Source organism: Arthrobacter sp. TMT4-20 (genome assembly GCF_054510775.1).
Map to the genome: position 1 here is coordinate 115,343 of NZ_JBTNDW010000003.1, position 112,376 is coordinate 227,718.

The window sequence follows — 112,376 nt, forward strand, 5'->3', positions numbered from 1 at the left end:
GTGTCGAGTGGGTCATCGCTCGCGATGAAGGCTGCGAGCGCGTCCTGCCCCGACCGTCCGGCCCTGCCGATCTGCTGCAGGAGCGAGGCCCGGGTGCCGGGCCACCCTGCTACCAGAACGGCGTCCAGCCCGGAGATATCGATACCAAGTTCAAGCGCGGGCGTGCTGGCAATACCGAGCAGCTGCCCGCTGCGCAGCGCTGACTCCAGTTCCCTGCGCTCCTCGGGAAGGTAACCCGACCGGTACGCAGCAACCCTGCCGGGCAGGCTGGGATGAACCTCATGGAGCAGCCGCTTTGACATCGCGGCGATGCTCTCCGCTCCCCGCCGCGACTTGATGAATGCGATCGTCCGGACCTGCGCGGAGACCAAATTGGTCAACAGGTCAGACGTCTCGGCGATGACGGTCCGGCGTTTGGGGGCACCGTTCTCTCCCCGCAGATCAGTGAGTTCTGGTTCCCAAAACGCTACCGTCGTTGACCCATGTGGGGAACTGTCCTCCACTACCGGCGTCGCCTCACTGCCAATCAGTTTCCCGAAGGAGGCACCAGGATCGGCCGACGTGGCGGAAGCGCCAATGAAAACGGGGGAGACGCCGTAGTACTCACAGACGCGCCGCAGACGACGCAGCAGATTCGCCACGTGGGAGCCGAAAACCCCACGGTAGCTGTGGGCTTCATCGACGATCACATACTTCAGCCGACGAAAAAACCTGGCCCACCAGGAATGGTTGGGCAGGATCCCGTAGTGCAGCATGTCGGGGTTCGCCAGCACCAGGTTTGCGTGGTCGCGGATCCACCGGCGGGCTGTCGGATCGGTGTCGCCGTCGTACGTTTCCGCCCGGACCGTCGGAATGTTCATGGCCTTCACTGCCGCCAACTGATCTGCGGCGAGTGCCTTGGTTGGTGCGAGATAGAGAGCCACCGAACCGGTGGGCTCCAGCGAGGTCCGGTCCCCTAACGCGGTCCGGTGAATCTCGTCGAGCACCGGCAGCTGGTAGGCAAGCGATTTCCCGGATGCCGTGCCGGTGGCCACAATGGTGTGCCGACCGCTATGCGCAGCGTTTGCTGCTATCACCTGATGCCGCCAGGGGGTAGTCACGCCCAACGACGCATAGGCAGCGACAATATCGGGGTGGGCCCAGTCCGGCCACGGCTCGGTGACGGCCTGCCGGGCGGGAATCTCCCGAACGTGAACCAGCTGCTCCGGTTCGGTGCCCCCACCAAGTAGGGGAATCAGGGAGTCATGAAGGGCCACCTTGCCATTGTGTCACTCCGGCGGGTGCGGGAAACCAGAAAAGGTAGGTTAGGCGCGAACCACGAAGACGTCGGCGAGATGCTGCCAGCCCAGGTACTGATACAACTGCTGGCCGTCAGCCGACGCCATGAGCAGCCCGTGTTCCACATCGTCTTCCAGCACCGCCGAGGTAAGCGCACGCATCACGTAGCTGCCGAGCCCGCGACGACGGAACTGTTCACTCGTCATGATGCGGTCATAGACGGCGAAGCCCTGTTCCACTGCGACTGATCCGCGGGCCGCCTCCTCACCGTCGGCGGTCACGATGACCCGGCGACAGGTTGGCTCACGAAGGTGGGTAATGGAGAACACCTCATCAGGCGGGCGAGGGTCCTCGACGTCCTGACCGTCCATGTTCACGGTCATCAGTGCCTGATGGTTGTCAATCACCCTCAGGCCCAACGGGCTGAGTAGGCCGAGTAGTTCGTCCATCCGGGTGGTCACCACGGTGAGGAGACGATTCGGGTCGGCTCTGGTTTCAGTTGCGAGCGAGAGTGCCAATTCGTCGGTGGGTTCATACAAGAAGTGCTCCTGCTGATTGCCGTGATCCGTGAGGGATACGGACACCGTGCGGCCATCGTCGTGCGGCTGATAGCCCCGGCAGGAGGACCAACCGGAGATCCACGTCTTCAGCAATTCTTCGGAGAGATGTGCACTCATGAAATGACCTTAGGCTTTGTGGCTGGTATTGAACATAGGACACCGAAGCCGTAGTCGATTCGAGACCTCACCGAGGGCGGACCGTTATGCTTGACTGCGTGTCCATGAACCGCATTGTGCTGTATTACGCTTTCACCCCGCTACCCGATCCGGAGGCCGTCCGACTCTGGCAGCGGGCACTCTGCGAGAAGCTCGGGCTCCGGGGCCGAATCCTGCTGTCGAAGGACGGGATCAACGGAACCGTCGGCGGCGAATTGAACGCCATGAAGCAGTATGTGAAGGCAACCCGCGAGTATCCGGCCTTCAAAAAGATGGACATCAAGTGGTCCGAGGGCGGGGCAGCTGACTTTCCCCGGCTCAGCGTCAAGGTACGAGACGAAATCGTGTCTTTCGGCGCCCCCGCGGAGCTCAAAGTCAACGAGGACGGCGTTCTGGGTGGCGGCACGCACCTGAAACCCGCGGAACTGCACCGCCTGGTCGATGCCAAAAAGGCCAGTGGTGAGGAAGTGGTCTTTTTCGACGGTCGCAACGCGCTGGAGGCGCAGATCGGCCGGTTCAAAAACGCGATCGTCCCGAATGTCGCGACCACCCAGGACTTCGTCAATGAACTCGACTCTGGTCGGTATGACGACCTGAAAGACAAACCGGTGGTCACCTACTGCACCGGGGGGATCCGCTGCGAAGTTCTGTCCAGCCTGATGATCAATCGCGGCTTCACCGAGGTGTACCAGTTGGATGGCGGAATCGTGCGGTACGGGGAGGAGTACGGTGACTCGGGCCTCTGGGAGGGGTCCCTGTATGTTTTCGACAAGCGCATGCACATCGAGTTTTCACAGGATGCAAAAACCATCGGCAAGTGTGTTCGCTGTGAGACACCGACGAACAAGTTCGAGAACTGTTCCAACCTCGCCTGCCGCAATCTGACCCTGTACTGTGCGGACTGCGCCGCTTCCCCATCGACGCTGCGCTGCCCTCAGGGCTGCGAATCCGATGAGGCCGAGGCAACCGCCGCGGGTGCTGCGTGAGGCATGCCGAGTTCACCAGCGATGTCCCTGATGCACCGCTCAGCAGTGACAAGGCGCTCCTGGCGGCCCTCACCGCCGACCTTCAGTCACTCAATTACACGCCCGACGGCGTCGCCGGGCTCATCGGTGTCGAAGCCTGGGAGTCGCTCGAGAAGGATCAGCTGATCCCCGCGCTCCTCGCCTGTCGGCAAGCGGACACAGCAGCCGGGGATGAACCCACTGCTGCGGTACTGCTGTGGCTGCTCGGCGAAACGGTACCCGAAGCCCAACTCAGCGAAGCCTTCACCCGAACCACACCAGTCGGGCTGGGCCAGCTGGGGCTGGCTGAACGGGATGGTGCGGACGGCTGGCGGGCGGTTGTCGACCTCCGTCCCTACACCTCCGACGCCGGGGGCGATCTGTGGGTGGCCAGCGACCTGGGCCAACATCAGCGGCCCGGGGTGCTCCGCCGCGATCACGTCCTCGGTATCGGCCAGGCTTCTCGCACCCTGGCCCAACTGACGGTCCGGCCTGTCGTGGACCGTGCCCTGGATCTCGGCACCGGGTGCGGCATCCAGACCTTCCACCTCCTTGGCCATGTTCGGCATGTCACTGCCACCGATATTTCGGCTCGAGCGCTTGCGTTTACCCGTTTCAACCTGCTCCTGAATTCTGAAGGGTTAGGGCTGGACCCCGATGACCTCGGAAACCGGGTCACCCTCCGGCAAGGCAGCCTCCTCGATCCGGTAACCGGCGAAACGTTCGACCTGGCAGTTTCCAACCCTCCGTTCGTCATCACGCCCCGTCGCCCGGGGGAAACCGCTGATAGCCAGTTCACCTACCGTGATGGCGGGCTGCCCGGCGACGATATCGTCTCGACACTGTTCAGGGAACTACCTTCCGTCCTCACCCCGGGTGGCACGGCCCAGCTGTTGGGCAACTGGGAAATTACCTCCGGGGCGAGATGGCACGATCGGATCGAGTCCTGGCTTCCCGCCAGTGTGGACTGCTGGGTTCTGCAGCGGGAACAGTTGACGCCGTCGGGCTACGCGCTGACCTGGCTGCGGGACGCCGCCGAAACCCGTGATCCGGACGCGTTCGTTGACCGCTACGCGGCCTACGTCGACGACTTCCGGTCCCGCAACGTTGAATCAGTCGGCTTCGGCGCGGTGCTGCTTCGCACGCAAGGAGTGCCGCGCACCGGCCAGCCCGCCATCCACCAGGCTGCCTCAGCACCGGAGGTGCCGCTCCGTCGGTTCGAGGAGATCACGCACGCGCTGGAGCAACCGATTGCCCCGCACTTCGCCGCCGGCATGGGCAGGTACGACTGGGCCGTCGAGCACGCCGGTGACCTACCCGAGCAACATTTGCTGGTGGCCGACGACGTCACCGAGGAACGCCACCAGCGCCCGGGCGCCGAACACCCCGGAGTGATCCTGCTCCGGCAAGGTGCTGGCTTCCGGCGCACCAACCTGCTGAGCACCGAGTTGGCGGGCTTCGTTTCCGCCTGCGACGGTGACCTCTCGGCCGGTCAGATCGTAATGGCTCTCAGCGCCCTCCTTGGCCAGGACGACGACGCCTTCCGGGCCGCGCTGCTGTCCGACGTGAGAGAGCTTGTCCTGGACGGATTCCTGATTCCGGCAGCAGCCAACTAACGCAGGAAGGCCACCGATCCCGGCCGCCAGCCCGGGTGCCGGGCAGCCCCGGCGAGGAGAGGTTGTGCACAGTTATCCCCCTTTTGTGACCACCGGTACACCGAAGCCGTTACCCTATTGCAGGAAGGCATGCCGCATACTGTGAAGGGTATGGGGGCTCATAGCCTGAGCCGCCCCGTTACGAAGACCGCTGAAACGCCATCAGCTCAGCGGACCTATATATAGGAGAGAAGTGCCCACTAAGGCAACGGACAAGAAGCCCGGCCGCAAGCTCGTCATTGTTGAGTCACCCGCAAAAAGCAAGACCATTGCTGGTTATCTCGGCGAGGGCTTCGAGGTCACGGCGTCCATGGGGCACATCCGGGATCTTCCCCAGCCCTCAGACCTGCCCGCCGAGCTGAAAAAGACCGGTGTCGGCAAGTTCGCGGTGGACCTCGACAATGACTTCGAGCCCTACTATGTGGTCTCGGCCAACAAGAAGAAGACAGTCGCCGAGCTGAAGGCGGCGCTCAAGGGCGCCGAAGCCCTCTACCTCGCAACTGACGGTGACCGCGAGGGTGAGGCAATCGCCTGGCACCTGCTTGAGGTGCTCAAACCCAAGGTCCCGGTCTACCGGCTGACCTTCCCCGAAATCACCAAGGAAGCCATTCAGCGGGCGCTCCTGGAAATGCGCGAACTCGACATTCCGATGGTCGACGCCCAGGAGACCCGGCGGATCCTGGACCGGCTGTACGGCTACGAAATCTCACCAGTACTGTGGCGCAAAGTGGCTCGCGGCCTCTCAGCCGGCCGGGTACAGTCGGTCGCCACCCGGCTCGTCGTCGAACGCGAGCGCGAACGGATGGCCTTCCGTGCAGCGTCCTACTGGGACCTTACCGGCACCTTCTCACCGCAGAGCGGTGACGAGCGTCAGTCCTTCGCTGCCAAACTCGTCAGCCTCGACGGTTCTCGGGTGGCGACAGGCAAGGATTTCACCGACCTCGGAGAGCTGAAGTCATCGACGGTGGCACGGCTCGACGCCGAAACCGCTGAATCGCTGGCGGCCGAACTGCAGGACGCAGAGTTTGCGGTCCGCTCGGTCGACACCAAGCCCTACACCCGCCGGCCGGCAGCGCCGTTCACTACCTCGACCCTGCAGCAGGAAGCAGCCCGCAAGCTGCGGTTCTCCTCCCGGGTCACCATGCAGGTTGCCCAGCGCCTGTACGAAAACGGCTACATCACGTACATGCGAACCGACTCGCCAGCCCTCTCGGACCAGGCCGTCAACGCTGCCCGCCGCCAGGCATCCGAACTGTACGGTGCTGAATATGTCCCGGACGCCCGCCGCGTGTACAAGGGCAAGTCCAAGAACGCCCAGGAAGCCCACGAAGCGATCCGCCCCGCCGGTGACTCCTTCCGCACCCCAGCGCAGGTCGCTGGACAACTTCGCGGCGAAGAATTCCGGCTGTATGAACTCATCTGGAAGCGCACGGTCGCTTCCCAGATGGCTGATGCAAAGGGTTCGACGGCGACCCTCCGGTTGGGTGCCCTCGCGGCCGGCCCGGACGGAAAGACGCGTGACGCTGAATTCTCGGCCTCCGGCACGGTCATCACCTTCCGCGGCTTCATGGCTGCATATGAGGAAGGTAAGGATGCCGGGCGCAATGAGCAGGATGCCTCGGCCGATGGCGGGCAGGAAGCAAGGCTTCCCAACCTCGCCGCGGGTGACAAGTTGGGGGCGGAGGAGGTCAACGCCGTCGGGCATGAAACCTCACCGCCGCCTCGTTTCACTGAAGCTTCGCTGGTGAAAGTCCTGGAGGAGCTGGGTATTGGCCGGCCCTCAACCTACGCCGCAACCATCTCCACCATCATGGATCGTGGATATGTGCGGACCCGCGGGCAGGCGCTGGTCCCCAGCTGGATCGCTTTCTCGGTGGTCCGGCTTCTGGAGGAGCACTTCCACGACTACGTCGACTACGACTTCACTGCGGAGCTGGAAGAGGACCTGGACCGCATTGCCCGCGGTGAGGCTGGCCGGGTCGACTGGCTGAACCACTTCTATTACGGGGACCGCAAGGTCACCGGGCTCCACACCATCGTGAACGACCTCGGCGAGATTGACGCGCGCAAAATCAACTCCATTGAGATCGCCGAAGGCATCACACTGCGCGTCGGCAAGTTCGGGCCCTACCTGGAGAAGCCGCTCCCCGCTGATGCTGAAGAGGGAACCGAACCGCAGCGCGCCAACGTTCCTGAGGACCTGGCCCCCGATGAGCTGACTGTCGAGAAAGCTATCGAGCTGATGAACACCTCCGGCACTGAGGAACGGATCCTCGGCGAGGATCCGGACACGGGGCGCTCCATCGCGGCACGGGACGGCCGGTATGGTCCCTACGTGATTGAGCTCATCCCGGAGGTCACCGAAGAGGAGCTCGCCAAGCAGCCGGTCGAGTATTACAAGAACGGGAAACCGAAGCCGCCGAAAAAGCCGACCAAAGAGAAACCCCGCACAGGGTCCCTGTTCGCTTCAATGTCGCTGGACACGGTGACTCTCGAGGACGCCCTGAAGCTCATGAATCTTCCGCGGGTTCTTGGCGTTGACGCCGAGGGCAAGGAGATCACCGTGCAGAACGGCCGGTTCGGTCCGTACCTGAAGAAGGGGACCGATTCGCGGTCCATCGGGTCGGAGGAGGAGATTTTCACCATCACGTTGGAACAGGCGCTGGAGATCTACTCCCAGCCCAAGCAGCGTGGCGGGAGGACGGCCGCGCCGCCGCTGGCCGAGTTCGGCGATGATCCGGTGTCCGAGAAGCCGGTAGTGGTCAAAGACGGCCGGTTCGGCCCGTACATCACCGACGGGGTCACGAACATCACCGTGCCGCGGTCAATGGCCATTGAGGAACTGACCCGCGAACTGGCACTCGAGCTGTTGGCGGACAAGCGGGCCAAGGGGCCGGCTCCGAAGAAGACTGCCAGTCGCGCGCCCGCCAAACGCAAGGTCGCTGCACGGAAGTAGGGTCTGATGACGGGCCCTTCGGGGTCCGCCACTAGTAATAGGACGCCGTGGGGCGCGTCGTCAACGAAAGTATCGACGAGAATAATGGAATCATGCGTCTAGGCGTCTTGGATATCGGATCAAATACTGTGCATCTGCTCCTGGTGGATGCCCACGCCGGGGCACGCCCGGTGCCTTTTGCGTCCCACAAGCGGCCGCTCCAGCTTGTCGCTCACCTCGACAGCGAAGGCGCCATCAGCGATCGCGGTCAGCGTGAGTTGATCAATTTCGTCAAGGATGCACGAAAATTCGCGAGCCGGCATGGTGCTGAGGACTTCCTCGCGTTCTGCACCTCAGCAATCCGCGAGTCGGCAAACGGTGAGGCCGTGCTGCAGCGGGTCAAAGCGGAAACCGCTGTGGTACTCCAGGAACTCTCCGGCGATCAGGAAGCGGCAATGACCTTCCAGGCGGTTCGCCGCTGGTATGGCTGGAGCCCCGGGTCCATCCTCAACCTGGACATCGGCGGCGGCTCATTCGAGATGGCGATGGGCGAGGACGAACTGCCCGAGGTGGCGATTTCCGTGCCCCTGGGAGCTGGCCGGCTCACCCGCGACTGGCTCAACGATGACCCCCCGACAGCCAAAAGCGTGAAGAACCTCCGCCGCTACATCCGCGCAACCATGAAGGACGCCGCGGCCGAATTCAAGTCCCTCGGAGAACCGCAACTGGTGGCAGGCACATCGAAGACGTTCAGATCACTCGCCCGTCTGGCCGGAGCCGCCCCCTCAGCGGCCGGACCGTTCGTCCAGCGCGAACTCCGGCTGGAAGACCTGTCCCTATGGACCAAGCGATTGGCGGCCATGTCGGTAAAGGACCGGGTGAACCTCGACGGCGTCTCGGAAACCCGGGCGCCGCAGGTCCTCGCGGGTGCCCTGGTGGCCGAGGCAGCCCTGGAGGTGTTCAAGGTCAACAGCGTCAAGATCTGCCCGTGGGCCCTGCGTGAGGGTCTGCTGCTGCGCCGGTTCGACACCTTGATGTTCGAGGCGCAGGAACCGATGCCCGCCGTCGGCGTCGGGCACGTCAAACTGAGTTCCGCCCTACAGGACGAGCCATGGGCAGGATGAGCGGCGCTGTGAACGAGGGGGCCGCGCCGGAGGGGAACCAGGGGGTGCGCGTGGCGCTGTCCAGCGCGTCAGTCTACCCACTGGCCGTCCATGAGGCTTTCGCGGTGTCCCGCAGCCTCGGCTACGACGGGGTTGAGGTGATGGTCACCAACAACCATGTGAGCCAGAACCCCGACAAGCTCAGCGCACTCAGCCGGCAGTATGGCCAGCCGATCGTCGCCATTCACGCCCCAACCCTGCTGCTGACCCAGCAGGTGTGGGGCAAGGCATGGACGAAGGTGGAAATGTCAGCGGCGATGGCAGCCGAGGTGGGTGCTGGGACCGTCGTGGTGCACCCGCCCTTCCGCTGGCAGAGTGGCTACGCGGAGAACTTCGCCGAGGGGGTGCAGCGCATCACGGCTGAGTACGGGATCACCGTTGCCGTGGAAAACATGTACCCGTGGCGGGTCCGTGGGCGTGAAGCGAAAGCGTATCTGCCGCACTGGAATCCGGTGCCGCAATCCTATGAGGCGATCACCTGGGACTTCTCGCACGCCGCAATAGCCGGGATGGACTCGTTGGAGGAAATGCGGACACTCGGCGACCGGCTGTCGCACGTCCATCTGACCGACGGCACCCCCAACGGTAGAGACGAACATTTGTTGCCCGGCCAGGGGACTCAACGCTGTGCGGAATCGCTGGAGTTTCTGGTCAATTCAGGTTTCACCGGGGTTGTGGCGGTCGAAGTAAGCACGAGAAAAGCGAAAGGTGCCGACGAGCGGGACAAGTGGTTGGGGGAAACACTTGCTTTCGCTCGACGGCACCTGGGTCAGGCCAAGGAAACCTGACGGTTCATCACTCGCTCCTCTAGGAGGTGTTACCAACATTAGGCCCGCTAGTTGTGAGTTAGCCGGGAGGATGCTGGTAGTCGGGTGTGTGGACGGCGGATCCGGCCCAGGGTGCGGGAGAGCTTAAAGGACGGCGCCGGTGAGCTGTCCAGGAAAGTGGGGGGCTAACCTGTGTCGCTCACCGGCACCTGAAGACCAGACCAAGGAAGTCCGGTCGTCATCTCTCGCACCTTTATGAGGTAATAACGAGTGTACTGATATTTCGCCGAAAAAGTACCGCCGTTAGCTGGGATAACGCTGGGAATTCGTCCGTGGCAGGATGGAATCATGACCAACGTGACTAAACCAACGATTTCCTTCCTCGGCTGTGGCTCTATGAACGAGGCGATCCTCGGCGGTCTGCTCGCCGGTGGCATGTCACCGGAGCGGGTGACGGCGACCGTCAGGAGTGCCGAACGTGCGGCCGGGCTGCGCCGCGTGCACGGCATTACCGTGTTGGCGACCGCTGAGGACTCTGACGCCAACCGCACTGCAGCCGCGGGGGCCGACGTCGTCATCATGGGGGTCAAACCGGTCGGAACGATCGCCCTGGCCCGGGAAATCGGTCCAGCGCTGCGGCCGACGACGACGGTCATCAGCGTTGCGGCAGCCATTTCCCTGGCGATGCTCGAAGCTGCGCTTCCCGAGGGTCAGCCGGTGATCCGTTCGATGCCCAACACCCCATCCCGGCTGGGCAGGGGAGTGCTCTCCATCTCGGCCGGTAGCCACGCGGACGCCTCACTTATGACGCAGGCGCGGGACATTCTCGGCTCCGCGGGTACCGTCGTCGATATCCCTGAGGACCAGGTGGATGCGTTGTCAGCCGTCAGCGGCTCGGGCCCGGCCTATGTGTTTTATCTGGCGGAGGCTATGGCCGCCGCGGGTGTGGAACTGGGGCTTGACCCAGGGCTGGCGAAAATCCTGGCCACAGAAACGGTGGCCGGCGCCGGGTTCATGCTCGCGGAGCGGGATGCGGACCCCACCGCCCTGCGGCGAGCCGTCACCAGCCCCAACGGCACCACCGAGCAGGCCATCGCGACATTCGACCGGTTGGATCTGCCGGCCATCATTGCCGCCGGAGCCCGGGCCGCCAGCAACCGTGCCCAGACCATCACCGAGGAGCTGGACTCCTAGCAGGCCCACGCCCCGGGCCTAAGGGCGGGCAGCGAACCGTTCCAGCAGGTCAACGTGGCCCGAAACGATCAACATGTCCCGGCTGCTCACCTTGGTGTCTGGCCGGGCGTAGGTGAAGTCCTCTCCTGGCGACTTCACGCCGACAACGGTGACGCCGTACTTGGACCGCACCGCCGATTCGCCCAGCGTGAAACCCTGGGTTTCCTTCGGCGGGTACATCTTGACGATCGCGAAACCGTCGTCGAACTCGATGAAGTCGAGCATCCGCCCGCCGACCAGGTGAGCTGCACGCACACCGGCGTCGGCCTCGGGGTAGATGACGTGGTTAGCGCCAATGCGTTTGAGGATCTTGCCGTGCGCCGGGGTGATCGCCTTGACCCACAGATGGTCGATACCGAGGTCCACGAGGTTGGCGGTGATCAGCACGCTCGATTCGATCGAGGTGCCAACGCCGACGACGGCGGCGCTGAACTCCTGCGCGCCGAGCTGGCGGAGGGCATCGATGTTGGTGGCGTCTGCCTCAACGACGTGGGTGAGCACCCCCGACCACTTCTGGACAAGCTGGGTGTCGCGTTCGATCGCCAGAACCTCACGGCCTTGCTTGACCAGCTGGTCGGCCGTCGCTGAACCGAAGCGGCCCAAGCCGATCACCAGTACCGGTGCGTTATGTGCTGGTCTCTCAGCCAATGATCGGCCTCTCTTCAGGGTAGTGGTACAAGGTGCTGCGCTGCCGGAGGGCCAGTGCAGATGCCAGGGTGATGGTTCCCATGCGGCCGGCAAACATCAGTGCGGACAGGACGTATTTTCCTTCCGGCGGCAATTCAGCACTGAGGTTGGTGCTGAGCCCGCAGGTGGCGAACGCTGAAATCACTTCGAACAGCACCCGGTTAAGGTCCTCCTCGGTCATCCACAGCAGAACCCCCGTGGCAACGAGGACCAGGGTCGCGCCCATAAAGATCACTGAGATGGCCACCCGCATGACGCCTTCGGGAATCTTACGCCCGTAGGCCTTCACATCCGAGTTGCCGCGTGCCTCGGCCACGATGGCGAGGAACATGACGGCGATCGTCGTGACCTTGATGCCGCCAGCGGTGGAAGCGGACCCGCCACCCGCAAACATGAGTGCATCGGTCAGCAACATGGTGGCCGACCCCATTTCGGCCTGGTCCACCAGGTTGAACCCGCCCGATCTGGTCATCACTGAGGCGAACAGGGCATGGATCACCTTGTCGCTGTTGCTGAATCCGCCGATGGTCCGGCTGTTGGACCATTCCATTGCGCCCCAGGCAATTGCCCCGGCTACCAGCAGGATCAGCGAGACGTTGACGGTCAGCTTGGTGTGCAGGCTCCATTTACGGACCCTGAGACGGTACTGGATGAGGACCAGGATGACGGGAAAGCCGAGGCTGCCCAGAAACACGCCGATCATGATGGGTATCAGAATGAAAAGATCGGTCTCGTAGGGGACCAGGCCATCCGAGTGCGGCGTGAACCCTGCGTTGTTGAAAGCGGAAATCGAATAGAACACCCCATGCCATACGGCGAGCCAGAACGGTTCTCCAAGCACCATGAATCGGGGGATCAGCATCAGGGCGAGCACAATCTCCACGACCACCGATGTGGTGATCACGATGCGCAGCAGTGTTCCCACCTCGCCGAGGCGGGAGGCGTTGTTCAGCGCGGACTGGGCTAGCAGCTTCCCACGCACACCGAGCCGCTTGCTCACCATCAGCGCGAGCAGCGATGCGAGAGTGAGGGTGCCCAGGCCGCCGACGAAGATGGCGATCAGGATCACCAGTTGCCCGAAGAAGGACCAATAGGCGGCGGTTGAAACCACTGTCAGACCGACCACGCAAACCGCCGAAACCGCGGTGAACAGGGCATCGTGCAGCGGAGCGGCGACACCGTCGCTGGAAGCGACCGGCAAGCTGAGGAGCACGGTGAAGATGAGGATGACGCTAAAAAAGATGATCAGGGCGACGCGAGCGGGGGAGCTGTTGGCCACTCCATCGATGAAATCCCGGATGCGAGCCAGCACCCTCAGGTATACGCTCTGCTCTTCCCGCAGCCAGGATGGCTGTGATCTTGCCATTGCGCTCGCTTTGCCCCGGTTCCGCGGTCTCGACTTCGGATGGATCGCTCCAAATGCCCTCCGAGTAGTAAACCACTTTCATCGGGCCAGCGTGTCCAAGCGCCCACTAAATCACGTAGCCTGTGAGTGATGAGTAGCGAATCCGCGTCGTTCCCCACCAGTGTTGTCTGGGACGAATCCATGCTGGCGTACAACTTCGGTCCCACGCATCCGATGAACCCACAGCGGCTGGCCCTTACGGCGCGCCTCGCTTCGGACCTGGGTTTGTTCGACCGGGATGGGGTGACGGTCGCTGAACCATTCGTGGCGACCGACGGGGAGTTGGGAACCGTTCACAGTTCCCACTACATCACCGCTGTGCGGACTGCTGATACCAATCCGGATCAGGCCGATCAGGCACTGGGTCTGGGAACGGCAGACAACCCGGCGTTCCCGGGAATGCACGATGCGAGCGCACGTCTGGTCGGCGGGTCGCTGGCTGCCGCCGACGCTGTGTTGTCCGGGCGGACAGTGCATGCGGTGAATTTCGGCGGCGGCATGCACCACGCGAGCCGGTCGATGGCCAGTGGATTCTGCATCTACAACGACGCCGCCGCGGCGATCCAACGCCTGCTCGACGCTGGCACACAGCGGGTCCTGTATATCGACGTTGACGCCCACCATGGGGACGGCACGCAGAACATTTTCTACGATGACGCACGTGTCATGACCATCTCCCTTCACGAAACGGGGATGAGCCTGTTCCCCGGGACCGGGTTCGCCAATGAAACGGGCGGCGTAGGGGCGGAGGGCTATGCGGTGAACGTGGCGCTTCCGACTCTCGCCGGGGATGGTGGCCTGCTCCGGGCCTTCCACTCGGTGGTCCCGCCACTCGCCGAAGCTTTCCAACCGGAGGTCATTCTGAGCCAGCACGGTTGTGACAGCCATGTGGACGACCCGCTGACCAATCTCAGGATCAGTATCGATGCGCAGCGCGAGATGGCAGTCAGCATCCGTGACCTCGCGTCCCGCATCTGTGAGGGACGGTGGATTGCCACGGGGGGAGGCGGATACAACGTCACCAGTGTCGTCCCCCGGGCATGGTCCACTCTGATTGCCGTTGCTGCCGGGGCGCCGATAGGGCCCAAGACCGCGGTCCCGGAATCGTGGCGTTCCTATGTGCTTGAGCACTACGGTGCCGAGGTGCCGCTGTTAATGGGTGACGGCGCCGACACCTGGTGGCGGTCCTGGGAAGTTGGCTACGACCCGAACGATGACCTTGACCGCACCGTGATGGCCACCCGTAAGGCGGTTTTCCCGCTCCACGGACTTGATCCATGGTTCGACTAGCACCGATTGCGTATATGTCGTTAGGGTAATGGAATGGTAATCGAGGATGTGTTCGCAGTCGTGGCTGAAGGTACCCGCCGCGAGATTCTCGGGTCGTTACGCGCCGGAGACAAAGCGGTCGGTGAGCTGGTGGTCGAGCTCGAGGTCAGCCAGCCCACGGTATCAAAGCACCTGAAAGTCCTGCGTGAAGCGGGCCTGGTCTCAATGCGTGCGCAGGGGCAGCGCCGCTTCTACTCCCTGAACCCGGCTCCGCTGCGCGAAATAGAGTTATGGCTCGGATCGTTTGACCTTCCGGCCCAGCCATCGATAGCCCCTGAACTGGCGGTCGTTCCGCCTCGCCACTCGGGAGTCCTCGCAGCAGCCGTTGATCCAGCGGCCGATCCAGCCATCGACCCTGCCGGGCAGCAGGCCTTCGGCCGGACAGTCGGTCGTGCGGGCCAGCGGGCAGCCGACCTCTTCGCGCAGTTGCCGAAGCTGCGTCGACGCCGCGACTAACCGGTTGGTGGTGCGCCAGGATGATAGCGCGGCAGCACTTTCACTTTAGCCACAGCAGCCACTACAGTATGAGGCAGCGGTAAACCTTCGAATTGCAAGACGGCACGCCGTGTGACTGCCAAGTGGTTAGTCTCAGATTGCACACGTTGGGGGTGCAGACCTCAGTGTAAGGAGCAATGTGGGATGGTAGACGCGAGCAATTTCTCAGACGTCAAATTTCTGACCGTCGCCGAAGTGGCCGACATGATGAGAGTTTCCAAGATGACCGTGTACCGCCTGGTTCACGCAGGCGAGATGCCGGCTGTGCGCTTTGGCCGTTCCTACCGGGTCCCAGAATCGGCTGTTGAACAGTTCGTTCGGGGTGCGGCGGTGGAGGGTCAGCCCGAAACCGGATAGCCCAACGGGGCCGGTCGGGGCCGCGGCTAATTAGCGGTACCCTGTTAAGGAGCGTTTTACGCGCTATCGGCTGTGCGCCTTAGGGCGAGAAGGCCGATCCGCGTAGGTAGTTGCGTTATTGTCAGCATCCGATCGTCGTGCCCACCCGGGCCGTGTATCGGAAACCGAAGATCAGTTTGTGAGGACTTTATGGGTTCAGTAATTAAGAAGCGCCGCAAGCGTATGGCCAAGAAGAAGCACCGCAAGCTGCTTCGCAAGACTCGTCACCAGCGTCGCAACAAAAAGTAAAAACAGTTTCATCGTTGGGCCTGCCACCTCTGTGGCGGGCCCAACGGCGTTAACGGGGGCTGGTCAGTTTCCGCGCATCCGGGTGAAGCCACGCCAGAGCCCGTACACGGCGCCCGCCCCGGTGGCTGCTTTGAGTCCAAGGGTCGCGGCCCGGCGGCCGCTGCGGAAATCGTAGATCGGCCAGTTATTGTCCCGTGCATGATGCCGGAGTTTGCGGTCCGGGTTGATCGCCACCGGATGCCCCACGATAGTCAGGAGGGGAATGTCGTTGTAGGAGTCGCTGTAACCCCAGCACCGTTGCAGGTTCAGTCCCTCTTTCTCGGCGAGAGCACGCACTGCAACGGCTTTTGCAGGACCATGCAGGAACTCGCCCACCAGCTTCCCGGTATACAGACCGTCAGCGACCTCGCCAACAGTGCCGAGTGCGCCGGTGAGTCCGAGGCGGTTGGCGATCACGCTCGCCACTTCCACGGGAGTGCCGGTGACCAGCCATACCCGGCGACCCGATTTCAGGTGTTGCTCGGCCAAAGCGCGAGCGCCGGGCCAAATCTTGGACGCGATCATCTCGTCGTAGACTTCCTCGCCGAGCGCTTTGACGTCCTCGTGCGCGATCCCGATCGCGAAGGCCAGAGCCGCGTCGCGTACAGAGTTGATGTCGGTCATATTTTCGCCGCGCATCACGAACCGGAGCTGTTTCCAGGCCAAGCCGCTGGCGAACCTCAGGGTGAACGCTTTCCGCTGATACATTTTCCGGGCCACATGGAACAGACTCGCGCCCCGCATCATCGTGTTGTCGACGTCGAAAAAGGCGGCGTCCCCTCCCGGGCCGGGAAGGGTGGCGGCTACCCCTGGAACGGTACGCAGGGGCCCGGTACTGGCAGCGGACATAGTGTGAGTCTAAATCAATTGCGTCGCGGCGTGCGGCCCGATACCGAGCCGCACCGGATGAGGCGGTAGCTTGGATGACATGGTTTCTCCTCCCCGGCCGGAAATGCCGACAGACGGTGCGGTGAGCCCCGTCGTCGAGCTGTTGACGAAGCCCGATTGCCACCTGTGCGCTGCTGCGCGGGCGGTGGTTGCTGCGGTCTGCGAAGAGCTGGGAGTGCCCTGGCACGAATTGTCGACAGTTGATGCACCCGACCTGTTGGAGCGGTTCGCCGAGGAAATCCCTGTCCTGCTTATCGACGGGGTACAGCGAGATTTCTGGAAGATCGATGAGGCGCGCCTGCGGAGGCTGCTGACCCAGTGATCGGCCGGGAAGCCAGCTTTGTGTCGCGGGCGCCGCACCCTAAGGTGAAGATACTCACGGTGTCGGCCGGTCCGGCGTCGTGCAGACCTGCCGTACGGCGGCTGGCGGACAGCAGACGGAGTGATAGAGAGTGACGACGCCTGAACTACCAGAGCTACACCTGTCAGGGGCTGGCACTGCCGCACGGCAGATCCCGTCAGCGTCGCTGACGCGCCTGACCGTCTATCTGCGGGCACTCACCTCGTTGCTGGCGGAAGGCACCGAGCGGGTGTCCTCTGACCGGCTGGCTGAAGCGGCCGGCGTCAATTCGCCCATCCTGCGCAAAGACCTGTCCTATCTGGGGTCCTATGGCACCCGGGGTGTCGGCTACGACGTGCAATACCTGAACCGGCAGATCTCGGCGGCGCTCGGCCTGACACTCGACTGGCGGGTCGCCATCATCGGCGCGGGCAACCTGGGGCGCGCGCTGGCTGGTTACTCCGGTTTCGAATCCAGGGGATTCGAGATTGTTTCGCTGTTCGACGCCGACCAGTTGGTTGTTGGAGCGGAGGTGGGCTGGCTACGGGTGAGCCCAATCACCGACCTGGAACAGGTCCTGGAACGGACCCGGGCCAACATGGCGGTACTCGCGGTTCCCGCAGCAGTGGCACAGTCACTGTGCGACCGGTTGGTTGATGCAGGAATCACCAGCATCCTGAGCTTTGCGCCGGTAGTGCTGCAGGTGCCTGAAAGTGTCCAGCTCCGGAAGGTGGACATGGCCACCGAACTGCAGATTCTTGCCTACCACGCACAACGGGCGCAGGAACCGGACCTTGCTGCCGACACCCGCACCCGTTCGGCGCAGTAGGTTGTGCAGGCGCTTTGAGCGCCTGGAGTGAGGGCCTAGAACTGGCCCGGAACGATCTGCTTCTGGAAGTACGGGCGGGCCGGCTTCAGGAAGGTCATGACGACGCCAGCAACGCCGAGCAGCGTGACGATGATGGTGAGAACGGTTTCCAGCGGACCCGGAGTCATGAGTTCCTGCCCCTGCAGCATCTCGTTACCTTCGAGCATCGAAGCGGACAGCAGTCCGAACAGGTAGGACAGGACGGAGAGGGCAGCCAACACGGTGGCTGTGATCCTGGCCCAGTTATGTCCCTTGCGGATGAAGATCGCGAGGAGAATGTAGACGCCCGTGAGCACCGTTGCAAACACCAGCACGAGCGCGGTGGCGATCCCGGCGCCCGCCCCTGACACGGGGGTAGTCATCACGCTCAGGATGCTGGCGAGGAAATTGAGCACGCCGGCGGCGATGATCAGCCAGAAGGCCCGCTCCACCTCGTTCGGCGCAGGGCCCTTCTCGGTGACCGACACCTGGTTCATATTCCCCGGGTAGCTGTAGCCGGAGGGTTGCGCATTCTGGTAGCCGTAAGGGGCTGGCTGTCCGTCGGTGGGGTTCTGTCCGACGGATGGCTGCTGTGCTCCCGCGTTATCGCGTGGTGGCAGGTCCTGGCCGGGATGGGGGTCATTGGGAGGTGTGCTCATTGCCGTTTCCTCTTCACTTGAGACTGGTTGATACAGACCCTGTGGGGCCACATAGCCAACCCTAGCGCGGAGCTTTGTGCAGCCGGGGGATTAAACAACAGCGGCTGCCGAACTCCAGAACGGAGTGCGGCAGCCGCTGGCTGGGGAGGTCTACTTGGCTGGAGCTACGAACGCTGCATCAAGGTTGATGGTGACTTTGTCGCCGACCAGAACGCCGCCGGCTTCGAGGGCGGCATTCCAGGTCAGGCCAAAGTCCTTGCGGGAAATGACGGTCTGACCGGAGAACCCGGCGCGGGTTGCGCCGAAGGGGTCAACTGCCACCCCGTTGAATTCGGTTTCGAAGACCACCGGGAGGGTTACGTCGCGGATCGTCAGGTTGCCTGAGAGCTGGTAGGTCTCGCCGGAACCTTCGATGGAGGTCGACTCGAAAATCATTTCGGGAAAACGCTCGACGTCGAGAAAGTCCTCGCCGCGGACGTGGCCGTCGCGGTTGGCGTCGTTGGAGTTGAAGGAAGCAGTCTTGATGGTCGCGGTGACCTTGGAGTCACTGAGTGAGGACCCGACATGAAGTGCTGCGTCGACGGTGTCGAAGTTGCCGCGTACCTTGCTGATGCCAGCGTGGCGCACGGTGAAGCCGACCTCGCTGTGTGAGCCGTCGAGGGTCCAGGTGCCGTTGTTCAGTCCTGTAGGAATTGCCATGGTGGATCTCCTGATGATGGTGCGGTCTGGGTTATGGGTAGGTGGCAGCCGGAAGGCCGTCACCTATAATAAACATGCATTTGCATCGATTATTCCCGAAGTTAGTTAAATGTTCAAATGAATCTGCGCCGGATCGGCTTCGGCGGATTTAGCTGACCGACCGAACTCTGAGAAACTGGTCCTATGTCCCTAGCTACTGTCCACCTCGTCCGTCATGGCGAGGTCCATAATCCAGAGCGTGTACTTTACGGGCGACTCCCGAATTTTCACCTCTCGGAGCTGGGCCAAAAGATGGCTCAGCGGGTTGCAGGTCACTTTGCGACCCGGGTTGCCGGCGGGGCGAGCGTTGTCCGGTTGGTAGTGTCCCCACTGACCCGGGCGCAGGAAACTGCCGCTCCGATTGCCGAACGGCTCGGCCTTGAAATTGTGACGGACGACAGGGTTATTGAGGCCTACAGCCGATTTGAGGGCATGTCCCAGGTGGCCCAGCAGTTGCGGAACCCCCGGCACTGGCCGTTGCTGGCCAACCCATTCCGGCCATCCTGGGGTGAGCCGTACAGCCAGCAGGTGGAGCGCATGATGGCCGCAGTGGGTGATGCCCGGCGGGCCGCCGTCGCGCTCGCTGAAGCAAATGGGTCGGCGGGTCCAGCCGAAGTAATCCTGGTGGGCCACCAACTGCCCATCTGGGTGTCCCGCCTTGCCGCGGAGAACCGGCGGCTATGGCACGATCCCCGAGATCGCGAGTGCACGTTGAGCTCGATCACGTCCCTGGACTTCGACGGCGGGCGCCTGATTGGGGTGCGCTACGAAGAGCCAAGCGCGGACCTCCTGCCCGGTGCGGCAAACCTGCCGGGAGCATAATAGTATTACTACACGTTGTAGAACTGTGGAAGAAGCTGTGAAAAACTCTGACCGATCCGCCCGGCGCCCGAAAAGGCTCGGGACAGCACTGGCTATTGGGCTGTCCGCCGCGATTGCCCTTTCGGCGTGTGCCGCTGACGATCCGTTGGCTCAGCAGGCGGCCGTGGGTGACAACAAGAACTACATTGCCGGCGACGGCTCGGTCACCGAGTATGCCGTGGGCGACCGGGGTGAACCTGTCACGCTTACCGGCACGAAATACGATGGCACCGTCGTCGACTCGGCGGACTGGGTGGGGGATGTGACGGTGGTGAACTTCTGGTACGCGGCCTGTGCGCCCTGCCGCGAGGAAGCACCGGACCTGGTGGCGCTGCACGACGAGTACCAGTCGGCGGGGGCCCGGTTCTACGGGGTCAACATCCGGGACACGGAGAAGACCGCCGAGGCTTTTGAACGGAGCTTCGAGATTCCCTACCCGAGTCTCGATGATCAGGACGGCGGGGTGCTGCTGGCGATGACCAGCTATGTTCCCCCTCAGGCAGTGCCCACCACGCTGGTGATCGACAAGGAAGGTCGGGTGTCAGCGCGGATTCTCGGGCTCGCCGACAAGACCACGCTCGGGGCTCTCATCGAAACAGCACTGGCCGAGTAACTGACAGTGAATCTTCCCCTCCACCTGAGTGCCGTCGTCGGCGGCTCCCTTCCGCTTGCCCCCAGCAACGCCTTCGCCGATACGGTGCTGAACGGCTCAATGCTGCTTGCCCTGCCGGTTGCACTCCTTGCCGGTCTGGTGTCCTTCGCATCGCCCTGTGTCCTCCCGCTGGTGCCCGGCTATCTGGGCTATGTCACGGGACTGACCGGTGTCGACCTTGAGCAGCAGAAGCGCGGTCGGATGCTGACCGGGATCGCCCTGTTTGTGTTCGGATTCTCGGTGGTCTTCATGGCGTACGGTGCCCTGTTTGGCCAGCTGGGAGCCTGGATGGTTGGTTCCGAAAGCTGGCTCATCCCCGTCATGGGACTGGTGGTGGTGCTGATGGGACTCATCTTCATGGGTGGATTCTCCTGGTTCCAAACCGAAAAGAAGTTGCAGACCAGGGTGCCTACCGGGCTGTGGGGGGCGCCGCTGCTCGGCCTGACGTTCGGGTTGGGCTGGGCCCCGTGCATCGGCCCCACTCTCTCTGCTGTGCAGTTGCTCGCGTTCTCCAACGACGACGCCAGCGCGGCGAAGGGCGCAGCACTGACCTTCGTGTATTGCCTGGGTCTGGGCCTTCCCTTCCTGCTGATTGCTCTCGGCGTGCGACGTGGAATGGGAGCGATGGCCTTCTTCAGGAAACACCGGCTGTCCCTGCAACGGTTCGGCGGCGGGATGCTGGTGGTCGTCGGCTTGCTCATGGCTACCGGGGTCTGGACCCTGTGGATCAATGAACTGCAGAACTGGCTTGGCGGGGTGACCCTCCCCATCTAATGACAACTGATCCCAACGAAAGGGGGCAGACAATGACCCCCGACACTCCCGAAGGCGGAAAGCCCGACGTCGCGCTGCCAGCGCTCGGCTTCCGCGGCAGCCTCCGCTGGGGCTGGACCCAACTGACCAGCATGCGCACAGCCCTGTTCCTGCTGCTCCTGCTTGCTGTCGCCGCCGTGCCGGGGTCCCTGTTCCCGCAGCGCCCGGCAAACCCCGCAGTAGTCACCCAGTACATCCAGGACAACCCCGACACCGGGCCGATCCTTGACTGGTTCCAGCTGTTCGACGTCTACTCCTCGGTCTGGTTCTCGGCCATTTATCTGCTGCTGTTCATTTCCCTGATCGGCTGTGTCATCCCGCGCACGCTGGTTCATGGCCGCGCGATGAGGTCGAAGCCGCCCCGGACGCCCCGGAAACTATCCCGGATGCCGATCTACGGCACCCTCGTGCTGCCCGCCGGAGCGCAAGCCCATGGCTCCCGGCTCACCGCGGCGTCCGCGGCCGCCGACGCCGCAGCCTTGCTGAAGAAGCGCGGTTACCGGGTGGACCTCCGGGACGCAGAATCGGCTCAGCCCTCGGTTGGAGCCGAACGCGGCTTCCTCAAGGAGGTCGGCAACCTCGTCTTCCACTTCTCCCTTATCGGTGTTCTGGTGTCAGTCGCCGTCGGCGGCCTGTTTGGCTACAGCGGGCAGAAGATCATTGTTGAAGGTGACAGCTTCGTGAATACCCTGGTTGGTTACGACGCGTTCACCCCCGGGGCCAATTTCAGCGCCGGCCAGCTTGAACCGTATTCGCTGCGACTGGACAATTTCGACGTCCAGTTCGACCGGCAGGAAACTCACTACGGCCAGCCGCTCGACTTCACCGCCAACGTCACCACCAAGGATGGGCCGGAGGCCGACGAGGTCGAGCAGGTCCTGAAGGTCAACTCGCCCCTGAAGATCGGCGGCACGGGTGTCTACCTGGTCGGTAACGGGTACGCGCCGATAGTGACGGTCCGTGACGGCAACGGAGACATTGCCATGCAGGGCCCGGTTGTCACCATCCCGCAGGATGGGCTCTTCACCTCCCTCATCGTGATCAAGGCTCCCGACGCCGCCCCGGACCAGTTGGGGTTTGTCGGCTTCTTCCTTCCCACCGCTTTTGTCGGCGAGGACGGCGTCGCCTTCTCCCGCGACCCGGATCCGTTCAACCCCCAGCTCAACCTCAACTCCTACTACGGCGATCTTGGCCTCGACGACGGCGAACCGCGCAGCGTTTACGTGCTCGACACCGAGGACCTGACGGAGCTCAACAGCCGCACCAGTGACGAAGGCGGAATCGTCCTCGGCGCTGGCCAGACTTATGACCTGCCGGATGGCAGGGGGTCCGTCTCCTTTGACGGCTTGGACCGCTACATTGCGGTCGACATCCGCCACGATCCGGGCCAGCTGGGAGCCTTGGTTTTCTCCTCCCTGGCACTTGCGGGTCTAAGCGCGTCACTGTTCATCGGACGCCGCCGGGTCTGGGTGCGCACCGGCACCCACGAGGACGGTCGCACCATGGTCGAGTATGGGCTGCTGGCCCGCGGCGAAGACCACCGCCTGACCGGCGAGGGCGCCGCAATCGAAAAAGCGCTCCGCGCGCAGTGGCTGGTGGATGAGCCGACCAAGGAGCAAGATGGATTCACCAAGCCATCAGGCAATGGCGAAACCACCACTTACGCGGCAGACAGTACGGCCACCGAACACGCATCACACCAGGTAGGAAACGGTAAGGACAGCTAATGCAAACAATCAACCAGGCTCTGGGTGAGTTCAGCGAGCGTTTCATGCTGCTCGCGGCCCTGACCTACACGGTCGCTTTCATTGTCTTCACGCTTGACCTGGTGAAGAGCAGCAAGCGAATCCGGGCGGTCGAGGAAAACCTCGCCGCTGCGCAGGAAGCTGACCAGATGGCGCTGGTGGGCGCAGACCGGAGCAGCCGCCCAGGCGTCCGTGCCGGTTCAGCTGGCGTTGCCGGTGACGCCACCGCCGATGACACTATGGACTACGCGGGTCGACGGAAACTCGCGAGAATCGCCGTCGTGCTGACGGTGATTGCGGCACTGATCCACGCCGCCGGTGTCATCTCACGGGGCCTTGCGACGAACCGGGTGCCCTGGGGCAACATGTACGAGTTCTGCACCACCGGAGCGCTCGTCGTAGTGGTGGTCTTCCTGCTGGTCCTGATCCGTAAGGACCTTCGTTTCCTCGGGACCTTCGTCGTCGGCCTCACCCTGGTGATGCTGTGCGCGGCGACGATCGGTTTCTTCACACCGGCAGGCAACGTGGTTCCCGCCCTGCAGAGCTACTGGCTCGTCATCCACGTATCGGTCGCGGTGGTGTCTTCTGCACTGTTCACCCTGACGTTCGCCATGTCGGTGTTGCAGCTTATTCAGACCAGCCGGATCCGCAGGCTCGCCGCCGGGGGTACCGACCGCGCCCCGTTCATGCGCCTGGTCCCGTCGGCGCTCAGCCTGGAGAACCTGTCCTACCGGATCAACGCCGTCGCCTTCGTGATGTGGACCTTCACCCTGATGGCCGGCGCAATCTGGGCGGAAGAGGCCTGGGGCCGGTACTGGGGCTGGGATGTCAAGGAAGTGTGGACCTTCGTCATCTGGGTGGTATTCGCGGGCTATCTGCACGCACGGGCCACCCGCGGCTGGACCGGAACCCGCGCAGCCTGGCTCTGCATCATCGGGTACCTGTGCATCGTCTTCAACTTCACGATCGTGAACATCTACTTCTCGGGCCTGCACAGCTACGCCTAGACCGGGTCCGCAAGGTCGCAACCAGACAAAAAGTGCAGCTACGCCCACGGCGTGGCTGCACTTTTTTGTGTGCCGTCGGTCGTTGCGGGGCCGGTGTGGTGAGCACCCTGGACTGGGGCGAGACCTGGAGTGGTGAGCAACCTGGGCCAGCGGGGTCAACCTGGAAATCGGTGGGGGGACATGCCCTGTATGTTGCCCTCGAATGTCTTGATTCCTGACCGATCCGGTCCTGACGCCGGTCGCTCGCCGTCGCAGGCTGGTCCCGACGCTGGTCCCGACGCTGGTCCCGACGCCGGTCGCTCGCCGTCGCAGGCTGGTCCCGACGCTGGTCCCGACGCCGGTCGCTCGCCGGTTGCGAGCCGACCGCGGGGCTGCTGGGCGTGCCGGGACGGGTGTCAGGCGGTCTGGCTGCCCGGTTCGGAGTCGGTGTCGCCGTCGTTCTTCTGCTTGTCTTCGCGGGCCTTCTTCTCCTGCGCCGCGCGGAGTTCCTGCTCCTTACGGCGCAGCTCCTTCTCGCGGGCGTCCTGCCGACGCTTCGCCTCAAGGTTCCGAAGGAACTGAGGGTCGTCATCCGGGGCGGTGGGATGCCTGGGCGCGGGGCGGGACCGTCCACGGGGGCTGGTGGGGCGGGAGCGACCGAACAGGAACCAGAGCCCTGCCCCGAGCAGCGGAACCAGGACGATCGTCACGATCCACGCGGGTTTGGAAAGGCTGCGCACCGAGTGCGCCTTGGTCATGATGCAGTCGATCAGTGCGTAGACGATGACGGCAACTGCAACGAGGATAAGAAACAACAACAGGCGAGGCATCTATCAATTGTAGGCGAGTAAACTTGATGAGTGCCCTTCTTCAAATTCACTGCCCTACGCCTCGGCCTCGTCGTGGTTTTCTTCGTCATTTCCTACTGGCTCGGCCTTGGCGCCATCTTCTCCGCGGTTGTCGCGGCGATTCTGGCCTGGTGCGTGACCTACCTGTTCTTCCGGGAAATGCGTGACGCCGCATCGGCGTCGTTGCAACGCCGGTTCAGGGACGGTGCGCCACCGCAGCGCAACCTTTCCGAGCTCGACGACGCCGCCGCCGAGGACGCCTACGACCCCAACGCCACGATCAACGCAGACCGCAAACCCCGCCCCTGAGCGAAGCCGCCACCGGGCGCCTGCCGGGTAGATACGTCCGCTGGCTCTGTGGGCTGTGCGGCGCTGCAGCGAGGCCAGCAGGAGTAGCTAGCCCAGCACAGCAGCTAGCCCAGCACAGCAGGTAGCCCAACACAGCGGTCAAGCCAGCGCAGCGGTCAGGACCACTCCGGCCCCGAAAAGCACACTGAACCCGAGATTGATCAGTCCGGTCATCTTGAGGACCGGGATCAAGCTTCGGCGTTTTTTGCCCTTGAGCATCAGCCAGCTCGGCATCAGGCAAGCGGGGATGAGCAATAGCACCAGGAGCACCCACGGGTAGTCGTAGACCAGGAACAGGGGCAGCAGGAGTGCCACGGCGAGCATCATCACGTAGGTGATCCGTGCTGCGGTATCGCCCAGCCGGACGGCGAGCGTGATTTTCCCGGCTTCACGGTCTGTCGGGATGTCCCGAACGTTGTTGGCCATCAGGAGTGCCATGGCAATGATTCCGGTGCTGATGGCGCCGATCCAGGCCACAGCGCTCAGCTGGCCCGCCTGCGTGTAGGTGGTTCCGAGCGTCGCGACCAGACCGAAGAACACAAACACGAACACATCGCCCAGCCCCATGTACCCGTATGGGTTGCGTCCGCCGGTATAGCCCCAGGCAGCAGCCACGCAGCCCACTCCCACCAGCAGCAGGAACCAGGTCTGCGAAAGCACAATCAGGCTCGTCCCAGCGACCATGGCCAGGGCAAAGCAGGCAAAGGCAGCCCACTTCACCTGCCCGGGACGGGCGGCGCCGGAACCGGTGAGACGCAGGGGGCCCACCCGATCGGCGTCGGTACCTCTGACGCCGTCGGAGTAGTCATTGGCGTAGTTGACGCCGATCTGCAGCATCACAGCGACCAGTGCGGCCAGCAGGGCGTTGACCGGTTTGAAGGCGCCAAGGTCGAACGCTGCAGCGCAACCCACGATGACCGGGGCAATCGCCATGGGGAGGGTTCGCGGGCGGGCGCCCTCAAGCCATTGTGCGGCAGTAGCCACAATGCAATCCTTTTCGTCGGGGAAGTAGGGGGAGTAGTGGGTTACGCGCTGGCGCGTTCGAGCAGAGCCCGAACCGCCAGCCGGTCGGGTTTACCGTTGGGCAGGAGGGGAAGCGACCCGAGGGTCAGAATGATCCGGGGCGCCGCGTGCGACCCGAGGGCCGTCTTCGCGTGTTGGCGCACCTCATCCGGGTTCACGTGGCCGACGACGACGGCGGCCACCTCAGTGCCCCACTCGGCGCTTTCGATGCCCAGCACCAGTGCTTCCTGAACGCCCGGGAACCCTTCGATCGCTGACGCGACGGCTCCGGCTGAGACCTTCAATCCACCGGTGACAAGCACATCGTCCACCCGCCCGGTAAGGCTCAGCACACCATCGGTGATGGCACCGGCGTCGTCGGTCTTGAACCAGCGGCGGCCGGAATTGAACTGGAACCGGTCGGCGCTGAGCTCGGGTTGCCCCAGGTAGCCATCGGCGAGCACCGGTCCGCTGATCCACAGCCGGCCATCCTCGGAGAGGAGGTCCACGCCTTCCAGCGGGACGCCGTCGTACACGCAACCGCCGCAGGTTTCACTCATGCCGTACGTGAGCACCAGGTTCAGTCCGTGTTTGCGCGCTTCGCTGCGGAGGGTTTCGGACGCTGGGGCGCCGCCCAGCAGGATGGCGTTGAACCGGCGCAGCACCTGGAGCGTTTCAGGACGTGGGTCCTGGAGCAGGCGGTGCAGCTGGGTGGGGACCAGCGACGTGAACCGGACCTTGTCGGTCAGTTCGCCGGCGGCCGCAGTGAAAGCCTCCGCGCTGAACGGGGCGGAGAGGTCCATCGCCCAGGGCCGGGTGCCGGCGTAGAGCGACCGGACCAGCACCTGAAAGCCCGCCACATAGTGCACGGGCAGGGTGAGGAGCCACTGGCCCTCAGCCTTCAGCGCAAGGGCGGTCCCCATCGCCGAAGCGGCGAGCGCATCGACGCTGAGCATCGTCTGCTTCGGGACGCCGGTCGAACCCGAAGTGCTGAGCACGGCGGCGATCTCGTCGTTCGACAGTTCACCGTCGAAGCGCTGGTCCGGGTCGGCATGGGGCGCGACGGCGGGGCCTTCACCGGCCAGCGCAGCGGCCAGTGGGGTGAGGAGGGCATGAGGGTCAGCCTCGGGCGGGGTGTGGATCGGTAACAGTTCCATGATTGGCCTAGAAATAGTAGGGGTAAGCGGACCAGTCGGGTGCCCGCTTTTCCAGGAAGGCTTCCTTACCCTCGACCGCTTCGTTGGTCATATACGCCATCCGGGTCGCTTCGCCAGCGAAGACCTGCTGGCCCGCGAGGCCGTCGTCGGCCAGATTGAACGCGAATTTGAGCATGCGGATCGCCTGCGGGCTTTGCCGGGCAATGTCCGCTGCGTACTGCAGTGCCGTGTTCTCCAGTTCGTGGTGGTCCACGGCCTCGTTGACCGCGCCCATCGCGACCATCTCTTCGGCTGAGTACTCCCGGGCGAGGAAGAAGATCTCGCGAGCCTTCTTCTGCCCGATCTGGCGGGCCAACAGCGCCGAGCCATAACCGGCGTCGAAACTTCCCACCGTGGCATCGGTTTGCTTGAACTTGCCGTGCTCGCGGGAGGCGATGGTCAGGTCAGCCACCACATGCAGACTGTGCCCGCCGCCAGCCGCCCACCCATTGACGACGGCGATGACCACCTTCGGCATGGTCCGCATCAGCCGCTGCACCTCAAGAATGTGGAGCCGGCCGGCCCGTGCGGGATCGACGCTTTCACTGGTCTCGCCGTCGGCGTACCGGTATCCGTCGCGGCCGCGAATCCGCTGGTCGCCGCCCGAGCAGAACGAGTGGCCGCCGTCCTTCGGGGATGGCCCGTTGCCGGTGAGCAGTACGGTGGCGACATCGGAGGTCATTCGCGCATGGTCCATCGTCCGGTACAGCTCATCGACGGTCCCGGGGCGGAACGCGTTGCGCACCTCGGGCCGGTTGAAGGCGATCCTCACCGTTGGCAGGTCTTTGACCTCCCCGCCGGGGCCCCGTTCGACCTGTCGGTGGTACGTGATGTCCTCGAGATCGCCGAACCCGGAGACGAGTCGCCAGCGGGCAGGGTCGAAGAGGTCAGAAACCTGTGGGGGAAGGTCGATAGTCACTCATCGAGTCTAGCTTTGTGCCGAGCGGTTGGCATGAAGAGGGTCCGCCGTTGGCCAGCGGTCTCGTTATCCCGGGGCCCTAGCGTATTTTTTCGGTGTTTGGTTAGCTAAGCCAATGCTGGCTGCCAGAGGGGCAGCCGCCGAAGGGAGAGCCGTGAAAGTCACCAAGATCCTGGCAATCGTTGCAGTCTCGTCTTCAACCATGTTCGTTGGCGCGTCGACCGCGATGGCAGCAACTGACGACATCGTGTTCGTCCCGTTCGACCAGGCGACGGTAGTAGACCCGGACACCGTCACCTTTGTCACCGGGGGCGTGATCGCAGCCGACGGCACAAACCTGTGCGCGGTCAACCCTGGGTCCATCGTGTTCCCGGATGGAACGTACCCCTGTTTCATCGATTTTCGATCCCCCGACCCGGACCCCGCACCTCAGGTGGGCCAGATGCCTGTGGGCGGCGTCGACACCGGGGTGGCTACGTCCGCCGGTCGGCTAGCAGCGGCAACCCCTGTCGCGGCGGGCATCGCCGCTGCTGGTGGTCTCGCTGCAGCCATCGTGTTGTTGCGCCAATACGCCGTTCGGAGCTAAGAGTCCTCACCCGATGCAGAACTCATTGCCCTCAGGATCGGCCATCGTGTACCAAACGTGGGGGCCTTGGCTCGCCTGGTAGAGAAACTGGGCACCCCGGCCCTCAAGCCGGGCCCTGAGCTCGTCTTTATCGTCACCGTCGAGGTTGATGTCCAGGTGGCAGCGGTTCTTGACAGTCTTCGGTTCAGGCACTGGCTGAAATAGCATCCGTAGCCTGCCCTTGTGGCTATCCTCCCCGGGGCGGCAGATGGCTGCGCCGTCGCGCCACACGCGCACCCCTTTGTGCACAATGAGCTCATCCGGCTGGGCCCAGCCCTTGGCCAGCACATCGTCGATGAAGGTCTGATCGGTGGGTTCCACCACCCACCCGAGCGTTTCAGCCCACCAGTCCGCCTGATCGTGGGTGTTGGTGCAGTCGAGGGTGATCTGGATGTTGTAGGTCATGGACCGACTTTAGGGACGGGAGGGGGCGGGCACTACCTCATCGCGGTCAGTAGCTGTCCGTGTGAGGCTCTGCTTTGGCGGTTGTTTCGGCGGTTCTCCAGTTTCTCGACGCTGAGGCGACACCCGGGACGCCCTAGGTGATGACCGCGGCGTGGCCGCTGATCAGAGCAGTCGCTTCGAGTACCGTGACCTCGAGCGTGCTGGGCCGACCCATTTCGATCCCTTGACGGATCGTGAAGCTGGCGCCCGCAGCTATCCGACCCTGTGCCCTGAGGTACCCGGCGAACGCTGCGGCCGCGGCACCGGTAGCGGGGTCTTCAACCACCCCGCCCCAGGGGAATGGATTCCGCGCCTGCCAGAGGCCGGGACCGGCGGGAGCTATCAGGGTTACCGTGATCCACGTATGCGTCCGACAGAGTTCCTGCAACGCAGCGAAGTGGTAGTCCAGAGTGCCAAGCGTTTCGGCATCCCTGACGACGACGACCGGATGGAGATTGCCACCAAATCCGATCCCGGGAAGATAATCGGGATGGAGCACCTCCCCTGTCCACCGCAGGCTGCTCAGAAGCAGCTTATGATCGTTGGCAGCCAGCGGTGAGCAGCTGATCGGCGGGCTCTCCAAAAAGCCCTGAAAGCCTCGACGGTCGCGTGAAGCCCTGACGTTCACCGGTCCCACCTTGGTGCGCAGCGTATAGGCGCCCAGTCCCGCGTCTTCCCCCAGTGCCACCGCCGTCGCGATTGTCGCGTGACCGCAGAAATCCACTTCGCCCATCGGCGCGAAGTAGCGGATCGGAATCGGGGAACCGGCGGTGATGGGTCCGGTGAGGAAGGCCGTTTCGCTGTAGCCGACGTCGGAAGCTATAGATTGCATTTGATCGTCAGAAAGATCCGCGGCCTCCATCACCACCCCGGCCGGGTTACCTCCCGCGGTTGAGGTGCTGAAGGCTGAGTAGCGTCGGACGGCAGGCGATGCGGATATCACTGATGGGGGGTGCTTCGATTGGTGGTCACACCCACATTTTGTCGAAAATCCACCGTCAGCGCGACAGGGTAGCCGGGGGTGTGCCCGGTGAGGTTGACGGCTTGCCCACACCGGGGCACGCTGGAGCCATGAGGAAGTAGCCTTGCACCTGCCTGTTCGGCCGGCGCCAACCGCCCGCTTCGAACCCGCGCGCCGCGACGCCTGCGCACTTTCCGATATCGCGAGGAACTCCTTTGACCGAACATATCCAACTTTCCGACGTGTCCCACGGCTATGGGGACCGCCTGCTGCTTGACCACGTCGACCTGACCGTCGGCCGTGGCGAACGGGTGGCAGTGGTCGGGGAGAATGGCGCCGGCAAGTCCACGCTGATGCGCCTGGTGGCCGGGCTCGAAACCCCCGATGGCGGACACATCTCAGTCCACGGAGCGGTCGGTCACCTGCCGCAGACACTTGACCATGCGCCGTCCGACACCGTCCAAACCGTGATTGACGCGGCCCTGAGCGGAATCCGGGCCCTCGAGGCGGAGCTGAGGAGGCGTGAAGCCTCCCTGGAATCGGCTGATTCAGACGAGCTGGAACACTACGGGGCACTCCAATCCGAATATGACCTGCATGAGGGCTACGCCGTCGACTCGCGGGTTGACGCAGCCCTCAGTCAGCTGGGGCTGGGCGGCCTGGAACGGGACCGCACCCTTGACACGCTCTCCGGCGGAGAACAGGAGCGCCTTGCGCTGGCTTGCCTGCTCGCCGACCCGGCCGCCATCCTCCTGCTGGACGAACCCACCAACCATCTTGACGACGACGCCGTCAGCTGGCTGGAACGGGAGCTCGCCGCCCACCGGGGCGCGGTCGTCGCCGTGTCCCACGACCGATCGTTCCTGCGCACCTTCGCGACGACCATCATTGAAGTGGACGGCGACCGCAGGGAACTCCGGCGGTATGGCGATGGATACGAGGGATACCTCCGGGCCAAGGTTGCTGAACGCAATCGGTGGGAACAGGAATACCAGCAATGGCTGGACGCCAAGGAAGCCGAACGAATGAAAGCCGCAGCGGTGGAGGGGCGGATGGGTTACGGGCGTCGACGCGACGGCGACAAGATGGGCTACGACTTCAAACAGGGCACCGTGCAGGAAGCCATCACCAGCCAGAAGCGAAACGCGCAGGAGCGGCTGCGGCGGCTGGAGGAGCGGCCGGTGGATCGACCGCCTCAGCCTTTGGCACTGTCCGCCCAGTTCGGCGGGCAGTCACTGACCGGGCCGGTGATCACACTTGAGGGCGTCGCGGTCGGTGATCGTCTGGCAGTGGGTTCGCTGACGGTAGGAGCCGGGGAGAACCTCCTGGTTACCGGACCCAACGGAGCGGGTAAAACGACTCTGCTTGACGTCGTGGCCGGGCTCTGCCCGGTGCAGGAGGGCACAGTGGTCCAGCGGGGCAGGCTCGGATACCTTCCGCAGGAGCTGCCCCCGCACCCCCGCCCGTCGATGCGGCTCCTGCCGGCCTTCGCCTCGGGTCTGCATGGCGACCTGGACGACCACGCCGACCGCCTCCTCAACCTTGGCCTGTTCCGCAGCGCCGACTTCCTGGTTCCCGTCGGGACCCTTTCCGCGGGCCAATACCGCAGGCTTGCACTGGCTCGCCTGCTGGTGGGGCGCTACGACGTCATCCTGTTCGACGAACCCACGAATCACCTCGCCCCGGTGCTGGTGGGGGAGCTCGAAGAGGCTCTGGCCGGGTACGACGGCACCCTCGTCGTCGCCAGCCACGACCGCGACCTCCGGCGGTGGTTCACCGGTCTCCCCGGCGCGAAGGAGTTGCGGCTTGAGGCCGGCCGGGTCGCGGGTCCGCCGGAATAGTTGCGGCACCGCACACAAGCGGTGGGGCAACGCCGGCTTTGCGGGGGAGCCACTTTTCCGGACACATCTGTAATATAGAACGAACGGTCAGTAATTAGGCTGACCGTGTGACTTACACAATCGTTGATGATTCTGGAGGCAGGCATGGCCGAGGCATTTCTGGTCGGCGGGGTACGCACCCCGGTGGGACGCTACGGCGGAGCGCTTTCCGGGGTCAGGCCCGATGACCTCGCAGCGCTCGCGATCCGCGAGGCGGTGGCCCGCGCAGGTATCGACCCCGGGGAAATCGACGAAGTGATCTTCGGCAACGCCAACGGCGCCGGCGAGGAGAACCGCAACGTCGCACGCATGGCCTCGCTGCTCGCCGGACTCCCGGATACCGTTCCCGGAATCACCGTCAACCGGCTCTGCGCCTCAGGGTTGTCAGCCATCATTATGGCCTCCCACATGATCAAGTCCGGCGCCGCCGACATTGTGGTCGCCGGCGGCGTGGAATCCATGAGCCGTGCGCCCTGGGTGATGGAGAAGCCGGCCAAGGCGTTCGCCAAGCCGGGGGACGTGTTCGACACCTCGATCGGCTGGCGGTTCACCAACCCGTTGTTCGCGGCACAGGACAAGACCACCTACTCCATGCCGGAAACCGCGGAGGAGGTCGCCTCGGTGGACGGCATCACCCGCGACGACGCCGACGCCTTCGCCCTGCGGTCCCACCAGCGGGCACTCGCCGCGATTGAGGCGGGCCGCTTCCGCGACGAGATTGTGCCGGTGCAGACCCGCCACGGCAAGCGCGAGGTCACCGTCGACACCGACGAAGGACCCCGCGCCGAGACCACCCTCGACGTGCTCGCCGGACTTCGCCCGGTCGTCAAGAAGGACGGGGTGGTCACCGCCGGCAACTCCAGTTCACTGAACGACGGTGCCTCCGCCGTCGTCGTCGCCTCCGAAGCGGCAGTGAACCGGCTGGGCCTCGCCGCCCGCGCCCGCATCCTTGACGGTGCATCGGCGGGCGTCCCGCCGGCCATCATGGGCATCGGCCCGGTTCCGGCCACGCAAAAGGTACTCCAGCGCACCGGGCTGAGCATCAGCGATCTGACCTCCGTCGAACTCAACGAGGCCTTCGCCACCCAGTCCATCGCCTGCATCCGCCGGCTCGGACTCGATGAGGAACTGGTGAACCGCGACGGCGGTGCTATCGCTCTCGGCCACCCCCTCGGATCGTCGGGGTCCCGGCTCGCGATCACGCTGCTCGGCCGCCTGGAACGCGAGGCACGCGGTGAGGGCCGGGCGATTGGGCTGGCCACCATGTGCGTCGGTGTGGGGCAGGGCACCGCCATGCTGCTGGAGCGCGTCTGATGGACCAGTTCACCACGCTGCGGGTCACTGACGACGGCGACCGCCTCACCGTCCAACTGCACCGCCCCGAGGTCCGTAACGCCATCGACCAGACGATGGTCGATGAACTGCATGCTGTGTGTGAGGTGCTGGAGAAGCGGCCGCGGATCCTCATCCTCACGGGAAGTAACGGCGTGTTTGCCTCAGGCGCCGACATCGCCCAGCTGCGGGAACGACGCCGGGACGATGCGCTCGCCGGGATCAACTCCACCCTCTTTGCCCGCATTGCCCGGCTCCCCCTGCCGGTCATCGCCGCGTTGGACGGGTATGCCCTCGGCGGAGGCGCCGAGTTGGCCTACGCCGCTGACTTCAGGATCGGCACGCCCAGCCTGAAGCTCGGTAACCCTGAAACCGGCCTCGGAATTCTGGCTGCCGCGGGCGCTACCTGGCGGCTCCGGGAACTGGTCGGCGAACCACTGGCGAAGGAAATCCTCCTCGCCGGGCGGATCCTGGGCGCCGATGAGGCCCTCGCTGTCAGGCTGATCACCGAAATCCACGAACCCGAGGCACTCCTCGCGGGCGCCAATGCGCTCGCCGACCGGATTGCACGGCAGGACCCACTGGCCGTCCGCATCACCAAATCCGTGTTCCACGCCCCGCCCGAGGCCCACCCGGTTATTGACCAGTTAGCCCAGGGCATCCTGTTTGAATCCGAGGCGAAGTTCGACCGGATGCAGGCATTCCTCGACAGGAAGAAAAGATGACTACAGCAATCCCCAGCGCAGCCCGCATCCCCGACATCGTTGGCGTCCTGGGTGGCGGCCGGATGGGCGCGGGCATCGCCCACGCCTTCTGCACAGCGGGTGCCACCGTTGTCGTCGTCGAGCGCGACGACGATGCCGCCGAGGCGGCACGGCAGCGTGTCCTCGACGCACTCGGTAAAAGCGTGCAGCGCGGAACCACATCGGAGGATCTCCAGACGCTCTCGGCGCGGGTTTCCGTGTCGGTTGACTACGCGGCGTTCGAAACCTGCGGGCTGGTGGTGGAAGCGGTCCCCGAGGACGCCGAGCTGAAGGCAGCCGCCCTCACAGCGGTCGAGGAACGGTTGACGTCCAACGCATGGCTGGCGACCAACACCTCGTCCCTGTCGGTCAGCTCACTGGCCGGGAAGCTCCAACGGCCGGAGCGGTTCTGCGGGCTGCACTTCTTCAACCCGGTGCCCGCCTCAACGCTGATCGAGGTGGTCCTGGCCCAGCAGACCTCCGACGAGCTCGCCGACGCAGCGCGCGGCTGGGTGGAACTGCTCGGGAAAACCCCGGTGGTCGTCAAGGATGCGCCCGGCTTCGCCAGTTCCCGGTTGGGCGTCGCAATCGCCCTCGAGGCGATGCGGATGGTCGAGGAGGGTGTCGCCTCGGCCGAAGACATCGACACCGCCATGGTGCTGGGCTACAAACACCCGGTGGGTCCGTTGCGTACCACCGACCTGGTGGGCCTGGATGTCCGGCTCGGCATCGCTGAATATCTCGAATCAACCCTGGGGGAACGCTTCGCGCCGCCGCAGCTACTGCGTGACAAGGTGGCCCGCGGCGAGCTCGGCCGGAAGTCAGGTAAAGGGTTCTTCGACTGGACCGAGTGAGCCGGAAACGGTCGAAGAACACCCCTCCGCTGGCGTCCCGGCGCTACCGCCACAGAGTATTCAGGTTCACTGCGCTGCGGATCGCCTTGAAATAACCGGACTCGTACCCCTTGGCATTCGGGTGCAGGTCGTCGATGGCGGTGAACCCGGTATACGTGATCCACGGATCCCGGGTGCCAATACCGTGGCCCGTGAACCTCTTCGCCACGTCCACATACTGCAGTCCGTTGGCTTCGGCGGTGTGCTTGATGACCGCGTTGAGCGCATCGGTACCGTCATTGAACAACCGCTGTGCCTCGGTACTGAGCAGTACCTCCGATCCGGACTTTGGCGAGAACAGGTGCGGGTACCCGGTGACCACAATTGTGGCGTTCGGCGCGGCAGTGCGCAGCTCCCCGTACAGGTCATCGAGTGCCGCGGCCAGGCTGGTCTGCGCCTGGATCGTGCGGCCGTCGATTACCATTTGGCAGATTTTGAGTACCTGCGTGGCACACGCCCCCACTACGCCCCCAAAATCCAGGTCGTTGCCGCCCGCCGACACCGTGACGAGGTCCGTCTCAGCACCGATCTGCTCGTTGAGAACGAGTCCTGCCAGCTGCTCAGGGACGTCGGGTACCGCGTCGTTGGGGTTTGCTGCGGCCTTCGCCCCGGAACAGGTGGCGTTGTAGGTCAACTCGATTTTGCGCTGCTCGTCGAGAAGGCCCGGTAGCCCTAGGGGAGACCGTCCGCAGGCAGGCTGGTCGAGATCGTAGAAGCCCGCGCCGAACCCGGCAGCGTAGGAATCGCCCAGGGCCACATAGTCGGCCGGGACCGGGGGGCCCTGGCTATGAGCGGCGGCGGGACCCGCGATCGTGCTGGCCAACAGGCCGACCGATAACGCCGCCGCAGCGGCAGAACGTCCGAACAGGGAGTGACGGGGAGTTTTCATGGCTGAAAGATACACCTGCAGTAGCTTTCTGGAAACAGGCCAGAAAAGAACCCTGCACCCGGACCGGCCGCAAATTGTTAGAGTGTGGTCATGACCTCCCAGCCGGGCCACACCGCTGATCCTGCCGCGGCCGAGGCCCGTGCCGTCCGGTGGGACGGCGCCGTCAACGCTCGGGATCTCGGCGGTCTCGACGGGATAATCCTACCCGGCCGCGTGTACCGGATGGGGCGACACGAATGGCTTTCCCCAACTGGCTGGCGACAGGCGTACGACGACGGCGTCCGCACCGTGGTCGACCTGCGCAACCCCGGCGAGTTCGGACGGCGCCCCGGTGACCCGGCTGTCGCTGCTGACACTCTGACCCGCTTCACGATCGTGAACCGTCCCACCGAGGACCAGTCCGACGCCGACTTCATGGAACTGGTTGGGCCGTACCTGAGCTCGCCTGAGCACTACCGGGAGAACCTGCGACGCTGGCCCGAGAAGATCGCCGCCGTGGTGCAGACAGTGATCGATGCACCCGACGGCGGCGTGATCATCCACTGCTCAGCTGGCCGGGACCGCACCGGCATGGTGACAGCCGTCATGCTGTCGGCGGCGGGCGTATCCGCCGATGAGATCGTGCAGGACTATGCCCTGGGAGTCCGCGGAATCAACCAGTTCTTCGCGACGCAGGAGACGCCGAAGGAGCCGCCGGCGTCCAAAGACGAACTGCAGAAGCGGCTGGACCGTTCCGCAGCGCACCTGCATCAGCTGCTCTCCCAACTCGACGCGGCCCAGTACCTCCTGGACGCCGGGCTGACCCCGTCGGCAGTGGCGGCGTTGAGGAACCGGTTGACCTCGGGCGCCTAGCGGCGGTCGATGATCAGATTGGTGATCCGCAGGCTGCACAGCCGCGCGCCGTCGTCGTTGGTCAGCACCACCTCGTGGGTGGTGAGGGTGCCGCCCAGATGGATGGGGGTCGCTGTGATGGTGACCAGTCCTTCGCGGGCGGACTTGTGATGGGTGGCCGACACGTCGACGCCGACGGCGGTCTTTCCCATGGTGCTGGCGTGGATGACTGCCGCCCAGGACCCCACAGCCTCGCCGACGGCGAGCGACGCGCCGCCGTGCAAAAGCCCGAAGGACTGCCGGTTGCCTGCCACCGGCATGGTGGCGACCACCCGCTCAACCGACTGCTCGAGGATTTTCACGCCCATCTTCTCGTCGAGTTCGCCGAGCTGGATCTGCCAGGTCTGGTGAGTCACCGAAGGGCTCCTTTGAGGGATGTGGAAAGGCCAGTTAATGTACGCTGGACATATTACCGAACGTCCGTTCAGTTATCCTCCTCACGGAGGGCGGGCGCCGCTACCCACAGGTGAAAGGCAAGTCGACGATGACTTCAACAGCCGTACGCGTGCAGACAGTTCCCAGCTTCATCGAGGATGCCTGGTGGACGCCAGACGCTACCTCCCTGACAGAACGCAACAGCGCCGAAGTCCGGGACGCGAGCACCGGTGAGACGCTGGCGGTGGTCAGCACCGAGGGACTCGACGTCGCCCGGGTAGTCGACTATGCCCGGACCACCGGGCAGCAGACCCTCGGCAAGTTCACCTTCCACCAGCGCGCACTGATGCTCAAGGCGCTGGCTCAGTTCCTCAACGACCAGCGCACCTCGCTGTATGAACTGTCGGCCCGGACCGGTGCGACGAAAATCGATTCCATGGTCGACATCGACGGCGGAATCGGGGTGCTCTTCACCTTCGGATCGAAGGGCCGCCGCGAGCTGCCCAACTCCAACGTCGTGGTGGATGGGCCGCCGGAAACCCTCTCGAAGGACGGCACCTTCCTCGGCGAACACATTTACACGCGCATCCCGGGCGCGGCCGTGCAAATCAACGCCTTCAACTTCCCAGTCTGGGGCATGCTCGAGAAGCTGGCTCCGGCCTTCCTGGCCGGCGTTCCCACCATCGTCAAACCGGCGACACCAACCGGGTACCTGACCGCCGCCGTCGTGAAATTCATCATCGAGTCCAACATCCTCCCGCAGGGCGCGCTGCAGCTGATTTCCGGATCCGCCCGGGACCTGCTCGACTACCTGGACTACCGGGATCTGGTCTCGTTCACGGGGTCGGCGTCGACCGCCAACAAGCTGAAGTCCCACGACAACGTGGTGCACGGCGGCGTCCGCTTCACCTCCGAAACCGATTCGCTCAACGCGGCCATCCTGGGCGAGGACGCCGTCCCGGGCACCCCCGAGTTTGACGCCTTCATCAAATCCCTCGTCACTGAGATCACGGTCAAGGCCGGACAGAAGTGCACGAGCATCCGCCGCACCATCGTGCCCAAGACCCTGGTGAACGACGTCGTCGCCGCCGCCCGGGACCGCATTGAACAGCGCATCGTGCTCGGCGACCCGCGTGCCGAGGGCGTCACGATGGGCGCCCTGGCCTCCCTGGACCAGCTCAGGGATGTCCGCTCCGCCGTCGAAACCATGATCGCCGCGGGCGGGGAGCTCGCCTACGGCACGCTCGACGCGCCCCGTGTCACCCGCGCCGACGGCACCGTGGACACCGCCGTCGAGGGCGCCTTCATGTCCCCGGTACTGCTGACCTGGGAGAACGCCGAAGCCATCGAGCTGCACACGGTTGAAGCGTTCGGCCCGGTCGCTTCGGTCATCGGGTATGACGACGCCGCGCACGCCGTGCGGCTCGCCGCCCTGGGCGCCGGATCACTCGTGGCGACGGTTTGCACCAACGACCCCGCCGTGGCCCGGGAGCTGGTTCTTGGCATCGCCGCCCACCACGGGCGCGTGCTGATGCTCAACCGGGAAGACGCCCGCAGCTCCACCGGGCACGGCTCGCCCGTGCCGCACCTGGTCCACGGCGGTCCGGGCCGCGCCGGCGGTGGCGAGGAACTCGGCGGCATCCGCTCGGTGCTGCACCACATGCAGCGCACGGCCATCCAGGGCTCCCCGAACATGCTCACCGCGGTCACCGGGGTCTGGCATACCGGTGCTGAGCGCCGTTTTGATGGCACCCACCCGTTCCGGAAGGATCTTGCCGCCCTGCAGATTGGCGACGCCATCCGCTCGGACCTGCGGCAGGTAACCCTTGAGGACATCACCGCGTTCGCCAATACCACCGGGGACACCTTCTACGCGCACACCAACGAGGAAGCCGCAGCCGCGAACCCGTTCTTCCCGGGCATCGTGGCACACGGCTACCTGCTGTTGTCCTGGGGTGCGGGGCTGTTCGTCGATCCCGCTCCGGGGCCGGTCCTCGCGAACTACGGGCTGGAGAACCTGCGGTTCATCACCCCGGTCGCTGCCGGGGACTCCATCCGGGTCACCCTGACGGCCAAACGGATTACCCCGCGCGAGGACGAAGAATACGGGGAAGTGGCCTGGGACGCTGTGCTGCACAACCAGGATGACGAGATCGTCGCGACCTACGACGTCCTGACCCTCGTCGAGAAGTAGGCCGAGCCGAGCCCTCCGAGCCCTCCGCCGAGCGGTCAGCTCCGGTGGGTGCGGAGTGCCCTCCCGCCACAGTTGGCGGGAGGGCTGTTGCGGGGGTGTGCGGGCTAGGAGCGGTGGAGTCCGTCGAAGACCATGGTGATGACGTCGTCGGCCAGCTTCTCGGGCGACACGGCACCGCCGGGTTTGTACCACTCGACAATCGAGTTGATCGTGCCGAACAGCAGGCGGGTGGTGGTGCGCGGGTCGATGTCGGACCGCAGGGAACCCTCGGTCCGTGCCGCGTCGACCAGCGCCGCCACCTGCCGGTCAAAGGCACGACGGCGCTCCAGGGCGCCCCGCTCCACCTCCGTGTTCCCGCGCAGCCGCAGCAGCAGGGTGACGAAGGGGAGCCGCTCGATCAGGACGGCGATGGTGCCCCGCAGCACGAACTCCAGCCGGGCATCGGCCTTGCCCGAGGTCGCTGCGGGATCGGTCAGCACCGCCTCCAGCCCGCCCAGCGCATGATCCAGCGCCAGACGCAGCAGGTCCCCTTTGGAGGGGACGTGATGGTAAATGGCTGACTTGCTGATCCCCAGGTTTTCGGCGAGGACGCCCATCGACGTGGCTTCGTATCCGTGCCGGTTGAACACGTCGACGGCGATGGTGAGGACAGCCTGCTGGTCATAGCCGGGCCGGCCGCGCCGGTTGGCCGCCGGGGGAGCGGTTGGCATCAGGCGCCGGCCTTGGGCCGCAGGTCGTAGATCCGCCGGAGTTTGCCGCTGGACCGGGCGAGCGAACCGGGCTCGGCGATGGTGACGGCGCAGCTGGAGCCGATGTGAATCTTGATCTGTTCGCTGAGGGTGCTGGCAGCGGTTTCGGCGTCGTGCGCCGAGACTCCCTCACGCGGCTCGATCTTGACGGTCATCGCATCCATCCGCTGGCCTTCAGGCCGCGTGATTTCCAACTGGAAGTGCGGACTGAGCGCTGGGATGCGCAGTGCGATTTCCTCGATCTGGGTGGGGAAAAGGTTGACCCCGCGGAGGATGATCATGTCGTCGCTGCGTCCGGTGATGCGGCCCATCCGGCGCATCCCGGGCCGTGCGGTGCCGGGCAGCAGCCGGGTCAGGTCGTGGGTGCGGTACCTGATGATGGGCAGGGCCTCCTTGGTGAGGGAGGTGAAGACCAGCTCGCCGTGTTCGCCGTCGTTGAGCACGTTGTCGGTGAACGGGTCGATGATCTCGGGGCGGAAATGGTCTTCCCAGATGTGGGAGCCGTCCTTGCTCTCGACACATTCGCCTGCCACGCCCGGGCCCATCACCTCGGACAGGCCGTAGATGTCGCAGGCGTCGAACCCCATCCGGTTCTCCAGTTCGTGGCGCATCTCCTCGGTCCAGGGCTCAGCGCCGAGCACGGCCGTCTTCAGCGAGGTGCTCGCGGGGTCGATGCCCGCGGCTGCCATGGCGTCGAGGATGGTGAGTAGGTAGGTGGGGGTGGCGAGGATGGCGTCGGGCTCGAAGTCCTTGATGAGCTGGACCTGGCGTTCGGTCTGCCCACCCGAAATGGGGATGACGGTGCAGCCGAGTTTTTCGGCACCGAAGTGGGCGCCGAGGCCGCCGGTGAAGAGCCCGTAACCGTAGGCGTTGTGCACCTTGTCGCCCTTCTTGACCCCTGATGCCCGCAGGGACCGCGCCACGAGGGTGGCCCAGCGGTCCAGGTCGCCAGCAGTGTAGCCGACCACTGTGGGCCGCCCTGTGGTGCCCGACGATGCGTGGATGCGTGCCACCTGGGGCTGCGGGACGGCGAACATGCCGAACGGGTAGGTGCGCCGCAGGTCCTCCTTGGTGGTGTACGGGAAGAGCGACAAATCGCTGAGTTCTTTAAGATCCGTCGGGTGAACCCCTGCCGCATCGAACTTGTCCTTGTACAACTGGACCCTGTCGTAGGCATACTGCACAGTGTGCTGGAGCCTGGTCAGCTGCAGGGCTTCGATCTGGTCCCTCGACATCAGTTCCTCGGCGTCGAGGGTTGAGGGATCGGCGGCTGAGGCCTTGAGTGCCGTGCTGGTCATGGGAGGCTCTTTTCTGTGGTGGTGACAGCGGCGCTGCTGGGCTTGGCGAGCTGGGGATTGGGGATGGTCCGGGAACGGCCACGGAACTCGGCAATCGCCCGGGTGCCGTTCTCGTTTTCCGCGGAGACGGAAATGTCGTAAAGGCCGCTACGCCCGGCTGAGGCGCGCCGGTTAGCGGTGGCGGTCAGCAGATCCCCGGGATGGGCCGAGGCCAGGAAGGTGACGTCCGCGCCCGAGGCGACGGTAATGGTGTCCGTTTCACCGATGGGGTTGCAGGCCAGGGCGAAGGCCGAGTCGGCGAGGGCAAAGACCATCCCGCCGTGGGCGATGCCGAACCCGTTGAGCATGTCGGGGCGAAGGCGCATGGTGATGATCGCGCGGCCATCGGCCAGGTCGACGACGTCGATGCCTAACCAGCGGGAGGCATGATCCTGCTCGAGGATAGGATGCGTGTGTCGGGCACCGGTGTCCGCCATTGGAGCCTCACTGTTTTGACCGGACTAGCTGACCGGTCTGGTTATTAGTGACCGAATGGTCATTAGGTAACTCACTTAGGTAATACCGGCAGGCGGCGCGGTGTCAAGCGATGGTCCAGCGCCTAAGACCTTCCCTTAGGTCTTTGGCGGCGACCTCGGAGATAACGATTGCATTACGGCCGTTCGTGCCGCGGGCCCCTGACTAGGCGCGATGGTGGCGGGGCAATCGTATTTCGAGTGCGTGGAAGCGCTCCCACTTGACATGAGACGCAGGTCACTCAAGGATGATTCCAGGGCGTGAGAGCGCTCCCATGACGATTCAGGTCATCACCCGACAAAGGAGTCACCCCGTGCACAATCGAGCCAGATTCACCGCGCTATCAGCCAGCGCAGTTTGCCTAGCCCTCGCCGTCTCAGCCTGCGGTTCCAATTCAGCCCCGGCGGGCAATATCGACGACGCTACCGGCGAGTCAGACGTCACTCTCACCGTTGCCACCTTCAACGAGTTCGGGTACGAAGACCTCTTCACCGAATACGAAGAACTCAACGACAACGTGACCATCGAACACAAAAAGGCGGCCACCTCCAACGAGGCCCGCGACAACCTCACCACCCGGCTGGCCGCAGGGTCGGGACTCTCCGACATCGAAGCGATCGAGGTTGACTGGCTGGCGGAGCTGATGGAATTCCCCGACCAGTTCGCTGACCTCGCCGACCCTGCGGTCGACGGCCGCTGGCTGGACTGGAAGACCGAGGCCGCCACCACCCCGGATGGCAAGCTCATCGGCTACGGCACCGATGTGGGCCCCCAGGGTGTCTGCTACCGGGCCGACCTCTTTGAGGACGCTGGCCTGCCCACCGACCGGGACGAAGTCGCTGCGCTACTGGGCGGCACCTGGGACAGCTACTTTGAGGCTGGACGGGACTTCGTCGCCGCCAGCGACGGAGTCGCCTGGTTCGATTCAGCCGGAGCCACCTACCAGGGCATGATCAACCAGGTTGAGAACGCCTACGAAAATGAGGACGGCACGGTCATCGCCGCCGATAACGCCGAGGTCAAGGAAATCTACGAGACCGTGGTCGCTGCCTCGGTGGATGACAACCTTTCCGCCCATCTGGGCCAGTGGAGCGAAGACTGGACGGCGGGATTCCAGTCCGATGCGTTTGCCACCATGCTGTGCCCCGGCTGGATGCTCGGTGTCATTGAGGGCAACGCCGAAGGCGTCGAAGGATGGGACATTGCCAATGTCTTCCCCGGCGGTGGCGGCAACTGGGGCGGGTCCTACCTGACGGTCCCCGTGCAGGGCGAAAAACAGGCCGAAGCCAAGAAGCTCGCCGACTGGCTCACCGCACCCGAACAGCAGATCAAGGCATTCAACGCGAAGGGCACCTTCCCCAGCCAGGTCGAGGCACTGGAAAGCACCGACCTGCTGGACGCGACCAACGAGTTCTTCAACGACGCACCCACCGGGGAGATCCTCGCCGAGCGGGCGCTGGCCGTGGACGTCACCCCCTTCAAGGGACCGAAGTACTTCCCCATCAACGATGCGATGCAGCAGGCCCTGACCCGTGTCGACGTCGACCAGACCGACGACGTCGCCTCCTCCTGGGACAAGTTCGTCACCGCGGTCAACGCGCTCTGACACCATGGCCGTCACCGACCGGGCGCTGAAACCAGCCCCACCCCGGCGCCCGCCGTCGTCCAAAAAGGTTCGACGGATCACTTTCTCCCATCGGCTGTCCCGCTGGGATGTGAAGTTTTCCCCGTACCTCTACATCTCGCCGTTCTTCCTCCTGTTCGCCATCACCGGCCTGTTTCCCCTGGGATACACGGCCTGGGTTTCCATCCACAACTGGAACCTGATCGGCGGCCAGGGGGAGTTCGCGGGGCTGGAGAACTACACGTTCATCCTGTCCCAGCCGTTCTTCTGGAACGCTGTGGGCAACACGTTCAGCATCTTCCTGCTCTCCTCAGTGCCACAGGTGGTGGCGGCAATCGTCATCGCCGCCTTCCTCGACGCGAACCTGCGGGCGAAAACCTTCTGGCGGATGGGGGTCCTGGTTCCATTCGTCGTCGCACCGGTGGCTGTGGGCCTGATCTTCAACAACCTGTTCGCCGACCAGTTCGGCCTGGTCAACGAGATTCTCAGGTCGCTCGGATTCGAGGGCGTGCGCTGGCACTCCGATCCGACGGCCAGCCACATGGCCATCGCCACTATGGTGAATTTCCGCTGGATCGGCTACAACACGCTGATTTTCCTGGCGGCCATGCAGGCCATTCCGCGGGACGTTTACGAATCGGCGGCCATCGACGGGGCGGGCCGGCTCCGCCAGTTCTTCTCGCTCACCGTGCCGATGCTGAGGCCCACGGTCATCTTCGTGGTGATCACCTCGACCATCGGCGGACTTCAGATCTTCGACGAGCCGCGGGTGTTCGACCAGTACGGGTTGGGTGGAGCCGACCGGCAGTGGCAGACCCTCACGATGTACATCTGGGAACTGGGGTGGGGCCAACGCAACTTCGGACGAGCCTCGGCCGTCGCCTGGCTGCTGTTCCTGATCATCGTGTTGATTGCAGTCCTGAACTTTTTCATCACCCGGCGCATCGCCAACCAGGGAGGCACCAAGTGAGCTCCATTCCTCTGACCGCACAAACGGCAGGAAAGGGGGCAGCACGCGCTGCGTCCCGCCGGGGCAACCGACGTCGTCGGAAAGGCCCGGGCGGAACCGGGCGGCGCCCCGGGTTCCTCACCTACGGGTTCCTCGGCGCCGTCCTGCTCGGTTCGCTATTCCCGCTCTACTGGTCCTTCCTGGTCGGCAGCCACGACAGTACCGTGTTGTCCCGCGGGATCCCCCTGCTGCCGGGCGGTAACTTCCTGGCCAACGCGGCGCAGGTGCTGGACAGCATTCCCTTCTGGACAGCGCTCGGGAACTCGTTGCTGGTCTCCAGCGTGACCGCGTTCTCGGTGGTCTTTTTCTCGACGCTGGCCGGTTTCGCCTTCGCCAAACTGAAGTTCAAGGGCAGCAAGTGGCTGCTGGTGTTTGTGATCGCCACCATGGCGGTCCCCACCCAGCTCGGCGTGGTGCCCCTGTTCATTGTGATGTCCAGGTTTGGCTGGACCGGGTCCCTGTGGGCGGTGATCATCCCAGCCCTCGTGACGGCGTTCGGTGTGTTCTGGATGACCCAGTACATCCGGGATGCACTGCCCGATGAGCTGATCGAGGCGGTGCGGGTCGACGGGGCGTCGATGATCAGGGCGTTCTGGCACGTGGGGCTCCCGGCCGCTCGGCCAGCCGCCGCCATGCTGGCCCTCTTCACCTTCATGGCCACCTGGACCAACTTCTTCTGGCCTTTCATCGTGCTCGACCCCAGCAATCCCACTCTTCCGGTGGCACTGCAGCTACTCCAGGCAGCCCACTTCGTTGACTACTCTGTGGTTCTCGCCGGTGCAGTGCTTTCGACCATCCCACTCCTGCTGGTATTCGTTCTCGCAGGACGCCAACTCGTTTCAGGAATCATGCAAGGAGCAGTCAAAGGATGACCAACACAGACATCACCTTTCCGGAGGGATTCCTCTGGGGTGCGGCCACGGCGGCCTACCAGATTGAAGGGGCAGCCCACGAGGACGGCCGGCAGGATTCCATCTGGGACGTGTTCTCCCGGGAGCCCGGAGCGGTTGCCGATGCGCACAACGGTGACATCGCCTGCGACCACTACCACCGCTCAGCCGACGACGTGGCGTTGATGAAACAGCTCAACCTGCAGGCCTACCGCTTCTCCACTTCCTGGGCCCGGTGCATGCCGGACGGGGTGACGCCGAACACCGAGGGCATCGAGTTCTACTCCCGCCTGGTGGATCAGCTGGTCGCCGCCGGCATCAAGCCCTGGCTGACCCTCTATCACTGGGACCTGCCGCAGGCGCTGGAGGAGCAGGGCGGCTGGGCCAACCGCGACACCGCCTACCGGTTCGCTGAGTATGCAGCAGTGCTGCATGAAGCCCTCGGCGACCGGGTCCGCATCTGGACCACCCTGAACGAGCCGTGGTGTTCAGCGTTCCTCGGGTACGCGGCGGGGATTCACGCGCCCGGCAGGCAGGACCCCCGCGCCGCGCTCGCCGCAGCGCACCACCTGCTCCTCGGCCACGGGCTGGCGGCGCAGGAGCTGCGCCGGCGTGACCCGGCAGCGCAGCTGGGGCTGACGCTGAACCTCACCGTCCCGGATCCGGTCGACCCGGACAGCGACGCCGATGTCGACGCCGCCCGCCGCATCGACGGCCAGTTCAACCGGATCTTCCTCGATCCGGTGTTCAGGGGCCAGTACCCCCAGGACGTGCTCGACGACGTCCGCCACCTTGGCCTGGAGGAGTTCATCCACGACGGCGACCTGGCCGTCATCTCCGAGCCTCTTGACCTGCTGGGCGTGAACTATTATCACGGCGAGGCGGTGACGACGTCGGTCGATCCTGCCAACGACGACGGCGGGCACGCCCCGCAGGGCCGACCGGTCGCGTCGCCGTATGTCGCAGCCGACGGGGTACGGTCCGCACCGCGCGGCCTCCCGGTTACCGGGATGGGCTGGGAGGTGCAGCCCGACGGCCTGCGCCGGCTGCTGGTCCGCATCCACGAGGAGTACACCGGGCCGGCGGGCATCCCCGTCTACGTCACCGAAAACGGTGCTGCCTACGATGACGTGCCTGACGGGTCGGGGTTCGTTGACGACCAGGACCGGCTGGCCTACTTCGACAGTCATCTGAGGGCGGTCCGGGCAGCGATCGACGACGGCGCCGACGTGCGCGGCTACCTCGCGTGGTCCTTCCTGGACAACTTCGAATGGGCGTGGGGCTATCACCAGCGCTTCGGTCTGGTCCGGGTGGACTATGACACTCAGCAGCGGACTCCGAAGGCCAGCGCCCTCTGGTATGCCCGGGCCGCCGCGGCCAACGCGCTGCGGACCCCCGGCCCGGTGCACCAGGTGGGACCCGGCCCCGCGGAGGCGGTGACTGGCCCGGGGGACACCGTGCTGGCCACCAGCAGGTAGGCCCCGCTGGCAGGTCATCGTGTCGTATTCTCTAGGTGATGAATGATCAGCAACCACGGGCCGGGCGTCCCGGACTCGCCCACCCGCCGGGAGCGAAATACAGCCCCACCCTTGAGGACCTGGCGGCGGCGGCTGGCGTGTCCCGGTCGACGGCGTCGCGTGCCATCAACGGGGGCAGCCGGGTGAGCCCGGAGGCGCAGGCTGCGGTGGACGCCGCCGTCGTCGCCCTCGCCTACACGCCCAACCGTGCGGCACGGTCACTGGTCACCCGGCGTACCGCGTCGATAGCGCTGGTCATTCCTGAACCGGACATGCGCGTCATGATGGACCCCTTCTTCGCCATGGTCATCACCGGCGTCACCGAGTCGCTGCGGGAAACCGATGTGCAGCTGGTCCTGCTCATGTCCCGCAGCGACGATGCGGCGCGGACCGTGCGCTACCTGCGGGGCGGGCACGTGGATGGGGCCATCGTGGTGTCGCACCACCAGGGGGACACTTGGGTGGGGCCGCTGGCGGAGAGTGGCCTGCCCATCATCTTCATCGGCAGGCCCTGGCAGAGCCAGCACGGACTGACGTACGTCGACACCGACAACTATGGTGGCGGCACCCAGGCAGCGCAGCACCTGCTCGCCGCGGGGAGCCAGCGCCCCGCCACCATCGCCGGACCCGCTGACATGACCGCCGCCGTCGACCGCCTCCGGGGCTGGCAGGACGGGCTGCGCGACGCCGGGGCGGCGCCGAGCCCCGTCGAGTTCGCCGACTTCACCACCGTGGGTGCGGCCGAGGCGACCCGGCGGCTGCTCGACGCTGCCCCCGGCACCGACGCGATCTTCGCCGCGTCCGACCTGATGGCCGTCGGTGTGCTGGAGGTCCTGCGGTCCCGCGGGCTACGGGTACCCGACGACGTCGCCGTGGTGGGGTATGACAACCACAGCATTGCCGCCCTGGCGTCGCCGGCCCTGAGTACCATCACCCAGCCGATGGTGGAGATGGCAACCAAGGCCGGCGCCATGCTGCTCGAGGAGATTGAGGCTCCCGGCACCCACCCCGACCCGGTGGTCTACCCGGCGGAACTGGTGGTCCGGAGCTCCTCGGCACCAAGGGCCGCCGCCACGAAGGCGTAGTCCCAGGCGACATCCTTCCACCGCTCATACCGTCCGCTCGCACCGCCGTGGCCACCGTCCATCTCGGTCTTCAGCACAATCGGCTCGCTGCCCGTGGTGGTCTCGCGGAGCTTGGCCACCCATTTGGCGGGCTCCACATAGAGCACCCGGGTGTCGTTGAAGCTCGTCACCGCCGCGATCCGCGGGTACCGGGTCGCCTTGATGTTCTCGTAGGGGGTGTACTCCTTCATGTACTGATACACCGCGGGGTCGGTGATCGGGTTGCCCCATTCCTCCCACTCCAGTGCCGAGAGCGGCAGTTCGGGGTCGAGGATGGTGGTCAGCGCGTCGACGAACGGCACCTGTGCCACCACCGCCCGGTACAGGTCGGGTGCCAGATTGGTGATCGCGCCCATCAGCAGCCCGCCAGCGGACCCGCCCATTGCGGCGATCCTGCTGGGATCGACATAGGGCGACGCCGCCACATGCCGGGTCGCATCGACGAAGTCGGTGAACGTGTTCTTTTTGTTGAGCTTCTTGCCGCCCTCGTACCAGGTGCGGCCCATTTCTCCGCCGCCCCGGATATGCGCCACCACGAAGACGACCCCGCGGTCCAGCAGTGACAGCCGGGCGATCGAAAAGCCCGGGTCCATGCTGATTTCGTAGCTGCCGTAGGCGTAGACCAGTGCGGGGTTGGCGCCGTCGTCGGCGAGATCGGCCCGGCGCAGGACGGACAGGGGGATCAGCGTGCCATCAGCCGCTGTGGCCCACTGCCGCTCCGCCGTGTAATCCTCCGGGCGGTAGCCGCCACGCACCTCGGTCTCCTTGCGCAGCAGCAGGCTTCCGGTGTCGAGGACATAGTCGTAGACACGTGGGGGAGTGAAGAAGGAGGTGTAGGAGAGCCTGATGATCGGCGAATCGAACTCGGCGTCGGCCAGGTGGCAGGTGAAGAGCTCTTCATCGAACCCTGGCTCCTCGGGGGCGGGCTGGTCGGCCGCGCCGAGCCCGGCGAGCGGGAGTACCTGGACACGTTCGATAGTGTCCTTGCGGACCGAGACGATCAGGTGGGTGGAGGTGACGGCGACGCCGCCCACCCGGACGGCGTCGTCGTGCGCCACCACCGTGTTCCACCGCTGGTCGGAGAGTGGCTTGGCGAACTCGGACTCCGCGGCCAGGCTGACCATTGAGTTCCGGGCATTCCGGTTGTGCGTGAGCACATAGTGGCGCTCGCCGTCGACCGTTACCGGATCGGCCTCGTAGAGGACCTTTTCACTGCGCGGAATCAGGGTGAGCAGGCCGGCTGACTGGTTGGTCAGGTCCAGCACACGGTACTCGCTGTACTCGGAGCAACCGATGCCGATGAGCAGTTGGGTCCGGTCGGCTGACAGGTCGAAGCCGGTCCACATGGCGACGTCGTCCTCCTGATAGACCACCGTGTCCTGCTCCACCGGGGTGCCGAGCGTGTGGGATCTGACCTGGTAGGGGCGCCAGGAATCGTCGACCACCGTGTAAAACACCTGGGTGCCGTCGGGGGAGAAGGCCAGCCCGTAGAAGATGTTCGGCACCACGTCGGGAAGCAGATCGCCGGTACGCAGATCCTTGATCCGCAGGGTGAAACGCTCGTCGCCCGCGTTGTCTTCGCAATAGGCCAGGAGGTTCCCGTCCTCGGTAACAGCCAGCCCGCCAAGGGAGAAGAAGGGCTTCCCTTCGGCCTCCGCGTTTCCGTCCAGCATCACCTGTTCGCCCTCAATCGGCTTGCCGGGGACAATCTCCGGTGGCGTCCAGTCGCTGGCGAGATCACCAGTGTCAGTGGCGGCGACCCGGCAGTTGATGGCGTACTGCTTGCCCTCCTCGGTGCGGGCGTAATACCACCAGCCCTTCTTGCGGGACGGCACGGACAGATCGGTTTCCTGCGTCCGGTTCTTGATCTCGGTGAAGATGTCCTGCCGGAGCTGTTCCTGGCCGGCGGTCACGGCGTCGGTGTACCTGTTCTCGGCCGTGAGGTGGGCGAGGACCTCGGGGCTTTCCTTTTCCCGCAGCCACTCGTACTCGTCCACGAAGGTATCCGAGTGGTGGGTGCGTTCCGTCGGCACCTTTTTGGCAACGGGAGGGGCGGGGAAGTGCGTCTCTGCAGTCATGGAAACCATCCTGCCAGAGAGTCAGGCATGCAGGTTTCAGCTGGTCCGGGCCCTGGAATAGCTGAGCTACGCGGCCAGGAAAGCCCCGACTGTGAATATCGCTGCTCCGATGGCCATCAGCCACGGAGCCAAAGCGACCATCACGCGCTCTACCGCACCGTCTTTGTCGTCGGTCGACGCCGCATTGGGTGGCGTGATGACACCCTCGCTGTTGTTGATCGCCGCTCGGGTCCAGAATCCGGCGCCCACTAGAAGGACGCCAGTGATTGTTGCTACTGCGCCCGCGTTGGCTTCCAGCTCGGGAAGGTCAAGCAGCAGAGGGAGGAGCGAGGCGAGGATACCAAGACCAACGACAGCCATCCAGATCGCCAGAAGCCACCACCACTGCTTCACCAACCGAAAGATGTTCTTCACGATCAGCACCAGGGATACCCCGAGGGCGAGGAACAGTGCGAATTCGGTGCCGGTGAACCTCACCGGCTGTCCCTGCGCGACTGCGGCGATGGCAGGCAGGTAATGCATCAGACCGAAGATGCCGAGCAGAGCCGGCAGCAGCACCGGTGGAAGGCTCTCGTCCGGAGTGTCGGCGAACTCCAGAGCCTGGGCGTAGTCAACTGGGCTCCCAAACGCCTCCTCAGCTGATTCCCCGCTGTCGGCGAGGTGGGATTCGACTGATGCCTTGGAGTCGCCGATGTCCCGTCCGCCGACTCCGCGGTGCGAGAGCTCGAGGACAAAATCCGTCAGCCACTGCTGGTCTTTCTTGGTGTCGGTCACGGGGTGTCTCCGTTCAGGTGGGTCAGTGTCCGGGTGGTGAAGGCCTGCCACTCGGCGGTCTGCCGAGCCAGTTCGGAGCGGCCGGCGTCGGTGAGTGAGAAGTACTTCCGACCCGGGCCGCCGTCGCCCGCGCGCCACTGAGTGGTGACCAGTTCGGCCGACTCGAATCGGGTGAGGAGCGGGTAGAGCGTGCCACCCTTGATCGAGCCGAGTCCCGCTTCCTCCAGCGCCGTGGCGATCGCGTACCCGTAGGTGGGTCCGGCCTCCAGGACCTTGAGGACGCTCATGCCTAAGGCTCCCCTCATCCACTCGCTGGGCCATTGTCTGTCGCTCATGACTACATAGTTGCACTAACTAGTCAGCCTGTCTACCTAGTCCTGCACACCCGAGCGCGGAGAGGCACAGTGGGTGGCGCCCGCGGGTGGGGGCGGCAGGCTGACGGCGGCTGTTGACTGTCCGGGCACCCTCCCGATATCCTGAACGAACGGTCGGTAATTAATTTGCGGCCGACCCCGCGTACTTTCGACGCTCACAGTGAGGTGACCACCATGGCAACAGCGCCAGCAGTTGACCAGATGCCGTCCGGGAACAGGTCCGAGGCAAGGACTGAAACCGAGGACGAGCGAGCTGGCCGGGAACAGTTCGAACGGCTCATCAGCGAGGACTCCCGCATCGAGCCCCGCGACTGGATGCCCGAGGCTTACCGGAAGACCCTCGCCCGGCAGATCTCCCAGCACGCCCACTCCGAGATCATCGGCATGCAGCCTGAAGCCAACTGGATCTCCCGCGCACCGTCGCTGAAGCGCAAGGCCATCCTCATGGCCAAGGTCCAGGATGAGGCAGGCCATGGCCTGTACCTCTACTCGGCGGCCGAAACCCTCGGCACGCCAAGGGACAAGATGACCGAGGACCTCATTGCCGGCAAGGCCCGCTACTCAAGCATCTTCAACTATCCGGCCGTCACCTGGGCCGACATGGGTGCCATCGGCTGGCTGGTCGACGGCGCCGCAATCGCCAACCAGGTGCCCCTCTGCCGCGCCTCCTACGGGCCCTACGGCCGTGCCATGGTGCGGATTTGCAAGGAGGAATCCTTCCACCAGCGCCAGGGCTTCGAGATCCTCCTGGAACTGGCCAACGGCACCCCCGCCCAGAAGGAAATGGCCCAGGACGCCGTCAACCGCTGGTACGCGCCGTCACTGATGATGTTCGGCCCACCCGACGACGATTCGCCGAACTCCAAGCAGTCGATGGCCTGGAACATCAAGCGATTCTCCAACGACGAACTGCGCTCACGCTTTGTCGGCATGATGGTCGAGCAGGTGAAGGTGCTCGGCCTGACCCTCCCAGATGACGAGATCCGGTTCAACGAAGACACCCAGCAGTGGGAGCATGCCCCACTGGACTGGAACGAGTTCAAGGAAGTCCTCGCCGGTCGGGGGCCCTGCAATGCCCAGCGGATGGAACGCCGTCGGGAAGCCCACGAAGACGGCGCCTGGGTGCGCGAAGCAGCGGCAGCCTACGCCGACAAGCGGGCAGCAACAGCACAGCAGAAGGCGGCCTAGATGACCGGCGGTTCAACAACAGGCGACGACGGCTCGACAGCGCCGGCTCCATTGGCTCCCGAGAAACGCCAGCCCTGGCCCTTGTGGGAGGTGTTCGTGCGCTCATCACGCGGTCTGTCCCATGTGCACGCGGGTTCGCTGCACGCGCCCGACGCCGAGATGGCAGTCCGTAACGCCCGTGACCTGTACACCCGGCGTAACGAAGGTGTGAGCCTGTGGGTGGTGCCGGCGTCGTCAATCATTACCAGCGACCCTGATGCCAAGGGACAGTTCTTTGAATCCCCGCAGGGCAAGGATTACCGGCATGCCACGTACTACACAAAGAGCGATGGGGTGAAGCACCTGTGAGCGAATCGAACGCCAGCGCCACCCGCACCACGCCGGGCAACGCGCTGCGCCCGGAGGACATTGCCGCATCGGACCTGAAGCCGAGCACCGACGTCGCGGAATATGCGCTGCGTCTCGGCGACGACTCGCTGATCCTCGCCCAGCGGCTGGGCTGGTGGATCTCGCGGGCACCGGAGCTGGAAGAGGACGTGGCCCTCGGCAACATTGCCCTGGACCTGATCGGTCACGCCCGTTCCTTCCTCAGCTACGCTGGCCACGGCCTGGACAAGACCGAGGACGATCTTGCCTACTTCAGGCGCGAACCGGAGTTCCGCTGCGCCCACCTGTTCGTGCAGCCGAACGGCGACTTCGCCCGCACCATCGCCCGCCAACTGGTGGTCTCGCACTACCAGTTCGAGCTGTACTCGCGGCTGATGCATTCGACCGATCCGACCCTCGCCGCCATCGCGGCGAAGGCCGTCAAAGAGGTGGATTACCACCGCGACCACAGCAGCCAGTGGGTTCTCCGCCTGGCCCTCGGCACCGACGAGTCGCGCCGCCGCATGATTGCCGGTCTCAAACTGACCTGGCCCTATGTGGAGGAACTGTTCGTCGACGACCAGCTCATCGACACGCTCGGCGACGCGGCAGTTCGCCCGAGCACGCTGCGCGCACCGGTTGATTCCCTTCTCGCCTCCCTGTTCGCTGAGGCCGAACTCGAGATTCCTGCGGTGCCTGCCGCGGTCGGCGGCGGACGCCACGGCAAACACAGCGAACATCTCGGCTATCTGCTCGCCGAAATGCAGGTACTCGCCCGCGAGCACCCCGGCGCCACCTGGTAACGGAGGCGACAACCGTGAGCATTGATACATCTGGAGTCAACACCAGTACCAACACCGCCCACCGGCCCGCCGGTGCCGAGGCCGGGAAGGTCTGGGACATCGCCGCCACTGTGGTGGACCCTGAGATCCCGGTCCTCACCATCGAGGATCTGGGGATCCTCCGCGAGGCGCAGATCGACGACGACGGCGCCATCACCGTAACCATTACTCCCACCTATTCGGGGTGCCCGGCTATGGATGCGATCCGCGACGACGTCACCAGCGCGCTCGCCGGCCACGGGTATCAGAACGTATCGGTCAAACTCACGCTCGCGCCGGCCTGGACCACCGACTGGATGACCAGCGCCGGCAAAGCGAAACTCGACGAGTACGGCATCGCCCCGCCCTCCGGGATGGCCGCGGCAGGCCCGGTCAGGGTGGGTCTCAGCGTGAAATGCCCCCAATGCTCCTCCCTGAATACCCGCGAACTCACCCGCTTCGGTTCCACCTCCTGCAAGGCGCTCTACGTCTGCCAGGACTGCAAGGAACCCTTCGACTACTTCAAGGTGCTCTAAATGGCCGTCAAGCTAGCCCCATCCACCCAGCGCCGTACGGCCTTCAACGAGCTCACCGTCGCCGAGGTCCGGCGCCTCACCGGAGACGCCATCGAGGTGACCTTCGCCGTCCCCGACCACCTGGCTGACAAGTACAACTACCTCCCGGGCCAGTACGTGGCGCTGCGCACCACGCTCGACGTCGACGGCGCCCCGGTGGAGGTGCGGCGCAGCTATTCCATCTGCGCCGAACCGGTGCCCGGTGAGATCCGGGTGGCCATCAAGAGGGATCTCGGTGGCGTGTTTTCCAGCTGGGCCAACGAGTCGCTGAAGGCCGGTGACCGGCTCGACGTGATGAGCCCGATGGGCCAGTTCATCTCGAAGCACGAGATGAACGAGCTCAACCGGCCCGAGGACCTGCAGGGAAATCTGGCTGTCGCCGGGGAAACAACTTTCGTCGCAGTGGCTGCCGGCTCAGGCATTACCCCGGTGATCGCCATCGCCCGAACAGTCCTCGCCGCGAACGCCTCCGTGCGTTTCGATTTGATTTACGCCAACAAGGCCGCCATGGACGTCATGTTCCTGGAGGAGCTCGCCGACCTGAAGGACCGCTATCCGGCCAGGTTCGCGCTGCACCATGTGCTGTCCCGCGAGCAGCGTATCTCCCCGCTGCTGAGCGGACGGATCGATGCGGACAAGCTGCAAAAACTGCTGGGCACCGTGATCCGGACCGACGACGTCGACGAATGGTTCCTCTGCGGCCCCTTTGAACTCGTCCAGCTGTGCCGCGACACCCTGGGGGAGCGCGGCGTCGCCCCCGAAAAGATCAGGTTTGAGCTTTTCTCGACCGGCGAACCCACCCGTCCCGAAGGCCAGATTGGCCGCCCCGTCCGTGCCGACGACGGCGGCGAGAACTTCACCATCTCGTTCAACCTGGACGGGTTGCAAGGCCAGGTCACCAGCCCCACCCACGCGCGGGAATCGATCCTCAACGCGGCGCTGCGGGTCCGGCCGGATGTGCCCTTCGCCTGCGCCGGCGGGGTCTGCGGTACCTGCCGTGCCAAGCTGGTCACCGGCACGGTTGAAATGGAAGAAAACTACGCGTTGGAGGCGGACGAAATAGAGAAGGGCTACGTCCTCACCTGCCAGTCCCGGCCGACCAGTGACGCAGTATCGGTCGACTACGACGCCTGAGTCTTTCCAGAAAATCTGCCCCTGCTGCATCCAAAGTGCCCTCGCCGACGGTAGTACCGGGTGTAAGCATCTGGTGGCCCACCCGGGCCCGAGTGAGGAGCAAGAAAATGCGAAAGAGTCTTTATGCAGTAGGTGCTGTCGCCGTGCTCGGCGCCGCCACGGTTGCCGCCCCGGCGGTAGCCACCGAGACCGCCGATACGGCCTCATTGTCAGTTCTGCACGCTGTCCCCGATCTCACGGTCGACGTCTATGTCAACGGTGACCTGACCCTCGACGACTTTACCCCCGGTGAACTTGCCGGACCCCTGAACCTACCGGCAGGTGACTACGAGTTGGCCGTGACAGCTGCCGATGCCGCAGACGCCAGCGCACCGGTCATTGGTCCAGTGGCGGTGACCCTCGCGGCGGGTGGAAACTACACGGCCACGGCCAACCTCGATGCCGAGGGCGCCCCGACCGCCAACTTCTACACGAATGACGTTTCAGCGGTCGAGGCCGGACAGTCACGGCTGACCGTCCGCCATACCGCTGCCGCCCCAGCTGTCGACGTCCTCGCCGGCGACGCGGTGGTGGTTGAGAACCTCAGCAACCCGGACGAAGCGACCCTGACCACTGATCCAGGAACCATCTCCGCCTCGGTTGCTGCCACCGGAACCACTGATCCGGTCATCGGTCCAGCAGACCTGACCCTCGGCGAAGGCACCGCGACGATCGTCTATGCCTGGGGAAGCCTTGAGGACGGCAATCTCGCCCTCGCCACCCAGGTCATCGAGGGTTTGCATTCCGACCCCGCAGCTGTACCCGGTGCCCAGGCCGGTCCAGCTCAGGACAACACCGTAGCCATCATCGGAGCTGGGGCCCTCGGCTTGCTGCTCCTCTCGGGTGCAGCGGTCGCCGCACGGGTCCGGACCGCCCGCGCCGACAAATAAGCCAGTGTGGGCAGGGTGGGGCCCCTCGCGTTCCTCACCCTGCCCACCTGTCTGTCACCCTCTAAGCAGTCCGTCTGACCGGACCCGTTGAAAGCTCAAGCCGTTGCCCAGCAAATCCTGTCGTTCCGTAGCCGTCCTCCTGACCGCATCTTTTGGGCTGTTCGCTGGCGGGTGCGCCACGCCAGCTGCCCAATCACCTACTCCTGACGCGCAGTCAGCCACCACCCCGGCCACCGCCCCCGCCCCCGCCACCAGCCCGGCCACCACCTCGGGATCGGCGACCGTGCAGGCACCGCCCGACGACGTCGACCTCCCGGCGAGCGACGTCGTCACCTCGGGGGTTGCCATCCGCCCGGCCACCGGCGCTCTGGCGGAGGCGACGCCGTCGCCCGTTTCGCTGGATATCGCAGGCACCGACATCCAGGTCGGCGTCATCGACGTCGGGATTGAGGATGACAACGAAATGGAAATACCGGAGAGCTTCTATGAGGCGGGCTGGTATCGCTACGGCCCGGCGCCGGGGTCAGCAGCGGGCAACGCCGTTCTCGCGGCCCACATCGACATTGGGACGGAAGTGATGCCCTTTACCCAGCTGAAGAACGTGCCGGTAGGCACCCTGATCACCGTCGGTCGCGAGAACGCGGAGCCGGTGCAATATGAGGTGACCGGCGTCAGACACGAGCCGAAGGCAACCCTGAACACCTCAGAAATTTTCCAGCGTGATGGGGAACATCAGCTGGTGATCATTACCTGCGGAGGAGACTGGCTAGTAGACAAGGATGATTATGAGGATAATGTTGTGCTGACGGCCTCCCCGCTCTGAACGGGTCAGAATGCAGTGACCCAGCGGAGAGGATGCCCAGCGGGGGGCATAAGAGACGCGGCCGCGGCGTAAGGAGAGTATTTTGACACCTCCAGGCCATGAGTGGACACCACAGCGCGACGTCGAATTCTCAGCGGGCGACGAGCACGCCCTCGCCCTTGCCTACCGAAGTTTTGCGCCACTGATTTTCACGGTGGCGCTTCGTTCACTGGGAGACCGGTCAGCAGCCGCCGATGTCACCCAGGAAGTATTTGTCAGGGCCTGGCGCTTTCGTTCAGGGTATAGCCCCGACGCGGGGAGCCTCCCTGCGTGGCTACTTGGTATTAGCCGGAACCTGGTGTCCGATGCCCAGGCCGCCCGGCAAAAAACTGACAGCCTGGTGCAGCGGGTCCACACCGTCGGCGGTCCGAGGGAGCAGGAAAGGGGCGCCGACGAGATAGAGAGCGTCGCCAACCGGGTGGTGCTCAATTCAGAACTCGAACTGTTAGGCGAACCGCAGCAATCAATCCTTCGGCTCGCCTTCTACGAAGACTTAACGCACCAACAAATTTCTTCCCGGCTCGATTTGCCCCTCGGCACTGTCAAGAGCCATATTCGCCGAAGCCTCACCCAACTACGCAGCCGATTGGAGACCTGGAATGCAACACCTTGACCCGGGCACCCTCAGCATGGCTGCCCTGGACGAACCACTGGATACAGACTCGCAGGTTCACCTCGATGGGTGCGACGCGTGTGCCAGTGAGGTGCGGGAGCTGAACGGCGTGGTGCTTGCCGCTCGCGGCGATATCACCGCGGCACCGCTGGAGTCGCCGGATTCGCAGGTGTGGGCTGCTATTCATCAGGAACTGGGCCTGCAGCCTGCACTCAGTACCGACCCGCTGACGTCGCCCTCCCCGGTGCAGGACACCGCACCGGTCTCCGAGTTGTCACAGCTGCGGGCGGAAAAGCGGACCTTCACCCCGAAATTCCTAATCGCCGCCGTCGCCGCCGGAGTCTTGACCGGTGCTGGAGCTGTGTGGGCGGTTCAGCAGGTACGAGCGGAAGCCGCCCCGGATATTGTTGCGCAAAGCCAGCTGGACCCGCTGGCTGGCTTCACCGCCGGGGGCAGCGCCAGTGTGTCTACGTCGGACGACGGCGTGCGCACCCTGCAGATCACCGTGACCGAGGATCAGGCCGACGGATATCAGGAAGTTTGGCTGATCGCACCAGACCTGCAGCAAATGTATAGTCTCGGTGTGATCGGGGGAGGCACCAGTTCACTGGTGATCCCCGACAACGTGGACCTTGTGGCCTTCCCGATCGTCGACGTCTCTGATGAGCCCCTCGACGGTGACCCGCTGCACTCAGGAGTGAGCGTCCTGCGTGGCACGCTGGAAGCCGAAGTCGGGTAGGTCACCGCTAGGCTGGAGGCACCAGACCGGAAGGCATTGACCATGATTGATCTGACCATTGAGAACAACGTCGCGGAAATTGTGCTCAACGCTCCAGCCAAACTCAACTCGCTCGACGAAGACGCACTCGGTGGCTTGTCCCGGGCCTACGACGAAGCGACCGCCGCCGCGGCCGACGGAAAGGTGCGGGCACTGCTGCTGCGCGGCGAGGGCCGGGCGTTTTGCGCTGGACGCGATATTTCAAATGTCCATCCTGAGACCGACGACGCCGTCGCTTACCTGGAGGGGCTGGTGACACCCCTGCTCCAGAAGATGGCAGGCTTCCCCGCCCCGACGTTTGCGGCCGCCCATGGTGCGTGCCTCGGCGTCGGGCTCGGGCTGCTGGTCGCCACCGATGTGGTCTACGTCGCCGAAAACGCCAAACTCGGGTCACCGTTTGCCAATCTTGGAGCGACCCTCGACTCGGGCGGGCACTGGCTGTTCACCGAACGACTTGGCGCCCACCGCACCCTGGACCTGATTTATACGGCCGAGCTCATGAGTGGGGCTGACGCCGTCGCCGCCGGCCTGTTTAGCCGGGTCATGCCCGCCGAAGATCTGCTGCCGCGCACCCGCGAAACCGCCCAGCGGGTCGCCTCCGCTGCAACGGGGGCTTTCCGCGCCTCGAAGGAACTGGTAGCTGGCATCCGCGACCGGCGGCTGGGGCTCTGGGAGTCAATCAGTGCGGAAAACGTTGCACAGGGTGAGTTGTGCCGCAGCGACGACTACGCGGAAGGGTTCACTGCCTTTCAGGAGAAGCGCAAACCCGTGTTCAAAGGCTGACCGCCGCCCGCACGGAGAACGGTCCGGCCACGGCAAGTGTGTGTTTGGATGCAAAAAGTTTATAACTTTTCGGGAAACATTTAGAAACAATGGCGAATTCAAAGTATTTTCCTGAGGCAATGACTTTTACTGGTGGTGTGGCCAAGGAGCGGTTTCGCAGCGTCTCATGGGGGAGGATGACATTCAGAACGGGATGTCACCACCAGTCAGAGACCGCCCCTTGGCCACACCACCCAGCGCCCCCGAGACACCCCGGGTTGCGCGCCTGCCCGGGTCAGCGAGTGTCAATGTCCTCGAACACCAGGAACGTCTGGGTGTCCATCACGCCTGGCATGGACTGCAGTTGATCGAAAATGACCCGGCGCAGCCCCACATTGTCTTCAGCCCGCACCAACAGAATGACGTCGAAGTCCCCGCCTACCAGTGCGATGTGGTGAATCTCAGGGACCAGCCGCAACTGTTCACGCAATTCCCGCCAGGCATGCTGTTGGACCTTGAGGGTCACGTAGGCGGATGACCGCAGTCCTGCCTTGATCGGGTCAATTAGCGCAGTGAACTTGGTTAGCACTCCCGAATCCGTGAGTCGGGCAATACGGGAGTAGGCGTGTGCGCGGGAGATGTGCACCCTTTCCGCCACTACGGTGACCGACTGGCGGCCATCCCTGGTGAGCTCGGCAAGAATTCTCCGGTCCACCTCGTCCAACGGCTGATCCACCATTTTGTCTACACCTTTCCACGTAACGCAGCTCACATTTACAATCCGTCCACCAACTTGGGGACTAAATGAGCATCAGTCTGGAACTTTACCGTTTGGTGGATACGAATAGGAACCGAAGTCCATAATTGGGTGACACAACATCCAGTGCTCGGCGACATCCGGGTTCGCGGGATCAAGCTAACCGCCGCCCCAGTGGGCGGTATGACGGAGGCGGAGATGACCATCTCGAGCGGCAATAAACTCGCACACGGCACGGCAGACACCTCGGACCGACAGGACGCCGAAATGCTTCCCTCGGCGGTTCCTGTCCAATTGGTGGACCCGAACGGCGTCAAGGTCCCGAACGATTCCTACCCGTTTCCGGACAGCAGTCGTCTGCTGGGCGCGTACCAGAAACTGGTCATCGGCCGTCGCATCAACGATCAGGCCAATGCCCTGGTACGACAGGGCCGGATGGCTGTCTACCCTTCATCCCACGGCCAGGAGGCATGCCAGGTGGCGGCCGCCGTCGTCATCGATCGCCAGGACTGGCTGTTCCCCACCTACCGGGACACGGTCGCGGTGATCACCCGTGGTGTGGACCCGCTCGAAGTTCTCACGCTGCTGCGCGGTGACTGGCACTCCGGGTACGACCCGCTGGAGCACAAGGTCGCCACGCAGGCCACGCCCCTCGCTACCCAGCTACTCCATGCGGTCGGGGTCGCTCATGCGGCCAAATTGAAGGGCGAGGACACCGTGGTGCTTGCCCTGTGCGGCGACGGCGCCACCAGCGAAGGCGACTTCCACGAGGCCCTGAACTTCGCGGCGGTCTTCCACGTCCCGGTGGTCTTCCTCATCCAGAACAACGAGTACGCCATTTCGGTGCCCCTGAAGTCGCAAACCGTCGCGCCGTCGTTGGCGCATAAGGCGATCGGGTACGGGATGCCGGGCGAGCGAGTGGATGGCAACGACCTCGCCGCCCTGCTCTCAGTCCTCGGCGCGGCGGTTGACCGGGCGCGCGACGGCGGCGGCCCCTCCCTGGTCGAAGCCCACACCTACCGGATGCAGGCCCACACCAATGCCGATGACCCCTCCCGCTACCGATCCCCGGACGATGTTCAGAAGTGGATCCCCAAGGATCCGCTGAGCCGGATGCGCACCTACCTGCGCGGGTTGAACCTGCTCGACGACGACGGCGAGACCCGCATTGCGGCGGACGCCGAGGCGATGGCGGCCACCCTCAGGGACGGACTCAATACGGATCCGGTGGTCGACCCTGACGATCTGTTCAATTATGTCTTCACGGAGAAGACGAGCCAGCTGCGCGAACAAGCCGAACTGTTGCGCGGGGAACTTAGCCGGGAAAATTCCGCCGAGGAAGTGACACCATGACCGACACCACTGAACGCCTGCGGGACGACTCCACCACTGTGCAGGCGGAACGATCCACCGCCCAGCCGGTCACCTTCGCCAGGGCGCTTAACGCTGCGCTCGCCGATGCCATGGCTGCCGACTCATCGGTGGTGATGTTTGGTGAGGACGTTGGGGCGCTGGGTGGGGTCTTCAGGATCACCGACGGGCTCACCGCCCGGTTCGGCACGGACCGGTGCTTTGACACCCCCCTGGCCGAGGCCGGAATCATGGGGATGGCCGTCGGCATGGCGATGAACGGGATGCGCCCGGTGGTCGAAATGCAATTCGACGCGTTCGCCTACCCTGCCTTTGAACAGGTAGTCAGCCACGTCGCAAAAATGCCGAACCGCACCAAAGGCAAGGTCAAGCTACCGATCGTGATTCGCATCCCCTACGCAGGCGGCATTGGCGGAGTTGAACACCACTGCGACTCGTCGGAGTCCTACTATGCCCACACGCCTGGGTTGACGGTCCTGGCCCCGGCAACAGTCCGGGACGCCTACACCATGCTGCGTGAAGCCATCCGCTACCCGGACCCGGTCGTCTTCCTCGAACCGAAAAAACTGTACTGGTCCAAGGAAGTGCTGGATCTTGAGGAACTCCGGGAAAACTTCGAGTCCTCCTCCAGCGCGCCGTCCATCGGCCGGGCAGTCGTTGCGCGGGCGGGCACCGACGCCACCCTGGTCGCCTACGGCCCCTCGGTACCCACGGCGATGGCCGCAGCGGCGGCCGCGGCGGAGGAGGGGCGTTCGCTGGAGGTTATCGACGTGCGCTCCATCGTCCCGTTCGACGACGAGACCGTGTGCGCCAGTGTCCGCAAGACCGGCCGGGCCGTGGTGATTGCTGAGGCGCCCGGGTTCGCCTCGGTCGCGGCAGAGATTGTTGCGCGCATCCAGGAACGCTGTTTCCACTCGCTGGCGGCCCCGGTCCGGCGTGTCACGGGGTTTGATGTCCCGTACCCATCGCCGAAGCTGGAACACTTCTTTCTACCAAGTGTTGACCGAATTCTGGACACCGTTGACGAACTGCAGTGGGAGGATCAGGCATGAGTGCTATGGCCACCAGCGCACCCGCGCCGGGCACTGCCCTTCAGGTCTTCAACCTCCCCGATCTGGGCGAAGGACTTACCGAAGCGGAGCTGGTGAACTGGCTGGTTGCCGAGGGCGACGTCGTGGTGGTGGATCAGACCATCGCCGAGGTGGAAACCGCCAAATCCGTGGTTGAGGTGCCGTCACCCTTTGCCGGTGTGGTCGAGAAACTTCACGGTCGTGCCGGTGAAACCATCGACGTCGGCAAGCCACTCATCTCGGTGCGCCCTGCAGGCGCCCCCAGCGGGGCCGAGCCGACGGGCGAGGCGCCACCCACGGTCGCCGAGGAAACCTACCGCGAAGAAGAACGAGCCGGAATCACCCCGCCCGAATCCTCCGAGCCGGTTGCGGCTCCCGCTGCCGATGAAGGATCGGGCAACGTCCTGATCGGCTATGGCACCCCCGGCGGACTCACCTCCGGGCGCCGGCGGCGGCCAAAGCAGCAGATCGCTGCACCCTCGGGAACCGCGCCGACTGGTGCTGCGCCGCTCTTCATCTCACCGCTGGTCCGAAAACTGGCCCGTGATGCGGGCCTGGCCCCTGCCGATCTCACCGGTTCGGGCACTGGCGGGTTGGTGCTCCGAAAGGATGTGCAGCAGGCCATCAGCCGTGCCACCGGCTCCGCGACAATCACCGGGTCGCCCACCGACAACAGCAGCGAAAGCGTCGCCCCTGATCCGGTGGGTGCGGATACTGATCGCAAGTCGGGGCTGGAGATTGCCGCCCGCACTCCACTGAAGGGGGTGCGGAAGACTGTGGCAGACACCATGGCCCGTAGCCGCCGGGAGATCCCCGAGGCAACGGTCTGGGTCGATGTGGACGCTACCGCCCTGATGGACCTCAGGGCCTCACTCAAGGCAACAAATCCCGACCAGACCCCCGGGTTACTGGCTTTCGTGGCCCGGTTCGTGACAGCCGGGCTGGCAAAGTATCCGGACCTGAACACCCGAATCGTCACCGACGATGAGGGTCGCCAGGAAATTCTCAGCTTCGACGGGGTGAATCTGGGGATCGCCGCTCAAACCGATCGGGGTCTGATGGTGCCCTGCGTTCGACGCGCAGACACGCTGAGCGCCCGCGGGCTGGATGCTGAGATCCGCCGCCTTACCGCCGTCGTGCGGGACGGCAAAGCCACGCCCGCCGAGCTGACCTCGGGGACGTTCACCCTGAACAACTACGGCGTGTTTGGAGTCGACGGTAGCGCAGCCATCATCAATCACCCCGAAGCTGCGATTTTGGGTATTGGCCGAATCATTGACCGGCCGTGGGTGGTGGGCGGTGCCCTGGCTGTACGGAAAATCACCGAACTCACTCTGACCTTCGATCACCGGGTGTGTGATGGCGGTGTTGCCGGCGGGTTCCTGCGGTATGTGGCGGACGCGATCGAGAATCCGGGCACCGTGCTTGCAGACCTTTGAAGCGAGGGGCCCAGCGGTGACCGTACCGCTCATCGGCCCGGTAGCAGCCCCTGAGCAGCACGTGATGACCTTCAACATCCGACGGTCAATGCCGCACCTTTTGCCTACCAACCGGGATTCCTGGGCGGTTCGCGCGCCGTTGGTGACCCGGCTCCTACGCGATGAGCAGCCCAGCCTGTTGGGCGTCCAGGAGGCACTCCCAACCCAGCTGGACGCGGTGCGGGCCGGGCTCGGACCCGACTACGCCGGGATCGGTCGGGGGCGCAACGACGATGGCAATGGTGAGCAGTGCCCGCTCTTCTACGACCGGCGCCGGCTGGCGCTGCTCGACTGGGAGCAGTTTGCGCTCTCAAGCAAACCAACCGTTGCCGGTTCGACGTCGTGGGGAAACCGGATCCCCCGGATCGCGGTCCGTGCCAGGTTCAAGGATCTGGGCACCGGGGAGGACTTCGTGGTGATCAACACCCACCTGGACCATCTGTCCCGCCGCTCCCGCCTCTATTCGGCGGACACACTGCGACACCTGGTGCGGGACTCTCAACTCCCGGGCATCGTGATGGGGGACTTCAACATTGATGCGCCGTCCGGGCCCTACACGATCCTGACCGGGTCGGGGGTGCTGCGTGACACCTGGACCGCCGCGCACCGTCAACTCACCGAACAATGGGGCACCTTCCCCCATTATCGTAAGCCGCAGCGCGGCGCCAAGCGGATCGACTGGATCCTTGCCACCCCAGAATTCACCGTCCTGCGGGCAGGAATCAACGTCACCCGGTACGGTGGGGCGTGGCCGTCCGATCACGCCCCAGTGCAGGCTGTCCTGCTGCTGGGTGCCGGCGGCGCGTAGAACGGCCACCACATCCATCGTTGTTGAGAGGAATCCATGTCTGAGACGCCAACAGTAGACACTGTGTCGAAGGAGACCGAGTCCCGTTGGCGGGAAGTGGGAACGCAGACCTGGATACTGCGTGACGCTGGATACCGGATCAACCCGGGTCTCGTCGTCGGCACCGAGCGGGCCCTCGTGATCGACACCGGTGCCGGCCCAGCGCAGGCCGCCGTCATCCTGGACGCCGTCCGAGAACTCACGGACCTGCCGGTGACAGCTGTGAACACCCACTCCCACTTCGACCATGCGTTCGGCAATGCGTATTTCGCCGCACAGGGGGTCGAGGAAATCTGGGCCACCGCACGCTGCGCGGAAGACCTGGCGCAGACCGGAGAGCAGCAGCGTCAGTTCGTCGCAGAGCTCGAGCCAGCCATGGCCGACGACGCCGGTCCCCACACAGCCATCCACCCCGCCAACAAGGTGGTGGACGGTGGCCCCGTCGACCTGGACCTGGGCGGCATCAGCGTGACCCTGTTCCATCTGGGGGCAGGCCACACGGATAACGATCTCCTGATCGGCGCAGGCAACGTACTCTTCACCGGGGATCTGGTCGAAGAAGGCGGTGACCCGGGGTTTGAAGACTCGTATCCTGCGGACTGGATCCGCACCCTGGGCAAGATCGCAGCACTGGAGGACCTTTATGACGTTTTCATCCCGGGGCACGGCAACCCCGTGGGCGTCGAATTTGTCACGGCACAGCTATATAAAATGCGCACCGCGGTGCGGGTCACCAAGGTGGCAATGGATGAAGCATCAGTGGACATGACCAAGGCCATCCCCATCCTGCCCTACGGCCCCGAACAATCCCGGGCGCTGCTCATCCGGTTACGGACCCTCGCGCACTGGAAGTGGCATCAGGCCTCCAAGTCCTGATCCCAGGCTCCCGCCGGGCAATCCGCGCCCTCACCCGTGACGAACCTCATAATGAAGAGGATCATGGTGCTAACGGTGCCCAGGGCTTTGGAAAACAGCTCTGATCGGGATTCTGAGGGAAAGGCTAATCATGGATATTCGAAAGAGCGTTATGGGAGTACTTCTGGCCGGTGCACTGGTGGGAGTTGCCGGTTGTGGCGCGTCGGAGGAATCTGGCAGTGCGGCCCCGGAACCGGAAACTACCACCACCAGCCCGGCGGCCTCCAGCCCAGCCGCCGCGCCAGCCGAGACCACCGAATCAGCTGAAACTCCGGCCGAGGCGGCCGAAGAGGTGGTCATCACCATCACAGACTTTGAGTACGAAGTTTCCGGACCGGTGGCACCAGGCGCCGAAGTAACCGTCATTAACAATGATTCTGTCGGCCACACTGTCACTTCGGATGAGGAGGGCCTGTTCGATTCAGTCTTCGGCCCCAACGAGACTGTCACCTTCACGGCACCCGAGGACGCGGGAGAGTACTCCTTTTTCTGCACGCCGCACCCAGGCATGATCAGCACACTGGTCGTCGAGGAATGAGCAATCGGGCACTCGCACACAACCGCCCGGTTCTAGTCGGTCTCCGCGTGGTGATCGCCATCGGACTGGCGATCGATGCGTTCGTCCATGTGCAACTCGCCGCCAACTATCAGATCGCGTATCCAGGGGGGATGGGCGGTGGCACCCTGTTCTGGCTGCAGGCGGCCGCGGCGGTGCTCGCTGCCTTCTACGTCCTGCTCAGGGGCAGCCGGTTGTCCTACCTCGTTGCCGCGGTGGTGGCTCTATCAGCATTCGCGGCTGTGGTGGTGTCGACCTACGTCCAGCTGCCCGCGATCGGGCCCATCCCCGCCATGTACGAGCCGATCTGGTTCTTCGAAAAGGCCCTCAGCGCGGTCGCTGAGGGGGCGGCCGGAGTCCTCGCCGTCGTCGGGATGATTCTCGTGGGGCGGCGTACCCCTGAGGCCTGATCGATAAGAGGGCGAACGGCGCCGGTGGCTACAGTAGAAGCGTGCCGGGCGAATCGTTCAACCTCAAGTCGATCGCTGTCGGCGCTTACGGCCCGTCGCTGCTCTATGGGATGGCGACGGGGGCGATCCTTCCAGTAATAGCGCTCTCGGCGCGCAGCCTCGGGGCTGACATTGCGACGGCGGCACTGATCATCACCCTCACCGGGATCGGCTCCCTGGTCACCAACGTGCCCGCAACGCTCCTGACCACCCGGTTCGGTGAACGGTGGGCCCTGGTCGGGGCGTCACTCTGGTGCTCGACGGCGATGGTACTGGCCTTGCTGGCCCCCAACCTCGCCGTGTTCGCCGCAGCCATCTTCATGATCGGGATGGCCGGTGCCGTTTTCGGTCTGGCCCGCCAGAGTTACCTCACCGAAGCCGTTCCCATCCACTTCAGGGCGAGGGCGCTGTCCACGCTCGGCGGTGTCACCAGGATCGGCGTTTTCCTCGGCCCTTTCGCGGCGGCTCTGGCCATGAGCTTCGCTGGATTGGCTGGTGCGTACTGGGTGGGGGCGGGGGCCGCTCTCGCTGCTGCCGCCCTGAGCAGCAGGGTGCCTGAGCTGGTCGCCCCCGGGCGGTTAGCCATGAACGGATCCACTGCCCTCGAGCAGGTAGCGGACCCGCCGTCGTCGGCCCCGACAGTCCGGTCCATTCTGCGATCCCACCGCAGGGTTTTTGCGACGGTGGGCATTGGTGTCCTGCTGATCGCCGCCATCCGGGCCACCCGACAGGCGGTGTTGCCGCTCTGGGCGCAGGATATCGGTCTGGACGCCACCACCACTGCCCTGATCTATGGCCTGTCCGGCGCCATCGACATGCTGATCTTCTACCCGGCCGGGAAGATGATGGACGTCAAGGGGCGGCGGTGGGTTGCCGTACCCTGCATGCTCATTATGGGCGTAGCGCTGATCCTGTTGCCCTTCACCGGCGATGCAGTGGGGCTGCTGCTGGTGGCGCTCCTGATCGGATTCGGCAACGGTATCGGCTCGGGCATCGTGATGACCCTGGGGGCTGACTTCTCACCGAATCCCGGCCGGCCCCAGTTCCTTGGAATCTGGCGGCTACTCAGCGATGTCGGGACCATGACCGGCCCGGGGGTTCTTGCGGCGGTCACCGCCGTCGCGACCCTCTCCGCAGGCATCTGGGCGACTGGCGGGCTGGGCCTCCTTGCCGCGGCAGTCTTGTGGTTCTGGGTGCCACCGCACCGGCCGACGTCGCTCGCCCGGAGCTAGCCCACGCGGCGTCGTGCCTGATGGCTGAACAGACAGCTGGCAGCAGCGCTGAGGGTGAACCCCACCCCAACAATCATTGACAGCCCGGACCAGAAGAACAGGGGAATGCGTGCTGTCCCGGGGACGGGCGCGGGTCCGATGAGCTGGACATACAGGTACAGGATGACACCGAGGGCGAGCCCTGCCACTCCCGCAGCCCAGCAGAAGGTGAGCCACAACCGTGAGGCCGCCCAATGCTCGCCGTAGCCGGACCACACATTCCAGGCGTTGCCGAGCCGCATGATCAGCAGACCGCCCAGCAGGGTCCACGCACCCACCACCAGGAAGGCCGCGATGACGTCTGCGGGACGATGCCACAGGTTGAGGAAGGTGGCGGCCCCGGCCGCCACCGAATAGGTGCCACCGACTGCGGCAGCCAACGGTCTCCACCTCGGAGTGACCACCAGGAAAATCGCTGCAGCAGCTGACGCGGCGAGAGTGGTGTGGCCGGACGGCAGCGAGTTGAAGTCGAGCGTCGGTACGCCCCGGTCGGGGCGATCGAACAACAGGTTTTTCAGGACCTGGGTGGTGAGGTTGGCCCCGGCAATGGTTCCCAGGGCGATCACCGCTGCCGACCACCGCTGCCTGCGTAGCGTCACGAACAGGATGACCGCCGCAGCGAACAGCACCGACAGCGCCGGCAGGCTGTCCAGAAACTGGAGGAAGGGTTGCTGCGAGTCGGGGGCCGCGAAACCAGCCTCACGCCAGGCCGATTCGTCCGCGAACTGGCCGGTGCTGGTCCGCACGAACGCCCAATAGGTCCAGCCCAGCGCCACGGCACACACCAGCGAACCCATCAGGAACAGTGATGGGTTCCGGGCGGCGGGAAGTTTCCTCCCCGTCGGGTTCGCGGATTTCTGTGGGCTCACCCTGCAAGACTTCCATACCGGCGCTGCACTTCTGCAATCCAATCGTGATCTTCCGGCAGGCCGTGACGCCGGCCCGGCTACGCACAATGAGAACATGGGTTGGCATACTGGGCTTCTGGCGGCATCGCTCGCCGCGATCGCTGTGGCAATGTCTGCGTGCGGTGCCGTCGGGGTTCCGGCGTCGGCGCCTACCGGTTCGAGCCCCGCCGATCCGGTAGTGCCTGATCCATCCCCGTCCAGCGGCATCGCGGCGACAGGGGAGGTGCTGGCCCAAACGACCGTCTGGCAGCAGGGCGATGGTCTTCCCCAGCTTTGCCTTGGCGGAGTCGGGGAGTCCTATCCGCCCCACTGTGGTGGCCCCGTGGACCTGCTCAACTGGGACTGGGACGCCGTTGAGCAGTCCGAAACCGCCTCCGGGGTGACGTGGGGCACTTACGCCGTCCAGGGAACCTGGGACGGCAAAGCCTTCACCCGGACCCAGGAACCCATCCCGCTCTCGCTGTACGACCCGATAGCCGACTTCGATCCTCGACTGGACCCAGCGAACCCCGGATCCAATGACGAGGCCACCCTTGAAAGGATCGAGCTCGACATCCGGGCGTCGGGCGACCCGGTGATCTACTCGTCGATAACGAACGGTTATCTGGTTGTCGCAGTCGACCATGACGACGGTACCCGCCAGGAACGCTACGATCGCGAGTTCGGGCCGGACACGGTGATCGTCCAGTCGGCACTCCGGCCGGTGCCCTGAGCGACGACGTCCTGGGGATGGTGAAGAGCACCGTCGCGCTGCCTGAACCCGGTCGCGTAGCCTGAACCCGTGAGTACACTTCCCTCAACCGCCGAGCTTCTCGCAGTCGCCCGTGTGGTCTCGATTCCCATGCGGGTGACCTTCCGCGGGGTCCAGCACCGTGAGGCGCTGCTGGTGCAAGGGCCGGCCGGCTGGGGCGAGTTCTGCCCGTTCCCTGAATACGACGACGCCGAGGCCGCGCCGTGGCTACGGGGGGCCATCGAGGCCAGCTGGGAGGGCTTCCCCGCTGCTGTTCGCGGGAAGGTTGCAGTCAACGCGACGGTCCCGGCTGTCCCAGCCAGTGAGGTCGAATCGGTGCTTGCCCGGTTCGGTCCGGTTACCGCGGTCAAAGTGAAGGTCGCCGAACGGGGCCAGACCCTTGCCGACGACCTGGCCCGCGTCGCCGAGGTGCGGCGGCTGCTACCGGCTGCAGGGCTGCGCGTTGACGCCAACGGCGGCTGGACTGTTGCTGAGGCGGTGACCGCCCTCACGGTGCTGGCCGAGCACGGCCTTGAGTATGCGGAGCAACCGGTGATGACCATTGACGGGCTCCGCGCCGCCCGGCTCGAGTTACGCCGTCGGGAGATCCCCGTCCTCATCGCAGCCGACGAGTCCGTCCGGAAAGAATCCGACCCGTTGCGCGTGGCACGCGAAGATGCTGCCGATCTGCTGGTCATCAAGGCTGCGCCACTTGGCGGGGTCCGGCGGGCCCTGGACATCGTTGCGCAGGCCGGGCTTCCCGCCGTCGTCAGCTCCGCCCTGGATACATCGGTGGGAATCAGTGCCGGGGTGGCGCTCGCGGCCGCGCTGCCGGAGCTGCCGTACGCCTGCGGACTGGGCACCGTCTCTCTCATGCGCGGCGACGTCACCGAACGGTCGCTGGTGCCCGACGGCGGCTGGCTGGCGGTGGGCAAGGTCCAGGTCTCCGAGGACCTGCTGGAGCGCTATGCGGCAGCTCCTGAACGGACCGCCTGGTGGCTCGACCGGCTCGAACGCACCCGGGCCCTCCTCGGCTCCGCCTAGATCTCCCACCCCCTCCGCCTCTTGGATCCGGGGTGACGGGGGGCCGAAACCGGCGAAAGTCCTGCGGAATGGCTGAGCGGAGGCGAAAGTTCACCTTCCTGTCACCTGGACTGCCCGCAGTGTTAGCCCGGCCTTGTCAGTGTGGAAGCTGCTCACCCCGCTCCACTGCTGGAAGGCACCACATGAGTGACACGAAGAAGCGCTTTTTGCCCATGCTTGGCCACACCAATGGAAAGCGCAGCGCGGTGACGTGCGCGTTGAAGTGTGACAATGCGTGCGCTTCGGCAGTCTGCAACACGTCCGACAACAGCTATTTCAGGGATGTCGTCTCCTCTGAGTACTCCCGCCGGAACGTGCTTGGGGTCGGTGCCGTCGGGGCGCTGGCCCTCATCGTTGGTGGACAGACAGGCACCCGGGTGCCGACAGATCCCCAGCTGGCGCCCGCCGTCGCCCTCCAAAAGCGGGGGCCCCGGAGCAACCTGAAGTTCGCCCCGATCCGTCCGGTAGATGCTCTGGTAGATGATTTCACGGTGCCGAAGGGCTTCACCTGGCAACCGATTATCCGCTGGGGCGATCCCCTGTTCCGTGAGTCGCCGGTGTTCGACGTCTTCAACCAGTCCGAGGCCGCACAGCAACTGCAGTTTGGCTACAACTGCGATTACACGGACATTCTGGATCTGCCGGGAAGCAAGGGCAAACGGGCCGTGATGTTCGTCAATCACGAGTACACCAACGAACCCATCATGGTGCCACCCAGTCTGCCGGCCGCGGAGGTGCGGGGTATCGGCCGCGCAGCGCACGGTCTGACAGTGGTTGAACTGGAGCGTCACAACGCTTCGAAAGCCTGGAAGTATGTTCAGGGCGCACCGTTGAACCGTCGCTTCCTGCTCGACACCCCCTACGAGTTGACGGGTCCCGCAGCCGGATCCGATTTGGTCAAAACCATTGATGATCCCGCGGGCCGAACCATTCTCGGAACCCTCGGCAACTGCGCCGGCGGAACCACCCCCTGGGGAACTATCCTGTCAGGGGAGGAAAACTTCAACGGCTACTTCGTCAGCCCGGGAACCAGTGCCTCGGACCGTAGATACGGGCTCACCGCGTCTCCGACGGCCCGTGGCTGGGAGGCCGACGAACCTCGGCTGGATACCCGGAACAAGGGATACCAGAACGAAGCGAACCGTTTCGGTTACATCGTCGAGGTGGACCCCTTCGACCGGACCTCGACGCCGAAGAAGCACTCGATGCTTGGCCGCTTCAAGCATGAGGGCGCCAACGTGATCGTGGCTGGCGACGGCAGGGTGGTGGCTTATTCCGGTGACGACGAGCGGTTCGATTACCTCTACAAGTTCGTCTCCCTGAACCGGATGGACACCGCCGGCACTCCCGCAGCTCGGCGGAAGAACATGACGCTCCTCTCCGAGGGGTCGCTCTACGTGGCGCGGTTTCAGGGCAACTCGGCCCCCGAAATTGATGGGTCCGGCGATCTGCCCACCGACGGGGAGTTTGACGGCGTCGGCGAGTGGTTGCCACTGATCGTCAACAACAAGTCGGCAGTCCCGGGAATGAGCGCTGCTGAGGTAGCGGTCTATACCCGGCTGGCCGCCGACAAGGTGGGTCCCACCAAAATGGACCGGGCCGAAGACGTGGAGCCGAACCCCAGCACCGGCAAGGTTTACGTGGCCTGCACCAACAACACCAACCGCGGTGTCGGCGCCAACTCGCCCGCTGACGAGGCGAACCCGCGAACCGCCAACCGGTCGGGACATGTCGTTGAGATCACCGAGAACGGCGGAGACCAGACCTCTGCTCGGTTCACCTGGAACCTGTTGATGGTCTGCGGTGACCCGGCCAATGACCCCACCGTGTACTTCAGCGGATTTCCAGCGCAGAAAGTCTCGCCGATTTCATGCCCGGACAACCTGGCGTTCGACTCGGTCGGCAATCTGTGGATCTCCACTGACGGGCAGCCGGGCACCATCGGGTACTGCGATGGCTTGTTTCAGGTCACCCTCGAAGGGGAGGAACGCGGCAAGGTGGAACAGTTCCTCGCCGTACCACGGGACGGCGAGACGTGTGGGCCGATCATCAGGGACAAGGACCGCCACGTTTTCGTTGCAGTCCAGCACCCGGGGGAGAACGGCGTCTGGGGAAACCAGACCTCCCTGTTTCCCGACTATGTTGCTGATGGCAGTAAACCGCGCCGCGGCGACGCAGCGGTGCCACGCCCCTCGGTGGTACAAGTCCTTCCGGGTAAAGACAAACGTCCCGGTCGTGGCCGCGGTGCGGGCAGGCTGCACAGTGACGACGATCGCGGCGGCAGGGAAGCGAAGGCAACAGGCAACCGTTAGCCCCACTTTCCGCCGGGACTCCCCGCCCTTCGCATCGAGTCAGCACAGATAGCGGGTTTGGCGCCGGAATCCTGTCAGATGTGTTGACTCGATCCGGGCGGGGGAGCGCGTTCCGGGTGGGGACGAGCGCGGAACCCGATGTGTGAGGATTGAAGCGTGAATGAGCAGCTGAACTCCGTCGACGCCGCCCGGCTAGCCGTTGCCGCCTTGACCGCGGCGGGCGTCCGCCACGTTGTCGTGGCACCGGGATCCCGAAGCGCCCCTCTGGCGTATGCGCTGGCCGAGGCTGAGGCCGCGGGTGCGGTGCGGTTGCATGTCCGGATCGACGAGCGGGTTGCCGGGTTCACCGCGCTCGGCCTGGCGCAGGGATCGCAGCGACCCGCTGCGGTGCTGACGACGTCGGGTACCGCCGTGGGGGAACTGATGCCAGCGGTCATGGAGGCGAACCACGCGGCCGTGCCCTTGGTGGTGTTGTCAGCGGACCGGCCCGACGAGCTTCGGGGGAGCGGCGCCAACCAGACCACCAACCAGGTCAACCTCTACGGTTCGCACGTGCGATGCGCACTCGACGTCCCGGCGAGCAATGATCCCTCGGCATTCGTTGCCAGGGCCCTGGCCGAGGCGCTGGGGGCCTCAGGCCCACGTGGTCCGGTCCAGTTGAACCTCGCGTTCCGCGACCCGCTGGTCCCCGGCACTGTAGACCCCGACACTGTAGTCCCCGGCGCTATGGCCCCCGGTGCTGTGAGCCACGACGGGGCTCCTGTAGGGTTCCCGCCAGCCACCGCTCCTGCCACCGACGCCATCCTGCCGCTGACCAGCCAGTCCGACGACGACACCGCGACCCATGACGCCGCCACTCACGACGCCGCCCTCCCGACGTTGACCGCCCGAACCGTGGTAGTCGCAGGCCACGGCGCCGGGGAACTGGCGGCGGTGTTCGCCCAGCACCTCGGCCTCCCGTTGCTCGCCGAGCCCTCCTCGAACGCCCGGTTCGGTCCCAATGCGGTTGCCCAGTACCGGCTGCTGCTGGAACATCTGGGGCCCGACGTCGAGCGGGTGATCGTGTTCGGGCGGCCCACTCTCTCACGACCAATAGCAGCCTTGCTGTCCCGACCGGAGGTGCAGCAGGCACTTTACCTCCCGGGGCCGGTGGCCTGGTTCGAAGCAGGCCGACGCCGGGAGCGGATCATCACCACCCTCGATGAGTTGCTGCAGTTCGCCGGTCAGGGCGAGGACGGATGGTTGGGGCGGTGGCAACAGGCCAGTGCCCGCGCTGATGCCGCTCTTCGGTCAACCCTCGCCGAAAGCGCCTCCCTGACCGGGCTCCACGTGGCAGACGCCGTCTGGGAAAGCACTGACGGAAATCTCATGCTCGGATCCTCCAATCCCATCCGGGACGCCGATCTCATCGCGTCCCCTGGCTGGCACCCCCTGGAGGTCTACGCCAACCGCGGCCTCGCCGGTATTGATGGAACCATCTCCACCGCAACCGGTATCGCGCTCGCGACCGGTATCCCCACGCGCCTGCTGCTCGGTGACCTGACTTTTCTGCACGACGCCGGTGGGCTGCTTTTGGGGCCCGGCGAGGATGAGGCCGACCTGCAGATAGTGGTGCTCAACGATGCCGGCGGAGGCATCTTCGGTCTCCTGGAACACGGGGAGGAGAAGAACCTCGAACGCCACAGCAGGGTCGTAGAGCGTCTCTTCGGCACCCCCCACACCGCCGATCTCGAGGCGCTGGCCCATGGGTACGGCGTCAGGCATTCACTGGTCACCTCGGCCGCTGGCCTTGACGCAGCATTGGCGCCACCCATCAAGGGCCGCTCGGTGATCGAGGTCCGGGCCAACCGATCGGGCCTCCGCGCACTGCACGCCTCGATCAAGGCAGGCGTCGCCCGAGTGGTCTAGGCCGCGGTCGGGACGTAGGCCGGAACCGTGCGGTGTGGGCCTACCGAAAGAGCCGGTAGTTCTGCCACCCCGAACCGATGGTGAAAGACCCACCCCAGCCGCCGGAGTTGATCGGGTAGTGCCTGAGGGCGCCGGAACTGGTTCGAGCGGTCAACCCGTAGGAGCCTGGGCCCCGGAAACCCGAGACGGCCTGTGCGCTTTCGATGTGTTGCCAGCCGGAGCCGATGGTACGTCGACTCTCGTAGATGAAACGTGCTTTTCCATTGGACCGGTAAAGCACCAGTTCACCGTTGGTGCGGGTGGCGAGCACGTCCTGGTTGCCGTCCCGGTCAAAGTCGGCCAGCGTGATCTTCAGGTTCTGCCACCCCGACCCGATCTGCCCCCGGGCCTGCGAGGACAGGGCTCCGCCTGTGTTGTTTGCGTAGTGCCACAGCCGTCCTGCGCCGTCCTTGGTGACCACCGACGGGTACCGGCTCCCCCGCCACCAGGTGCCGACAGTGATCTCATGGTTGGCCCAGCCGCTGCCGATCCGGATGGGTGACTGGAAACCGCCGCCCCGGAGCCCCCGATAGAGCGTGAGTTTCCCGTCCTGCCACTGGGCGAGGATGTCCTGGATGCCGTCGGAGTTCCAGTCGGTGGTGAACCCGGCCTTCAGACCGCCCCAGCCGCTGCCCACCCGGGCGCGCTGCGCGAATCCGCCGGTCCAGTTGGGTGGGTAATTCCACAGCACCCCTGCGGAATCCACTGCGGTGAGGTCCGTTGGGCTCTTGATGGTCGGGTTGGAACCGTCGAAATAGTGCTCCAGCGTGGGGATGCCGCGGGTCTTCATCTCGGTGGCTAGTGGCAGCCCCACGTAGCGCAGATGCCACGGTTCGTAGGTGTAACCGGTGGTCGATTGGTAACCGTCCGGGTAGCGAATAATGAACCCGTACCGCCATGCATTGGCAGCGACCCACTTGCCCCCCGCGGTGGTCCCGAAACAGGCACCCAGGCCACAAGAGCCGTTGGCGTTGCCGACGTCGACGGCGAGTCCGGTCTGATGCTCGCTGTGCCCCGGGCGTGCCGAAATGGTGTCGGCCACTGCCTGCCCGTATCGCGCCACATAGCTGTTGTAGAGGGATGCCTGCTCGGCGTAGGAACGGTAGGCGCTCACCACGCTCAGTGGTGCCCCAGCGTTACGCGCGCCAGCAAAAAGGCTTTCCAGATTCGCCGAGACAGCACGCCGGAGTACATAGTTGGTGCCGGGAAAATAGACCAGATCCGGTGCGATGTAGTTCAGGGGGTTCAGCGGCCGTGACTTGGTGACCAGCACGTGATAGCTGTTCGGGTTCGCCACGGGGACGGCGGCCGTTGCGGGCTGGGCTGCGAGCATCCCACCCAGTAGGGCGCAGCACAGCACGACGACGCTGAGGAGTCTTGCGCGAAGCCTTGGGTTCCGGATGGGTGAGGGCATGAGGATTCCCGCGGGTAGGTGGGTCTGGTGGACCTATCGTCCCACGCACTCCGGCCCGCCGCTAGGGGACCAAAGGCGCAGGACATTGCCGCCAACCGAGTGGTTACAGAACCTTCGAGAGGAACTCTTTGGTGCGTTCATGCTGCGGGTTGCCGAGGACATCCTCGGGTTTGCCCTGCTCGACCACCACTCCGCCGTCCATGAATACCACCCGGTCCCCAACTTCACGGGCGAAGCCCATTTCGTGGGTGACCACCATCATGGTCATGCCGTCCTTGGCCAGCTGCTTCATCACATCGAGCACGTCACCCACCAATTCGGGGTCCAGGGCGCTGGTGGGTTCGTCGAAGAGCATCATGTCCGGGTCCATGGATAGCGCACGTGCAATTGCCACGCGCTGCTGCTGTCCGCCGGAAAGCTGGGCCGGAAAGGCCATGGCCTTGTCCTCCAGACCCACCTTGGCGAGGTTGCGCGCCGCGACCTCACCTGCCTCTGACTTGCTGCGCTTCTTCGCCCTGATCTGAGCCAGGGTGAGGTTACGGGTCACGTTCAGGTGCGGGAAGAGGTTGAACTGCTGGAACACCATGCCGATGCGGGTGCGTACTTTGTCCAGGTCCGTCTCGTCGTCCGTGATATCGACGCCTTCCACAAGGATGGTGCCGCTGGTGGGCTCTTCCAACCGGTTGACGCACCGGAGCAGGGTGGACTTCCCGGAGCCGGACGGGCCGATCACGCAGACCACCTCACCCTGATCCACATGGAAGTCGATGCCCTTGAGGACCTCGTTGTCCCCGAAGCTCTTGTGCAGGTCGCGGACCTCGATGGCCGGCACGCCCTTGCGGAGCGCTGCTTCAGTCACAGGGCTCACCGCCCTCTCTTGTTGTGTCGTTCAAGCTTGGCCACCAGCTGGGTGAGCGGCAGGGTGATGATCAAATACAGGAGGGCAGCGAGGACCAACGGCGTGGCGTTGGCGGATGAAGAGACCATGTCACGGGCGAAGGTGGTCAACTCGCGGTCGCCCAGAGCCATGCCCGCGATGAACAGGAGTGAGGTGTCCTTGATCAGGATGACCAGTTCATTGGTCAACGGCGGGGTGATGATCCTGAACGCCTGCGGCAGCACGACCGAGATCATGGTCCACGATGGATGCATCCCCAGGGACCGGGCGGCCTCCACCTGGCCTGGCGGAACAGCTTCAATCCCCGCTCGGATGGTTTCGGCGATGTAGGCGGAAGAGACGATGATCAGGGCGATCAGGCCAGCACCGGCGCTACCGCCCGGCGGACGCCAGCCGAAGGCGATCGGCACCGCGAACGCAAAACCGAAGATCACCAGCAGAGCGGGGAGCCCCCGAAACAGCTCGATGTAAGCGGTCGCTGCCCAGCGATAGGGCAGGACAGGAGAGAGCTTCATCAGCGCCAGAATCAGGCCGAGGAGCAGCCCACCGACAAACGCGATGGCCGTGTAGAGGACTGTGTTCTTCGCCGCGACGGTCAGAATTTCGGGGAATGCCTCGACAGCAACGTCCAGGTCGAAGAAATTGCTTTGGATCGCCTCCCAATCGGCGAGCCAGACGACGACGGCGACGGCGAGGATGAAGAGTGCGTACAGGGCGCCGCGGGTCAGACGTCTGCGGGTTGAGCGTTTCAAGTCGGGAGCCAATCTTTCTCGGGGGCTGTCGGCCCGGAACCCGTCAGGATCCGAGGATCCCGGACCGGTTCCGGGCCGGGGTTTCTACTCCGAGAAGTAGGTGTTGTAGATCTCGTCGTACTCGCCGTTGTCCCGCAGCTCGGCGAGCTGCTCGTTGACGGCCTCGAGGAGATCCTCGCTGCCTTCCTTGGGCAGTGCGAAACCGTATTGCTCATCGGTTTCGAACTCTTGGGCGATCGTGTAGGTGCCGTCCTCGGTGTGGCTGAGGTTCACCGGCAGGTCCTGCAGGATGGCTGCGACGTTGCCGGCTTGAAGAGCTGAGTACAGTTCCGCGTCGCTCGGGAAGGCTACAACCTCGGTGTCGGAAGGGACGTTCTCGCGGGTGTACGTTTCACCGGTGGTTCCGGCCTGGACACCCACCGACTCGCCCGCAAGATCGTCGATCGAGGCAAGATCCGAGTCCACGGGAACCAGCAGGGACTGCAGGGAATCGTAGTACGGCTCGGTGAACGCAATGTTCTCCGCGCGCTCCTCGGTGATCGTGATGGCGCTGGCACCGACGTCGCACTGGCCGGCCGCAAGCACCGCGCCACTGGCGAGGCCGTCGAAGCCGACGTCGACCACCTCAAGCTCGAGGTCCAGGCCGGTGGCGATGGCGCGCATCAGGTCCATGTCGAAGCCGACGTATTCGCCGTCCTCTTCATATTCGAATGGTGCGTAGGGGATGTCCGAGCATACGGTGAGCGCGCCCTCAGCAATCAGGCCGAGGCCCGAATCATCGGCGGCTGGCTCGTCGGAGCCACCGCAGGCGCTAAGTGCTAGCGCACCGATGGCCGCGATGGCGAGGGTCTTGGGAACGGATGAGCGCTTGGCAAACATGCAAATACCTCTTTGGTGGACGGGAAAACTTCGATTCAAATTCTAGCCGCATGGAGATGTGCATCACAGGCTACAGGTATTGCGTACTGGTAACCATCGGGACCTGACAGTACTGGGGACGGGGAATGCTACCGCCGGATGCCCAGGGCCTCGATCATGGGCCTGAACTTGCTCCACGATTCCGCCAGCTCAGCTGCGGCATTCGATGCAGCGACGATGCCACACCCCGCGTACATTCGCACCCGGGTTGGACTCTCGATTACCGCGCCGCGTAACGCGATGCCCCACTCACCATTGCCCCGGGCATCCATCCAGCCCACTGGCCCGGCATAGGGTCCGCGCTCCATATGCTCCAATTCCCGGATCAGGGCTCCCGCTACGGTCGTCGGTGTCCCACAGACCGCCGCAGTGGGGTGCAACGCCCCGACCAGGGCCAGCGACGTCGGTACGCTGCCATCGGCGCCCGGTTCCAGTTGCGCTGTGACATCGGAAGCCAAATGCCAGACGTTGGGTAGTTCGAGGACGAACGGCTCGCTGTGTGATGTCATGGTGCTGGTGAATGGCTCCAACTGGCCGGTCAGCGAGTCGATGGCGATCTGGTGCTCATGCAGTTGCTTCTCGGAGCCAGCGAGCACCCGCTGCGCGTAGTCCGGATCATCGGCCGGTGCATTGTTGCGGTCCAGGGTGCCGGCGAGGACCCTGGCCTGGGCCGTCGAGTTCTCAACTTTTATGAGCATTTCAGGTGTTGAACCGATCAGCCCGTCCACCGAGTAGGTCCAGCAGTCCGAGTACCTGACCGCCAGTTCGCGCAGCACCTGGGCGGTCGCCACCGGAGAACCGAGCTCGGCGACGACGTCACGCGCGAGCACCAACTTACTCAGCTCGCCGCTGCGAACGTGCTCGATCCCCTGCTCCACGGCGGTCATCCACTGCTCCTCGGAGAGAATTCCCGGGGTGAGCCGGTCAGCGGCGTCAGGAACACGTTCGATGGCCGTCTCGTCGAGGTATTCAGCCAGCGCCGCCTCGGCGGCGTCGGCGGTTACTTCCGCGCCTTCGTCGTCGGTGATGTAGGTCAGCCAGCTGTGACCATCGCGGCAGCCCACCACAATGCGCGGCACAATCAGCCGGGACTGATGCTGGGAGGTCTTGGAGAACGCAAACGAGCCGAAGGCCACCAGTCCGGAACCGGGAACGGCGAGCGGATTGTCGACGTCGGCGGCGTCGAGTTGGGTGCGCCACCACTCCTGGGCCTCAATGAACCGGTCGGGGCCCGCCGTCGTGAACCGGGCGCTTTCACCGAAGGCAACCAGGCCATCGCCGCGGCGCACCCAGGTGTGAACGTCATTGCGGGCAACATAGTCGAGCAGGCCGGTACTGTCGTCGAGCTGTCCCCGGGGAATGGTGATGCTGCGCAGACCGCGCACTGGTGTCAGCGGCGGCGCGACCGCGATGGAGGACGGAGTGCTCATGATTTCCAAGCCTACTCTTGCCCGGCAGTGGCAGGGACGGGCTGGCCGTGCCACCGCCGGAACCCGGTTGCCCGGAACCCGGTCGCCCGCGCCCCGATTATGGACCTGTCAATTGTTTGAGACAATACAAGGGTGAACCGTGCATCACTGGAAAAGCGTCCCGAAGAAGTTGCAGCCATGTTTGACGACGTGGCGCCCAAATACGACGTGGTCAACGACGTCCTGTCCCTCGGACAGACCCACCGCTGGCGTCGCATTGTGGTGGATGCGGTAGGAGCCGCGAAGGGCCAAAAGGTGCTCGACCTGGCCGCCGGAACCGGCACCTCCAGCGAGCCCTACGCAGACAACGGGGTGTACGTCGTCGCCTGCGATTTCTCCCTCGGCATGTTGCGGGTCGGCAAACGCCGTCGCCCGGACATTGATTTCATTGCCGGCGATGCCACCGATCTGCCGTTTGCCGACAACTCCTTTGACGCGACGACCATCTCCTTCGGGCTCCGTAACGTGCACCGTCCGCAGCAGGCGCTCGCGGAGATGCTGCGCGTCACCAAGCCCGGCGGAAAACTGGTGATCGCCGAGTTCTCACAACCAACCGTTCGACTGTGGCGCACCATGTACACGGAGTACCTGATGCGGGCATTGCCCGCGATTGCGACGAAGGTCAGTTCGAACCCGACCGCCTACGTGTATCTCGCGGAATCCATCAGGGCCTGGCCGGATCAGGATGCACTGGCTGGCTGGCTCACTGATGCCGGGTGGCAGGACGTGGCCTACCGCAATCTCAATGGCGGTATCGTCGCCGTCCATCGCGCGACCAAGCCCGCTGACACTGCTACAGCACCCGCACAGGCGCGCCTCAGCCGCCGCAGCACGCGGCCAGCAAACTAAGTGTCGGTACTGATTGTCGGGGCTGGCCCCGCTGGCTCAACCGCTGCCTACTACCTGGCGCGTGCCGGGGTAGACGTGACAGTGGTGGAAAAATCGGTCTTCCCGCGTGAGAAGGTCTGCGGAGACGGGTTCACGCCCCGCGCAGTCCGTGAGATCCAGCTGCTCGGCCTGCCCCATGAGGAGACGGCGGGATGGCGCCGCAACGTCGGGCTGCGGCTCAAAGCCGGCGGCCGCACCGTCGAGGTGCCCTGGCCGGAGCTAACCGACTTCCCCGATTACGGGCTGGTCCGCACCCGGTTCGGATTCGATGAACAACTAGCCGAACACGCTCGCGCGGCGGGCGCCATCATCCTTGAGGGTCACTCCGTCACCAGAGCGATCCGCAACGACGCCGGCCGGGTGACCGGCGTCGTCGTCAATATCCTGGACTCGTCCGGGCGTAAGACGGGGGAGACCCGGCAGTTTCACGCTGACACCGTCCTGGCGGCCGACGGCAACTCGACCCGGACGGCCGTCAGCCTGGGCTTGGCGAAGCGCGATGATCGCCCGCTCGGCGTCGCGGTACGCACCTACTTCACCAGTCCGCGCCATGAGGACCCCTGGATGGAAGGGTGGCTCGAGCTCCCCGACGCGACCGGCAAGCCGCTTCCCGGCTACGGCTGGGTCTTCGGTGTGGGGGATGGCACGTCCAATGTGGGCCTGGGTATCCTCAATTCCTCTGCCGAGTTCGGCAAGCTGGATTACAAGCAGGTGCTGCGGGACTGGACCGCCGGGATGCCCGCTGAGTGGGGTTTCGTTCCCGAGCAGCAGGTCGGCGAGATCCGCGGGGCCGCCCTGCCCATGGGCTTCAACCGGACACCCCACTACAGTCCGGGGATGCTGCTGCTCGGCGATGCCGGTGGAATGGTGTCCCCGTTCAACGGCGAGGGTATCTCCTACGCGATGGAGTCGGCCCGGTACGCTGCCGAGTTCATCATCAACGCCGAACAGGTCGGCTCAACCCTGGGCCGCGATCAGGTCCTGGCCGGTTACGCGCCACACATCAGAGGGCTGTGGGGGAGCCACTTCACCCTCGGCACCATCTTCGCTCAGCTGATCGGCAAGCCGGCCATTCTGCGGTTGGCGTTGCGGACCGGCATGCCGATCCCGGTGCTGATGCGCTTTGTGGTGCGGATGCTCGCCAACCTGACCGACTCCGGTGGCAAAGGTTTCGAGGACCGCGTCATTCACCTGCTGGAGCAGCTGGTGCCGGCCGTCAGCAACCAATCCCATCCGCGCGCGCGGACGCATGCCAGTTCCACGCGCTCTACTAGTTAGTCTTAGACAGTGACAGAATCTGCGAACCCCGGCTGGACCCGTGCTGGACACTCGCTGTCCGATGGCGCCGAGCTCGACACTGCCACCGGAGCCATTGCTACCGGTCTGCGGCTTCCGCCCGGATTTGCCTTGATCGCCGAGGATCCTCACCTTGGCCCCGCGGTCACCACCTGCCTGGCCAAGGTCGAGAAGCAGCTCCGGGAAGCCATCGCCAGCTCCGATCCGCTCGCCGATGCGACCAGCCGCCACCTCGTTGAAGCGGGCGGCAAACGCATCCGGCCGCTGTTGACCATTCTGGCGTCGCACCTCGGGGATGCCAGCCGCCCCGAGGTGGTGCAGGCCGCCGTCGTCGTCGAACTGACTCACCTGGCCACGCTCTATCACGACGACGTCATGGACTCGGCGCCGTACCGTCGTGGTGCGCCGACGGCCCACGAGGTGTGGGGTAACTCGGTAGCCATCCTGACCGGTGACCTGATCTTCGCCCGTGCCTCCATCCTGGTGTCGGAGCTGGGCGGCCGGGCCCTGGGGATCCAGGCGCGGACTTTTGAACGGCTCTGCCTGGGACAGCTTCACGAGACGGTCGGGCCCCGCGAGGACGAAGATCCGGTGGAGCACTACCTGTCGGTCATCGCAGACAAGACCGGGTCGCTGGTTGCGGCGTCGGGTCAGCTCGGCGCGCTGTTCGGCCAGGCCTCGCAGTCGGTCATCGACGTCATGCTGTCCTACGGCGAGAAGGTGGGGGTGGCGTTCCAGCTCGCCGACGACGTCATCGACGTCACTGGCGTCAAGGTCACTTCCGGCAAGTCACCAGGCACCGACCTGCGCGAGGGCGTCCCGACGCTGCCGATTCTGCTGATCCGCCAGGCCGCTGCTGCCGGGGACCCTTCGGCCGCCCATGTTGTCGACCTGGTCGATGGGGACCTCACCTCGGACGAGTCGCTCGCTACCGCCGTCGCTGCCGTCAGTACCCACCCGGCAACCCAGGACGCCTGGAAGGTCGCTCAGCAGTGGGCCGACGACGCCGTCGCCGCCCTCGAACCACTGCCGGAAAGCATCGTCAAGCAGGCGCTGACCGCTTTCGCCCAGGCCGTCGTCACCCGGGACGTCTAGCCCCGGCTCCTCTTGTCGACCTGACCTGCGCCAATTAGGACCCGACGACGTGTTGGCGCTGCTCGCCCAGACCGTCAATGCCGATCGTCATAATGTCTCCGGCCGCCAGGTAGGGGAAACGGCCGGACAGGGCAACACCCTCGGGGGTGCCGGTGTTCACCACGTCACCGGGATCCAGGGCCATGTACTGGGAGAGGTTGTGAATGATCTCGGCGACGCTGAACACCATGTCAGCTGTCGTGGAATCCTGTCTGGGGTCACCGTTGACGGTTGAGTAGAGCCGGAGTGCCTGCGGATCCGCGACGTCGGCGACCGGCACCAAGGCTGGTCCCATCGGGTTGAAGGTCGGCGCGCACTTGCCCTTGGACCACTGGCCTCCCGAGTGCCCGATCTGGTAGTCGCGTTCCGAGACATCGTTGCTGATCGTGAACCCGGCGATACAGTCGAGGGCCTCCTCGACGCTGGACAGGTAGGACGCCCGCTTGCCGATGACCACGGCAAGCTCCACCTCCCAATCAACTTTCTGGGCGCCCGGCGGGATGACGACGTCGTCGTTCGGCCCGACGACCGTATTGGGATGCTTGAAGAAGATGATCGGGGCCTTGGGCGGCTGGTCGCCGGTCTCGGCAGCGTGCGCCGCATAGTTCTGGCCCACGCAGACGACGGCGCCAATACCCGTCAGCGGAGCTCCCACCCGCATCGCTGCGGCCCCCTCAAGCGGTGGAAGGGTGCCGGCAGCCAATGCATCACGCACCCGGCCGATGCCGTCCTCCCCGAGGAACACGCCGTTAATGTCGGCGGTCAGTCCGCGCAGGTCATAGGTTTCCCCGTCCTGGCGCACCGCAGGGATTTCCCGGCCGGACTCGCCCAATCTCATCAGTTCCATTTTAAGTCTCCTTTTTGTCGCGTTGTAAACAGGTGGTCTAGGCATCAGAGCGGAGCAGCAGAGAATGCATCCCGCCGTCGACAGTCAGGGAACTTCCGGTTGTGGAGCCATTGGCCGGGTCGGCCAGGAAGAGGATTGATGATGCCACCTCTTCGGCGGACACCAACCGACCATGCGGCTGGCGGGCTTCCAGCGCCTGGCGCTCAGCGGCGGGATCCGTCGCAGCTGCAAGTAACCTGCCAACCCATGGGGTGTCTGCGGTGCCGGGATTGACGCAGTTGACCCTGATGTTGTCCCGCATATGATCCGCTGCCATTGCTCGGGTGAGCGCGGCCACTGCCCCTTTGCTCGCAGAGTAGAGCGCCCGTTGCGGCAGGCCATGGGTCGCTGCCACCGAAGCGGTGTTGACGATGGCTGCGGAAGCCGATTCCCTGAGGTAGGGGAGTGCCGCCCGTGACACCCGGGCGATCCCAACAACGTTGATGTTCAACACGCGGAGCCACTCGTCGTCAGCATTGTCGGCCACAGTCCCGGCTGCGCCTATCCCCGCATTATTGACGACGATGTCGATGCCCCCGAGCTCACTGGCCACCGACGCCACTGCCGAGTTAACCGAAGCGCTGTCACCGATGTCGCAGGTGAAACCGACGACGCCGTCAGGCAGATTGTCGGGCTGCAGGTCAAGCACAGCGACCCGGGCACCGCGGGCCACCAGCTCGGCGGTGACCGCGGCACCTATTCCAGACGCTCCGCCGGTCACGAGAGCGCGCACGCCATTGAAAGTGTTTGCCATGGTTGTCCTTATTCTTCGTTGAATGGATGGTCAGCAGAGCTTGGCTGGCGGCGGAACTCTCAGCTCGGAATCTTCCTGAGAGAAGGCTTCCGCGAAGCGGTGGTACGCACCGATCAAATGTCGATGCATGGCCGATTCCGCAGCGTCGGGGTCGCACAGTGCGATGGCATCAACGATCGCTCGGTGTTCCTCCACTGTGCTGGTTCCCTGATAATCGGCTGGATGGAGACGGAAAAGGTGTAGGTGGCAGTGAGTCGCTCGGTAGGCATGCAGGGCGAACTCGTTGCTGCTGGCCAAAAGGATCCGATCATGAAACATGGTGTCGTGCGCTACCAGCTGGTGACGAATACTGCCGTCGGTTGATGCGCCGGCCTCGAACTCGTCAAGGGATGCGTGAAGGATGCGCGCCGGGTTGCTGAGACGATTGACGGCGGCCGCCCGTGCCGCCCACGGTTCGATCAGCAGACGAAATTCAAACAACTCCCGAAGTTCTGCTGTCTCAAGTAGCGCCGTCGTGCGGTAACCCTTGCCGGGTGTCTTGACGATCAACCGGTCGCCCTCAAGCTGACTCAAGGCCTCACGAATGGGAGTCTGAGACACACCGAGCTCCCGAACAAGAGCATCAATGTTTATTTTGGCGTCCGGCGGGAGCTGCAGGTCCAGGATCTTCGCTCGAAGTCTCCAATACACGTGTGCCCCGGATCTCCCGCGGTGTTCAACGTCCGAGGAGGAAAAACTGGTCATCTCCCACCAGCCGGGTGAGTGTTTCGTTGAGCGAGGATGTAGCTGAGTTGGCTGCCGATTCCAAACTTCCACGGGTCCAGATCTTCAGTGGGTTTCACCATGTTGGTCAGTTTACCCAGCCGATCGCTACCGATTTCCACGACATCGCCGGCCTTGTGGGTGAATCCCATCCCCGGTGTTTCGCGGTCCTCATTGGGAGCGAACAATGTCCCGGTAAATAGCACGAACCCGTCGGGATACTGATGATGCTTGCCGTAGGCCGCACCGACAAGTTCCTCGAACGGGCGGCTGAGCCGTTGAACGCTGTTGGTTCCGGTCAGGACATACCCATCGGCCCCGCGAACCGTGAGCTGGATGCTCTCGTGGCGTGCGTCGTCGAGCGTGTAAGAATCGTTGAACAATCTCACGAAAGGACCCAGCGCTGCCGAGCCATTATTGTCCTTCGCCATGCCGAGCAACAGGGCGCTGCGGCCTTCGACATCGCGAAGGTTGACGTCGTTGCCGAGGGTGCAGCCGCGGATACGGCCCTGGTTGTCCACCACGAGTACCAGTTCTGGCTCGGGGTTATTCCAGGAAGAAAACCCCGGGATACCGATGTCAGCCCCGGTGCCAACTGCGGATAGGACCGGGGCCTTGGTGAAGACCTCGGGATCCGGTCCAATGCCGACTTCCAGGTACTGGGACCAGAATCCCTCGCGCACCAGTACCGCCTTCACCCGGGAAGCCTCGACGGATCCTGGACGGAGTCCTTCAAGACTCCCACCGAGAGCATCCAGCACCAGCGTGCGCATCTGTTCGGCCAGCGTGAAGTCACCCGCGCAGCGTTCCTCAATGACGCGTTCGATCATGCTGTCGACGAACGTGACACCGCAGGCTTTAAGAGCCTGGAGATCTACTGGTGCCAGCAGAGATGGTGAGGCACCGCTCATCGAGTCAGGATCAGCCTTCTCGAAGGTCGCGCTGATGACCTCGGCGAGGTTCCAGCGTTGCGCATCCGACTGACGGACGTGCTCGAGGAGCATAGTCGTATCTTCACGATTCAGGAGGTCAGATACCGTCGTGGCAAAGTCGAACAAATCGACGACCGTGTCACCATCCACCATGATCGGGCGTGGCCCCCCGGTCGCTGGGTCCCAGAGGCGTCCAACCAGGAGGGCGGCGCTAGCGTCCTCGGGCAGCAAGCCGCTCATCCTTCAACGCTCCCGGACTGGGACTGGGACTGTGCGACGACGACGTTGCCGTCGACGCGGCGGGCAACGTTCCACGGGTTTGCCTCTTGGAGGGGGACGGGTAGCTCACGGTCGGGCAAGTCCTGGTAGGCGACGGGCCGGGTGAAGCGACCGATCGCTGCGGTCCCCACGGACGTGGTGTGGGAGGTGGTGGCCGGGTATGGCCCACCATGCTGTTGTGCGTACGAGACGGTCACCCCCGTCGGCCACCCATTCCAAAGCACCCGGCCCGCTATACCGGTGACCGCGTCGATGAGCGACGCAGCATCGTCGGCGTCGTCCGCATGGATAGACGCCGTCAACTGACCCTCCATCAGAACTGCCAGGCCCGGCAATTCCTCCGGTTGCTGATACCGAACCACTAGGGTGGCCGGTCCAAACATCTCCAGGTGCAGGATTTCAGGATTTGCAGCGACCACTGTGCTGTCAGTAAGCAGAACGGTAGGAGCAGGTACCAGGTCATCCGATCCGGGAATCAGGGCGGTGACTCCATCGTGGGCGGCCGCCTCATCACGAGCGTGACCGAAGGATTCGCGCAGTCCAGGCGTGAGAAGCTCGCTCAACGCTGCATGTCCCAACTCCGGTTCGAGCACGCCGCGGAGGTCCTCCTCTGAATAAGTGTCAGGAACAAACAGCACCCCTGGTTTGGTGCAGAACTGTCCCATCCCGGCGGTGAACGATGCGGCATAGCCGGTGAGGATTGACTGCGAACGGCTTTCCCACGCTTGGGGGAGCACGAAGACCGGATTGATGCTGCCGAGCTCGCCGTAGAACGGGATGGGTTCCGGCCGTGAGCTGGCCCTGTTGAAAAGCGCGCGCCCGCCAGCCGTGGACCCGGTGAAGCCAATAGCCTTCACCAGCGAATGGTCCACCAGTGCCTCGGCCGCGGTTCTGCCCTCGATCACCGAAAACAGGTGGTCTGGCGAGCCGCTCTCCCGGAGAGCTTCGGTGACGATCTCGGCTGTTCGCACGGCGAGCGTTCTATGCCCTCCATGGATCTTGTGAAGAACCGCGCATCCAGCCGCCAACGCCGAGGCGGAGTCTCCGCCGATCACACTAAAGGCGAACGGAAAGTTGGACGCACCGAACACTCCGACTACCCCCAGGGGAACATTGACCCGGCGGATGTCAGGTCGAGGGCCCATGCCCCAGTCAGCATCGGCATGGTCGATCGTCGCATCTAATGGAATGCCAGCGATGACCTCTTCGGCAAAAAGGTCTAGTTGGAACGCGGTGCGTTTGAGTTCGCCTTGAAGCCTGGCGGGTGCCAGGTGCGTGTCGGCCTGACCAAGCTCAACGAGTTCGCCGGCGTGGGCCCGTAGTGCAGCAGCGACAGCGGTCAATCTGTTGGCTCTGAGGGAGGGGGCCTCAGTAGCAACGTGCAAGAAGGCTTGATGCGCAGCCCGGGCCGCGTGGTCGACGTCCTCGGTGGTGACTGCGATGGGGAGGGTGATAGCGGTCATGGTTCTCCTTCGGGTGGATCTGCAGATCAGCGTGCGTTGAGTTCCTGCCAGCCAGCGCCGGCAGGGAAGGTCCACCGAGTGGTCGAGGCGTCCAGCATCTCAGCACCCACACCCGGACGCTTCGGCGCCTGATAGCGTCCACCGGTCACGATGACGGGCTCAGCGAAGTGCTCGTGAAGGTGATCAACGAACTCGATGACTCGGTCTTCCATGGTTCCGGTAATTGCTGCGTAGTCGAAGAATGAGAAGTGCTGCACCAGTTCGCACAGGCCCACACCACCCGCGTGTGGGCACACCGGGGTCTCGAACTTTGCTGCGAGCAGGAGATTGGCGATGTTTTCGTTCACACCCGCGACGCGAGTCGAGTCGATCTGCATGATGTCGATGGCACCGGCCTGAAGCAGCTGCTTGAAGATGATCCGGCTTTGCACCGCCTCGCCCGTCGCCACCTTGACCGGGTGGACAGCCTTCCGGATGGCGGCGTGGGCCAGGATGTCGTCGGTGCTGGTGGGTTCCTCTATCCAGTACGGGTTGAAGTCCTGCAGCTGGTTGACCCAGTCAATAGCATCCTGTTCTTCCCACCGCTGATTGGCGTCGATAGCGATCCGGACGTTCGGGCCAACTGCTTCCCGGGCGAGCGACAGGCGACGTCGATCATCGGCAATGCTCCCGGCAACCTTCAGCTTGATCATGCCGAATCCATCAGCCACTGCTTCCTTGGATAAACGCACAAGCTTCTCGTCGCTATACCCCAGCCAGCCAGGGGTAGTGGTGTACGCCGGATAGCCGTTCTGCCTGAGCTCGGCGATCCGTTCCTGCTTGCCCTCCTGTCCACGCTGAAGAAGGTCGGTGGCGTCCTGCGGGGTCAGGGCGTTGGATATGTGGGTGAAGTCAACGGCGCTGACCAGTTCCTCGACCTGCATCTCACTGAGCAAGAGCCAGAGGGGTTTGTTCTCTCGGCGTGCGCGGATGTCCCAGAGAGCGTTGATCAGGCCTCCGCAGGCCATGTGGGAAACACCCTTCTCGGGACCGAGCCAGCGCATCTGCGAATCGTGGATCAGCCGTTTGGAGGCGTCGCCGAGGTTGTTGACCAGCTCATCGGTGTCCTGGCCGATCAAAAGCGCCCCATAGCTGTCCATGGCGGCAGTGATGATCTCGTTGCCTCGCCCACAGGTGAAGACCAGACCGTAGCCCCGCTCGCCGGAGTCTGTCACCACTTCAACGTAGGCGGCTGAATAGTCAGGGTCGACATTGACGGCGTCCGACCCTGACAGGTCCAGGGATGTTGGAAAGCGCACATCGGACGTGCGCACTGAGGTGATGCGGGACATAGGAACTCCTAAAGGTTCAGGTCTTGCAGACAGTTGGGGTTAGAGGAAGCCCAGTAGCGTGGGCAATCCAACGGTGAGCGCCGGGACAAAGGTTATGACGAGCAGAGTGGCGACCATGGGGATGAAGAAGGGAAGAATTCCCTTGATAACCGTCGGCACTGGTATGCGGGTGACGCTCGACAGGACGAAAAGCACCAGCCCCACAGGGGGCGTGATCAGCCCGATGAGGAGGTTGAAGATGACCATAATGCCGAGGTGGATCGGATCGATACCGAAGGTTTCCGCGACGGGAAGCAAAACCGGTACGAGAATCAGGATTGCTGCCGTGGGCTCCAGAACACAGCCAACAATCAGCAACAGGACGTTGACCAGGATCAGGAACACAATGGGCTGATCGGTGATCTGCAGGATGAGGTTTGCTGCCACCTGGGGTGCCTGTTCACGAGCCAGCACCCACCCGAACAACGCAGCGGCAGCCACGATCAGGAGCACTGAGCCGGAAGTTTCCACCGTCGTTAGCAGGGTACGGTACAGCTTCCGCCAGGTGAGCGCGCGGTACACAATGGCGAGGATGAAGATGTAAACGACGCCGATCCCACTAGCTTCGGTGGGGGTAAACACGCCGCTGAGGATGCCGCCCAGAATGACAACCGCCGATCCCATTGCTGGAAGAGCTGCAAGCGTGGTGCGGCCACGCACTTTCCAGGTCGACTTTGGCAGGCGCAGATGGTTCTGCTTCCGCATAAGAATCCAGACCGTGAAACAGAGGGCTGATACCAGCACCAGAGCGGGCAGGATGCCAGCCATAAAAAGGGCCCCCACAGAAACCCCGGCGGTGACTGCGTAGATGACCGCCGGAATGCTCGGCGGAATCATGGGTGCGATGAGACTCGAAGCGCCAGTCACCCCCAGCGCAAATTCACGGGAGTAGCCGCGCTGAACCATAGCTGGAACTTGCACCCGCCCCATGGCAGCGGCATCGGCAATAGCTGCACCGCTCATCCACGAAAAACCAAAACTCGTCGCCACGTTGACGTAGCCAAGGCTGCCACGGAGATGCCCGATACCCGCGACGGCTGCATCGTAGAGCTTGTCGGTCACCCCGGATACATTGGCAAGGTTCCCGAGGAGGATGAACATGGGGACGGCGAGGATAGCAAAGCTATCGACACCGGAAACAGTCTGCTGGACCGCTGTACCAATCCGTGCGGTCGGGTCCATGATGACGTAGGCCACTGACGGGATCAGAAGAGCGAAGGAGACGGGCACGCGCAGGGCGAGCAGCACCAGCAGAGCGATGAGCATGATGAGAAGGGTCATATCGTGTCCTAGGCCGCTTCCCGTTCGAGGTTCTCCATGGCATCGGGGACAACTTCGGGGTGGCGGATGTTGAGGAAAATGTGCAGGGCAGCATGCAGGAAAATCAGCGCAAAACCGGTGACGGCCGCAAAGTAGACCACACTCATTGGCAGGCCCGTAGCGGGAGCCTGGAGCCGGTTGGCGCCGGATGCAAACTCGGCCCCCGCGACGGCCAGCACGCCAGCGGTGACCAGGACGGTAAGAAGGGCGAACGTATCCAGGACGATCGTTCCGGTTCGACCCAACTTGCTGGCCAAGAGATCCACGGCGATGTGAATCCGCCGTGCCATGACAAAACCGGCAGAGACGAACGTGAACCAGAGCAGCATGAACCTGGCTAGTTCCTCAGTCCAGCTAAACGGTGTATTGAACACATAACGGCTCACCACCTGCAGCATGATCAGGCCGAGCAAGGACACCAGGAGCGTGCAACACGCGATCCGTTCAACATTCACCAAGCCCCGGTAGAGCTTGCTGCGCTGTTCGGCAAAGTCCGGCAGATCGGGTTCGTGAGGAACATGGGCCCCGGTGGCAATGTTGTTTTCGTTAGGGGCGCCAGCCCTGGAAGAGTCTGAACTCATCGGGCGTCCTTGATTTCTCGATACAGCTCACCCCAGGGCTGCTGCAGGAGTGCTTCCTCGGCGGCGGCGGCGAAGGACTCGCGGTCGACGTCCTCGTTCACCTGAATCCCGTTGCCCGCGCGCCATTCGTCGAGGATGCCCTCTTCCTGCTCCTCGATGCACACGCGAGTGTCATCGGCGGCGACAGCCATCGCGCCCTCTAGTGCTTCACGTTCGTCATCGGTCAAACCCTCGTAGACGGTGCGTCCGGTGGTGATCATGACCCCCTGGATCATGTGTCCGGTGAGGTTGATGTAGTCCTGAACCTCATTGAACTTGGCCGTTGAGATGGTTGGGATGGGGTTTTCCTGGGCGTCAATGACTCCCTGCTGCAGGGCGAGGTAAACCTCGTCCAGTGCCATCGGTGTGGCGGTGCCGCCCATAGCCGCGATGTTCTCGAGGTACAGCGGTGCGTTAGGGGTACGGATCTTCAGACCGTTGAAGTCAGCAGACTCACTGATCTCCGTGTTGGCGGTTACGTGACGGGTACCGTAATACCAGCTTGAGAGAACACGGATGTCAGAGCTTTCATAGAGGTTATCGAAGACGGTTGCCATGGATTCGCCCTCGACGGTTTCCTCGAAGTGGTCGACGTCTTCAAACAGGTAGGCGCCGTCAAGCACAGCCGCATCCTCTTCCCACACGCCGAGGAAGGACGGGCCAGCGATCGCCATGTCCAGCGCGCCAGAGGCTACTTGTTCCAGGGACTCTGACTCGTTGCCGAGCTGGGCTGCAGGGAAACTCTCGATCTGAATACCGCTACCCTCTAGTTCCTCCTTGAGCGCTGCGACACCGCATTCTTCTACAGGGTGCCCTGCTTCGTAGACATGGGCAAGGCGCAGTGTCTTGGCATCAGTATCGGCCTGGCCTACCTCGTCGCGGTCCACGGGTGTGCCGACGTTACATCCTGACAGTAGGAGCGCTGCGCAGGCAGCGAGACCGATCGTGGCGGTGGAACGACGACGGCTGGTGGGCGTGGAGTTTTCGAGCTTCATTGCTGGATTCCTTCCGGGAATACTTCGTTGTGGGTATGGATTAGATGTTGATGTTCAGAGAAAGTTTGAGTGCCAGTTCACGAAGTTGTTCCGCTGTGGATACGGGAAGGCGGACCGAGGTGGCGGCCGCACCCTCCTTGCTACGCTCTGGATCGCCAGGAGCGTGTATCTCACGGCTCGCCGGACCGGCGTCACGGACCCGTTGCTGGAGGTCTGCAACTCTTGCTTCGGTGTGACTGCGGCTCGTGAACGCCTCGGCGTTGATACCCACGATGAGGTGTCCGTTATTCATCCGCGATGATGGACTGGACCAGATGTCAACGGTCTCGTAGGCGTAGGTAGCTGCCGTCAATGAGGAGGCGAAGGCTTCCAGAAGCACTGAAACAGCCGATCCCTTGTGGTTACCAAAAGGAATCATCGAGCCGGCGGCGGCTTCGTCGGGATCGGTAGTGGGGTTTCCATCGGTATCGACAGCCCAGCCTTCTGGAAGCTGCTGTCCCTCGTTTCGAGCGGCGATCACTTTGCCATAGGCCCCATTGCTGGTGGCCAGGTCAGCGGTGAGGGGCCAGTCGGCGGAGGCGGGCGCCCCGAGCGTCAGCGGGTTTGTTCCCAATACTTTGGTCGTGCCGCCATGGGGTGCCACGACGGGGCCGGTGGAGGAGGTGATGAAGGAGAGAAATCCGGCTGAGGCCATCTGGTCACTCCAAAAGGCACCGGCGCCATAGTGACTGCTGTTCTGCACAGCAACAGCCGCGATCCCCTGGACTCGACCCATTTCGAGGACCTTGTCGACGGCCGATTGCATGGCTACCTGGCCCAGTGCGGCGTCGGCGTCGAGCACGGCCACCGCATTGGCCTTCGAAGAGTAGGACAGGGTCGGTGTTGGGTTGATCCCGCCGAGTCGGATCGCTTCCGCGTAAAGGGGGAGACGCAACAGTCCGTGCGAGAAGATACCTCGCTGGTCTGCCTGGACAAGTGATCGAGCGGTGAGGTCAGCGTCGTCGGACGGAACACCGGAGGACACGAGGATCGAAACGGCGAGCCGGTGAAGATCTGTAACAGCAAAGCTTTGATGGGTCTGCAACATCGAGCACCTTTAATATAGGAATTACACAAATCCTATATCAGGTGTGCTCGGGGTCACAAGGGTATGTCAGAAATTTCTGTCAATTGCTGGATGGTGGGGTCTTCGGGCAGGGAAATCCGCCGGTGCCGCGCAGGTTGCCCCAGGTAGTGGACCGGAAATCGGCGGGCAACCGTTGTGCCGGGCCGGGATACGCATGTGGGACTTCGCAACTCGGGGAAATCAGCACAGCCAAGGAGGCACGAAGGCGCGGCATGACAGCGCAGCGCCGTGCACGCTATAGGCAGGCGCGCAGCTCGGCTGCCTTCCTGGCCCGCACCTCAGGATCAACGACGGGTCGCTTCGGGGTGAAGTAGAAACCGTCGTCGTGCCAGCGGGGGAGCACATGCTGGTGATAGTGCCAGACATGTTGGCTGCCGGCCGGCTCATTATGCTGGCGGGTGGAGATGCCGTCAGGTGACCAGGCCCGCTTGATGGCGACCGCCATGTCGCGGGTGACGATCATGATGCGGGCGGCGACGTCGTCGGGCAGCTCATAGAGCAACTCGAAGTGGGCCCGGGGAGTCACCAACACGTGGCCGGGTTGCGGGTCGAAGCCGTGGGAGGCAATGAACGCCAACACCAGGTCATCTGAGTAGATCAGGTCGCCGGGCTCGCACAGGTTTTTTGGGTTTGCGAAATCCCCGGCGGCGAGGTCGCAGAAGGGGCACCGGTAATTGTCAGGAGCATGCCGCACCCACTCGGTCACTCCTCGACCGCGTCTTCCTCGAACACCCACTCGAACATGTCGAGAACGTATTCGCTGAACGTGCCCTCTTCACTCTTCCAGGTACCGCGAGCGTTGTTCCGACGCCAAATGATGGGATCGGGGACATCCAACTGATCCACCCTGATACCCCAGGTGTACTTTTCCTCTTCGTCTTCGAGGAAAAGCAGGTGTCCGTCCTCGATCGTGAGCTCATCGGGATCCCAGAAGAAGTGGTAAGCCTCCATGATGTCTTCGACGGCCCCGACGGCGAGGTAGAAGTCGCGCAGAGCGAGGGGAAGATCGAAATCCTGGTCCTCCATGAGGTCCTGAAGTTCTTCCTTCGACAGGCCATCTTCCGCCGACCACTGGTCATCGAAGTACGCCGGAACCAGGGCACGGAATTTGTCCAGGAATAGCTCAGTCAATTGAAACTCCAGGGGTGGGATTGGGGGATACATCCATCCTAGCCCCCACAGTGCGGTGGCTTATGCAGTGCCCGAGCGCTTCCAGCCCAGGACTGCCAGCGGCGCCCGCCAGCTGAAGCGCCATGCGAGGACCCGGAGGGTGAAGACCAATGCAGCGACGACGCCGCCGGTCGCCACATTGAACCAGCCGTTGCTGACCAGCAGGGTGGTCAGACCGGCCCCGAGCATGGCCGGAAGCGCGTAAATGTCCCGGGGATCGAAGAGTTGGGGCACCTCATTGGCCACCACGTCACGTAGCAGGCCACCGCCAACTGCCGTGGTCACGCCGAGGAGGATACCCGCCACCGGGTGAAGCCCGAACTCCAGCGCTTTCACCGTGCCGGTGATGCAGAACAGGCCCAGGCCGGCGGCGTCGAACACCACCAGCAGGTTGCTGACCCGTTCGACGCCGGAGAAAAGGAAATACACCAGCAGGGTCGCGAGCACCGGTGGGAGCAAGTAGAAGGGATTGGAGAAGGCCGCAGGGACCGTATCGATGATCAGGTCCCGAGCCACCCCGCCGCCCAATCCGGCGAGGGAGGCCAGCAGCAGGGAACCCACCAGATCAAAGCCTTTGCGTGCGGCAAGGAGAGAGCCGGACACCGCGAAGAAGAAGACCCCGAGCAAATCGATCATCAGGGCAACGTCGACGGCGTTGGTCATGGGTTCCTCACTGTCCGGGGTGCGCGTGGTTGGTCCGTGCCAGCTGCAATCCCGGCCAGTCTGAGTTTACCCAGCACAGGCTCCCAATGTGGAGTCAAATGGCGTTGCCCCGACTGATTGGAGCTAGCGTATCCGCCGGGCCAGGCCGGGGTAGTCGACCACCACGCCGTCGTCGTCGACAGTCAGCTCGGCAGTGAATCCGCGGTTGCCGGAGCTATACAACACCATCGCAGGACTGTCGGGCCGCGCCGGTCGCACATGGCTGTACACCTGAGCGCTGGGGATTACCCGCAGGCTCGGCACCTCAACCCACGCCATGGTGAGTTCGGTTTCGTCTGCCGGCGCGTCGTCGTCCGAGACCAGGTTGAGTCGGAGGATCGGCATCGTGTTGGTCACCGGGCACAAGCCCAGATCGCAATCCAGCGCAGCGGCCAGTCCATCGGGATCCGTGATCCCGGGCGGGGGGAGATCGACGGCACCGGAGCTCTGCGTATCGCTGGACCAGTGGCCGTCCTCCGATCTCACCAGTTCCAGGTGACGGCTCCACCCCTGGCCATGGACGGTGACGGTGAGCCGCTGGGTCACCCATCCCGACGTCGTGGCGAGCGCCCAGCTCACCGCATAATCTGTGGTCCTGGAGGTGCCGTGAGCGGTAAGCCGGTCGGATTCGAGGTTGATGGTGGCCGTGTCCAGCCGGCCGGGGTCGTCCTCGCCCTGCCAGCTGTGCTGGAGGCTGGTGTGCGATGGGTTTGCCATCCTCATACCCTATGGACCGGCGCACCCCAGCGCCAGGCCCCGTGCCAGACCCTGTCGCTAGAATCAGGGCGAGCTCCAAGGCCAGCCCGGGGCCGGGCTCGTGGCAAAGTTGAGCTTATGAGCCCTACCCCCCAGTCGGCCGCCGAACCTGCAGCGAGCGCACCCATGAGAGTCGTCAACGCCTTGCTGGGTTGGACTTCGACGAAACGGCACTACAACTCGCTCGAATGGATGCGGGCCCGGTACCTGCAGCGCGCCTACCCCACTCCGGCGCCGTTGCCCCGAGCCCTGCGGCGGCTTTGCACCGTCGAGGAGCTGGCGGTCGACGGCGTCCGCACCCTCACCCTACGTCCCCGGTCGGCGGGCCCCGGACGCCACATCATCTACACCCATGGTGGGACCTACATCAACGAACTGGCCCGCCCGCACTGGTGGATCATTGCAGCGCTCATCAGGGCCACCGGGGCAACGGTGACTGTGCCGCTCTACCGGTTGGCGCCCGAACACAGCTTCAGGGAAACCTACGACTATCTCGCCGCCGTCTACGAACTGGTGCTCTCAACAACGAGCGCCGACGACGTCGTCCTGGCCGGGGATTCGGCGGGCGGCGGGTTGGCGGTCGGCCAGGCCTTGCACTTCGCGGCTCTCGGCCTGCCACAGCCGGGCCACCTGATCCTCTTCTCGCCCTGGCTGGACGTCACAGGCACAAACCCAGCCATTCCGCAGTACGACCGGGTCGATCCCATGCTTGCGGTTCCAGGCGCAGTCGAGGCGGGAAAATGGTGGGCGGCAGGCGAGGACCCCAAACATCAGCTGCTGAGCCCGATCTTCGCCCCGCCCGCCGCATTGGCTGAGCTCCCGCCCGTGACGCTCTATCAGGGGAGCCGGGACATCTGCATGGCCGACGCCATCGCGTTCGATCGGGTGATGCGTGACACCGGCCGCGTCATAGCGTTCAACCGGTACCCGGGTGCCTTCCACGTATTTGTGGGGCTCCCCTGGCTGCGTGAGTCGCGGGCGGTGTTCGACGATATCCGCCGGACAATGGCAGCCCCTGAAACTGTGGAAGCAGATAGACCACAGCAGCCATAGACGCGCTGCCTGCGAGGGTCTACAGTGAGTGTACTGCCCCAGACCCCGGCGCCGTGTTGAGTGGAAAAACATTCCATGGAAGTATCCGGACGGGGCAGATTTCTTTTAACATCTCTCGCTGCGAAAAGGTTCTTCCCTCTGGACGTTCTTTACTCATCCGGTTCCAACTCACAAGCTGAGGCAGCGCAGCGAATCCTCAAGATCGTCGGTATTTCGGGGAGGTATATGAGTAATGAGTTCTGAGACAGTCAAACGACGCTTGGAAGGTGACCATATGGTAGCTAAACCGCGGTCAGTGAGTCGGATAGGTACATCGGCTAACTGACGGCAACCTGACAACGCATTTTCAGTTAAAGTGCACTATGCATGCCTGACGCCTGCCTGACGCCTGCCTGCGACTGCTACGGGCTGGCTACAGCGACAACGACCGATCGACAATCTGGGTCGCCGTGTCGTGCAACGTGAGGTGGTTCCGGCGGGCATGGTTGCGGATCCGGGTAAACGATTCATGCATATCGACATTGCTCAACTGGGCCACCACGCCCTTGGCTTGTTCAATCAGGATCCTGCTGGTCAGGGCGCGCTGGAGCTGATCATTGATGACCCCGGCTTCGCGTACCGCGCGCTCCTGCAGAATACTGATCGTGGCAACGTCGGCGAGTGCCTGCCCAATCGCTGCATCTTCCACGGACAGTGCGCCAGCATCCACACCAAAAAGGTTGAGGGCACCGATTGTCCTGCCTCGTATCCGCATGGGGATGGCATGTACCGAACGAAATCCCTGTGACAGGGCTGCCTGCTTGAAATCGGGCCAACGGTCACCGAGGTCGGCAATATTGTCAACCGTGACAACTTTTCCGGTCTGGAAAGCCTCGACGCAGGGTCCAGCGCCAGCTTCGCGCTGCAGTACCTCGACCAGCTGGCTTTCCTCGCTGGTGGACGCCAGGACCTGGAGCTCGCCGTGCTGGTCCACGAGCAATAGCCCGGCCGCAGTCGCGTTGAGAATGTCGATCGACTCCTCCACGAGAGCATGGAGAAGATCAAGAACGTCGTAGTCGTCGACCAGCGTGTCAGCGATCTTTACGAAAGCAGCGCTGACGCGTTCTGCGCGGGTCGAAGTCACCATGAATAGAGTTTACTCCGCTATTGAGGTTTCGGCGTAAAGTCCAGCCGGCGTTCGATAACCGCAGCTGCTACCTCTTTTAATTGGAGCCCCTCGGCGAAGGCGTATCCCCGCAACAGAAGGAGAGCGTCAGTGGCTGTGATGTTCGCCTGCGCCAGGACCATTCCGGTGGCTTGGTGAATCTCGCGGCGCGATAGTGAGGTGTCGTCATTGCCCCCAAACGATTCGTCGTGGCCGGGTTCCCTGGACAACATCCGACGCAGCAACCTCCACGAGGTTTGATCGGTGAGGACCGCCGCCGCCGCAGCGTTCGCTCCGCTGAGCTTGCCTGGGTTCGTCCGGTACAGCTCGACGACTCCAATATCGATCGCGCCAAGAACAAGGGGAAAGACGAACATCGCCTTCACCTCTGTGGCACGGACCGCGTTACCGAAAACAGGCCACCGGGTGTGCAAGTTTTCTGCGGTATCCGGGACCAGTACCGGGACTCGACTTGAGGCTGCTTCCCAGCGGGGACCCTCCCCAAGTTCGAACTGCAACTCATCGAGCCTGCGCGCAATGTCATCACTGCAGCAGATCGTTTCCTGAACGGCTCCGCCGAAAACCGAGATGGCAGCACCAGTGATTGGGAGTTCCGTAAGGTACGGGGTGCACAGGGTCGCACCGTTGCTGTTTGCTGTGGAAATGCACCGCTCAACCATAAGTCCCTGTCGTTCTTGCCGCGCCGCCAGCTGGCCGGGCGGTTCTCAGCCGAGCGGCAATCCCAGGTAGCGGGACGCCGGCAGTTATTAGGATAGACGATTCGCTGGTCGACTCCGAAGAATTGAACAGGTCCTGATCTCCCGCAAATATTAGCGGTGGTCGACTGCTCTCCCTTTCCATGGGACTGGACTACCAGATGGAGCTCCACCCGGGTGGGTTGACAACCGAATCACTCGCCCGTTATGTCGTCGACCGGGGCCGGTGACACCGTACTATTGCGCCATGGCAGCCGAGACAGACTTTGAGCCTTACCGTCCGCGTCTGCGCGCGGAGCTCGCCCGCACCCGCGCGAGTTTCGCCGCACTGGATGCCGATAGCCGCTCGGTCAGCGCGGCCCGGGACAATTCAAACGTCGACGACGAACACGACCCCGAGGGGACCACCATCGCCGCTGAACTTTCACAGATGTCAGCTCTGGCCCGGGACGCACGAGGCAGGGCCGAAGAGATTGAAGCCGCGCTGGCAAGGCTCGACGCCAGCACCTACGGCGTGTGTGCCAGCTGCGGCCAAATGATTGCGGGCGGACGCCTTGAAGCCCGGCCGTGGACACCGTACTGCCTCGACCACGCGACCGGTAAATAGCTGGGCGCCTGCAGGTCACCTGGTTCCTGCTCGGCTACACCAACTGGACCATCGTCAACTGGACCAGCTCCGTTGCGGCCAGTTCCGAAGCGGCGGGCGCAGCGATCGCCGCAGCATACCCAACAGGTGGGCCGACCCAGGTCAGTTTCAGGTGCTCCGCAGCGGCCAGTCCCGTGCAGGAATTGCCTGCGATGGAAAAGGTGGAGGGCTCGATGCTGAGCCCATGCCCGGTTGCTTTCAGCACCGCCTCCTTGGCGACCCACAGCTGGAGCCGCGCATCGACGTCGTCGGCCCGGAGCTGTTCCCGCTCCGGAACCGAGAGGGCGTAGGCGTCGAACCCGTCGAAGACGGCGTCGGGAATGTGCTCGATATCGGCACCGATGGGGTGCCCGGCGGGAGCCGAGGCCACCAGGAGTGAGCCCGCGGAACGGGACAGGCTCAGCTCCACTCCCTCGATGGCCGGTTTGCCATGCAGGCCCGAGCCGCAGGTCCGGCAGGAGCGTGTTACCGGCAGCGCGGCGGCCTCCGACGGGGTTGCACCGAGCAGCCGAGCCGCCATGAGCCGGAATACGGCGTGAGCCGCACGGTAAGTCAGCCGGTCCTGTTCATGCTGAAGGCGATCGGCAGCAGCCCGGACCGTAGCCGGAAGGAATCGGTCAAGTCCGCCCAGCGGCTCAAGCGTCTGGGCAACGCCGGACGCGGTAACCGCAATGTACTGAACCGGCACGACTTCTAGACGCTGCCCGCAGGGCTGGCCGTGATGACCACGTTTTTGCCCCAAATGTCTTCGGTGTAGCAACTGATCAGCACCAGACGGTTGGGCACGATATTCCAGATCTCGCTGTCCTTCAGGGTGTTCTTGTCGTGGGTGGTTACCGAATCGATGACGTAGTCGAGAACACCCGTTTCGGTGGTGAGCACAATCGAATCGCCCACGTTGGCGTCGGTGCTCAGTCGGTTGAAGGGGGCGTCACGGCCCTCCCAGCTGTGGCCGGTGATGTAGGTGGTGTCTTCCGACGCCAGCCCGGGTGTCCCGAAGGATGTCAGCCAGTAGGCATCCTCGGTCAACGGCGGCACGATTGACTGTGATGCAAGCTCCTCCGCCGAGGGGGTGAGGGGCAGGATTGATTGGTCGATCCCTGCGGCCTCCACAGTGAGCCAGCCAGGCGGTGACGCGGCTGGTTCCGGGGCGGGAACCGATGGTGCAGCCGTTGCCGTTGCCGCTGGCGGTTCGGCCGGCTGGACTGGAACGAAGGCAGCGGCTACGGTCTGGCGGTCGAACGTGACAGGTTCAGATGAGGCTTCGCCCGCCACCGACGTAGCGGCAACGATCAGGGCAGCAGACAGCGCCAGACCGGTCCACCGGGCCGGGGGGCCCCGCCAGCCGCGCATGCTCAGGCCCGGGTGGAGCGGCGGAGCCACACGCCAGCACCTGACAAAAGCACCAACGCCGCTCCCGCCGCCCCGCCAAAGGTCAGGGCGCCTGCAGTGTCAGGTGCTGGGTCAGCAGCTGCGGTCTGGATGTTCAAACCCCTCCCGGCTGCCGCAGTGGTCCCGGTGCCGATCGGGCCGGGCGCCGCCGGGGCGGTGGGTGCGACAACGACAACCGGCACCTCGAAGTCCTCGCCGGCACCCTCTCCCGTTCCCGGCGCAGCGCAGGCAGCGAGCGCAGCGTTCACCAGCACCTGGACCTCTTCGATGCTGGTGCCGGTGCCGGCGCCGCCCAGAGCGGCAAGAACTGCTTCGATGGTCTCGATTGCGGCGTAGTAGGTGTTCTCGGCCGCGACTACTGCTTCGGTGTAGAGCGCATCTTCCAGTGCCAGCTGTGCTTCCATCAGCGCTTCATCAGCCGCAGCGAATGCCTCGGGTGCTGTGTCCCGTTCCGCCTGCCGTGCAGCCAGCACGGTTGTCGCCTCGACCTGGAAGGCCCGGGCGGCGGCGAGCTCTGCTTCAGCGGCGAGGCGAGCGACGTCGTCGCCGTCTGCCACGTCAGCGAGCGCCAGCGCGGCAGCCACAACACGGTCATCGGCGAGGAACTTCGCGGTCTGTGCCGCGTCCAGAGCAGCCTGGGTTGTTTCCAGTGCCATCGCCGCCGTGTCAAAGGCTGCAATCGCGGCGTCGTACGCTGCGTATTCATGAACTGCTGCGATGTCGGCGTCTATCCAGGCCTGATCGAGTGCCTCGGAAGCGGCCTCGATGGCGGCCAGCGCGGTTTTCAGATCGTAGGCCAGGCCGATGTCCACTGACGCGGAGTCCAGGGCAGCCCCCAGCGCAGACTGAGCAGCAACGCAGGAGGCCGAGGCGGGCGCGGCTACTGCGGGTGAGGCAGCTAGAAAGGTAGAACCAGCGATCAGTGCGGCACACGTGCCGAAGGTCATCAGTCGATTACGGTGCGTCATGAGACCACGTCTCTTCCTTGAGAAAGGCCCTCAAGTCCCCCTTGAGCGGCATCCGCCGGATGCGCGACGCTGGGAGCGGTGCTGTCTGGCTGACGTAATTTGACCACGCCGTCTGACGAAAGACCAGCACTTTTCGGACAATTTGTGTCGCCGCTGCCCGGCTACCGGAGCCCCCGCACGTTCAGGGCGAGGTACAGGTGAACCCGGTCGGCGGTGATGCCCGGGTCGTAGCCGCTCAGGTCCTGGATCTGCTGCAACCGGTAACGCACGGTGTTCCGATGAAGCTGCAACGCCTCAGCGACCGCCGCGACCGACCCGTTCAGCATCAGGTACCGCTCAAGCGTCACCATCAACTCGGCGTGATGGCGCTGGTCAAACGCCACGACCGGATCCAACGCTTCAGCAGCGAGATCGGCGAGTGGCACATCCTCGCTGGCCATCAGCAGGGAGGTCAGACTCAGCCGGTCAGGGGTGTTCACGGGCAAGCCCCTAGTTAACGATTCCCGCGCCTCGAAATAGCTCCAGCGGAAGCCGCTGGCCTGCGCATAGGCACCCCCATACCCCACCTTCGCGGTCAGCCCGGCACCGTGGAGGTAGGCGCCCATCTGCTGACTGAGAACGGGTCCATCACCGTCAGGAACGGCGATGACCAACCGCTCGTCAACCAGCGCTTCCACTCCCGACGCGAACCCTGCCGGTGTCGGCAGGGTTCGCAGCGCCCGACGCTGCCCGGAGGCCACTTCGACGATCACCACCACCTGGCGCAGTGCGGTGTCGATGCCAGCGCCACCCAGGCGCGCGACGGCGTCGGGACCTGCCAGGGTGCCGCGGACCACGTCCTGGCAGAGCTGCCCAACCACTGCGCGTTCACTGGCCCGCCGTCGGGCCTGGTTGCTCAACTCGACGCTGATCAGGCTCTGCGCGTAGGCGACGATGGCGTTGGGGTTGTAAGGCTCCGCGATGGCAAGCGTGCAGCGGTCTTTCAGGCCGGTGGCCACCGGGAGCCGATGCCAGTGGCCGCCGGGGGCGCCAGACCCGGCTCCTCCGGTCGTCTCAGTACTGAACAGCTGGGCGCCGTACTGGGACAGCACGACGTCGGTGCCGAGCATCGTGGCAAGCTCCCGCAGCAATTGGGGGAGGCCACCCTCCCCGAGCAGGGCCGACGCGAGAACCTGATGACCCTTCAACAGGCTTTCGAGCCTGGAGTAGTGGTCGGCTGAGAGCGAGTCAGCGACAATCTTCCCGATGGCGATGAACGGGGTCTCATAGGGGACGCGGAACACGGGCAGCCCCAGGGAATCTGCCTCGTCGACCAGGGCGGCGGGGACCTGCCGGTGCCCAAGCCCAGTGCCGAAGCCGATCCCCAGCGCCCCCGACTCATGGACTCGGCGCACGAAGGAGCGCTGCGCCGTCGTCGTTTTCTGCCGGAGGCCGGTGGTCAGCACCACCTCGCCGCCGCTGAGGAATGGAAGAGGATCCTCGAGCTCGGTTACCGCGACCCATTGGATGGGGATGTCCGGCACGACGGCGGCCCCCACGGTGTGGAGACCGAGGCCGGCGGCCGTAAGCAGGGTGGGAAGGGTGATGGCCATGCCTCAACTATAGGACCGTGACACTGTGCGGGTGCATGACAGGCGCCCCAGGTTGTTGTGCGCATCACCCTAGGCCGGGGAATAAGAGGAGGCGTAGGGTCAGCAATGGATTTACGCTGTGATGGATCCGCAGTGATCCGTCAGCCCATCATAGAAAAGGGATGAATACCGTGGTAACCACCCTCCAAAACTTTATCAACGGCGAGTTTGTCACACCGGCTGGCACCGAGCTGCTCGACATCGTCAACCCCACCAATGGCGAGGTCGTGGCGAAGGCGCCAGTATCGCTGAAGTCGGATGTCGACGCCGCCATGACAGCGGCCGCTCAAGCGTTCAGGACGTTCAAGCACGTCACCCCGAGCCAGCGGCAGCTCATGCTGCTGAAGCTCGCCGACGCGCTTGAGGCGGCCAGCGATGAACTGGTCGATGCGCAGCACCGCAACACCGGGCAGGTGCGCGATCTGATTGCCGCCGAGGAAGTGGCCGTGGGTGCCGACCAGCTGAGGTTCTTCGCCGGCGCCGCTCGCCTGCTGGAAGGGAAGTCCGCTGGCGAATACGTCGAGGGCCACACCTCCTATATCCGTCGCGAGCCCATTGGGGTAGTCGCCCAGGTTGCACCCTGGAACTACCCGCTGCTGATGGCCATCTGGAAGATCGGTCCTGCGCTCGCCGCCGGCAACACGGTGGTCCTCAAGCCCAGCGACACCACACCCGAGTCCACCCTGGTGTTGGCGAAGCTGACCCAGGGCATCCTTCCACCGGGGGTGTTGAACGTGGTGCTGGGCACCGGGGAAACCGGGGCCGCGATGGTCGACCATCCCGTGCCCGGGTTGGTCTCAATCACCGGATCGGTCCGCGCCGGTATCGCCGTCGCCACCGGAGCGGCGAAGTCGCTCAAGCGAGCTCACCTTGAGTTGGGAGGCAAGGCCCCCGCCGTCGTCTTCGCCGACGCCGACATCAAGAAGACCGCAGCAGCGATCGCTGAGTTCTCGTTCTTCAATGCGGGCCAGGATTGCACGGCGATCACCCGGGTGCTGGTTCAGGATTCGGTCCACGATGACCTGGTGGCCGCCATGGTGGCGCACACCGAAACGCTCAAGACCGGCAACGCCGACGACTCCCAGAACTACTTCGGCCCGCTGAACAACATCAACCACTTCAATTCGGTCAATGCGGTGATGGACGCCCTTCCTGAGCACTGCAAGGTCGAGATTGGGGGCAAGCGCTCCGGGGACAAGGGCTACTTCTACGAGGCGACCATCGTCACCGGTGCCCGCCAGACCGACGACATTGTCCAGCAGGAAACCTTCGGCCCGGTCATCACCGTGCAGAAGTTCACCACCGAGGACGAGGCGGTCGAGCTGGCCAACGACGTCGAGTACGCGCTGGCGTCGAGCATCTGGACCACCGATCATGGCACCGCCATGAGGGTGTCCCGGGACCTCGACTTCGGCGCAGTCTGGATCAATACCCACATTCTTCTCACCGCCGAGATGCCGCATGGAGGCTTCAAGAGCTCCGGTTACGGCAAGGACCTCTCGATGTATGGCGTTGAGGACTACACCCGGATCAAGCACGTCATGAGCGCGCTTGATGTTTAGAAAGGCAGTTTCACTATGACCACCCAAGCGATCCAGCCGCAGTTCCGGCTCGAGCAAAAGCGCAAGATCATCGCCGACTTCCCAGGCCCCAAGTCCACCGAGCTTGCCGCTCGTCGGGCGGCAGTGGTGGCCAAGGGCGTTGCCTCAAGCGTGCCGGTGTATGTTGCCGACGCCGACGGCGGCATCATTCACGACGTCGACGGTAACTCGTTCATCGACCTCGGCTCCGGCATTGCGGTGACCAGCGTTGGCGCGTCGGATCCCGCCGTCGTCGGCGCCGTCAAGGAGCAAGTGGAGCACTTCACCCACACCTGCTTCATGGTCACGCCCTACGAGGGCTACATTGCCGTGGCTGAGAAGCTGGCCGAGCTGACCCCCGGCGACTTCGAGAAGCGGACTGTGCTGTTCAACTCGGGTGCCGAGGCTGTCGAGAACGCGATCAAGGTGGCGCGCCTGGCGACCGGTCGCACCGCCGTCGCCGCCTTCGATCATGCCTACCACGGCCGCACCAACCTCACGATGGCCCTGACCGCCAAGTCACTGCCGTACAAGGGTGGGCCCTCGGGTGACTTCGGCCCGTTCGCGTCCGAGGTCTACCGGCTGCCAATGAGCTACCCCTTCCGCGAGGAAAACCCCTCGATCACCGGGGCTGAAGCGGCTCAGCGCGCCATCACGATGATGGAGAAGCAGATCGGGGCCAGTTCACTGGCCGCCATCATCATCGAACCCGTCCAGGGGGAGGGCGGTTTCATCGTCCCCGCCGAAGGATTCCTGCCAGCATTGGCCGAGTGGGCCAAGGCCAATGGAGTGGTCTTCATCGCCGATGAGGTGCAGTCCGGCTTCTGCCGCACCGGCGCCTGGTTCGCCGTCGACCACGAGGGCGTTGTGCCCGACATCATCACCATGGCCAAGGGAATCGCCGGCGGCATGCCGCTTTCGGCAATCACCGGCCGGGCCGACCTGCTCGACGCCGTTCACCCCGGCGGTCTCGGCGGCACCTTCGGTGGCAACCCGGTGGCCTGCGCTGCCGCGTTGGCCGCTATCGAGACGATGCAGGAACAGGATCTCGTTGCCCGAGCTCAGGCTATCGAGGAGCTGGCAACGTCACGGCTTCGGGGCCTGCAGGAGGATCTTGGGGCCGAGTCGATCATCGGTGAGATCCGCGGCCGGGGCGCGATGCTTGCCATCGAGTTCGTGAAGCCGGGGACCAAGACACCAAACCCGGAAGCGACGAAGGCCATTGCTGCCGCGTGCCTGCAGGAGGGTGTCATCATCCTGACCTGTGGCACGTACGGCAATGTGGTCCGGCTGCTCCCGCCGCTAGTGATTGGTGATGAGCTGCTGAACGACGGGCTGGACGTCCTCGAGGCTGCTATCCGCGCCGCCAAGTAGAGCACACGCTGTTGCGCCAGGGTCGGCGCCGTCGACCCTGGCCTGCGCCGCAGTAACCCGCTAGCGCTGCAGAAAACCGCCAGCGCCGCAGAAACCGGCAAGCGCGCCAATAATATATGGCGCGTTTGCCGGTTTCTGCTGCGTTTGGCGGGAGCAACGGCGGGAACGACGGCTGCGTGCTGCGCGCGGCCGCGGGTGCAGCCATCCTTCGCCGAGCGGTTGGCTCGGATGGTCGGCTTGCGCCGAAGCGCCTGAGCCTACCCCGCTGGCGGAGGGTTTGTGCTTTTCTCCAGCAGGTCACCCACTTGGCAGTCAAGGACCTCGCAGATTGCCTGGAGGGTCGAGAATCGGATGGCGCGTGCCCGATCATTCTTCAGAATCGACAGGTTAACAATGCTCATGTTCACGCGTCGCCCCAGTTCGGTAAGGGTCATCTGTCGTTCGGCAAGGAGCTCGTCGAGGCGGCAGTGAATACCGGTGGCTTCCGACTCGGTGGGGGGCACTAGATGAGCCCTTCATTGTCGCGCTGCAGCCGTGAACCGATATGGAAGGCTCCGGCAAACAGTGCGCAGAAGATCCCAGTGATCAGGGATAGAGCATCCATGGGGCCGAAGTAATAGCCGGTAGTGAACGGTGCGTCAGCGAGCGGGATGCCCAGATCCGCCACGATGGCCGCATGAGCGTGCGAAAAGATTGCTGGCAGAATCAAGGAGCCAGCAACGAAGAACACGGCGATGATGCTCAGTCCGACGGTTATGAGGCGGCCAAAGGGTTTAGCTTTGTAGACACGCTGGCTCAGGTAGAGGAAGAACACCAGCGATGCTGCGACAAAGATAAAGCCAAAGCTCATCGTGGCCGTATAGGGGGCCATCGCGGCAGCACTGACTCCCTCAACGCTCAGGGTGATCGAGTCGAAGTATGCCTCGGAGACCTGTGGCCCGAGCCCCGCGAGTGAGCCTTCGGGGGTAATAGCTGGCAGGTATAACTCAGTTTTTCCCTGCGAGGCCAGCACAAGGAAAAACGCCAGGGCTCCCAGCACCAGGAGGGTCATGAGGCCAGCGATCACCTGCACTGCGATGAGCCCGGCTCGTTCGGCTGTCCTCAATCCTCTGCGCCGACTGGGTATGGACGGTGCTGTAGTCATCTGTTCCTCCGATAGTTAACGTTTATCGCTACTAACGATAACCGTTAACCTAACGATTGTCGATAACCGCCTGAGGTTGCCACCACACCCGGCTCCTCCTCGCCGACCTGTGCGCGACTGTGGTGGGTTGTCACTGCAGCGGGTGCCTCCGTCGGGTCCGGCCAACGCGGTAGAAATGGGCCAGCGCAGCAGAAATCGCCAAGCGCGCCAGACATATCTGGGGCGCTTGCAGGTTTCTGCGACTTCGGCAGGGTTCGACGGCGCTGGTCCGCTTCGGCGCGTAGGGCAAGGGCTGTGCGGCAGGGGTCGACGGCGTCAGCCCGCCACTTGCGCTTTCAGTCCGGTGATCAGGGCTTCGAGCCCGACGGTGAACGCGGCGTCGGCTGAGTCGGCCTGGGACCCGCCCCGAAGGCGGACGGCGGCCGTGAATAGAGGGTAGTCAGGCCCCAGGCTGCCTGACTCAAAAATGTCCTCGGGGGCGGCGACGTCGAACGCTGATCCGAAGATGAAGGACTCAAGGGCGACGATGGCAGGGATAATCCGATCCGCCGGCCAACCGGCGTCGAGGAATCCTTTGGTGACCGCTTCGTACATGGCAAGCGTCTCGGGTGCGCCTGTGACGGGCAGAATGGCGATGACCGAGATGAGCGGTGCATGAGCGGCGAAGACACCTCGGTAGGACCAGGCCCAGGAGCGAACCGCCTCATCCCAGGGGGCCGCGGCGAAAGCGCTGAAGTCCACCTTCGCCATCACCTCGTCTTCGACCCAACGCAGCACTTCCTGCTTGGATTCAGCGTGGTTGTACAGGGCCGACGGCGCCACTCGCAGGCGCTGGGCTAGTGCAGACATGGTGAGACCCTCGTAGCCCTGGCTGGCAATCAGGGCAAGTGCTGCATCAGTAATGAGGTCCCGTGACAGCAGTCCGCGCGGCGGACGGCCCGCCCGACGGCGGCTGACCGGCGCTCCCACACTTCCCATGACCGCCCCTTCACCGTCTCTTCGCTGCGGATTCATTCTACTGCCCCGCCATTGCTGTCGTCCCTGCCGGTGGGTTCAGCACCCGCCCGGATCGAGTCAACACCAGTGACAAGTTTCCGTCGCCAAACACGTCATGTCTGTTGACTCAGCCCGGAGGGTGCGGGGTGTGCCCTTTCCAAAACTGCCGGCTATCGCTACAGTATCCCTAATAAATGAATGACGTTCATTTTGTGGCGTGGACCATATTGTCTGAAAGGTAACAGTGGAGAATCTAGAACGCGACGTCGTAATCATCGGGGCGGGCCCCTCGGGCCTCACCGCGGCGTGGGAGTTGAAGAGGGCAGGGCTGAGCGTCGCTGTCCTGGAGGCACGAGACCGGGTCGGCGGACGCACCTGGACCGACACCATCGACGGCGCGCTCCTGGAGATTGGGGGCCAATGGGTATCCCCAGACCAGACCGCTCTCAAAGGAATGCTCGACGAGCTGGGACTGGAAACCTACGACAGGTACCGGGAGGGGGACTCTGTCTACATCGGAGCCGACGGCGCCCGCACCCGTTACACCGGAGACATGTTCCCCGTCTCGGCCGCCACTGAAGGGGAAATGAATCGGCTGATCGAACTGCTGGACCGCCTCGCAGCAGAGGCCGGCCCGGAAACCCCGTGGAACCACCCGGAAGCCCGGGCACTTGACACGATCTCCTTCCACCACTGGCTACGGCAGCAGTCCAGCGACGAGGAAGCCTGCAACAATATTGGGCTCTTCATCGCTGGCGGAATGCTCACCAAACCCGCTCATGCCTTCTCAGCACTGCAGGCTGTGCTGATGGCTGCGTCGGCAGGATCCTTCTCCAACCTGGTCGATGAGAACTTCATCCTCGACCAGCGGGTGGTTGGCGGCATGCAGCAGGTGTCGGAACGCCTCGCGGATCGTCTGGGGGATGACGTCGTGCTCAGCAGCCCAGTCCGGACGCTGCGCTGGCACGAAGACGGCGGCAGCAACGGCGGCGGCAGCAACAGCGGCGGCAGCAACAGCGGCGGCGTCACCGCGGTGTCCGACACCGTCACCGTCAAGGCGCGCTACGCAATCATGGCGGTTCCGCCGAACCTGTACTCGCGGGTGTCCTATGAGCCACCGCTGCCTCGCCGCCAGCATCAGATGCACCAGCACCAGTCCCTGGGGCTCGTCATCAAGGTCCATGCCGTCTACGCGACACCGTTCTGGCGCGCCGATGGTCTCTCCGGGACCGGGTTCAGTGCCTCCTCGATCGTGCAGGAGGTGTACGACAACACCAACCACGAGGATTCCCGCGGAACGCTGGTCGGTTTCGTCTCGGACGAAAAGGCCGACGCCGTGTTCAGGCTGTCACCCGAAGCCCGTCGGCAGATGATCCTCGAGTCCATTGCCGGTTTCCTCGGCTCCGAGGCACTCACCCCCGAGGTGTACTACGAATCGGACTGGGGCTCCGAGGAATGGACCAGGGGCGCCTACGCCACCAGCTATGACCTCGGCGGTCTGCACCGTTATGGCCCTGACCAGCTCACCCCCGTCGGGCCGATCCACTGGTCCTGCTCGGATCTGGCGGCTGAGGGCTATCAGCACGTCGAAGGTGCCGTCCGGATGGGTCAAATCACAGCCCGGAACATCCTGGGCCTCGCGGCAACCGAAGGAGCATGACCGATGGACTACATCGTCGGGTACACAGCAGATGAACGCGGCCGCGATGCCGTCAGCCTCGCCGTCGCCCTGGCTCGACGCCAGGATGCGAACCTCCAATTGGTGATGGTGATGCCCGAGCATTCCCCATTCAATGCGGTCTATCCACCCGAAAAAGGGTTCGAGAGCATCCTCTCGGCCCAGTTGCAGGAATGGCTGGCTGAAGGGCTCGCCCTGATCCCCGACGACGTAACCGCCCGCGCGCACGTCATCAGCGCAGATTCACAGGCGGGCGGGCTCATCGACGCAGCGGTTGATTCGGGCGCTTCGCTGATCATCATCGGTGCCAGCTCACGAGGCCTGCGAAAACGATTCAACGTCGGTAGCGTCGCCGGAACCCTCCTGCATGCATCGCCGGTACCCGTGGCCCTGGCACCCCAGGGCTATCGACGCCTCGATCCAATCACCCGGCTCACCTGTGCGGTGGGTACCAGGGAGGGTGCGGATGCGGTGATCGCGGTGGCCGTCGACTCAGCCACCCGACGTCGACTCCCGCTCAGGCTGGTCTCGCTCGTGGCGCTTGACCCGGCAACGGGCACCGATGGGGGAGCGGACGCCGTCGCGGTGGATTCCGCGCACCAGCACGCCAACACGCGTCTGGCCGAGGCGGCGTCGTCACTCGCCGCCGGCGGGCAGGTCAGTGTGGAAGTGGCGCAGGGAGCCACCGTCGAGGAAGCGATCGGAGCGCTGGCCTGGGACGAGGGCGAGATCCTCCTGGTCGGTTCCAGTCGTCTGGCGCAGCACAGCCGCCTGTTCCTCGGCGTTACTGCAAACAAGATCCTTCGAGCATTGACGGTGCCCATGGTTGTGGTGCCACGAAGTTACACAGCTGTTGAGGACCAGTCGCACCAGCCGGAGCGGTCTGTTACCAAGCGGTCCGATGCCGGTGAAGGCAAGGACGTTCAATCCACCGAGGTGAAGCAGTGAGCACCATACCAACGAAAGATCCCTCCACCGGACTCAGCCAGAAAGGTCTCAACTCCGGGTCGGTCGGCCTGTTGGGCGCGGTGGTGATCGGTGTATCGTGCATCGCTCCC

At 64.2% G+C, this 112,376-nt stretch carries 113 protein-coding genes (2 of these 113 running past the window's edge); 62 read left to right on the forward strand and 51 right to left on the reverse strand.

Going from position 1 to position 112,376, the window contains the following annotated elements:
* Positions 1–1,256: the 5' portion of a DEAD/DEAH box helicase gene (locus tag ACX80Z_RS04800; protein WP_459315068.1), read on the reverse strand. It extends 1,078 nt beyond the left edge of the window; only the first 1,256 of its 2,334 coding nucleotides appear in the window; the start codon lies at positions 1,254–1,256; the stop codon falls past the left edge of the window.
* A gap of 48 nt (positions 1,257–1,304) precedes the next feature.
* On the reverse strand, positions 1,305–1,955 hold the full coding sequence (locus tag ACX80Z_RS04805) for a GNAT family N-acetyltransferase (RefSeq protein WP_459315069.1): 651 nt from the start codon (positions 1,953–1,955) through the stop codon (positions 1,305–1,307).
* A gap of 98 nt (positions 1,956–2,053) precedes the next feature.
* Between ACX80Z_RS04805 and trhO the strand changes: the two genes are divergently transcribed.
* From trhO to proC, 6 genes are all read left to right on the forward strand, one after another.
* Positions 2,054–2,980: an oxygen-dependent tRNA uridine(34) hydroxylase TrhO gene (gene trhO / locus ACX80Z_RS04810; RefSeq protein WP_024475524.1), complete on the forward strand. Its 927-nt coding sequence runs from the start codon at positions 2,054–2,056 to the stop codon at positions 2,978–2,980.
* Positions 2,977–4,614: a DUF7059 domain-containing protein gene (locus ACX80Z_RS04815; protein ID WP_459315070.1), complete on the forward strand. Its 1,638-nt coding sequence runs from the start codon at positions 2,977–2,979 to the stop codon at positions 4,612–4,614. Before trhO ends, ACX80Z_RS04815 begins: the two co-directional genes overlap by 4 nt.
* Before the next feature lie 232 nt (positions 4,615–4,846).
* Entirely contained in the window at positions 4,847–7,609 is a 2,763-nt protein-coding gene (topA, locus tag ACX80Z_RS04820; RefSeq protein ID WP_019483173.1) for a type I DNA topoisomerase, read from the forward strand.
* Between the two features lie 92 nt (positions 7,610–7,701).
* Positions 7,702–8,712 (forward strand): Ppx/GppA phosphatase family protein, encoded by a 1,011-nt coding sequence (locus ACX80Z_RS04825; RefSeq protein ID WP_459315071.1) that lies wholly within the window; start codon positions 7,702–7,704, stop codon positions 8,710–8,712.
* Complete coding sequence (locus ACX80Z_RS04830) at positions 8,700–9,539, forward strand: sugar phosphate isomerase/epimerase family protein (RefSeq protein ID WP_459315072.1); 840 nt, start codon at positions 8,700–8,702, stop codon at positions 9,537–9,539. The genes ACX80Z_RS04825 and ACX80Z_RS04830 overlap by 13 nt, the downstream gene beginning before the upstream one ends.
* A gap of 327 nt (positions 9,540–9,866) precedes the next feature.
* Entirely contained in the window at positions 9,867–10,712 is an 846-nt protein-coding gene (gene proC / locus ACX80Z_RS04835) for a pyrroline-5-carboxylate reductase (RefSeq protein ID WP_459315073.1), read from the forward strand.
* Positions 10,713–10,730: 18 nt separating this feature from the next.
* Here the strand turns inward: proC and ACX80Z_RS04840 are convergent, their stop codons facing one another.
* Positions 10,731–11,399, reverse strand: a complete 669-nt coding sequence (locus ACX80Z_RS04840) for a potassium channel family protein (RefSeq protein ID WP_019483177.1) — start codon at positions 11,397–11,399, stop codon at positions 10,731–10,733.
* The gene (locus ACX80Z_RS04845) at positions 11,392–12,804 is read right to left on the reverse strand and encodes a TrkH family potassium uptake protein (RefSeq protein WP_459315075.1); all 1,413 of its coding nucleotides are present in this window, start codon (positions 12,802–12,804) and stop codon (positions 11,392–11,394) included. Before ACX80Z_RS04845 ends, ACX80Z_RS04840 begins: the two co-directional genes overlap by 8 nt.
* Positions 12,805–12,933: 129 nt before the next feature.
* Here ACX80Z_RS04845 and ACX80Z_RS04850 point away from each other — a divergent pair, with 129 nt between their 5' ends.
* From ACX80Z_RS04850 to ACX80Z_RS04865, 4 genes are all read left to right on the forward strand, one after another.
* On the forward strand, positions 12,934–14,133 hold the full coding sequence (locus ACX80Z_RS04850) for an acetoin utilization protein AcuC (protein ID WP_459315076.1): 1,200 nt from the start codon (positions 12,934–12,936) through the stop codon (positions 14,131–14,133).
* A 33-nt stretch (positions 14,134–14,166) separates the two neighbouring features.
* On the forward strand, positions 14,167–14,628 hold the full coding sequence (locus ACX80Z_RS04855) for an ArsR/SmtB family transcription factor (protein WP_019483180.1): 462 nt from the start codon (positions 14,167–14,169) through the stop codon (positions 14,626–14,628).
* A gap of 183 nt (positions 14,629–14,811) precedes the next feature.
* Positions 14,812–15,024 (forward strand): helix-turn-helix domain-containing protein, encoded by a 213-nt coding sequence (locus ACX80Z_RS04860; RefSeq protein WP_019483181.1) that lies wholly within the window; start codon positions 14,812–14,814, stop codon positions 15,022–15,024.
* Positions 15,025–15,213: 189 nt separating this feature from the next.
* Positions 15,214–15,312 (forward strand): 30S ribosomal protein bS22, encoded by a 99-nt coding sequence (locus ACX80Z_RS04865; RefSeq protein WP_003792170.1) that lies wholly within the window; start codon positions 15,214–15,216, stop codon positions 15,310–15,312.
* A gap of 63 nt (positions 15,313–15,375) precedes the next feature.
* Here the strand turns inward: ACX80Z_RS04865 and ACX80Z_RS04870 are convergent, their stop codons facing one another.
* Positions 15,376–16,200 (reverse strand): HAD family hydrolase, encoded by an 825-nt coding sequence (locus ACX80Z_RS04870; protein WP_019483182.1) that lies wholly within the window; start codon positions 16,198–16,200, stop codon positions 15,376–15,378.
* A gap of 79 nt (positions 16,201–16,279) precedes the next feature.
* Here ACX80Z_RS04870 and ACX80Z_RS04875 point away from each other — a divergent pair, with 79 nt between their 5' ends.
* Entirely contained in the window at positions 16,280–16,561 is a 282-nt protein-coding gene (locus ACX80Z_RS04875; RefSeq protein WP_237715298.1) for a glutaredoxin family protein, read from the forward strand.
* 130 nt (positions 16,562–16,691) lie between these two features.
* Positions 16,692–17,408, forward strand: a complete 717-nt coding sequence (locus ACX80Z_RS04880; protein WP_459315077.1) for a redox-sensing transcriptional repressor Rex — start codon at positions 16,692–16,694, stop codon at positions 17,406–17,408.
* A gap of 35 nt (positions 17,409–17,443) precedes the next feature.
* Here the strand turns inward: ACX80Z_RS04880 and ACX80Z_RS04885 are convergent, their stop codons facing one another.
* Both ACX80Z_RS04885 and ACX80Z_RS04890 read right to left on the reverse strand, forming a co-directional pair.
* On the reverse strand, positions 17,444–18,085 hold the full coding sequence (locus ACX80Z_RS04885) for a hypothetical protein (RefSeq protein ID WP_459315078.1): 642 nt from the start codon (positions 18,083–18,085) through the stop codon (positions 17,444–17,446).
* 150 nt (positions 18,086–18,235) lie between these two features.
* Positions 18,236–18,784, reverse strand: coding sequence for a YceI family protein (locus ACX80Z_RS04890; RefSeq protein WP_459315079.1), 549 nt, complete (start codon positions 18,782–18,784; stop codon positions 18,236–18,238).
* Positions 18,785–18,967: 183 nt separating this feature from the next.
* On the opposite strand from ACX80Z_RS04890, the gene ACX80Z_RS04895 reads away from it, so the two are divergent.
* The 5 genes from ACX80Z_RS04895 to ccsB all read left to right on the forward strand — a co-directional run bounded on the left by ACX80Z_RS04895 (position 18,968) and on the right by ccsB (position 23,901).
* Positions 18,968–19,645, forward strand: a complete 678-nt coding sequence (locus ACX80Z_RS04895) for a histidine phosphatase family protein (RefSeq protein ID WP_459315080.1) — start codon at positions 18,968–18,970, stop codon at positions 19,643–19,645.
* A 37-nt stretch (positions 19,646–19,682) separates the two neighbouring features.
* Positions 19,683–20,297, forward strand: coding sequence for a TlpA family protein disulfide reductase (locus tag ACX80Z_RS04900; protein WP_019483188.1), 615 nt, complete (start codon positions 19,683–19,685; stop codon positions 20,295–20,297).
* A gap of 99 nt (positions 20,298–20,396) precedes the next feature.
* A complete protein-coding gene (locus ACX80Z_RS04905) occupies positions 20,397–21,110 on the forward strand; it encodes a cytochrome c biogenesis CcdA family protein (RefSeq protein ID WP_050994964.1) in 714 nt (237 codons plus the stop codon).
* Between the two features lie 32 nt (positions 21,111–21,142).
* Positions 21,143–22,876, forward strand: a complete 1,734-nt coding sequence (resB, locus tag ACX80Z_RS04910; protein WP_459315081.1) for a cytochrome c biogenesis protein ResB — start codon at positions 21,143–21,145, stop codon at positions 22,874–22,876.
* On the forward strand, positions 22,876–23,901 hold the full coding sequence (gene ccsB, locus ACX80Z_RS04915; RefSeq protein WP_019483191.1) for a c-type cytochrome biogenesis protein CcsB: 1,026 nt from the start codon (positions 22,876–22,878) through the stop codon (positions 23,899–23,901). Before resB ends, ccsB begins: the two co-directional genes overlap by 1 nt.
* Before the next feature lie 395 nt (positions 23,902–24,296).
* Here the strand turns inward: ccsB and ACX80Z_RS04920 are convergent, their stop codons facing one another.
* Positions 24,297–24,710: a PLD nuclease N-terminal domain-containing protein gene (locus ACX80Z_RS04920; RefSeq protein ID WP_019483192.1), complete on the reverse strand. Its 414-nt coding sequence runs from the start codon at positions 24,708–24,710 to the stop codon at positions 24,297–24,299.
* A 30-nt stretch (positions 24,711–24,740) separates the two neighbouring features.
* Between ACX80Z_RS04920 and ACX80Z_RS04925 the strand changes: the two genes are divergently transcribed.
* Positions 24,741–25,037: a DUF4229 domain-containing protein gene (locus ACX80Z_RS04925; RefSeq protein ID WP_019483193.1), complete on the forward strand. Its 297-nt coding sequence runs from the start codon at positions 24,741–24,743 to the stop codon at positions 25,035–25,037.
* A gap of 138 nt (positions 25,038–25,175) precedes the next feature.
* Here the strand turns inward: ACX80Z_RS04925 and ACX80Z_RS04930 are convergent, their stop codons facing one another.
* The 3 genes from ACX80Z_RS04930 to ACX80Z_RS04940 are packed head-to-tail and all read right to left on the reverse strand — an operon-like array spanning position 25,176 to position 28,193.
* Positions 25,176–26,060: a 1,4-dihydroxy-2-naphthoate polyprenyltransferase gene (locus ACX80Z_RS04930; RefSeq protein WP_459315082.1), complete on the reverse strand. Its 885-nt coding sequence runs from the start codon at positions 26,058–26,060 to the stop codon at positions 25,176–25,178.
* A gap of 41 nt (positions 26,061–26,101) precedes the next feature.
* Positions 26,102–27,235, reverse strand: a complete 1,134-nt coding sequence (locus ACX80Z_RS04935; protein WP_019483195.1) for an AMP-binding protein — start codon at positions 27,233–27,235, stop codon at positions 26,102–26,104.
* Between the two features lie 7 nt (positions 27,236–27,242).
* Positions 27,243–28,193: a 1,4-dihydroxy-2-naphthoyl-CoA synthase gene (locus ACX80Z_RS04940; RefSeq protein WP_459315083.1), complete on the reverse strand. Its 951-nt coding sequence runs from the start codon at positions 28,191–28,193 to the stop codon at positions 27,243–27,245.
* 154 nt (positions 28,194–28,347) lie between these two features.
* Between ACX80Z_RS04940 and ACX80Z_RS04945 the strand changes: the two genes are divergently transcribed.
* Positions 28,348–28,779: a hypothetical protein gene (locus tag ACX80Z_RS04945; protein WP_459315084.1), complete on the forward strand. Its 432-nt coding sequence runs from the start codon at positions 28,348–28,350 to the stop codon at positions 28,777–28,779.
* 6 nt (positions 28,780–28,785) lie between these two features.
* Here the strand turns inward: ACX80Z_RS04945 and ACX80Z_RS04950 are convergent, their stop codons facing one another.
* Together ACX80Z_RS04950 and ACX80Z_RS04955 are read right to left on the reverse strand one after the other, a co-directional pair.
* A complete protein-coding gene (locus ACX80Z_RS04950; RefSeq protein ID WP_459315085.1) occupies positions 28,786–29,223 on the reverse strand; it encodes a VOC family protein in 438 nt (145 codons plus the stop codon).
* A 133-nt stretch (positions 29,224–29,356) separates the two neighbouring features.
* The gene (locus ACX80Z_RS04955; RefSeq protein WP_459315086.1) at positions 29,357–30,316 is read right to left on the reverse strand and encodes a PhzF family phenazine biosynthesis protein; all 960 of its coding nucleotides are present in this window, start codon (positions 30,314–30,316) and stop codon (positions 29,357–29,359) included.
* 122 nt (positions 30,317–30,438) lie between these two features.
* On the opposite strand from ACX80Z_RS04955, the gene ACX80Z_RS04960 reads away from it, so the two are divergent.
* The 4 genes from ACX80Z_RS04960 (at position 30,439) to ACX80Z_RS04975 (ending at position 35,032) form a co-directional block, all read left to right on the forward strand.
* On the forward strand, positions 30,439–32,064 hold the full coding sequence (locus ACX80Z_RS04960; RefSeq protein WP_459315087.1) for an ABC-F family ATP-binding cassette domain-containing protein: 1,626 nt from the start codon (positions 30,439–30,441) through the stop codon (positions 32,062–32,064).
* Positions 32,065–32,208: 144 nt separating this feature from the next.
* Positions 32,209–33,417, forward strand: a complete 1,209-nt coding sequence (locus tag ACX80Z_RS04965) for a thiolase family protein (protein WP_116778720.1) — start codon at positions 32,209–32,211, stop codon at positions 33,415–33,417.
* Positions 33,417–34,160 (forward strand): enoyl-CoA hydratase/isomerase family protein, encoded by a 744-nt coding sequence (locus tag ACX80Z_RS04970; protein ID WP_459315088.1) that lies wholly within the window; start codon positions 33,417–33,419, stop codon positions 34,158–34,160. Before ACX80Z_RS04965 ends, ACX80Z_RS04970 begins: the two co-directional genes overlap by 1 nt.
* Positions 34,157–35,032 (forward strand): 3-hydroxyacyl-CoA dehydrogenase family protein, encoded by an 876-nt coding sequence (locus ACX80Z_RS04975; RefSeq protein WP_459303935.1) that lies wholly within the window; start codon positions 34,157–34,159, stop codon positions 35,030–35,032. Before ACX80Z_RS04970 ends, ACX80Z_RS04975 begins: the two co-directional genes overlap by 4 nt.
* Before the next feature lie 43 nt (positions 35,033–35,075).
* On the opposite strand, the gene ACX80Z_RS04980 is transcribed toward ACX80Z_RS04975, so the two are convergent.
* Complete coding sequence (locus ACX80Z_RS04980) at positions 35,076–35,960, reverse strand: SGNH/GDSL hydrolase family protein (RefSeq protein ID WP_459315089.1); 885 nt, start codon at positions 35,958–35,960, stop codon at positions 35,076–35,078.
* Between the two features lie 90 nt (positions 35,961–36,050).
* Here ACX80Z_RS04980 and ACX80Z_RS04985 point away from each other — a divergent pair, with 90 nt between their 5' ends.
* Positions 36,051–36,812 (forward strand): tyrosine-protein phosphatase, encoded by a 762-nt coding sequence (locus tag ACX80Z_RS04985; protein WP_459315090.1) that lies wholly within the window; start codon positions 36,051–36,053, stop codon positions 36,810–36,812.
* On the opposite strand, the gene ACX80Z_RS04990 is transcribed toward ACX80Z_RS04985, so the two are convergent.
* Positions 36,809–37,159 (reverse strand): PaaI family thioesterase, encoded by a 351-nt coding sequence (locus tag ACX80Z_RS04990; protein ID WP_083850861.1) that lies wholly within the window; start codon positions 37,157–37,159, stop codon positions 36,809–36,811. The two genes, ACX80Z_RS04985 and ACX80Z_RS04990, sit on opposite strands and share 4 nt — an antisense overlap.
* Positions 37,160–37,335: 176 nt before the next feature.
* Here ACX80Z_RS04990 and paaZ point away from each other — a divergent pair, with 176 nt between their 5' ends.
* Complete coding sequence (paaZ, locus tag ACX80Z_RS04995) at positions 37,336–39,420, forward strand: phenylacetic acid degradation bifunctional protein PaaZ (RefSeq protein WP_459315091.1); 2,085 nt, start codon at positions 37,336–37,338, stop codon at positions 39,418–39,420.
* 104 nt (positions 39,421–39,524) lie between these two features.
* Here the strand turns inward: paaZ and ACX80Z_RS05000 are convergent, their stop codons facing one another.
* From ACX80Z_RS05000 to paaI, 3 genes are read right to left on the reverse strand one after another with little or no spacing between them, the layout of a single operon-like run.
* Complete coding sequence (locus ACX80Z_RS05000; protein WP_019482382.1) at positions 39,525–40,130, reverse strand: TetR/AcrR family transcriptional regulator; 606 nt, start codon at positions 40,128–40,130, stop codon at positions 39,525–39,527.
* On the reverse strand, positions 40,130–41,467 hold the full coding sequence (gene paaK, locus ACX80Z_RS05005) for a phenylacetate--CoA ligase PaaK (protein WP_116778714.1): 1,338 nt from the start codon (positions 41,465–41,467) through the stop codon (positions 40,130–40,132). Before paaK ends, ACX80Z_RS05000 begins: the two co-directional genes overlap by 1 nt.
* On the reverse strand, positions 41,464–41,943 hold the full coding sequence (paaI, locus tag ACX80Z_RS05010; protein WP_459303930.1) for a hydroxyphenylacetyl-CoA thioesterase PaaI: 480 nt from the start codon (positions 41,941–41,943) through the stop codon (positions 41,464–41,466). The genes paaK and paaI overlap by 4 nt, the downstream gene beginning before the upstream one ends.
* A 311-nt stretch (positions 41,944–42,254) precedes the next feature.
* Here paaI and ACX80Z_RS05015 point away from each other — a divergent pair, with 311 nt between their 5' ends.
* From ACX80Z_RS05015 to ACX80Z_RS05035, 5 genes are read left to right on the forward strand one after another with little or no spacing between them, the layout of a single operon-like run.
* Positions 42,255–43,586, forward strand: a complete 1,332-nt coding sequence (locus tag ACX80Z_RS05015; protein WP_459315092.1) for an ABC transporter substrate-binding protein — start codon at positions 42,255–42,257, stop codon at positions 43,584–43,586.
* 4 nt (positions 43,587–43,590) lie between these two features.
* Positions 43,591–44,574, forward strand: coding sequence for a carbohydrate ABC transporter permease (locus ACX80Z_RS05020; RefSeq protein WP_019482378.1), 984 nt, complete (start codon positions 43,591–43,593; stop codon positions 44,572–44,574).
* Complete coding sequence (locus ACX80Z_RS05025; RefSeq protein ID WP_116779040.1) at positions 44,571–45,485, forward strand: carbohydrate ABC transporter permease; 915 nt, start codon at positions 44,571–44,573, stop codon at positions 45,483–45,485. The genes ACX80Z_RS05020 and ACX80Z_RS05025 overlap by 4 nt, the downstream gene beginning before the upstream one ends.
* Positions 45,482–46,981 (forward strand): GH1 family beta-glucosidase, encoded by a 1,500-nt coding sequence (locus tag ACX80Z_RS05030; protein WP_459315093.1) that lies wholly within the window; start codon positions 45,482–45,484, stop codon positions 46,979–46,981. The genes ACX80Z_RS05025 and ACX80Z_RS05030 overlap by 4 nt, the downstream gene beginning before the upstream one ends.
* Positions 46,982–47,019: 38 nt before the next feature.
* Entirely contained in the window at positions 47,020–48,105 is a 1,086-nt protein-coding gene (locus ACX80Z_RS05035; RefSeq protein ID WP_459315094.1) for a LacI family DNA-binding transcriptional regulator, read from the forward strand.
* Here ACX80Z_RS05035 and ACX80Z_RS05040 read toward each other — a convergent pair.
* The 3 genes from ACX80Z_RS05040 to ACX80Z_RS05050 form a co-directional block, all read right to left on the reverse strand.
* On the reverse strand, positions 48,042–50,222 hold the full coding sequence (locus ACX80Z_RS05040; protein WP_459315095.1) for a S9 family peptidase: 2,181 nt from the start codon (positions 50,220–50,222) through the stop codon (positions 48,042–48,044). The two genes, ACX80Z_RS05035 and ACX80Z_RS05040, sit on opposite strands and share 64 nt — an antisense overlap.
* A gap of 66 nt (positions 50,223–50,288) precedes the next feature.
* Entirely contained in the window at positions 50,289–50,996 is a 708-nt protein-coding gene (locus ACX80Z_RS05045; RefSeq protein WP_459315096.1) for a hypothetical protein, read from the reverse strand.
* Positions 50,993–51,331, reverse strand: coding sequence for a PadR family transcriptional regulator (locus tag ACX80Z_RS05050; RefSeq protein WP_116779037.1), 339 nt, complete (start codon positions 51,329–51,331; stop codon positions 50,993–50,995). The genes ACX80Z_RS05045 and ACX80Z_RS05050 overlap by 4 nt, the downstream gene beginning before the upstream one ends.
* A gap of 213 nt (positions 51,332–51,544) precedes the next feature.
* Between ACX80Z_RS05050 and paaA the strand changes: the two genes are divergently transcribed.
* The 10 genes from paaA to ACX80Z_RS05100 all read left to right on the forward strand — a co-directional run bounded on the left by paaA (position 51,545) and on the right by ACX80Z_RS05100 (position 59,419).
* Positions 51,545–52,558 (forward strand): 1,2-phenylacetyl-CoA epoxidase subunit PaaA, encoded by a 1,014-nt coding sequence (paaA, locus tag ACX80Z_RS05055; RefSeq protein WP_459303925.1) that lies wholly within the window; start codon positions 51,545–51,547, stop codon positions 52,556–52,558.
* Positions 52,559–52,906, forward strand: coding sequence for a 1,2-phenylacetyl-CoA epoxidase subunit PaaB (gene paaB, locus ACX80Z_RS05060; RefSeq protein WP_243400636.1), 348 nt, complete (start codon positions 52,559–52,561; stop codon positions 52,904–52,906).
* The gene (paaC, locus tag ACX80Z_RS05065; RefSeq protein ID WP_116779036.1) at positions 52,903–53,727 is read left to right on the forward strand and encodes a 1,2-phenylacetyl-CoA epoxidase subunit PaaC; all 825 of its coding nucleotides are present in this window, start codon (positions 52,903–52,905) and stop codon (positions 53,725–53,727) included. The genes paaB and paaC overlap by 4 nt, the downstream gene beginning before the upstream one ends.
* Before the next feature lie 14 nt (positions 53,728–53,741).
* Positions 53,742–54,281: a 1,2-phenylacetyl-CoA epoxidase subunit PaaD gene (gene paaD / locus ACX80Z_RS05070; RefSeq protein ID WP_459315097.1), complete on the forward strand. Its 540-nt coding sequence runs from the start codon at positions 53,742–53,744 to the stop codon at positions 54,279–54,281.
* Positions 54,282–55,454 carry a 1,2-phenylacetyl-CoA epoxidase subunit PaaE gene (gene paaE, locus ACX80Z_RS05075; RefSeq protein WP_459315098.1) on the forward strand — a complete coding sequence of 391 codons (1,173 nt, stop codon included), beginning with the start codon at positions 54,282–54,284 and terminating at the stop codon, positions 55,452–55,454.
* Between the two features lie 107 nt (positions 55,455–55,561).
* A complete protein-coding gene (locus ACX80Z_RS05080; RefSeq protein WP_459315099.1) occupies positions 55,562–56,383 on the forward strand; it encodes a DUF4397 domain-containing protein in 822 nt (273 codons plus the stop codon).
* Positions 56,384–56,486: 103 nt separating this feature from the next.
* On the forward strand, positions 56,487–57,206 hold the full coding sequence (locus ACX80Z_RS05085; protein ID WP_459315100.1) for a class F sortase: 720 nt from the start codon (positions 56,487–56,489) through the stop codon (positions 57,204–57,206).
* Positions 57,207–57,288: 82 nt separating this feature from the next.
* Entirely contained in the window at positions 57,289–57,858 is a 570-nt protein-coding gene (locus ACX80Z_RS05090; protein WP_459315101.1) for an RNA polymerase sigma factor, read from the forward strand.
* Positions 57,845–58,597, forward strand: a complete 753-nt coding sequence (locus tag ACX80Z_RS05095; protein ID WP_459315102.1) for an anti-sigma factor domain-containing protein — start codon at positions 57,845–57,847, stop codon at positions 58,595–58,597. Before ACX80Z_RS05090 ends, ACX80Z_RS05095 begins: the two co-directional genes overlap by 14 nt.
* Before the next feature lie 42 nt (positions 58,598–58,639).
* Positions 58,640–59,419, forward strand: coding sequence for an enoyl-CoA hydratase/isomerase family protein (locus tag ACX80Z_RS05100; RefSeq protein WP_459315103.1), 780 nt, complete (start codon positions 58,640–58,642; stop codon positions 59,417–59,419).
* Between the two features lie 274 nt (positions 59,420–59,693).
* Here ACX80Z_RS05100 and ACX80Z_RS05105 read toward each other — a convergent pair whose 3' ends face one another.
* Complete coding sequence (locus ACX80Z_RS05105) at positions 59,694–60,137, reverse strand: Lrp/AsnC family transcriptional regulator (protein ID WP_019481838.1); 444 nt, start codon at positions 60,135–60,137, stop codon at positions 59,694–59,696.
* Positions 60,138–60,422: 285 nt separating this feature from the next.
* Here ACX80Z_RS05105 and pdhA point away from each other — a divergent pair, with 285 nt between their 5' ends.
* The 8 genes from pdhA to ACX80Z_RS05145 all read left to right on the forward strand — a co-directional run bounded on the left by pdhA (position 60,423) and on the right by ACX80Z_RS05145 (position 68,073).
* Entirely contained in the window at positions 60,423–61,508 is a 1,086-nt protein-coding gene (pdhA, locus tag ACX80Z_RS05110; protein ID WP_459304034.1) for a pyruvate dehydrogenase (acetyl-transferring) E1 component subunit alpha, read from the forward strand.
* Positions 61,505–62,578 carry an alpha-ketoacid dehydrogenase subunit beta gene (locus tag ACX80Z_RS05115; RefSeq protein WP_459315104.1) on the forward strand — a complete coding sequence of 358 codons (1,074 nt, stop codon included), beginning with the start codon at positions 61,505–61,507 and terminating at the stop codon, positions 62,576–62,578. Before pdhA ends, ACX80Z_RS05115 begins: the two co-directional genes overlap by 4 nt.
* The gene (locus ACX80Z_RS05120; protein WP_459315105.1) at positions 62,575–64,035 is read left to right on the forward strand and encodes a dihydrolipoamide acetyltransferase family protein; all 1,461 of its coding nucleotides are present in this window, start codon (positions 62,575–62,577) and stop codon (positions 64,033–64,035) included. Before ACX80Z_RS05115 ends, ACX80Z_RS05120 begins: the two co-directional genes overlap by 4 nt.
* A 16-nt stretch (positions 64,036–64,051) precedes the next feature.
* Positions 64,052–64,882, forward strand: coding sequence for an endonuclease/exonuclease/phosphatase family protein (locus tag ACX80Z_RS05125; RefSeq protein WP_459315106.1), 831 nt, complete (start codon positions 64,052–64,054; stop codon positions 64,880–64,882).
* 36 nt (positions 64,883–64,918) lie between these two features.
* Complete coding sequence (locus tag ACX80Z_RS05130; protein ID WP_459315107.1) at positions 64,919–65,797, forward strand: MBL fold metallo-hydrolase; 879 nt, start codon at positions 64,919–64,921, stop codon at positions 65,795–65,797.
* Between the two features lie 130 nt (positions 65,798–65,927).
* On the forward strand, positions 65,928–66,374 hold the full coding sequence (locus ACX80Z_RS05135; RefSeq protein ID WP_459315108.1) for a cupredoxin domain-containing protein: 447 nt from the start codon (positions 65,928–65,930) through the stop codon (positions 66,372–66,374).
* On the forward strand, positions 66,371–66,802 hold the full coding sequence (locus tag ACX80Z_RS05140; RefSeq protein ID WP_459315109.1) for a hypothetical protein: 432 nt from the start codon (positions 66,371–66,373) through the stop codon (positions 66,800–66,802). The genes ACX80Z_RS05135 and ACX80Z_RS05140 overlap by 4 nt, the downstream gene beginning before the upstream one ends.
* A 41-nt stretch (positions 66,803–66,843) precedes the next feature.
* A complete protein-coding gene (locus ACX80Z_RS05145) occupies positions 66,844–68,073 on the forward strand; it encodes an MFS transporter (RefSeq protein WP_459315110.1) in 1,230 nt (409 codons plus the stop codon).
* On the opposite strand, the gene ACX80Z_RS05150 is transcribed toward ACX80Z_RS05145, so the two are convergent.
* Positions 68,070–68,981, reverse strand: coding sequence for a phosphatase PAP2 family protein (locus tag ACX80Z_RS05150; RefSeq protein ID WP_459315111.1), 912 nt, complete (start codon positions 68,979–68,981; stop codon positions 68,070–68,072). The two genes, ACX80Z_RS05145 and ACX80Z_RS05150, sit on opposite strands and share 4 nt — an antisense overlap.
* A 94-nt stretch (positions 68,982–69,075) precedes the next feature.
* Between ACX80Z_RS05150 and ACX80Z_RS05155 the strand changes: the two genes are divergently transcribed.
* The 4 genes from ACX80Z_RS05155 (at position 69,076) to menD (ending at position 75,053) form a co-directional block, all read left to right on the forward strand.
* Entirely contained in the window at positions 69,076–69,732 is a 657-nt protein-coding gene (locus ACX80Z_RS05155) for a hypothetical protein (RefSeq protein WP_459315112.1), read from the forward strand.
* Positions 69,733–69,801: 69 nt separating this feature from the next.
* A complete protein-coding gene (locus ACX80Z_RS05160) occupies positions 69,802–70,794 on the forward strand; it encodes an o-succinylbenzoate synthase (protein ID WP_459315113.1) in 993 nt (330 codons plus the stop codon).
* 182 nt (positions 70,795–70,976) lie between these two features.
* Entirely contained in the window at positions 70,977–73,145 is a 2,169-nt protein-coding gene (locus tag ACX80Z_RS05165) for a PhoX family protein (protein ID WP_459315114.1), read from the forward strand.
* Between the two features lie 156 nt (positions 73,146–73,301).
* Positions 73,302–75,053, forward strand: coding sequence for a 2-succinyl-5-enolpyruvyl-6-hydroxy-3-cyclohexene-1-carboxylic-acid synthase (menD, locus tag ACX80Z_RS05170; RefSeq protein WP_459315115.1), 1,752 nt, complete (start codon positions 73,302–73,304; stop codon positions 75,051–75,053).
* Positions 75,054–75,093: 40 nt separating this feature from the next.
* Here menD and ACX80Z_RS05175 read toward each other — a convergent pair whose 3' ends face one another.
* The 5 genes from ACX80Z_RS05175 to ACX80Z_RS05195 all read right to left on the reverse strand — a co-directional run bounded on the left by ACX80Z_RS05175 (position 75,094) and on the right by ACX80Z_RS05195 (position 80,504).
* A complete protein-coding gene (locus ACX80Z_RS05175; protein WP_459315116.1) occupies positions 75,094–76,506 on the reverse strand; it encodes a D-alanyl-D-alanine carboxypeptidase family protein in 1,413 nt (470 codons plus the stop codon).
* Positions 76,507–76,609: 103 nt separating this feature from the next.
* Complete coding sequence (locus ACX80Z_RS05180) at positions 76,610–77,374, reverse strand: amino acid ABC transporter ATP-binding protein (protein WP_279325277.1); 765 nt, start codon at positions 77,372–77,374, stop codon at positions 76,610–76,612.
* Positions 77,371–78,156, reverse strand: coding sequence for an amino acid ABC transporter permease (locus ACX80Z_RS05185; protein ID WP_019481821.1), 786 nt, complete (start codon positions 78,154–78,156; stop codon positions 77,371–77,373). The genes ACX80Z_RS05180 and ACX80Z_RS05185 overlap by 4 nt, the downstream gene beginning before the upstream one ends.
* 84 nt (positions 78,157–78,240) lie before the next feature.
* Positions 78,241–79,035: a transporter substrate-binding domain-containing protein gene (locus tag ACX80Z_RS05190; protein WP_116779023.1), complete on the reverse strand. Its 795-nt coding sequence runs from the start codon at positions 79,033–79,035 to the stop codon at positions 78,241–78,243.
* A 128-nt stretch (positions 79,036–79,163) separates the two neighbouring features.
* Complete coding sequence (locus ACX80Z_RS05195) at positions 79,164–80,504, reverse strand: isochorismate synthase (RefSeq protein ID WP_116779022.1); 1,341 nt, start codon at positions 80,502–80,504, stop codon at positions 79,164–79,166.
* A 132-nt stretch (positions 80,505–80,636) separates the two neighbouring features.
* Here ACX80Z_RS05195 and ACX80Z_RS05200 point away from each other — a divergent pair, with 132 nt between their 5' ends.
* From ACX80Z_RS05200 to ACX80Z_RS05210, 3 genes are read left to right on the forward strand one after another with little or no spacing between them, the layout of a single operon-like run.
* Positions 80,637–81,392 (forward strand): demethylmenaquinone methyltransferase, encoded by a 756-nt coding sequence (locus ACX80Z_RS05200; protein ID WP_019481818.1) that lies wholly within the window; start codon positions 80,637–80,639, stop codon positions 81,390–81,392.
* Positions 81,393–82,709 carry a geranylgeranyl reductase family protein gene (locus tag ACX80Z_RS05205; RefSeq protein WP_459315117.1) on the forward strand — a complete coding sequence of 439 codons (1,317 nt, stop codon included), beginning with the start codon at positions 81,393–81,395 and terminating at the stop codon, positions 82,707–82,709.
* Positions 82,710–82,718: 9 nt separating this feature from the next.
* Entirely contained in the window at positions 82,719–83,822 is a 1,104-nt protein-coding gene (locus tag ACX80Z_RS05210) for a polyprenyl synthetase family protein (protein ID WP_459315118.1), read from the forward strand.
* 34 nt (positions 83,823–83,856) lie between these two features.
* Here the strand turns inward: ACX80Z_RS05210 and ACX80Z_RS05215 are convergent, their stop codons facing one another.
* The 14 genes from ACX80Z_RS05215 to ACX80Z_RS05280 all read right to left on the reverse strand — a co-directional run bounded on the left by ACX80Z_RS05215 (position 83,857) and on the right by ACX80Z_RS05280 (position 96,957).
* A complete protein-coding gene (locus tag ACX80Z_RS05215; RefSeq protein WP_459315119.1) occupies positions 83,857–84,708 on the reverse strand; it encodes a fumarylacetoacetate hydrolase family protein in 852 nt (283 codons plus the stop codon).
* Between the two features lie 37 nt (positions 84,709–84,745).
* Entirely contained in the window at positions 84,746–85,501 is a 756-nt protein-coding gene (locus ACX80Z_RS05220) for an SDR family NAD(P)-dependent oxidoreductase (RefSeq protein ID WP_459315120.1), read from the reverse strand.
* A 30-nt stretch (positions 85,502–85,531) separates the two neighbouring features.
* Positions 85,532–86,245, reverse strand: coding sequence for a GntR family transcriptional regulator (locus ACX80Z_RS05225; RefSeq protein ID WP_116779016.1), 714 nt, complete (start codon positions 86,243–86,245; stop codon positions 85,532–85,534).
* Positions 86,242–87,435, reverse strand: a complete 1,194-nt coding sequence (locus ACX80Z_RS05230; RefSeq protein WP_459315121.1) for a fumarylacetoacetate hydrolase family protein — start codon at positions 87,433–87,435, stop codon at positions 86,242–86,244. Before ACX80Z_RS05230 ends, ACX80Z_RS05225 begins: the two co-directional genes overlap by 4 nt.
* Positions 87,432–88,937, reverse strand: coding sequence for an aldehyde dehydrogenase (NADP(+)) (locus ACX80Z_RS05235; RefSeq protein WP_459315122.1), 1,506 nt, complete (start codon positions 88,935–88,937; stop codon positions 87,432–87,434). The genes ACX80Z_RS05230 and ACX80Z_RS05235 overlap by 4 nt, the downstream gene beginning before the upstream one ends.
* A 26-nt stretch (positions 88,938–88,963) precedes the next feature.
* Positions 88,964–90,268: an enolase C-terminal domain-like protein gene (locus ACX80Z_RS05240; protein WP_459315123.1), complete on the reverse strand. Its 1,305-nt coding sequence runs from the start codon at positions 90,266–90,268 to the stop codon at positions 88,964–88,966.
* A 39-nt stretch (positions 90,269–90,307) separates the two neighbouring features.
* Entirely contained in the window at positions 90,308–91,588 is a 1,281-nt protein-coding gene (locus ACX80Z_RS05245) for a TRAP transporter large permease (protein ID WP_116779012.1), read from the reverse strand.
* Positions 91,589–91,596: 8 nt separating this feature from the next.
* Complete coding sequence (locus ACX80Z_RS05250; protein ID WP_459315124.1) at positions 91,597–92,208, reverse strand: TRAP transporter small permease; 612 nt, start codon at positions 92,206–92,208, stop codon at positions 91,597–91,599.
* Positions 92,205–93,242 carry a sialic acid TRAP transporter substrate-binding protein SiaP gene (locus ACX80Z_RS05255; protein WP_459315125.1) on the reverse strand — a complete coding sequence of 346 codons (1,038 nt, stop codon included), beginning with the start codon at positions 93,240–93,242 and terminating at the stop codon, positions 92,205–92,207. The genes ACX80Z_RS05250 and ACX80Z_RS05255 overlap by 4 nt, the downstream gene beginning before the upstream one ends.
* A gap of 40 nt (positions 93,243–93,282) precedes the next feature.
* A complete protein-coding gene (locus ACX80Z_RS05260; protein WP_459315126.1) occupies positions 93,283–94,329 on the reverse strand; it encodes an Ldh family oxidoreductase in 1,047 nt (348 codons plus the stop codon).
* Between the two features lie 274 nt (positions 94,330–94,603).
* A complete protein-coding gene (locus tag ACX80Z_RS05265; protein WP_459315127.1) occupies positions 94,604–95,074 on the reverse strand; it encodes an HIT family protein in 471 nt (156 codons plus the stop codon).
* Positions 95,071–95,499: a hypothetical protein gene (locus tag ACX80Z_RS05270; protein WP_019481804.1), complete on the reverse strand. Its 429-nt coding sequence runs from the start codon at positions 95,497–95,499 to the stop codon at positions 95,071–95,073. The genes ACX80Z_RS05265 and ACX80Z_RS05270 overlap by 4 nt, the downstream gene beginning before the upstream one ends.
* 60 nt (positions 95,500–95,559) lie before the next feature.
* A complete protein-coding gene (locus ACX80Z_RS05275) occupies positions 95,560–96,201 on the reverse strand; it encodes a trimeric intracellular cation channel family protein (protein ID WP_459303903.1) in 642 nt (213 codons plus the stop codon).
* Between the two features lie 123 nt (positions 96,202–96,324).
* Complete coding sequence (locus tag ACX80Z_RS05280) at positions 96,325–96,957, reverse strand: putative glycolipid-binding domain-containing protein (RefSeq protein ID WP_459303902.1); 633 nt, start codon at positions 96,955–96,957, stop codon at positions 96,325–96,327.
* Positions 96,958–97,074: 117 nt separating this feature from the next.
* Here ACX80Z_RS05280 and ACX80Z_RS05285 point away from each other — a divergent pair, with 117 nt between their 5' ends.
* Positions 97,075–98,049: an alpha/beta hydrolase gene (locus ACX80Z_RS05285; protein WP_459315128.1), complete on the forward strand. Its 975-nt coding sequence runs from the start codon at positions 97,075–97,077 to the stop codon at positions 98,047–98,049.
* A 412-nt stretch (positions 98,050–98,461) separates the two neighbouring features.
* On the opposite strand, the gene ACX80Z_RS05290 is transcribed toward ACX80Z_RS05285, so the two are convergent.
* Together ACX80Z_RS05290 and ACX80Z_RS05295 are read right to left on the reverse strand one after the other, a co-directional pair.
* A complete protein-coding gene (locus tag ACX80Z_RS05290) occupies positions 98,462–99,175 on the reverse strand; it encodes a GAF and ANTAR domain-containing protein (protein WP_019481800.1) in 714 nt (237 codons plus the stop codon).
* A gap of 17 nt (positions 99,176–99,192) precedes the next feature.
* Entirely contained in the window at positions 99,193–99,873 is a 681-nt protein-coding gene (locus ACX80Z_RS05295; RefSeq protein ID WP_459315129.1) for a GAF and ANTAR domain-containing protein, read from the reverse strand.
* A gap of 283 nt (positions 99,874–100,156) precedes the next feature.
* On the opposite strand from ACX80Z_RS05295, the gene ACX80Z_RS05300 reads away from it, so the two are divergent.
* Positions 100,157–100,516 carry a TraR/DksA family transcriptional regulator gene (locus tag ACX80Z_RS05300; RefSeq protein WP_459315130.1) on the forward strand — a complete coding sequence of 120 codons (360 nt, stop codon included), beginning with the start codon at positions 100,157–100,159 and terminating at the stop codon, positions 100,514–100,516.
* 34 nt (positions 100,517–100,550) lie between these two features.
* On the opposite strand, the gene ACX80Z_RS05305 is transcribed toward ACX80Z_RS05300, so the two are convergent.
* The 4 genes from ACX80Z_RS05305 to ACX80Z_RS05320 form a co-directional block, all read right to left on the reverse strand.
* The gene (locus ACX80Z_RS05305) at positions 100,551–101,243 is read right to left on the reverse strand and encodes a 4'-phosphopantetheinyl transferase family protein (protein ID WP_459315131.1); all 693 of its coding nucleotides are present in this window, start codon (positions 101,241–101,243) and stop codon (positions 100,551–100,553) included.
* 5 nt (positions 101,244–101,248) lie between these two features.
* Positions 101,249–101,938 (reverse strand): class F sortase, encoded by a 690-nt coding sequence (locus tag ACX80Z_RS05310; protein WP_459315132.1) that lies wholly within the window; start codon positions 101,936–101,938, stop codon positions 101,249–101,251.
* A complete protein-coding gene (locus ACX80Z_RS05315) occupies positions 101,911–102,915 on the reverse strand; it encodes a hypothetical protein (RefSeq protein ID WP_459303897.1) in 1,005 nt (334 codons plus the stop codon). The genes ACX80Z_RS05310 and ACX80Z_RS05315 overlap by 28 nt, the downstream gene beginning before the upstream one ends.
* 161 nt (positions 102,916–103,076) lie before the next feature.
* A complete protein-coding gene (locus ACX80Z_RS05320; protein ID WP_459315133.1) occupies positions 103,077–104,507 on the reverse strand; it encodes a PucR family transcriptional regulator in 1,431 nt (476 codons plus the stop codon).
* A gap of 161 nt (positions 104,508–104,668) precedes the next feature.
* Here ACX80Z_RS05320 and ACX80Z_RS05325 point away from each other — a divergent pair, with 161 nt between their 5' ends.
* Together ACX80Z_RS05325 and gabT are read left to right on the forward strand one after the other, a co-directional pair.
* A complete protein-coding gene (locus ACX80Z_RS05325) occupies positions 104,669–106,108 on the forward strand; it encodes a gamma-aminobutyraldehyde dehydrogenase (protein ID WP_019481793.1) in 1,440 nt (479 codons plus the stop codon).
* A 15-nt stretch (positions 106,109–106,123) separates the two neighbouring features.
* The gene (gene gabT, locus ACX80Z_RS05330; protein ID WP_459315134.1) at positions 106,124–107,500 is read left to right on the forward strand and encodes a 4-aminobutyrate--2-oxoglutarate transaminase; all 1,377 of its coding nucleotides are present in this window, start codon (positions 106,124–106,126) and stop codon (positions 107,498–107,500) included.
* Between the two features lie 257 nt (positions 107,501–107,757).
* Here gabT and ACX80Z_RS05335 read toward each other — a convergent pair whose 3' ends face one another.
* From ACX80Z_RS05335 to ACX80Z_RS05345, 3 genes are all read right to left on the reverse strand, one after another.
* Positions 107,758–108,003: a helix-turn-helix domain-containing protein gene (locus tag ACX80Z_RS05335; RefSeq protein ID WP_459315136.1), complete on the reverse strand. Its 246-nt coding sequence runs from the start codon at positions 108,001–108,003 to the stop codon at positions 107,758–107,760.
* Positions 108,003–108,644 carry a hypothetical protein gene (locus ACX80Z_RS05340; RefSeq protein WP_459315137.1) on the reverse strand — a complete coding sequence of 214 codons (642 nt, stop codon included), beginning with the start codon at positions 108,642–108,644 and terminating at the stop codon, positions 108,003–108,005. Before ACX80Z_RS05340 ends, ACX80Z_RS05335 begins: the two co-directional genes overlap by 1 nt.
* Before the next feature lie 315 nt (positions 108,645–108,959).
* On the reverse strand, positions 108,960–109,622 hold the full coding sequence (locus ACX80Z_RS05345) for a TetR/AcrR family transcriptional regulator C-terminal domain-containing protein (protein WP_019481791.1): 663 nt from the start codon (positions 109,620–109,622) through the stop codon (positions 108,960–108,962).
* 262 nt (positions 109,623–109,884) lie between these two features.
* Here ACX80Z_RS05345 and ACX80Z_RS05350 point away from each other — a divergent pair, with 262 nt between their 5' ends.
* The 3 genes in view from ACX80Z_RS05350 to ACX80Z_RS05360 are tightly spaced (at most 3 nt apart) and all read left to right on the forward strand, a layout consistent with a single transcriptional unit that may run on beyond the window.
* Positions 109,885–111,300: a flavin monoamine oxidase family protein gene (locus ACX80Z_RS05350; RefSeq protein ID WP_459315138.1), complete on the forward strand. Its 1,416-nt coding sequence runs from the start codon at positions 109,885–109,887 to the stop codon at positions 111,298–111,300.
* A 3-nt stretch (positions 111,301–111,303) separates the two neighbouring features.
* A complete protein-coding gene (locus ACX80Z_RS05355; protein ID WP_459315139.1) occupies positions 111,304–112,266 on the forward strand; it encodes a universal stress protein in 963 nt (320 codons plus the stop codon).
* Positions 112,263–112,376, forward strand: partial view of an APC family permease gene (locus ACX80Z_RS05360; protein ID WP_459315140.1) — the beginning only. It continues 1,416 nt past the right edge of the window; only the first 114 of its 1,530 coding nucleotides appear in the window; its start codon is at positions 112,263–112,265; the stop codon falls past the right edge of the window. The genes ACX80Z_RS05355 and ACX80Z_RS05360 overlap by 4 nt, the downstream gene beginning before the upstream one ends.

What these genes read in the sequence shown, in the direction of transcription:
- ACX80Z_RS04805 (WP_459315069.1), bottom strand. Translation starts at nt 1,955, where the DNA reads ATGAGTGCACATCTCTCCGAAGAATTGCTGAAGACGTGGATCTCCGGT.
- ACX80Z_RS04825 (WP_459315071.1), top strand. Translation starts at nt 7,702, where the DNA reads ATGCGTCTAGGCGTCTTGGATATCGGATCAAATACTGTGCATCTGCTC.
- ACX80Z_RS04830 (WP_459315072.1), top strand. Translation starts at nt 8,700, where the DNA reads ATGGGCAGGATGAGCGGCGCTGTGAACGAGGGGGCCGCGCCGGAGGGG.
- proC (WP_459315073.1), top strand. Translation starts at nt 9,867, where the DNA reads ATGACCAACGTGACTAAACCAACGATTTCCTTCCTCGGCTGTGGCTCT.
- ACX80Z_RS04845 (WP_459315075.1), bottom strand. Translation starts at nt 12,804, where the DNA reads ATGGCAAGATCACAGCCATCCTGGCTGCGGGAAGAGCAGAGCGTATAC.
- ACX80Z_RS04850 (WP_459315076.1), top strand. Translation starts at nt 12,934, where the DNA reads ATGAGTAGCGAATCCGCGTCGTTCCCCACCAGTGTTGTCTGGGACGAA.
- ACX80Z_RS04855 (WP_019483180.1), top strand. Translation starts at nt 14,167, where the DNA reads ATGGTAATCGAGGATGTGTTCGCAGTCGTGGCTGAAGGTACCCGCCGC.
- ACX80Z_RS04860 (WP_019483181.1), top strand. Translation starts at nt 14,812, where the DNA reads ATGGTAGACGCGAGCAATTTCTCAGACGTCAAATTTCTGACCGTCGCC.
- ACX80Z_RS04865 (WP_003792170.1), top strand. Translation starts at nt 15,214, where the DNA reads ATGGGTTCAGTAATTAAGAAGCGCCGCAAGCGTATGGCCAAGAAGAAG.
- ACX80Z_RS04870 (WP_019483182.1), bottom strand. Translation starts at nt 16,200, where the DNA reads ATGTCCGCTGCCAGTACCGGGCCCCTGCGTACCGTTCCAGGGGTAGCC.
- ACX80Z_RS04875 (WP_237715298.1), top strand. Translation starts at nt 16,280, where the DNA reads ATGGTTTCTCCTCCCCGGCCGGAAATGCCGACAGACGGTGCGGTGAGC.
- ACX80Z_RS04885 (WP_459315078.1), bottom strand. Translation starts at nt 18,085, where the DNA reads ATGAGCACACCTCCCAATGACCCCCATCCCGGCCAGGACCTGCCACCA.
- ACX80Z_RS04890 (WP_459315079.1), bottom strand. Translation starts at nt 18,784, where the DNA reads ATGGCAATTCCTACAGGACTGAACAACGGCACCTGGACCCTCGACGGC.
- ACX80Z_RS04895 (WP_459315080.1), top strand. Translation starts at nt 18,968, where the DNA reads ATGTCCCTAGCTACTGTCCACCTCGTCCGTCATGGCGAGGTCCATAAT.
- ACX80Z_RS04905 (WP_050994964.1), top strand. Translation starts at nt 20,397, where the DNA reads ATGCTGCTTGCCCTGCCGGTTGCACTCCTTGCCGGTCTGGTGTCCTTC.
- resB (WP_459315081.1), top strand. Translation starts at nt 21,143, where the DNA reads ATGACCCCCGACACTCCCGAAGGCGGAAAGCCCGACGTCGCGCTGCCA.
- ccsB (WP_019483191.1), top strand. Translation starts at nt 22,876, where the DNA reads ATGCAAACAATCAACCAGGCTCTGGGTGAGTTCAGCGAGCGTTTCATG.
- ACX80Z_RS04920 (WP_019483192.1), bottom strand. Translation starts at nt 24,710, where the DNA reads ATGCCTCGCCTGTTGTTGTTTCTTATCCTCGTTGCAGTTGCCGTCATC.
- ACX80Z_RS04935 (WP_019483195.1), bottom strand. Translation starts at nt 27,235, where the DNA reads ATGGAACTGTTACCGATCCACACCCCGCCCGAGGCTGACCCTCATGCC.
- ACX80Z_RS04950 (WP_459315085.1), bottom strand. Translation starts at nt 29,223, where the DNA reads ATGACCTACAACATCCAGATCACCCTCGACTGCACCAACACCCACGAT.
- ACX80Z_RS04965 (WP_116778720.1), top strand. Translation starts at nt 32,209, where the DNA reads ATGGCCGAGGCATTTCTGGTCGGCGGGGTACGCACCCCGGTGGGACGC.
- ACX80Z_RS04970 (WP_459315088.1), top strand. Translation starts at nt 33,417, where the DNA reads ATGGACCAGTTCACCACGCTGCGGGTCACTGACGACGGCGACCGCCTC.
- ACX80Z_RS04975 (WP_459303935.1), top strand. Translation starts at nt 34,157, where the DNA reads ATGACTACAGCAATCCCCAGCGCAGCCCGCATCCCCGACATCGTTGGC.
- ACX80Z_RS04980 (WP_459315089.1), bottom strand. Translation starts at nt 35,960, where the DNA reads ATGAAAACTCCCCGTCACTCCCTGTTCGGACGTTCTGCCGCTGCGGCG.
- ACX80Z_RS04985 (WP_459315090.1), top strand. Translation starts at nt 36,051, where the DNA reads ATGACCTCCCAGCCGGGCCACACCGCTGATCCTGCCGCGGCCGAGGCC.
- ACX80Z_RS04990 (WP_083850861.1), bottom strand. Translation starts at nt 37,159, where the DNA reads ATGGGCGTGAAAATCCTCGAGCAGTCGGTTGAGCGGGTGGTCGCCACC.
- paaZ (WP_459315091.1), top strand. Translation starts at nt 37,336, where the DNA reads ATGACTTCAACAGCCGTACGCGTGCAGACAGTTCCCAGCTTCATCGAG.
- ACX80Z_RS05000 (WP_019482382.1), bottom strand. Translation starts at nt 40,130, where the DNA reads ATGCCAACCGCTCCCCCGGCGGCCAACCGGCGCGGCCGGCCCGGCTAT.
- paaK (WP_116778714.1), bottom strand. Translation starts at nt 41,467, where the DNA reads ATGACCAGCACGGCACTCAAGGCCTCAGCCGCCGATCCCTCAACCCTC.
- paaI (WP_459303930.1), bottom strand. Translation starts at nt 41,943, where the DNA reads ATGGCGGACACCGGTGCCCGACACACGCATCCTATCCTCGAGCAGGAT.
- ACX80Z_RS05015 (WP_459315092.1), top strand. Translation starts at nt 42,255, where the DNA reads ATGACGATTCAGGTCATCACCCGACAAAGGAGTCACCCCGTGCACAAT.
- ACX80Z_RS05020 (WP_019482378.1), top strand. Translation starts at nt 43,591, where the DNA reads ATGGCCGTCACCGACCGGGCGCTGAAACCAGCCCCACCCCGGCGCCCG.
- ACX80Z_RS05030 (WP_459315093.1), top strand. Translation starts at nt 45,482, where the DNA reads ATGACCAACACAGACATCACCTTTCCGGAGGGATTCCTCTGGGGTGCG.
- ACX80Z_RS05035 (WP_459315094.1), top strand. Translation starts at nt 47,020, where the DNA reads ATGAATGATCAGCAACCACGGGCCGGGCGTCCCGGACTCGCCCACCCG.
- ACX80Z_RS05040 (WP_459315095.1), bottom strand. Translation starts at nt 50,222, where the DNA reads ATGACTGCAGAGACGCACTTCCCCGCCCCTCCCGTTGCCAAAAAGGTG.
- ACX80Z_RS05050 (WP_116779037.1), bottom strand. Translation starts at nt 51,331, where the DNA reads ATGAGCGACAGACAATGGCCCAGCGAGTGGATGAGGGGAGCCTTAGGC.
- paaA (WP_459303925.1), top strand. Translation starts at nt 51,545, where the DNA reads ATGGCAACAGCGCCAGCAGTTGACCAGATGCCGTCCGGGAACAGGTCC.
- paaB (WP_243400636.1), top strand. Translation starts at nt 52,559, where the DNA reads ATGACCGGCGGTTCAACAACAGGCGACGACGGCTCGACAGCGCCGGCT.
- paaE (WP_459315098.1), top strand. Translation starts at nt 54,282, where the DNA reads ATGGCCGTCAAGCTAGCCCCATCCACCCAGCGCCGTACGGCCTTCAAC.
- ACX80Z_RS05080 (WP_459315099.1), top strand. Translation starts at nt 55,562, where the DNA reads ATGCGAAAGAGTCTTTATGCAGTAGGTGCTGTCGCCGTGCTCGGCGCC.
- ACX80Z_RS05095 (WP_459315102.1), top strand. Translation starts at nt 57,845, where the DNA reads ATGCAACACCTTGACCCGGGCACCCTCAGCATGGCTGCCCTGGACGAA.
- ACX80Z_RS05100 (WP_459315103.1), top strand. Translation starts at nt 58,640, where the DNA reads ATGATTGATCTGACCATTGAGAACAACGTCGCGGAAATTGTGCTCAAC.
- ACX80Z_RS05105 (WP_019481838.1), bottom strand. Translation starts at nt 60,137, where the DNA reads ATGGTGGATCAGCCGTTGGACGAGGTGGACCGGAGAATTCTTGCCGAG.
- pdhA (WP_459304034.1), top strand. Translation starts at nt 60,423, where the DNA reads ATGCTTCCCTCGGCGGTTCCTGTCCAATTGGTGGACCCGAACGGCGTC.
- ACX80Z_RS05115 (WP_459315104.1), top strand. Translation starts at nt 61,505, where the DNA reads ATGACCGACACCACTGAACGCCTGCGGGACGACTCCACCACTGTGCAG.
- ACX80Z_RS05120 (WP_459315105.1), top strand. Translation starts at nt 62,575, where the DNA reads ATGAGTGCTATGGCCACCAGCGCACCCGCGCCGGGCACTGCCCTTCAG.
- ACX80Z_RS05130 (WP_459315107.1), top strand. Translation starts at nt 64,919, where the DNA reads ATGTCTGAGACGCCAACAGTAGACACTGTGTCGAAGGAGACCGAGTCC.
- ACX80Z_RS05135 (WP_459315108.1), top strand. Translation starts at nt 65,928, where the DNA reads ATGGATATTCGAAAGAGCGTTATGGGAGTACTTCTGGCCGGTGCACTG.
- ACX80Z_RS05140 (WP_459315109.1), top strand. Translation starts at nt 66,371, where the DNA reads ATGAGCAATCGGGCACTCGCACACAACCGCCCGGTTCTAGTCGGTCTC.
- ACX80Z_RS05155 (WP_459315112.1), top strand. Translation starts at nt 69,076, where the DNA reads ATGGGTTGGCATACTGGGCTTCTGGCGGCATCGCTCGCCGCGATCGCT.
- ACX80Z_RS05165 (WP_459315114.1), top strand. Translation starts at nt 70,977, where the DNA reads ATGAGTGACACGAAGAAGCGCTTTTTGCCCATGCTTGGCCACACCAAT.
- ACX80Z_RS05175 (WP_459315116.1), bottom strand. Translation starts at nt 76,506, where the DNA reads ATGCCCTCACCCATCCGGAACCCAAGGCTTCGCGCAAGACTCCTCAGC.
- ACX80Z_RS05190 (WP_116779023.1), bottom strand. Translation starts at nt 79,035, where the DNA reads ATGTTTGCCAAGCGCTCATCCGTTCCCAAGACCCTCGCCATCGCGGCC.
- ACX80Z_RS05195 (WP_116779022.1), bottom strand. Translation starts at nt 80,504, where the DNA reads ATGAGCACTCCGTCCTCCATCGCGGTCGCGCCGCCGCTGACACCAGTG.
- ACX80Z_RS05215 (WP_459315119.1), bottom strand. Translation starts at nt 84,708, where the DNA reads ATGGAACTGATGAGATTGGGCGAGTCCGGCCGGGAAATCCCTGCGGTG.
- ACX80Z_RS05220 (WP_459315120.1), bottom strand. Translation starts at nt 85,501, where the DNA reads ATGGCAAACACTTTCAATGGCGTGCGCGCTCTCGTGACCGGCGGAGCG.
- ACX80Z_RS05225 (WP_116779016.1), bottom strand. Translation starts at nt 86,245, where the DNA reads ATGACCAGTTTTTCCTCCTCGGACGTTGAACACCGCGGGAGATCCGGG.
- ACX80Z_RS05230 (WP_459315121.1), bottom strand. Translation starts at nt 87,435, where the DNA reads ATGAGCGGCTTGCTGCCCGAGGACGCTAGCGCCGCCCTCCTGGTTGGA.
- ACX80Z_RS05235 (WP_459315122.1), bottom strand. Translation starts at nt 88,937, where the DNA reads ATGACCGCTATCACCCTCCCCATCGCAGTCACCACCGAGGACGTCGAC.
- ACX80Z_RS05240 (WP_459315123.1), bottom strand. Translation starts at nt 90,268, where the DNA reads ATGTCCCGCATCACCTCAGTGCGCACGTCCGATGTGCGCTTTCCAACA.
- ACX80Z_RS05245 (WP_116779012.1), bottom strand. Translation starts at nt 91,588, where the DNA reads ATGACCCTTCTCATCATGCTCATCGCTCTGCTGGTGCTGCTCGCCCTG.
- ACX80Z_RS05250 (WP_459315124.1), bottom strand. Translation starts at nt 92,208, where the DNA reads ATGAGTTCAGACTCTTCCAGGGCTGGCGCCCCTAACGAAAACAACATT.
- ACX80Z_RS05255 (WP_459315125.1), bottom strand. Translation starts at nt 93,242, where the DNA reads ATGAAGCTCGAAAACTCCACGCCCACCAGCCGTCGTCGTTCCACCGCC.
- ACX80Z_RS05260 (WP_459315126.1), bottom strand. Translation starts at nt 94,329, where the DNA reads ATGTTGCAGACCCATCAAAGCTTTGCTGTTACAGATCTTCACCGGCTC.
- ACX80Z_RS05275 (WP_459303903.1), bottom strand. Translation starts at nt 96,201, where the DNA reads ATGACCAACGCCGTCGACGTTGCCCTGATGATCGATTTGCTCGGGGTC.
- ACX80Z_RS05280 (WP_459303902.1), bottom strand. Translation starts at nt 96,957, where the DNA reads ATGGCAAACCCATCGCACACCAGCCTCCAGCACAGCTGGCAGGGCGAG.
- ACX80Z_RS05285 (WP_459315128.1), top strand. Translation starts at nt 97,075, where the DNA reads ATGAGCCCTACCCCCCAGTCGGCCGCCGAACCTGCAGCGAGCGCACCC.
- ACX80Z_RS05290 (WP_019481800.1), bottom strand. Translation starts at nt 99,175, where the DNA reads ATGGTGACTTCGACCCGCGCAGAACGCGTCAGCGCTGCTTTCGTAAAG.
- ACX80Z_RS05295 (WP_459315129.1), bottom strand. Translation starts at nt 99,873, where the DNA reads ATGGTTGAGCGGTGCATTTCCACAGCAAACAGCAACGGTGCGACCCTG.
- ACX80Z_RS05300 (WP_459315130.1), top strand. Translation starts at nt 100,157, where the DNA reads ATGGCAGCCGAGACAGACTTTGAGCCTTACCGTCCGCGTCTGCGCGCG.
- ACX80Z_RS05315 (WP_459303897.1), bottom strand. Translation starts at nt 102,915, where the DNA reads ATGACGCACCGTAATCGACTGATGACCTTCGGCACGTGTGCCGCACTG.
- ACX80Z_RS05320 (WP_459315133.1), bottom strand. Translation starts at nt 104,507, where the DNA reads ATGGCCATCACCCTTCCCACCCTGCTTACGGCCGCCGGCCTCGGTCTC.
- ACX80Z_RS05325 (WP_019481793.1), top strand. Translation starts at nt 104,669, where the DNA reads ATGAATACCGTGGTAACCACCCTCCAAAACTTTATCAACGGCGAGTTT.
- gabT (WP_459315134.1), top strand. Translation starts at nt 106,124, where the DNA reads ATGACCACCCAAGCGATCCAGCCGCAGTTCCGGCTCGAGCAAAAGCGC.
- ACX80Z_RS05340 (WP_459315137.1), bottom strand. Translation starts at nt 108,644, where the DNA reads ATGACTACAGCACCGTCCATACCCAGTCGGCGCAGAGGATTGAGGACA.
- ACX80Z_RS05345 (WP_019481791.1), bottom strand. Translation starts at nt 109,622, where the DNA reads ATGGGAAGTGTGGGAGCGCCGGTCAGCCGCCGTCGGGCGGGCCGTCCG.
- ACX80Z_RS05355 (WP_459315139.1), top strand. Translation starts at nt 111,304, where the DNA reads ATGGACTACATCGTCGGGTACACAGCAGATGAACGCGGCCGCGATGCC.